This is a genomic window from Agrobacterium sp. 16-2014-1-2a (assembly GCF_053522705.1).
The window spans coordinates 226445-340992 of the sequence record NZ_JBNWBX010000001.1 but is presented as its reverse complement, the minus strand read 5'-3'; the positions used below and the strand labels follow the sequence as shown (position 1 = coordinate 340992).

The following is a 114548-nucleotide window of genomic DNA, read 5'->3' as shown; positions in this document are numbered from 1 at the left end:
CAACGCCGCCAAGGAGCCTCCTTCCAAGCTCGGCGTGCGCGCCGGTGGCAGCATCACGGTCGAGCAGGCAATTCTTGCGCTCGTCACCCGTTCCGCCAACGACATGGCCACCGCACTAGGTGAATATATCGGCGGCTCCGAAGACCGTTTTGCCAGAATGATGACCGCCAAGGCCCGTGCGCTCGGCATGACGCGCACGACCTATCGTAACGCCAACGGCCTGCCTAACACGGCGCAGATGACGACGGCGCGTGACCAGGCCCGCCTCGGAATCGCCCTTCGCCAGCATTTCCCGCAATATTACGGCTACTTCTCCACGCGCACCTTCAATTTCGGCAAGCAGGTCATCGGCAACCACAATCGTCTAGTGGGAACCGTGCGCGGCGTAGATGGCATCAAGACAGGTTATACCCGTGCCGCCGGAAGCAATCTTGCAACATCGGCACAGCTAGACGGTCGCTCCATCGTCGCCGTCGTTCTTGGCGGCCGCTCGAGCGCTGCCCGTGACGCCACCATGCGCAAGCTTGTTGCGACCTACCTGCCGCAGGCCTCCCGCAGCGGCAACAGCAACCTGATTGCGCAGACGAGATCGGCACCTGTCGAAGAGCCAGTCGCTGTGGCTGTTGCTGCTCCACCTGTGGCAGTCGCGGCTCCGTCCGCAGCTGTCGCTGCGACAGATTCCGGCCTGCCCCATGCCGGCCCCGTACCGCAGACCCGTTACGAGGACGCGCCGGTTACCGCCTTTGCAGGCTCCTCTTCCAATGCGGCCGTAAAGGCCATGGAAGCCGCCACCTGGCAGAAGGGCAAGGATCCTATTTCTCAGGTAGCCGTCGCGCCTGACCGCAAGTTGATTACCAACTCGACCAAGGTGGACAATATCGTCACCGCGTCCACGCCGGCATCTGTGCCCTCCACCCCTTCCGTTTCGGCAAAGGCTGAAGCTCCGCAGGGCGGCTGGGTGATCCAGATTGGCGCATCGCCGGATGAAAACTCGGCACGTGGCCTGTTGCAGAATGCGCAGGAAAAAGGCGGCGCCGCCCTTCGGTCCGCAAAACCCTTCACGGTGGCCTTCAGCAGAGAAGGCTCCCAGGTATACCGCGCCCGCTTCGGCGGCTTCGACGGCCAGGCCGCCGCGGTAAATGCATGCAATGCATTGAAAAAGAAAGGCGTCAGCTGCTGGGCGTCACTCCAGTAATCGACGTTCGTGCAGGCGGTGTCTTATTTGTTGAAACATCGCCTGTCTCCTCGAATTGTGTAATGTGTAGCGAGGCTTTCCAAGATGGCAGTTAACGAGAACTATTCGGACATTGCGTCTGGCAACGGGCAAGGCAGTCTGTCGGTTCTGCATCCCATTCACGAGGCGGCAATGCGCATTGCCGATCTCGGTCTTAACCGCTCCAAGGCAAAGACGCGTGATCTCGTCAGCCTGCTTCTGTCGCACGGCGCCCGCGCCTGGCGTGCCAATCAGCCGGAAGCCAATATCCACCTTCATGTCGGCCGCCGCTCCGGGCGTGCACCGGTCCATATCCGGATCCGCTGACAAAACGAACATAACCGGACGAGACAAAGAAAACCCCGCGGAGCCTGTGCACCGCGGGGTTTTTGTTGATTGACAATGAAGAAACGAGACGGCTTACGCCTCGCTCTCCGGTGCCTCTGGCGTATCCGGCAGAGTGTCTGCCACATCTTCGCCATTGCCGTTTTCCGCCTCTTCGTCGCCTTCAGGCTCGTTGATACGTTCCACGGAAACCACCTTCTCGTCCTTGGCGGTGGAGAAGATCGTCACGCCCTTGGTGGCGCGGCTTGCGATACGGATGCCGTTTACCGGCACACGGATCAGCTGGCCGCCATCGGAAACCAGCATGATCTGGTCGCCTTCGTCCACCGGGAAGGCCGCAACGAGTTCGCCGATTTCCGTCGTCTTCGAAGTATCAGTGGCGCGAATGCCCTTGCCGCCACGACCCGATGTGCGGAAGTCGTAAGACGAAGAACGCTTGCCGTAGCCTTTTTCAGAGACGGTCAGCACGAATTCTTCGCGTGCCTTCAGTTCCTGATAACGCTCTTCGCTGAGTTCGCCTTCTTCCGCGACTTCCTCGCCAACCAGTGCAATATCTTCCTCATCGACCCCGGCGGCACGCCGCTCGGTGGCCGAACGCTTGAGGTAGGCCGCACGCTCCCACGGTTCAGCTTCCACATGGCCCACAATGGTCATGGAGATAATGCGGTCGCCATCCGCCATGTTGATACCGCGCACGCCAACCGAGTTGCGGCCGGCGAAGACGCGGACATCGTCGACGGGGAAGCGGATGCACTGGCCGAGTGCCGTCGTTAGCAACACGTCATCCTGATCGGTACAGGTTTCGACGGAGAGGATTTCATCGCCCTCCTCGTCCAGCTTCATGGCGATCTTGCCGTTGCGGTTGACCTGCACGAAATCGCCGAGCTTGTTGCGGCGAACCGTGCCGCGCGTCGTCGAGAACATCACATCGAGCGTTTCCCAGGTCGTTTCGTCCTCGGGCAACGGCATGATGGTGGTGATGCGCTCGCCTGGTTCCAGCGGCAGCATGTTGATGAGGGCCTTGCCCTTCGACTGCGGCGTACCGATCGGAAGGCGCCAGACTTTTTCCTTGTACACGATGCCGCGCGAGGAGAAGAACAGCACCGGCGTATGGGTATTGGCGACAAAGAGACGGTTGACGAAATCTTCGTCGCGCGTCGCCATGCCGGAACGGCCCTTGCCGCCGCGACGCTGTGCCCGGTAGGTGGTCAGCGGCACGCGCTTGATGTAGCCGAGATGCGAAACGGTGACGACCATATCTTCGCGGGAGATGAGGTCTTCATCATCCATGTCAGGACCGCCTTCGACGATCTCGGACCGGCGTGGCGTGCCGAACTCGTCGCGGATGGCAATAAGCTCATCCTTGACGATCTGCATGATGCGCAGCCGTGAAGACAGGATTTCGAGATATTCGCTGATTTCCGCACCGATCTTGTTCAGCTCGTCGCCGATTTCGTCGCGGCCAAGCGCCGTCAGGCGGGCAAGGCGCAATTCGAGAATGGCGCGTGCCTGCTCTTCGGAGAGATTATAGGTGCCGTCTTCATTGATGCGGTGGCGCGGATCGTCGATGAGACGGATCAGGCTTTCCACATCCTGCGCCGGCCAGCGCCGCGTCATCAGCTCCTCACGGGCCGAAGCCGGATCGGGAGCATGACGAATGACGCGGATGACTTCGTCGATATTGGCAACCGAGATCGCCAGACCGACCAACACATGCGCGCGGTCGCGCGCTTTGCGCAGCAGATACTTGGTGCGGCGGCTGACGACATCCTCACGGAAGGACACGAAGGCGCGCAGCATGTCCAGCAGCGTCATCTGCTCCGGCTTGCCGCCGTTCAGCGCCACCATGTTGCAGCCGAAGGAGGTCTGCAACGGCGTGTAGCGATAGATCTGGTTCAGGATGACTTCGGCATTGGCGTCGCGCTTCAGCTCGACGACGACGCGATAACCCTGGCGGTCGGACTCGTCGCGCAGATCGGAAATACCCTCGATGCGCTTTTCCTTGACCAGTTCGGCCATCTTCTCGATCATCGTCGCCTTGTTCACCTGATAGGGAACCTCGGTGATGATAATCTGCTCGCGGTCGCCGCGCATCGGCTCGATGGTCGCACGGCCGCGCATGATGACCGATCCGCGACCCGTCTCATAAGCAGAGCGAATGCCGGAACGGCCCATGATGAGCGCGCCGGTCGGGAAGTCCGGGCCGGGAATGATCTGCATCAGTTCAAGCAGCTCAATCGCCGGATTGTCGATGAGGGCGATACAGCCGTCGATGACTTCGGAAAGATTGTGCGGCGGAATATTCGTCGCCATGCCGACGGCGATGCCGCCTGCCCCGTTGACCAGAAGGTTCGGGAATTTCGCGGGAATGACGACCGGCTCATGCAAGGTGCCGTCATAGTTGTCGCGGAAATCCACCGTTTCCTTGTCGAGATCGTCGAGAAGCGAATGCGCTGCCTTTTCGAGACGGCACTCGGTGTAACGTTCGGCCGCCGGCGGATCGCCGTCGATGGAGCCGAAGTTGCCCTGTCCGTCGATCAGCGGCAGGCGCAGAGACCAGTCCTGCGCCATGCGCGCCAGCGCATCGTAAATCGCCGCATTGCCGTGCGGATGGAATTTACCCATCACGTCACCGGTGACGCGGGCGCATTTGACGTATTTCTTGTTCCAGTCGATGCCGAGTTCGGACATGCCGTAAAGAATACGGCGATGAACCGGCTTCAGACCGTCACGGACATCGGGAAGCGCGCGGGAAACGATAACGCTCATGGCGTAATCGAGATAGGACCGCTGCATTTCCTCAATGATGGAAATCGGTTCAATGCCTGGCGGAAGTTTTCCGCCGCCGGGGGGGCTCTGGTCAGTCAAAACGGATCACATTCTCTGTTAAGAATCGGATGGATTTTTATAGCGGAAACAGCCACGTTAAGCCAATTTCCAGGCGAGTTTTGAACAGTCTTTTGCGTCATTTGCAAGACATACCCCGCTTTTCGCCATTTAGGTTGGCAAAAGCGACGCCGCTCCCTTTCAAAGCGTGTACGACTTGCGTACGCTCCGGCATAAAAACAAAACATGTGGGGAAAGAATGGCCAGCAGCGAAACGCTCATCAACGCGCTTACAACACTTCTGGTCACGCTCGATCCGCCCGGTCTCGCGCCGGTATTTCTCGCACTCACGGTTGGAATGACGCGCGACCAGCGCGCCCAGGTGGCCCTGCGCGGTTCAATCATCGCCTTCGGCATTCTCGCCATCTTCGCCCTGTTCGGTCTCACCATCCTCAACCTTCTCGGCATTTCGCTGGGTGCCTTCCGCATCGCCGGTGGCCTGCTGCTGTTCTGGATTTCCTTCGAGATGATTTTCGAGAAACGCCAGGAGCGCAAGGAAAAGACCTCGGAGATTGCCATCACCAAGGACCATCTGCACAATCTGGCGGTCTTTCCGCTCGCCTTGCCGTTGATCGCCGGGCCTGGCGCCATTTCCGCGACCGTGCTCCTGGCGGGAACGATGAAGACGACGCTCGAAATGGTCGTGCTTATTCTCATCCTCGCCTTCGCCATGGCCCTCGTCTACGCCACCCTGATCGTCTCGGAACGCATGGACCGTTTTCTCGGCAATACCGGCCGCGCGATCCTGACAAGGCTGCTCGGCGTCCTTCTTGCCGCGCTTTCCGTGCAGTTCGTAGTGGACGGTATAAAATCGGCCTTCGCATTCTGACGACCATCGGTTCGCAACAAAATGCCGCAACCGGCCGGATTTGCGAAAAATCCGCCCTTTGAATCCGGCTCCTGCCTCGGTTAAAAGACGCGCATCTTTTTTCCGCACCAGAAAGCTCTTTCCATGCGATCCACGCTGCGCCGCCTCATCCCGGATGCCGCTCCCGTCAGTAACCGGGAAAGGCTGCGCGCTGCGGCGGGCGCCTTCGTCGGCATTTCGCTGACGGGACTTCTGGGCAGCCTTGCTTTCCGCTTAGACCCTACCCTGCCCGCCATGATCGCGCCGATGGGCGCCTCGGCGGTGCTTTTATTCGCCGTGCCATCCAGCCCCCTTGCGCAGCCCTGGTCGATCCTCTGCGGTAACATCGTGTCGGCTTTCGTGGGCGTGACGGTGGCTCTACTCGTTCCGGATATTTTCCTTGCCAGCGCGCTTGCCATAAGCCTTGCCATTGCTGCCATGATGGCGCTGCGCTGCCTGCACCCGCCAAGCGGCGCGGTGGCGCTGACGGCCGTTCTCGGCGGTCCCGCCGTGCATAGTCTCGGCTATGGCTTTATTCTCTGGCCGGTCGCCGGAAACTCGCTCATCCTTCTCATCCTCGCGCTCGTTTATAACAATGCCACCGGCCGCGCCTATCCGCACGGCCTGAGGTTTGGAAAGGCCAGCCACGGCACGGCAGACCCGACGCCGATACAGAAAATCGGCTTTTCCTCAGCCGATCTGGACGAGGTGCTGAAGGAATATGACGAGGTTCTCGATATTGATCGCGATGTGCTGGAGATGATTTTGCGCAAGACGGAATTGCGCTCCTGGCGCCGCCGCGCCCTCCACCTCGATTGCGCCAGCGTCATGTCGCGCGATGTGGTCGGCGTCGCCCCGGATGATAGCCTGCGCCACGCCCATTCACTGATGCGCAACCGCCATTTCAAGGCTCTGCCCGTGACCAACGACAGGGCCGAAATCGTCGGCATCGTCACTCAGACGGATTTTCTTGAAAAGGCTAGCTGGAGAAACGGCCGCCCTTCCATCGGTTTCCTGCAGCGCCTGCGCCTTATCCTCTCAGGCGAAAGCGCACCTAACGATACCGTCAAGGATATCATGACATCGCCTGTTAGAACCGTGCGGCCGGAAACGGCGATCGAGGAAGCAATCATCCGCTTTGCGGAGGAAGGCCTGCATTACCTGCCGGTGATCGACGCCAACGGCAAGATGGTGGGTATTCTTTCGCAGTCCGATGTCATGGTTGCGATGCTGGCGGACAAAGCCGCGGCATAGGTCGTCGCGACCTTGAAGCGGGCAACCGGTTCGACCGGCGCCCGCCCCGTCAATCTCGGTCCCGATCAGAACGGGATATCGTCGTCCATGTCACTGGAGAAGCCGCCGGAAGGCTGGCTGCCGCCACGCGAGGCACCGCCGCGGGCCGCCGGCTGCTGGTCGTAACCGCCACCGTAGTTACCGCCGCCGCTGCCATAATCTCCACCGCCGATGTCGCCACCGCTGCGGCTGCCGCCGCCACCTTCGCCGCGACCGTCGAGCATCGTCAGCGTGGAGTTGAAGCCCTGCAGTACCACTTCGGTGGAGTAACGGTCGTTACCGGTCTGGTCCTGCCACTTGCGCGTCTGCAGCTGGCCTTCAATATAGAGCTTGGCGCCCTTTTTCACATATTGTTCGACAACCTTGCACAGGCCTTCGTTGAAAACGACGACCGTGTGCCATTCTGTCTTTTCCTTGCGCTCGCCGCTGTTGCGGTCCCGCCACGTCTCCGACGTGGCGATACGCAGATTGGCAATCGGACGGCCGTCCTGCGTCCGGCGAATTTCGGGATCGGCGCCAACGTTCCCAATCAGAATTACCTTGTTTACGCTACCAGCCATCTCGTCATCCTGTCCGCCAGCCATCGTGACCGGCAATTGCATTTCAAAAAATCCCGCACACAATAACCATCGCCGCCCGCAAAGGGCACCGCAACGGGGAACAATCCACAGCGAATAATCCCGACTTTCTCAGAGAGTACATTCGCACTTGCAATTTGTTCCTTTTTTGTTCTATTAAATCACGAAATTCGAGTCAAGTGAGCCGAAAAGCCATCGATCGATAGGGAATAAACCTCGACACGTCCGGTTGCGTCACTACATAAGGACGCGCCGCCATCAGGCCTGTTAATTTTGTCCGAGCTTTATCATGAGTGAACTGAAGACGATTTCCATCCGTGGTGCCCGTGAGCATAACCTCAAGGGTATCGATCTGGATCTACCGCGCAATAAGCTGATCGTCATGACCGGGCTCTCCGGCTCGGGCAAGTCGTCGCTCGCCTTCGACACAATCTATGCTGAGGGCCAGCGCCGTTATGTCGAGAGCCTCTCGGCCTATGCGCGCCAGTTCCTCGAAATGATGCAGAAGCCGGATGTAGACCGCATCGAGGGGCTTTCTCCGGCGATTTCCATCGAGCAGAAAACCACCTCGAAGAACCCGCGCTCCACGGTCGGCACGGTCACGGAAATCTACGACTATATGCGCCTGCTGTTTGCGCGTGTCGGCGTGCCTTACTCGCCGGCGACGGGCCTGCCGATCGAGAGCCAGACGGTCAGCCAGATGGTCGACCGTATCCTTGCCTTCGAGGAAGGCACGCGCCTTTATATTCTCGCGCCGATCGTGCGCGGCCGCAAAGGCGAATATAAAAAGGAACTCGCCGAGCTGATGAAGAAGGGCTTCCAGCGCGTCAAGGTGGATGGCCAGTTCTACGAGATCGCTGACGTTCCCGTCCTCGACAAGAAGTACAAACACGATATCGATGTGGTGGTGGACCGCGCCGTCGTGCGCCCGGATATGGCAGCACGCCTTGCCGACAGTCTCGAGACCTGCCTCAAGCTTGCCGACGGGTTGGCAGTGGCCGAATTTGCCGACAAGCCCCTGCCGCCGGAAGAAACCTCGGCTGGCGGCTCCGCAAACAAATCGCTCAATGAGACCCACGAGCGTATGCTGTTTTCGGAAAAATTCGCCTGCCCGGTCTCCGGCTTCACCATCCCGGAAATCGAGCCCCGGCTTTTCTCCTTCAACAATCCCTTCGGCGCCTGCCCCACCTGTGACGGTCTCGGCTCGCAGCAGAAGGTGGACGAAAACCTGATCGTGCCCGAACCTGCACGCACCCTGCGGGATGGCGCGATCGCCCCCTGGGCCAAGTCGTCTTCCCCCTATTACAACCAGACGCTGGAGGCGCTGGGCAAGGCCTTCGGTTTCAAGCTGTCGAGCAAATGGACGGACCTTTCGAAAGAGGCGCAGCACGCCATTCTCCAGGGCACTGACGACAAGATCGAGTTCAACTATCAGGACGGTGCGCGCTCCTACAAGACGGTGAAGAATTTCGAAGGCATCGTTCCCAATCTGGAGCGTCGCTGGAAAGAGACTGACAGCGCCTGGGCGCGCGAGGAAATCGAGCGTTATATGTCGGCGGCCCCCTGCCCGGCCTGCGCCGGCTATCGCCTGAAGCCGGAAGCGCTCGCCGTCAAGATCAACAGAATGCACATCGGCGAAGTCACCCAGATGTCGATCCGTATGGCACGCGACTGGTTCGAGACGCTGCCGGAAAATCTGAACGCCAAACAGAACGAGATCGCGGTTCGCATCCTCAAGGAAATCCGCGAACGTCTGCGATTCCTCAACGATGTCGGGCTGGATTATCTCAGCCTATCACGCAACTCCGGCACGCTTTCCGGCGGAGAAAGCCAGCGCATCCGGCTTGCGTCGCAGATCGGCTCCGGCCTCACCGGCGTTCTCTATGTTCTAGATGAGCCGTCCATCGGCCTTCATCAGCGTGACAATGCCCGCCTGCTCGATACGCTGAAGCACCTGCGCGACATCGGCAATACGGTGATCGTGGTCGAACACGACGAGGATGCCATTCTGACGGCGGATTATGTCGTTGATATCGGTCCGGCCGCCGGCATTCACGGTGGTCAGGTCATCGCCGAAGGCACGCCGCAGGAGGTCATGGCCAATCCGAAATCGCTGACCGGCAAATATCTATCCGGCGAACTCGGCGTCGCCGTGCCGGCAGAACGCCGCAAGCCGAAGAAGGGCCGCGAAATCAAGGTTTTTGGCGCACGCGGCAACAACCTGAAGAATGTGACTGCGGCCGTTCCCCTTGGCGTTTTCACCGCCGTTACCGGCGTGTCGGGTGGTGGCAAATCCACCTTCCTGATCGAGACGCTCTATAAGTCGGCAGCACGCCGGGTGATGGGCGCGCGCGAAATTCCGGCCGAGCATGACCGCATCGATGGTTTCGAATTCATCGACAAGGTGATCGATATCGACCAGTCGCCAATCGGCCGCACGCCACGATCAAACCCCGCCACCTACACCGGCGCATTCACGCCGATCCGTGACTGGTTCGCCGGTCTGCCGGAGGCAAAGGCGCGAGGTTATGCACCTGGCCGTTTCTCCTTCAACGTCAAGGGCGGCCGCTGCGAAGCCTGCCAGGGCGACGGCGTCATCAAGATCGAGATGCACTTCCTGCCGGATGTTTATGTCACCTGCGACGTCTGCCACGGCAAGCGTTACAATCGCGAGACGCTGGATGTGACCTTCAAGGGCAAGTCCATTGCCGACGTGCTTGATATGACGGTGGAAGAAGGCGTTGAATTCTTCGCCGCCGTTCCGGCCGTGCGTGACAAGCTGCAAGCGCTGTTCGATGTCGGCCTCGGTTACATCAAGGTCGGCCAGCAGGCCAATACGCTCTCCGGCGGCGAGGCGCAGCGCGTCAAGCTCGCGAAGGAACTGTCAAAACGCTCCACCGGCCGCACGCTTTACATCCTTGATGAGCCGACGACGGGTCTCCATTTCCACGACGTCAACAAGCTTCTGGAAATGCTGCAGGCGCTGGTGGATCAGGGCAATTCCGTCGTGGTAATCGAGCACAATCTCGAAGTCATCAAGACGGCCGACTGGATCATCGATATTGGCCCCGAAGGCGGCACGGGCGGCGGCGAAGTGGTGGCAACCGGCACGCCGGAAGACATCGTCAAGAACGAGCGCTCCTATACCGGCCATTTCCTGAAGGAACTTCTGGAACGCCGGCCAGCCGGAAAACGCGAGGCTGCGGAGTAATCCGCGCCCTTCGCAGCAAGGTACGTAAGGCCGATAGCCCGAGGAGGAACAGTATATGTCGACATCAGGCACGATCCGCACCGGTATCGGCGGCTGGACTTTCGAGCCGTGGGAAGGCACGTTTTATCCGGAAAAACTGCCGAAGAAACGCCAGCTGGAACATGCCAGCCGGCAATTGACGGCGATCGAGGTGAACGGCACATATTATAGCAGCCAGAAACCCGAGACCTTCGCCAAATGGGCGGCGGACGTGCCTGAGGATTTCGTTTTCTCCCTGAAGGCAAGCCGCTTCGTCACCAACCGCAAGGTCCTGGCCGAGGCGGGTGAATCCATGACGAAGTTCCTGACGCAGGGGCTGACGGAGCTCGGCCACCATCTCGGCCCGATTCTCTGGCAATTCGCGCCGACTAAAAAATTCGACGCCGAGGATTTCGGGGCGTTTCTGGCATTGCTGCCCGAAAAACAGGACGGCATTGGCCTTCGCCACGTGGTCGAAGTGCGAAACCCGACATTTCAGGTGCCGGAATTCATCGATCTTCTCGCCAAACACAAGGTCGCGGTCGTCTGCGCCGACCATCACGATTATCCGATGCTGCCTGACGTAACTGCCGATTTCGTCTATTGCCGCCTGCAAAAGGGCGAAGACGATATCGAGACCTGTTATCCGAAGGCCGAGATTGACCATTGGGTAAAACGGGTCAAGACCTATGCGGCGGGCGGTGTTCCGGATGACCTGCCGCTGATCGCTCCCGATAGAAAAGTCGATAAGACCCCTCGCGATGTCTTCGCTTTCTTCATCACCGGCGGCAAGGTCAATGCACCAAACGGCGCACAGGTATTGCAGAAATTGGTCTGACTGGCTCAGCCAGCCATTTCTTTCGCCGGGTTGAAATCGACTGCCGCGAACGCCGCCTCGATCACCTCGGTTCCAGCGCCCGGCCGTGTGGCGTCGCTGGAAAGGATTTGCCGGAAACGGCGCGCGCCGGGCATGCCCTGAAACAGGCCGACCATGTGGCGGGTAACGTGGTTAAGGCGCCCGCCAGCGGCAATGTAGTCGGCGGCGTAGGCCATCATCGCATCACGCAGCCCCATCCAGTCAGCTTGCTGGGCCTCTTCGCCATAAATGCGATGGTCGACATCGGCAAGGATGGACGTATTGTGATAGGCCGCACGGCCAAGCATCACGCCGTCCATATGGTGCAGATGGAGGCTTGCCTGATCGAGATCGGAGATACCGCCGTTGATGCCGATGAAGATGTCAGGATTTTCCCGCTTCATGCGATAGACGAGATCATAATCGAGCGGCGGCACTTCACGGTTTTCCTTCGGCGAAAGACCTTGCAACCAAGCCTTGCGCGCATGGATCCAGACCGCATCCGCGCCCGCCGCCACAACCCGCGAAAGAAAATCCGGCAGCACGGCTTCCGGCTCCTGATCGTCCACGCCGATGCGGCATTTGACCGTGACCGGTACCTTCGCAACGGCCTTCATCGCCGTCACGCATTGCGCGACAATCTCGGGCTCGCGCATCAGACATGCGCCGAAAGTGCCGGATTGCACCCGGTCCGAAGGACAGCCGACATTGAGGTTGATCTCGTCATAGCCATAATCGCCGGCGATCCGCACCGCCTCCGACAGCTTTACCGGATCCGACCCACCGAGTTGCAGTGCGACCGGATGTTCCTGAGTATGATAGTTGAGCAACCTGTCGCGCTGGCCATGGATGATGGCGTCTGCAACGATCATTTCCGTATAAAGCAGCGCACGCTTCGACAATTGCCGGTGCAGAAATCTGCACCTCGTGTCCGTCCAATCGATCATCGGGGCCACGGCAAAGATGCGAGACCCTGATGTCACCGCTTTTTTATAGAAATTCAACTATTTACGCTCGCTTACTAGGGTAAAATCCTGTGATAGTTTTTCATCGAGCAGCACCAATGTTCATGACTCTCGGTCACTATCACGGCGAGAAGATAATAGACGTCTCGATTGATTATACCGCGCAGATCCTTTGAAAAAAAGGTGAGCGTGTAGTTTTTAACAAGGCGAAGAAATTCGACCACAACCCTAACGCTGAAGCATACACGGTTTCTCTAGACCGAAATCGATGAGGCTGGTGGGCTTGAACGGTTGAATTCGGATCGCTTAACGCTATCCGATGCGAGCGACCGCTAGGTCAAAAATTGTGGGCGATGCTGCCGCTCGTGACGAGCCTCAGCTCGTTCTGGGAACAATTCCCAAGGTCGCGCATTAGTGGTCGTAGACGGCACTAAACACGTACCAATACGCCAAGCAGCGCGGGCGTCGTCCAATTCTTAATGCAGATTACTTTTCGGGCTCATAGAGTCGGACCGAAGTTCGGTTCCGAAATGAGAAATTATATAATCGCCTGACCAGTATTCTCTGATCGACGTAATATTAATTTTTGTGGGGCGCGGATGAGTTTTGGTTCGAAATTTTTGAAAAGTTTGTTTCAAAGTTCTCGTGAGGCGGAGCTTGAAAAATCATGGCCGACTAATTTTTACTCAACTGTTCCACATCGCTATTCCGTAAATCTTCACAGGTACAAAAAGATAGAGGATCAGCTCGATCCCAAAGCATTGTCGAGCGGCTTTACTCACAATGAAGAGCATCATAAACGTGACATGAACCGCTTCTTCACGTTTTGCCTCATATATGATCAAATTAAAAAAGAAAATATATCGGGTGATATCGCTGAACTTGGAGTATATAAGGGAAACACATCTTATATATTAGCGAATTTCGCAAGGGCGCTGGGGCGTACTGCATATCTGTTTGATACGTTCGAAGGCTTCGATCCCAAAGATATCCAGGGCATTGATTCATCGATCCCCTTGCAGTTTTCCGATACCAGTCTTGAAAAGGTGCGGGAATTTGTTGGCGAGGACAATGTCGTCTACGTAAAAGGGTATTTTCCAGAGTCGGCTACGCAAATTCCGGACAACCTAACGTTTTCCGTCGTTCATCTTGATTGCGACCTCTACAATCCGATGATGAGTGCGCTGAACTATTTCTACCCAAGAATGGTCGAAGGTGGTTTTATCGTTGTCCATGATTATTCGAGCTTGCACTGGGATGGCGCCGAGAATGCAGCTGACGAGTTCTTTTCAGACAAGCCTGAATGTTTGATACCATTAGCGGACAGCGGCGGCAGTGCGATAGTGCGAAAGGCACGGGCATCCTCCGATAAATTCAACAATTGGCGAATTAAGCGACTTCATGATTTGTCGGTAGGAGCCTGGGTTTCCCCCCGACTTTTAAAAACTTATTTGAAAGACGGATGGGCGGAAGTTGAAGACTGGGGCGTCTGGGGCCTGGGCGAACGCCATACGATGTCCTTGATAATTCCATTCGTACCGGAAACGGACATTAGACTGATATTTGATGTCGATGCTCTCTTACTTGGCAGACGGATAGAGCAGACTGTTGCCGTTCTGGTCGATGGTACCAATGTTGCCGAGTGGAAATTTACATTCAAAAATAAACGTGGCGATCGGGAATTGATCATTCCTTTACACTTGCTGCGAAGGGACCAGAATGATGAATCTCCCCCGACAATCTTCTTCGAATTTAGACCCGAGTTTTTTACATCTCCACATTCACTGAAGCCATCTAGTGAGGATACGCGTCCACTTGGACTTGCGATTCACAAATTGAAGATAGAGGTTGAGTAGAGAAACTGACCATTGCCCCATTTCGAGAAGGTCTCGGGTCTTTTTTGCCGCTGGCTTTTCTGACGGGGTACGTTACCGGCAAGCGATGATCAACGATTGAGTTTTCCGAGGATCGTCTTGCAAACTCGCACATATATCAGGGCGGAGAACTCGGCCTCTGAACGATCGTCTGGTCGCTGGCGGTATCCACCTGCTCCTGCCGCAAAAGAAGATTAAGTTCGGTCGGCCAGCCGGGAATTCGTCTAACAAGGAGGTCGGGCGCGAATATGTGATTGTCTTTGTGTTTCGGCTACCAGGTGGTGACGGGAAGGGAACTAAGCCAGCAACTGCGCATTGTCTAAATGGTAGTCAACAAACCGGAGGCATCCCATGAAAACACTTGCGGACATTTTCGAGCACACATTGCAGGACGTCTACTACGCGGAGAACGCCATAACGAAAGCGTTGCCCAAAGTCGCGAAGGCAGCCAAAAGTGCCGAACTAAAGAAGGCCGCCGAGGATCACCTTGCAGAGACCAGGGATCAGATCAAGAAGCTTGACCAGGTCTTTAAATCCATTGGCAAGAAAGCCTCCGGGGAAAAGTGCGATGCCATTGAGGGCTTGATCAAGGAGGCCGAAGGTCTCATGGAGGAGGCAGAGGGAACTGCGCTCGACGCTGGCCTCTTGGCGGCCTGCCAGGCAGTCGAGCACTACGAGATCGCCCGCTACGGCTCGCTCCGCGAATGGGCGAAGGATCTCGGCCACGATGAAGCCCACAAAATTCTGAGCGAAATCCTCGACCAGGAGAAAGCAACCAACAACAAGCTGACTAACCTTGCGGTGACGGCCATCAATAAGACGTCCGCCGCCAAGAAAGCTGCGTAACTCGCGTTTGCGAAGGTCTCCCCAATTTGGGAGACCTTACTTTTATGAAAACTTAAAACGCGAGCCCTACCCCTCCTTCAAGTCTCATCTTGAGCCCACCTTACTGCAGCCTCGACGCGAGCCTACATTTCACACCTTGTTACCGCCGAATCGAGAGACCCGTAAGGGCTGCTATTTTCACTGACCAAATTCGATCATCGTGGGCCAAGGCAAAGATTTTTTCGCCGTTTGCAAGCGCTTGTCTGTACGGGAATTACCTCTTTGCAGCTGCGGTCATTTTGAACTGGAAATCGCCCAGGAATCGGGGGACAAGACTTGCAGTTCTAAAAAAGACGACAGGAAATCCCATGGCCGCCACCGTCATTCCAGTTCCAGAACCCGTTCTTCTGCCTGTAGAGGGCACAAACGAGATGTTCCCCGTGCGGCGGGTCTATTGTGTCGGCCGCAATTATGCCGATCACGCCATCGAGATGGGCCACGATCCTTCAAGGGAACCGCCGTTTTATTTCCAGAAAAATCCGGACAACCTTCTGCCTGCGGGTCAGGATTTCCCCTACCCTTCGCTTTCGTCGAACGTGCATTACGAAGTCGAATGCGTCGTGGTGTTGAAAAGCGGCGGTGCGGATATTCCGGCAAGCGATGCGCTGGGCCACGTCTGGGGTTACGCGGTTGGCATCGATATGACACGCCGCGACCTTCAGGATGGTTTGAAGAAGATGGGACGCTCGTGGGAGGGCGCAAAAGCGTTCGAATATTCCGCGCCGGTCTCCGCCATCGTTCCCGCAGACAAGATCGGCCATCCGTCGACCGGTGCGATCTGGCTCGATGTCAATGGTGAGCGCAAGCAGACAGGCGATCTTGCGCAGATGATCTGGAAAGTGCCGGAAGTGATTGCCGAGCTTTCCAAGCTGTTCACGCTTGCCGCTGGCGATGTCATCATGACCGGCACGCCCGCGGGCGTCGGCCCTATCGTGCGCGGCGATCGGATCGAGTGTGGTGTAGACGGTGTCGGCACGCTGTCCGTAACGGTCGCCTGATCGCTATCGGCGCATAATCCAAAGGGAGAGAACCGCCATGCCGCTTTATCGCCTCGCAGATCGGGTGCCGCAGACCCCCGCCACGGATCGCTACTGGGTCGCACCCGATGCGAATGTCATTGGCTCGGTGATACTTGCCGAGGATGTCGGCATCTGGTTCGGCGCGACGCTGCGCGGCGATAATGATCCAATCAGCATCGGTCGCGGCACCAATATTCAGGACGGCGTGATGGTGCACAGCGATCTCGGTTTTGCCGCCACGATCGGCGAAATGTGCACTATCGGCCACCACGCCATCATCCACGGCTGCACCATCGGCGACAATTCGCTCGTCGGCATGGGTGCAACGATCCTGAACGGCGCAAAGATCGGCCGCAACTGCCTGGTCGGCGCCAATGCGCTGGTGACGGAGGGCAAGGAGTTTCCCGACAATTCCCTGATCGTCGGATCGCCGGCGCGTGCCGTCCGAACGCTGGATGACGAGGCCGTCGCCAGCATCCGCCGCTCGGCGGAAAATTACATCGAAAACTGGAAGCGTTTTTCGAAGGATCTGGAAGTCATCGAAGAATGACGGATGGCGGGCAAGAACGCCCGCTGTCGCCAAACGGTGTTACCCCGCGCAGGCGGCACACAGACCACGAATTTCGATAGTGGTCTTTTCCGCTTTGAACTTGCTGTCCTTGACCCAGCGCTCGAGGCGATGGTCGATCTCGTGATCGTGGAACTCGTTCACCTGGCCGCAGGATTCGCAAATGGCAAAGGCGACGGTGCCATGATGATGCGAGCAGCATTCTGCCTGCGTGTGGGTGCAGGCAACAAAGGCGTTGAGGCTTTCAAGCCGGTGCACGAGACCATATTCCACCAGCTTTTCCAACGCCCGGTAGACCTGCAGCGGCGCGCGAAAACCATCATCGCGCAGCTTGTCGAGGATCACATAGGCGCTGAGCGGCGCATGCGCATTCGACAGGGCATTCATGACCAGCGACTGGTTTTTGGTAAGGTTCTGCGCATTCATGACTTGCCTCCTTCATCTGCGGAGCGGGAAAAACCCGGTGCCGGCAACAGGCTTATAACGAACAGGATCACGGCGGCAACCACGATGGACGGTCCTGATGGCGTGTCGTAACTCAGCGATCCGAACAGACCGCCAACGACGGCAACCGCTCCGATCAGAGACGCGACCACAGCCATCACCTCAGGCGTGGAAGAAAAACGTCTGGCTGTCGCCGCCGGTATGATGAGCAGCGATGTGATCAACATGATGCCGACCACCTTCATGGCGATGGCGATCACCAGCGCCATCAACAGCGTGAAGATGAGCTTGGCGCGTTCCGGGTTCAACCCCTCGGCCTCGGCCAACTCGGTATTGACTGTGGAGGCCAGCAGAGACCGCCACAGGAACACCATGGAAACCAGCACCACCAGCCCGCCGCCCCAGATCAGCGCGATATCGCTGCGGGTAACGGCCAGAATATCCCCGAACAGGAAGGAGACGAGATCGATGCGCACCCAGCTCATGAAAGCAACGATGACGAGACCGATCGCCAGCGCCGAATGAGAGAGTATGCCGAGGAGCGCATCGGCGGAAAGCGCCTGCCGCCGTTGCAGGAAAATCAGCAGGATAGAAACCGCCGAGGCTACAAGAAAGACGCTGACGATGAGGTTGATCTGCAACAGCAGCGACAGCGCAACGCCAAGCAGTGCCGAATGGGCCATCGTATCGCCGAAATAGGCCAAACGCCGCCACACAACGAAGCAGCCAAGGGGACCGGCGGTGAGCGCAACACCGACGCCGGCGATCATGGCGCGAACGAAGAAATCGTCAAACATGCCGCTCTCCCTGCTGGTGGCTTGAAGTGGCATGTCCGTCATGCTCGTGGCCGCAGCCGCAGTCCCCATGGTCATGATTATGGTCGTGATGCTGCTCATGCGCATGATGATGGCCATCATCGGGGTGGCAATGTTCGGTCACCGAACCATCCGCGTGCTGCACCCGGCCATCGGGCAGATGGGTGTGGTCGTGATGGTGGCTGTAAACGGCAAGCGCCTTGGCGGCCGACCCACCGAAAAGCCGCATATATTCCGGGCTCTGGCTCACCGCCTGCGGCGTTCCCCGGCAGCAGACATGACCGTTCAGGCATATTACGGTATCGGTTTCCGCCATGACCACATGCAGGTCATGCGAGATTAACAGAATTCCACAATTGTTTGAATTCCTGATATTTTTTATCAAATCATAAAGCGCGATCTCCCCGGAGAAATCAACGCCCTGCACGGGCTCATCGAGAACCAGCAGATCGGGCTTGCGCGCAATGGCGCGGGCAAGAAGCGCCCGCTGGAACTCTCCGCCAGAAAGATGCTGCACCTCCGCGTTTGCCAGATGCGCGATACCCGTGGCGTTCAGCGCGGCGTCGATTTCGCGCGCGGGAAGCGGCCCGGTCAGCGTCATCAACCGGCGCACAGAAAGCGGCATGGTCCAGTCGACAGAGAGCTTCTGCGGCACATACCCGACCCTCAGACCGGCAATGCGCGATACCGCGCCCTCGCTCGGCTTCAAGACCCCGATCGCCATTTTCGCGCTGGTTGATTTGCCCGAACCGTTCGGCCCGATCAACGTGACGATCTCACCCTTGCTGACGGAAAACTCCACGCCGCGCACGAGCCAGCGACCGTTGCGCTGCACGCCGGCATTGGAAAGTGACACCAGTATCTCTTTGCCCTCATGGGCGGAATGAAGCATGGGATTGTCCGATCGGCGATGTTGCTTACCGCTATCGCATACGTTATAGAGTTACGCAATAAATGTAATAACATAACTATACTTCTTCAAGTGGAGTGCATTTCATGAGATCGTTCGTGATCCCGCTCATGGCATCGGTAGCAATAGCGGCGGCCGCCTCCGGCGCCACCGCCGCCCCAAATGTCGTGGTCTCGATCAAGCCTGTCCATTCCCTCGTCGCGGCAATCATGCGTGGCGTGGGCGAACCGCAACTCATTGTCGACGGCGCCGCCTCACCGCATACCTATAATCTGCGGCCTTCCAATGCCCGCACGCTGGAAAAGGCCGATCTGGTCTTCTGGGTCGGGCCTGGACTGGAGGCATTTCTGCAGAAGCCGCTGGAGGCGTTGACCAGCAAGGCAACAGTGGTCGAACTGGAAGACGCCAAGGGGCTGGAAAAGCTTCCCTTCCGCGAAGGCGGCCCTTTCGAGGCGCATGACGATGGCGAAGAGGCCCATGGAGAACATGCCGGCCATTCGGACAGCGAAGACGCTCATGATCATGATCATGCGCACGATGACGGCGACCATGAACACGGCGCGTACGACACTCATCTGTGGCTCGATCCGGCCAACGCCAAGGCCATGGCCCAGACGATAGAAACCGCGCTGATTGCCGCCGATGCCGGCAACGCGGAAACCTATCAGGCCAATACGAAAAAACTGATCGACGATCTCGATGCGCTCGACAGCGAAATTGCGGAAACGGTCAAGCCTGTGAAGGACAAACCCTTCATCGTCTTCCACGATGCCTATCAATATTTCGAGCATCGCTACGGCGTAAAAACGGCGGGATCGATCACCGTCAGCCCCGAAACCCTGCCCGGTGCCGATCGCGTCAGGGAGATGCAGGAAAAGGTTCGCCAACTTGGCGCGACCTGCGTTTTTGCCGAACCGCAATTCGAGCCGAAACTGATCTCCGTCATAACCGAAGGCACGGCGGCAAAGTCTGCAACGCTCGATCCCGAAGCGGCCACGCTTGAACCGGGTCCTGATCTCTACTTCAAGATGATGCGCGGCATCGCCGGCTCGCTGAAGGATTGCCTGTCCTGATCCGGACAGGCGTTCCTTCTATCAAGGCTTCGGCGCCATTGAGGACCAGACCGGGCGGCTGACGCTTTGCAGCGTTTCTGGCGGCGCACCGTTGATGCGTGCCAGCAGAGCCTTGGCAAGCTCCCTGCCCGCAAGCTTTATGTCCTCGTTGACTGTGTGGATTTGCGGCTGGATCCAGTTCAGGAATTCGGCGGACTGTTTCGACACGATATCGATATCCTTGCCGATCCTGACACCGGCTGCCTCAAACCCCGCCACAAGCGCAATCGTGCTGCTGCCGCTGATGGAGACAATGCCGTCAGGGCGATCGTCTGATTGCATCAGGCGCTTGCCGAAATCGCGGATCTTGTCGAGCGGCGTCTCGATGGTGATGGCATCCAACGGGAATTCGGAAACGCCGAAATCCCTGATACCGCGGGTGAACCCCTTGCGGGCGTGGTCGTGGAACGCAAACCGCGATGGCGGCACGATGATGGCGATCCTCTTTCGCCCACATTGCGCCAGCCGCTCCACGGCCTCATAGGCATAAGCCTCGTTATCGAAATCGTGATAGGCGTGCTCAATGCCCATGTCGGACCGCCCATGGGTAACGAAGGGCATTTTGCGCTCCGTCATGAAACGGACGCGCGGATCGTTCGGCTCGATTTTGGAGATAATGACCCCGTCCGCCGAACCGGTTTCGAGAATGTAGCGGATCGGCACCATGGAATCCTTGGCGTGGGTGTGAGGGGTAACGACGAGGTGATATTGCGTCGTCGCCAGGACCTCGGTGATGCCGAATACCATCTGGCTGGTGAAGCCCATCAATTCCTCGTCGACGCTCAGCACCAGCGCGATCACATTGGTCTTGCCGGTGCGAAGGCGCACACCAGCTCGGTTCGGCTGGTAACCGATCTGCTGGGCAATCAGCCGCACGCGCTCCTTGGTTTCCGCGCCGATGTCAGGCGCATCCTTCAGCGCGCGTGACACGGTGGTGATGCCAAGACCCGTCATGTAGGCGATGGTCTTCAAGGTCGGGCGCTCACCTGTCGTCGCCTTCGCTTCGTCCCTGCCAGAATTACCAGTATCGTTCATGTCATTTCGCCACGCTTTGCAGAACAATAATCATAGATAGCTTTTCGTTTCTTGCAAAGGCAAACGTCGCCGGTCGCCATCACACCCGATCCGGTCTTCGGGCCTTTGGCTATAACGATGTAGGTCGTGAAAAATATCGAACAGACTTATCCCGGATTACCGACCTTACGCGCTCTCGAAACTTCCGCTCGAGAGAGAAACAATGCCAATAAACTAGATTAAATAGTATCAATAATTAATTGATATTAATAAATAAAAGTCAATAGATATCAAGGCATCCGTGCCCGTGGTTTTCCAATAGTACCAACGGGCATTTTTCGCGCATGAAGTTTCACTCCGAAGGCATGACGGAACGATTGTTTTACGGTAACGTTGCCGGAGGGAGGAGATTGCCGAGCTGAGCGAGCTGGATAACGGCTGGCTGGCGGGCATGCATCTTCCCCAGATTCCGACACAAGCCTGCGTCATAATGGCCAGCTTATCTTATTTGAATTCGTCCATGCAGGGTCCCATCATGATTTCTTCCTCCACGCGCGAAACCGTCATCGATCTGGCCGGGCTCTGGCGCCTGACCTCGGTGGAAGGAGACTACACGACCAACCTTACCGTGCCGGGAGACGTTCACAGCGCACTCAAAAACGCGGGCATCATTCCAGACCCCTATCACGGTGCCAATGAAAATGCGGTGCAATGGGTCGCGCATCGGGACTGGATCATAGAGCGGACCTTCATCCTCGATGACGCCGATGCCAGCTGGTATCTCGATATCGATTATCTCGATACCGTCGCGATCGTCTTCGTCAACGATGTCCCGGTCTTGAGTTCGGACAATTGCTTCCGACGTTACCGTCCCGATGTGTCTCGCGCCGTGCGGCCCGGTGAAAACACCATTCGTATCCATTTCCACTCCAACATCGCAGCGGGGGCGGAACGGCAGGCGCGACAACCTTTTTACATTCCCTATCATGAGGGCAACTCGCCGATTGCCAACGGCAACATGTTGCGCAAGCCACAGTGCCATTTCGGCTGGGACTGGAATATCGCGATTGCTCCGCTCGGCCTTTACGGCAAAATCCTGCTGAAGCGCCTCGATACGGCACGGGTCGAACACGTCGTCACCTCACAACATCATGTCGAGGGCGGCGTCGAGCTGCATGTGGCAATCACGCTGTTTGCCGAAGGTCCGGCGAGCCTTCCGCTCTATCTTTCCCTCAACGATGAAAGGCTGCGGCTTGATTGCGGCGTGGGTGCGGGTGAGACGGTGGTGCGCCACGTCTTCTTCGTGGAAGATCCCGCGCTCTGGTGGCCGGCGGGCAGCGGCGAACAGACGCTCTACACGCTGACGGTGGAGTTACCGGATGAAACCGTCACCCGCAGGATCGGCTTCAGGACCATTGAACTTCTGACGGACAAGGATGAGGCCGGTAGCCGATTTGCCTTCCGCATCAACGGTCGGGAAATCTTCTGCCGTGGCGCGAACTGGATTCCATCCGATGCGCTTTATTCGCTGACCAGCCGCGAAAAAACCGAAGACCTTCTATGTTCGGCCGTCGAGGCCAATATGAACATGATCCGCGTCTGGGGCGGTGGATTTTACGAGGAAGACTGGTTCTACGATCTCTGTGACCGTCTCGGTCTTCTGGTCTGGCAGGATTTCATGTTCGCCTGCAATCTTTACCCCTGCAGCGAAGACTTTCTCGACAATGTCGAACACGAGGTCGACTATCAGGTAAAACGCCTGTCCTCCCATCCGTCCATCGCGCTCTGGTGCGGCGACAACGAATTGGTGGGTGCCCTCACCTGGTTCGAGGAGCCCCGCAACAACCGCGACCGTTATCTCGTGGCTTACGACCGCCTCAACCGCACCATCGAAAAGGCGCTGAAAAAAGCCGCCCCCGAAGCACTCTGGTGGCCCTCCAGCCCGGCTTCAGGCTACCTCGATTATGGTGATGCCTGGCATGCGGATGGTTCCGGCGACATGCATTACTGGTCCGTCTGGCACGAAAACAAATCGTTCGACAATTACCGCTCGGTCAAGCCACGCTTCTGCTCCGAATTCGGTTTTCAGTCCTACACCTCCATGCCTGTCATCCGCACCTATGCGGAAGAGAAAGACATGAACATCGCCTCCCCGGTGATCGAACTGCACCAGAAGAATGTCGGCGGCAATGAGCGCATCGCTGGCACCATGTTCCGCTATTTCCGCTTTCCGAAGGATTTCGAAAATTTCGTGTATCTGAGCCAGGTGCAGCAGGCGCTGGCCATCCGAACCGCGGTCGACTACTGGCGCTCGCTGAAACCCCATTGCATGGGAACGCTCTACTGGCAGCTCAACGACACCTGGCCGGTTGCCTCATGGTCGAGCCTGGACTACGGCGGCGGCTGGAAGGCGCTGCACTATGCTGCCCGCCGGTTCTTCCAACCGGTCTCGGTTTCCGCCATTCCCTCGGAAGACGGGCGCCGGTTAAGTTTCTCCATGGTCAACGACACGGCGGAAGATGTCGAGATCGACATGAATATTGTCGCCCTCACCATGGAGGGTAACCGCGTGCCGCTGAAATCTGCCAACGGCACGTGCGGTACGGACAAGGCGGCGACGCTGACCGAAATCGACATGGACAGCCTGCCTGATGGTTCCATTCTTGCCTGGAACTTCATAGCATCCAACGGCATGACAGGCGAAGGCCATCATGTGCGCGACACCTACAAGTCTCTGGAGCTACAGCCCTCTGGACTGACGTTCTCCACCGGCACATTGAAAAACGGCCAGCTCGAAATCGATGTCACCGCAGCAGGTCTTGCCCTCTTCGTCATGCTGGAGGCCGATCAGCCCGGGCGTTATTCCGACAATCTGTTCGATCTCGCAGCGGGCGAAACACGCCGGATCATCTTCACCCCGAAGGCGGGCAGCGGGCAGCCGCAGTTCCGTATCTTCGATCTTTATACCTGCCAATCCTCGCATTGAAACCACGCGGCGAAAGGCTTAACCATCCTTAGCGGAACGGCAGGCAACGTTGCGCCTGCCCTCATCTTTCAAAGGTTTGCCGGCTTCTCCGGCAACCATTCATCAGCAAGTGGAGGAAGACCCATGGTTTGGCAACCGGCCGAAAACCGATATACATCCATGAAATACAATCATTGCGGAAAGACTGGCATGAAGCTGCCGGCGATCTCGCTCGGGCTGTGGCACAATTTCGGCAACGACACACCGCACCAGACCAAACAGGCCATTTGCCGCCGCGCCTTTGACCTCGGCATTACCCATTTCGATCTGGCCAATAATTACGGCCCACCACCCGGCAGCGCCGAAACTGCCTTCGGCGAAATCCTGAAGACGGATTTTAGAGGCTACCGCGATGAAATGGTCATCTCGTCCAAGGCGGGCTACAACATGTGGCCCGGTCCTTACGGCGAATGGGGCAGCCGCAAATATCTGATATCGTCCTGCGACCAGAGCCTGAAGCGCATGGGGCTGGACTACGTTGATATCTTCTACTCCCACCGTTTCGATCCCAACACGCCGCTTGAGGAAACCTGCGGCGCACTGGACCAGATCGTGCGCTCGGGCAAGGCGCTCTATGTCGGCATCTCGTCATACAACTCGAAACGCACCCGTGAGGCCGCCGCGATCCTGAAAGATCTCGGCACGCCCTGCATCATCCACCAGCCGAGCTACTCCATGATCAATCGCTGGATCGAGGAAGACGGTCTGGTCGATACGCTGGAAGATCTTGGTATTGGCTCCATCGTCTTTTCGCCGCTGGCGCAGGGCATGCTGACGACGAAATATCTGGGTGGCGTGCCTGATGGCAGCCGTGCATCGCAGAGCAAGTCACTCAACCCCGCCTTCCTCAACGAGCGCAATGTCGAAAACATCCGCGCGCTCAATCGCATTGCCGAGCGGCGTGGCCAAACGCTCGCGCAGATGGCTATCGCCTGGGTGCTGCGCGGTGGTCGCATCACGTCGGCGCTCATCGGTGCGAGCCGTGTCGAACAGGTCGAGGATTGCGTCAAGGCGCTCGACAATGCCGATTTCTCCACAGAGGAGCTTGCGGAAATCGACGGTTACGCGAAGGACGCGGATATCAACCTCTGGGCAAAATCCGCTGAACGCGTTTAATACTTGAAACAGGGTGCCCGGTTTCCACCGGGCAGCCTGATCGACGCAAAAGCTGGACTGAAATCTCCAACAGAAAGATTAACGTCCCCGTCTAACCATTAACAACCATTACATAAATGTAATTTTAAATTCAGTTTCCGTTCATTCGTTTATTCGTAAGTTCTCCTTATCGAAACACGAGAGGAAACATTCATGAAAAAGTTCGTCACCATTCTTCTGGCCGCAACTGTTCTTGCTGCTCCAATGGCCCAGGCACAAAGCCGCCACGACGATCGTCATCGCGGTGTAACCGTCGAGCGTCACACGACCACCAAAAAGGTCATCGTCAAGAAGCACCGTTGGGATCGCGGTCAGCGCCTCTCGCCGGCAGAGCGTCGTCATTTCGTCGACCGCCGCGACTATCGCCGTTACCGCCTGGCAGAGCCGCGTCGCAACCAGCGCTGGGTACGCGTCGACAACCAGTTCCTGCTCATCAACGCCGTCACCGGCCTGATCGTCGGCCTTTCTGCGGCACGCTGAGTAAATCGACGGATGATATGAAAAAGGCCCGCTTGCGCGGGCCTTTTGTCGTTTATCGTTATAGCCGATCAGAAAATGTCGGCGCCGCTGCCCCACGGGCCATGCGGCTTGTCGACACCGTCGGTGCGTTCGAAGCCATGCGCCCCGAAGAAATCGCGCTGCGCCTGAATAAGGTTTGCGCTGCCGCGGGCGCGACGATAGGCGTCGAAATAACCAAGCGCGGAAGCGAGTGCCGAAACCGGCAGACCGGAGAGAACCGCGTAGGAAACGACACGGCGCAGGGCGGCGTCGGTGTCCTTGACGATGCCGGAGAAGGCAGGCGTCACGATGAGGTTGGCCACATGCGGATCCTTGGTGAAGGCCGAGGTGATCTCATCGAGGAATTCTGAGCGGATGATGCAGCCGGCGCGCCAGATGCGGGCGATCGTCGGCATCGGCAGGTTCCAGTTGAACTCCTTCGATGCGGCCGACATGACGGCAAAGCCCTGTGCGTAAGCACCGACCTTGGCGGCCAGAAGCGCGCTTTCCAGATCGGCGATAAAGGCCTTTTTGTCAGCCGGTGCAGCTGCAACGGTCGGCAGGCCGAAGATCTTCTCGGCAGCTTCGCGCTCGTCCTTCTGCGACGACAGGATACGGGCAGCCACGGCGGCCTCGATGGCAGTTGCGGCGACGCCCATGTTCTGCGCCTCGATAACCGACCACTTGCCTGTGCCCTTCTGGCCGGCCTTGTCGAGGATCAGATCGACCATCGGCTTGCCGGTGATCGGATCGGCAGCGCGCAAAACCTTCTCGGTGATTTCGATCAGGTAGGAGTTGAGACGGCCCTTGTTCCATTCACCGAATACATCGGCGATTTCAGACGCACTCATCTTCAGGCCGTCACGCAGGATGCCGTAGATTTCGGCGATCATCTGCATGTCGGCATACTCGATGCCGTTATGGATCGTCTTGACGAAATGACCGGCACCGTCGTTGCCGAGCCATGCCACGCACGGATCGTCATTATACTTGGCGGAAATGGAGGTCAGAACCTTCTCGACGCGCTTCCAGCTATCTTCGGTACCGCCGACCATGATCGACGGTCCGTGACGCGCACCTTCTTCACCGCCGGAAACGCCCATACCGATAAAGGTTAGGCCGCTATCCTTCAGATTGTCGAAACGGCGGATCGTATCGCGGAAATTCGCATTGCCGGCGTCGATCATGATGTCGCCGTTCGAGAGATGCGGCTTCAGGATTTCCATCTGCTGGTCAACCGGATCGCCGGCCTTGATCATGATGATGATCGGGCGCGGAGGACGAATGGCGGCGACGAATTCCTCGATGGTTTCGCAAGGGATCAACTGCCCCTGCAAGTCCCCAGCCTCGGCGTAGAATTTTTTCGTCGCTTCAGGGGTTCGGTTGAATACGGCAATCTTGTTGCCCTTTTCCGCGATGTTCAACGCCAGGTTCGAGCCCATGACGCCGAGACCGATCAAACCGATTTCTGCCTGTTCCACGGATGTGCCTCCATCTTGCTTTTAGGTGGTCGTGTTGTGGCACTGTAATGAACAAACGGCAAGGCTAGGGGCGACTGAAACGATTAAATTTTGATGACGCAAATCAGCTTTGCATATTTGCGACAGGTCGGGGGAAGGTCGTAACCAATGCGCCTCCCCTAGGAAGGTCGTGGCCGGTCATCGCCATCGTCCAGCGCTCGCCAGGCAGCGCCGTCCATATCCTCATATTGCCCTGATCGCACCGACCAGAGGAAGGCGAAAAGCCCGAGCGCTCCGAGAAACAGGGCGACGGGGATGAGATAGATCAACATGTTCATGCCGGTTGCGCCCCCTCGCCCGCAAATCCGGTCGGCACGCTCTGTTGCGCAGACACGGCTTCAGCCGTTCCGGCAAGACGCAGCGCATTTGCAACAACGACGAGCGACGATGTCGACATGGCGATGGCCGCGATCATCGGCGTCGCATAACCGGCAATCGCAATCGGCACGGCAATGACATTGTAGCCGATGGCAAGCGCGAAATTCTGCCGGATAAGCCGTCCGGCCCGCCGCGATGTCTCAATGGCGACAGGAACGGCATCCAGATTCTCGTGCATGAACACGAAGTCGGCGGCCTGCCGGCCGATATCGGCGGCGGTTGCCGGTGCCATGGAAACATGTGCTGCGGCCAGCGCCGGCGCATCATTAATGCCGTCGCCCACCATCAGAACCTTGCGTCCCTCGCCTGCCAGTGCCCCACAGCGCCCCGCCTTGTCTTTCGGCGACAGGTCCGCGTTCCATTTCGCAATGCCCAGACGCTGCGCCATGGCCTTCACGGCCGGGACCCGGTCACCGGACACGATTTCCAGCACCAGTCCTCGCGTAGAAAGGCTGCGCAGTGCCTGTACGGCGCCAGGACGCGGATTGTCCTCGAAACCGAAACTCGCCAGATACCCGCCGTCAAGCGAAAGCACCACTTCCGATCGCGCGTCGCCGTTTTCCATTTTCGATTCATCCGGGCAGGCAAAACGGCGGTTGCCAAGCCGGTAGGTTCCCGCCGGCGTGAGAGCCTCAACACCGGAACCGGGAATTTCACGCACCGCTTCGTAGACCGGTAAAATTCCGCCATAGGCTGCATGCAGGGCTTTGGACAGCGGATGGCGTGAATGGGCGGCAAGGCCAGCCGCAATCGCCATCGTGGCGGGGTTCACATCGCCGGTTTCCACCAGTCGCGGCTTCCCGACCGTCAGGGTGCCTGTCTTGTCGAACAGAACGGTGTCGATTTCGGCCAGTCGCTCCATCGCCGAGCCTTCCTTGACCATGATGCCATGACGAAAGAGCCGGCCTGCCGCCACAACCTGCACCACCGGAACAGCAAGGCCAAGCGCACAGGGGCAGGTGATGATGAGAACCGCAATCGCGATCAGCATCGCCTGCTTCCAGTCACCGCCCAAAACGCCCCAACCGAGAAATGTCATGAGAGCAAGGAGATGTACGACGGGCGAATAATAGCTCGCGGCACGGTCGGCAATCCGCCGATAGCGCGCACGCCCCCCTTCCGCCGCCTCCATCAGCCCGATCACTTCCGACAGAAACGAATCCTTTGCCGATGCGGTCACCCGCGCGGCGAGCGAACCGGTGAGATTGAGCGTGCCTGCCTGAAGCAGATCGCCCGCCTCCACCCGACGCGGCGCGCTTTCGCCGTTGACAATGGACATGTCGAGATCGCTGCTTCCGCTAATGACCATCGCATCCACCGCCACGCGGTCACCGGCAGCAATCGCAATCGTCATACCGGGTAGCACATCGCCAAGCGGGCGATATTCCCGCGTTCCGTCCTCACCGATAACGGTTGCGCCGCGTGGTGAAAGCCGGGCCAGGCCCGCAATGGCCGAGCGCGCCCTGTCACGCATGATATGGTCAAGCGTGCGGCCGATCAGCAGGAAGAACAGCAGCGACACGGTCGCGTCAAACCACGCATGTCCGCCATGATGAATCGTCTCCCATAGCGAGATTGCGTAGGATAGCGTGATGGCGAGCGCAATCGGCACATCCATATTGGTGCGGCCATGCTTCAGCGCATTCCAGGCCGACTGATAGAAGAACCGGCCGCCATAGATCAGCGCCGGCGCGGCAATCATCGCCGAAATCCAGTGGAACATGTCACGCGTCGCGGCATCGGCCCCGGACCAGACGGACACGGATAGAAGCATGATATTGGCGGAAGCAAAGCCGCAGAGCGCCACCGCCCTGATCAGTTGCGAGCGCAACACGTCCGAAGCATCCTGTCCGCTCGCGAAAAGATGCGTCCGGTATCCTGTTGCAAGGATTGCGCGGGCAAGTTCTGCGGGATTTGTCCTGATGCCATCGACATACTCTTTCCAGACAATCGCCACCCGTTTAGAGGACAGGTTCACGCGCGCCTGCTCCACCTGGCGGAGACGGCGCAGCGCGGTTTCGATGGTGGTGATGCAGGCGCCGCAATAAACGCCGGGCACGCTGAGATCTGTCTGGCGCAGCCCCTGCCCCAGATCGCGGCTTGCCAGCATCAGCTCCTCTGATGATGGTGGGTTGACCGGTTCGCCGAGTTGAAGCGACCCTTCCGTTCCCGGTGCACAGCAGCTCATTGACGCCCCCTGATCACCGCGATCCGCGTGCCTTCATGCACGATGATCCTGCCGTCTTTTACGGCAGTGACCTCGACGATCCATTGGCCGGGCAGCATGTCATGCGGGCCGGTGAAGACCCCGGTAGACACCGGGGTCAACTCCATCTCGAAATTCTGGTGCTCGCCGACCGGCCGGCGAAAACGCGCCGTTACGGTATCCGTATCCACAGGGCCGGTATCTGGATGAAACACCTCGTAGCGCACGGTCTTTTCATCCACCACCAGCCTGCCCTTGATGCCGGTCGCGGCCCTTGCCTTGGCGGCCTCGGCCTTGGCGTTGAACTGCTGGCTGGCAACATAGGTATTGGCCACCACCAGCCCGCTCCAGCTGGTGACAGCGTTCCAGGCCATCACCATGTTGACGGTGATGACGATGCCGAAAAACATCACCATAACACCCAGCATATGCCAGCCGGTGAAAATGAAACCGGACGTCTGGCGATTGGTCGTTGTCATTTTTTCACTCCCGGAGCGTTGAAGACGGCGTCGTAACGGGCCGTCTCATGGCCGCCCGTATCGCTGACGATGAATTCGAAATTTTCAGCAGCACGCGCGACGTGACTGCTCGGCAGGGTGACGAACACCTTCAGCGTTGTCGCCTCGTCCGGTTCCACCATCACCTCGAAGCTGCGAGAGGCTGCATCCGGCACGCCGTTTATCTTCATCACCGCACTTGGAATGCCCTCTATCGTCAGGCTCATTAGGCGCGGTTGCGGCACCATGTTGAGGATGCGAACGGTATAGCCGTTGCGGATCGAGCCATTCGATTCCAGCACATATTGCGGGTTGCGGTCGTGCAGCACATTCAGAGCCAGCCGCTCGCGCGTCACCAGCGCAAACAGCAAGCCGATGCCGACTGCAGCCCATATTGCCGTGTAAAGAAGCGTGCGCGGGCGAAAGACGATGCGCCAGTCGAAATGGCGAATGCTGTTTTTGAACCCGCCGTCCTCGTTGCGCACATTCGCAGGCCGGATTGCGTGCTGGCCGTTGCCGGTCGCAAGCGCCATGTTGGACTGGTATTCGGACAGCGTCGCATAGGCGATCAGCCCGCGTGGCTTACCAATCTTGTCCATCACCCCATCGCAGGCATCGATGCAGAGCGCGCAGGTGATACATTCCAGCTGCTGCCCGTCCCTGATGTCGATGCCCATGGGACAGACTGCGACACAAGCATTGCAATCGACGCAATCGCCGACGCTCTCCCCTGTGGCCGCAGCCTTTTTGGCGTGCCTCGTGCGAGGTTCACCGCGCCAGTCATTATAGGTCACGACCAGCGAGTTCTCATCCAGCATCGCCGCCTGAATGCGCGGCCAGGGACACATATAGGTACAGACCTGCTCCCGCATCAGCCCGCCGAAAACATAGGTCGTGGCGGTGAGTATCGCGACGGTCGTATAGGCGATCATCGGTGCCTGCCCCGTCATGAACTCCCTCGCCAGCGTCGGTGCATCGGCAAAATAGAAGATCCATGCCCCGCCGGTCAAAACGCCGATCACCAGCCAGATTGCATGTTTTATCGCCCGCTTGCGCAGCTTGCCGAACGTGAAAGGTGCTGCATCGAGCTTCATGCGGGCATTCCTGTCGCCCTCGATCGCCCGCTCGACGACCAGAAACAGGTCCACCCAGACGGTCTGCGGACAGGTATAACCACACCACGCGCGTCCCACGGCGGAGGTTATGAGAAACAACCCCAGACCCGCCATGACCAGCAATCCCGCGACGAAAAAGAACTCCTGCGGCCAGATTTCGATGAAGAAGAAATAAAAGCGCCGGTTGGCAATATCGATCAGCACCGCCTGGTCGGGCGCATAGGGACCGCGATCCCAGCGCAGAAACGGCGTCAGATAATAAATGCCGAGCGTGACCAGCATGACCAGCCACTTGAACCGCCGGAACCGGCCCTCCGCGCGCTTCGGGAAAATTTTCTTGCGCGCTTCATAAAGGGGTTTACGCGTTTTTGCGGAATTGACAGCCTCCGCTTCCAGCCTTTCGACGGGCTGTTGCGGGCGGTCCTGTCCGACGGGATAGATGTTCATGATTGCAGTCCGTTTTTATCTCCTTGCTTTCTCCCATCTCACCGGCGAAACATCCTTGACTTACATCAAGCGCGGACAAAGTGGCGCAGCCTGCGGCCTGCATTAAACAGGGAGGATGAGATGCCAGTCATGCAGTCAAAAATCATTCATCTGTCGGTGGAAAAACCATGGAGCCATGTCTTTGATTTCGCCTCCGACCCCCAAAACATGCCGCACTGGGCCGCCGGTCTAGCAGGCGGTCTTAAACCAGACGGCGAGGACTGGATCGCCGATGGTGGCCCGTTGGGTGAGGTCCGCGTCAATTTCGCGCCCTTAAACGAATTCGGCGTGATAGACCACGTCGTAACATTGCCGGATGGCATGAAGGTGTATAACGCGCTGCGGGTAACACCGAATGGCAGCGGTGCCGAAGTCAGCTTTACCCTGCTTCGCCTGCCGGACATGACGGAAGAGGATTTCGAACGGGATGCGGAGATGGTCCGGGCCGATCTGGAAACACTGAAGTCGCTGCTCGAAACGGATTGAAGGATAAAACGATGACCACGAATACGAATGACCTGCGCATCGACTATGTCGAATTCAACGTCGCCGATATCGAGCGCAGCAAGGAATTTTACGGCGGCGCTTTCGGCTGGTCCTTTAAGGATTACGGCCCGCAATATTGCGAGTTTTCCGACGGCCGGCTGACCGGCGGGTTCACCACCACGGCACCTGTGTCAGCCAAGGGTGGACCGCTTGTCATTCTTTACGCCGCCGATATCGAGAATGCGCACCGGCGTGTCGAGGCAGCCGGTGGGCAGATCAGCGTCGCCATATTCACCTTTCCCGGCGGACGCCGTTTTCATTTCACCGACCCGGATGGATACGAACTGGCCGTCTGGTCTGATCGATAAGAAAAAGGGCCGCATCGAGCGGCCCTTTCCATTTGTTGGCTGTGACGTTCACTCGCCACCGCCAAGCGAGTGCACGAAGATCGCAAGCTGCTTGACCGTGGTATCACCAAGCCGTTCACCCCAGGCGGGCATGACCCCGTGTTTTGGCGACCGTATCTGCGCAACGATCCCCTGCTCGCCACTGGCCTTCAGCCAGATCGCGTCGGCCAGGTTGGGCGCGCCGAACTCGCGGTTGCCCTTGGCGTTCTCACCGTGGCACGAGGCGCAATTGTCGGCGAAAATCTGTTTACCGGGTTCTACGAGTGCCGGGTTGGAAGGCGTTCCTGTCAGGCTGACGACATAGGCGGCGACCTCGCGGATTTCCTCGGACTTGAGGATATCGCCGAAGGCCGGCATTTCCGACAGGCGCGTATCGGGATCGTCGGCAAAACGAATGCCGTGCTTTACCGTCGTATAGATATCCTCGACGCTGCCTCCCCACATCCAATCGTCGTCGTTGAGGTTGGGATATCCCTGCCCGCCTTCCGCACCCGAACCGTGACACTGGATGCAATTGACCTTGAAGGCGGCGGCACCGCCGGAAAGCGCAAATTGCCTTAGCGTCGGATCGGCCTCAATCTCGGCGAGCGAGGAACTGGCGATTCTGTCGGAATAGACGCTCTGCGCCTGTTTGGCGTCCGCCATATCGGCGGCGATCTCGGAACGGCTGCTCCAGCCGAGCAACCCTTGCGTTGCGCCATTGATCAGCGGCCATGCCGGATAGGCGATGGTGTAGCCGATGGCCCAGAGGATCGTGAAGTAGAAGGTCCAGACCCACCAGCGCGGCATCGGATTGTTAAGCTCGCGAATACCGTCCCATTCATGGCCGGTGGTTTCGACGCCGCTGATGTCATCAATGTGTTTTTCGGACATATCCTAGTCCTCCTTAAGCGGAATGCTGGCGGCGTCGTCCGCAGCTTTTTTCGATCCGGGACGAAGGGTGAAAACGACGACGCCGGCGAAGAACAGGGTCATGGCAAGCAGGCCCCAGCTATCGGCGAAGTGGCGCATGGCCGTGTAGGTTTCCATCGTATCGCCTCCTCACCGATATCCGGCGGCATCGTCATAGGTCGAAAAATCGACCAGCGTGCCGAGCATCTGCAAATAGGCAACCAGCGCATCCATTTCGGTAAGCTTGGCTGGATCGCCATCGAAATCGCCGACTTTCGCCTTCGGATAGCGCGCCAGAAGCTCGGTCGTATCGGCGTTCGGATCGGCCTGCGCGTGAAGATCAGCCGCTGATTTCTCGATCATCTCGTCGCTATAGGGCACGCCAACGGCGCGGTTAGCCTTCAGCTCCATCGAGATATCCGTAATCTTCAACGGCGTGGTTTTGAGGAACGCGTAGGACGGCATGATCGATTCCGGCACGACGGAGCGCGGATCGGCCAGATGCTGCACGTGCCATTCATTCGAATAGCGGTCGCCTACGCGTGCGAGGTCCGGCCCCGTGCGCTTGGAACCCCACTGGAACGGGTGGTCGTACATGGATTCCGCCGCCAGGCTATAGTGCCCGTAACGCTCCACCTCGTCGCGGAACGGCCGGATCATCTGGCTGTGGCAGACATAACATCCCTCTCGGATGTAGATGTTGCGCCCGGCCAGTTCGAGCGGCGAGTAGGGCCGCATGCCCTCCACCTTCTCGATAGTGTTTTCGAGATAGAAAAGCGGCGCGATTTCCACGATACCGCCGATTGAGACGACGAGCAGCGAACCGACCAGAAGCAGAGTGGCGTTGCGTTCGATGACGCCGTGTTTGTCGAGTATGGACATCGGCCCCTCCTTATTCAGCGGGCTGCAGCGAAGGTGCGGCGTCATTTCGGACGCCCTCCTCGCGTTGACGACCGAGGATGGTCATGGTGACGTTGTAGGCCATGATCAGCGCGCCACTGAGGAACATCAGGCCACCCAGCGCACGCATCACGTAATAGGGGAACAGCGCTGCGACCGATTCCGCGAAGGAATAGACGAGGAAGCCCTGCGTATCGTATTCGCGCCACATCAAGGCCTGCTGGATGCCGGCCACCCACATCACGGCGGCGTAGATGACGATGCCGATCGTGGCGAGCCAGAAGTGCCAGTTGACCAGTTGCAGGCTGTAGAGACGATCCCTGCCCCACAGTTTCGGCGTCAGATAATAGATGGCACCGAAGGTGATCATGCCGTTCCAGCCGAGAGCGCCGGAATGCACGTGGCCGATGGTCCAGTCGGTATAGTGGCTGAGCGAGTTGACAGCCTTGATCGACATCATCGGACCCTCGAAGGTCGCCATGCCGTAGAAGGCCACCGCCATTACCATCATACGCACGATGGGATCGGTGCGGATCTTGTCCCAGGCGCCCGATAGCGTCATCAGGCCGTTGATCATGCCACCCCAGGACGGCATCCACAGCATGATCGAGAACACCATACCGAGCGTCTGCGCCCAGTCCGGCAGCGCCGTATAGTGCAGATGGTGCGGACCGGCCCAGATATACATGAAGATCAAAGCCCAGAAGTGGATGATCGACAGGCGGTAGGAATAGACCGGGCGGTTCACCTGCTTGGGAATGAAATAATACATCATGCCGAGGAAGCCGGCGGTGAGGAAAAAGCCGACGGCGTTATGGCCGTACCACCATTGCGTCAGCGCATCCTGCACGCCCGAGAAAGCGGAGTAGCTCTTGACGCCGAGGAACGACACCGGAATGGCGAGGTTGTTGACGATATGCAGCATGGCGATCGTCACGATGAAGCTCAGATAGAACCAGTTTGCCACATAGATATGCGGCTCCTTGCGCGTCAGGATCGTGCCGAGAAATGCGAGGAGATAGGCGACCCAGACTATCGTCAGCCAGATATCGACATACCATTCCGGCTCGGCATATTCGCGGCCCTGCGTGATACCAAGCAGATAGCCAGTGGCAGCCATCACGATGAAGAGGTTGTAGCCCCAGAACACGAACCAGCCGAGATTGCCGCCGAACAGGCGTGCGCGACAGGTTCTCTGCACCACGTAAAATGACGTGGCAATCAGCGCATTTCCCCCGAAAGCGAAGATCACCGCGGAGGTGTGCAGCGGCCGCATCCGGCCGAAATTGAAATAGGGCGCGATGTTGAGATCGGGAAAGGCAAGCTGAAGCGCCACCACGACCCCGACCAGAAACCCGACCACGCCCCAGAACACGGTAGCGACGACGCCGTATTTCACGACCTCATCGAAATATTCGGATTTCAGCCGGGCGCGCGCGGCCTGATCGACAGGCGCGAAAGAAACACGGCGCAGCAGAAGCACCGTGCTGACCAGAAGCGTAAAGAACAGCACCCACATATGGGCGGCGAAAAGACTGTCGTGAGCGAAAGCAGCCCCGAGCAGCGCGAGAAAAGCCCCAAGGGCCACGATCGCGGTTTCTAACGTGTAATTCATTGTTGGTTTCCCCCAACGTGCAAGCAGACCGACGAAAGGCTTGGCGCGCGCTTTACGAAGCGGAAACGGGCCTTTGCGTCGGTTGGAGCATTGCCACCGGCGTGGGGAAGCCACCTTGATCCAGATCAAGAAAGAGAAGCTGTCGCAGCACCGGCAAAACCGAGCCGGGATTTGGCGATAAGAAGTACGTAGAAACTGAAAGAACAGACGCCGACGCGCGACACCGGCTTTATAGGGCTTGCGTCAGCCCTTCATTTTCAGCGGCAGCCCGGCTGCGACGAAATAGACTTCATCGACGATGGCCGCGACGCGCTGGTGTAACCTTCCGGCGTGATCGCGGAATTCGCGCGCCATGCGGTTTTCCGGCACGATGCCAAGGCCGACCTCATTAGAGACGAGAATCAGTTTCGCCTTGGTGGACGCGATTGCCGCTGCCAGCGTGGCGAACGCCGTCTCGATATCGGCGTTCTCCATCATCAGATTGGTGAGCCACAATGTCAGGCAGTCGATAAGGATGACATTGTCCGGGGCATCCAGCCGCGCGAGCACGGCAGCGATATCAACGGGCGCCTCGTGTGTCGTCCACTCCTCGCCACGCCGGGCCTGATGATGGTCGATGCGATCGCGCATCTCGTCATCCCATGCCCGGCCGGTGGCCAGATAATGCAGGCGCCCGTTGGCTTTGCCCGCAAGGTCCTCGGCAAAACGGGACTTGCCGGAGCGCGCGCCGCCTAGAATGAAAACGGAGCGGTTTTTATCTGTCATGAAGAACCTGGAAGAAAAGAATAAGACGGACCGGCATCATTGCGGTGTCGCAAGCCAGAGACAGCCGTACATGAAGGGAACGATTCGTAGAAAAAGGCGTCCCCCGGTTACTCACGCCGGACTGCCGATGATACCGGGTCGGAGACGACAAAACCTGTCCGCACGATGCGGGACATATGACAGCCTTGGCAACTCCGGATGCCGGAAACACCGGTCCTGACAAAAAGCTAGGTGCGAACGGTCATTCTGTCAATCGGCGAGCGGTGTCTACGAAAAATCAAGCGGAACCGGTACGCAAAACCTTGACCCGGAACCGGCAGACCTTTCCGTCCGCGACGGGATTGATAAAGCCACTTGGTTACCGGAACGTTAGCAGAAAACGAAATGACGAAGCTGCAACGCGGCGGGAGAATGTTTGCCCATGGAGGCCGCTGCCATTGCCTTGCAATGGCCTTCAAATCAATATGGCCGCGAAGATTCGCAAACAGCAAGGTGACCTGCCCGTGATGACCGTCATGGACTATATCTCGATCGTCGTTTTTATCGTGTTATGGGCCACCTATACCCACCTCACGACGGGAACGACGCTGTTTTCGCGAACCAGCCTCAATCAGGCGATGGCGGAGCGCCGGCGCGACTGGATTTACAATTCTCTCAAACGCGACTTGAAGATGATCGACACGCAGATCATGGCGGGTTTGCAGAATGGTACCGCTTTTTTCGCGTCTACCTCGATCTTTGCCATCGGCGGCTGCTTTGCTCTGCTGGGGGCGACAGATCGGGTCGAAACCGTGTTTCGCGACCTGCCCTTCGTGCAATATGCCGGGCGCACGGCCTTCGAACTGAAGGTCATGGGGCTAACCTGCCTTTTCGGCTACTCGTTTTTCAAGTTCGGCTGGTCCTACCGCCTGTTCAATTATTGCACGATCCTGTTCGGTGCCATACCAATGGTCCATGATGTCAACGCGGATCGCGACGCTGCCGAGCGTGCCGCTGAAAACGTCATAAAGATGAACATCATCGCTGCTAAGAACTTCAATGATGGGCTGCGGACGATCTTCCTGTCGATCGGTTATCTCGGCTGGTTCATCAGCCCCTATGTATTCATCGCAAGCACGGTCATCATCATAGTGGCGCTGTTGCGCCGCCAGTTCTTCTCCGAGGCACGCCGCGCCATCATGGACAGGCCCGGGCCTTGAAATAGCCTTACTTCACGGGCCAAGCCCTTGAGTAGACAACGGCTTCAGACAGCTGAAACAGCGGGAATTATGGAAACAGAAACAGCTGCAATCGACACCCGCCGCAAAGGCCGCATGGGCGGTCTCGATACACTGCGCGGGCTGGCGCTCATCGCCATGGCGTCTTACCACTTCACATGGAATCTGGAGTATTTCGGCTATCTGGAGCCGGGTACGGCAACCACCGGCCTGTGGAAGCTTTATGCGCGCGCCATTGCCAGCTCGTTCCTGTTCCTCGCCGGTTTCAGCCTGTTTCTCGCCCATGGCAAAGCCATAAACTGGCCGTCCTTCGGCAAGCGTTTTGCAATGGTGGCGGGCTCGGCGCTGCTCATCACCATCGCTACCTATGTCGCCTTTCCGGATAGCTTCATCTTTTTCGGAATCCTGCACAGCATAGCCGCTGCAAGCCTTGTCGGGCTGCTGTTCCTGCGGGCACCCCCGCTGGTGACGCTGCTTTTTGCGGCTTTTGCCTTTGCGCTGCCGCAATACGTCCAGTCGGATTTTTTCAACAGCAAATGGCTGGCATGGGTCGGTTTCTCCACCATGCCGCCGCGCTCGAACGATTATGTGCCGCTCTTGCCGTGGCTAGCGCCCTTTCTTGCCGGACTTGCGGTTTCGCAATTCGTCACACCGCGCAGCTGGCTGGACCGTTTTCGCAACCCAAGCTCCCCCCGCAATCTGATAGCAACAGCGGGCCGTCACAGCCTTGCGTTCTACCTCATCCACCAGCCGGCGCTGATTGGACTCGTCTACGCGGTATCACTTGTGGCACCGCCTCCTCCTGTCGACCAGGTGGAGCTTTACAAATCGAGCTGTGAAAAAAGCTGCGTCCAGCAGGCTAACGGCCAGGAATTGTGCCAACGTTTCTGCGGTTGCACGCTTGAAAAGCTGCAAGCGGAAAGCCTGTTTGACATCATGATGGAAGGCAAGCTCAGCGCGGAGCAGCAGACGAAGGTCAGCGACGTGGCGCAACAGTGCACGGTTGAGGCGCAATAAAGAACGACACACGCCCAATCTACGCTCGGCGTCATTCTCGGGCTTGACCCGAGGATCTATCCACGTCGCGTAAAATCAAAAGCATGACGGAGTGAGAGGTTTTCTTCTCCGCGGGAAATCCAGGGCCATCACGTCAAGCGCGACGGCGGGAAACCTGCATCAGGTCCCTACGCCGATTTCGGCAAGGCGCGTCAGGCAGGCCTCTTCGACATTGTCGAGCTCGGCCAGCGTCTCTTCGATGTCCTTGCGCTTTTGCCTGAGATCGGCGCGCTTCTCATCGACCTTCTTCATCAGAAGCACAAGCTGGCCTGATTCGCCCGGCGGCTCCTTGTAGACGTGAATGATCTCGCGAATTTCTGCGATCGTGAAACCGATACGGCGGCCGCGCAGGATTTCCTGAATGAGACGTCGATCCGCAGACCTGAAAAGCCTCGTACGCCCGCGTCGCTCAGGGTGAATGAGGCCCTCATCCTCGTAAAATCGCAAGGTGCGGGTGGAAACACCGAATTCGCGCGTCAGTTCGGTTATGCTATAATACTTGTCCAAGGGCCTATCCGATTCATAACCGGACAATTATTATTTGACCTTCACGTAAAAGTCAATTTTTCCTGCCGCTTTCGCCTGTTCTGGCCTATCCCGAAATACCGTACCACCAGGTAGCGATGCCCAGAAACGAAAAAAAGCCGACAATGTCCGTTACCGCCGTCACGAAGACAGCAGAGGAAACGGCGGGGTCTGCCCCGAACCTGTCGAGAACCAGCGGAATGAGAATGCCTGCCAGCGCCGCCGCCAGCATGTTGAGACACATGGCGGCGGCAATGATGCCGCCGATATGGACATCCTGGAACCACACGCCTGCAACGATGCCGATGGCACAGCCGAACAACAACCCGTTCAGGATGCCAACGCCCGCTTCACGCCTGATAATGCGGGCAGCGTTGTGAATATCTAGGCTTTTGGTAGCCAGCGCCCGCACGGACACGGTCATGGTCTGCGATCCGGCATTGCCGCCCATCCCGGCAACCGTCGGCATCAAAATCGCCAGCGCAATGATCTGCTGGATCGTCGCATCGAAAAGGCTGATGACGGAGGCGGACAGAAAGGCGGTAAGGAGGTTGACCGCAAGCCACGGCACACGTGAGCGCGAGGTGCTGGTGATGCTGTCAGACAGTTCTTCGTCGCCCACACCGCCAAGGCGCAGCAAATCCTCTTCGGCTTCTTCCTGAATGACGTCGACCACGTCATCGATGGTGAGCACGCCAACCAGACGGCCGTTATTGTCCACCACGGCGGCAGATAGAAGGTCGTATTGTTCGAAAAGTTGCGCCGCTTCTTCCTGGTCCATTTCGGCCGGAATGGAGTGGTTGGTCTCGTGCATGATCGTTTCGATCTTCACCTGACGCTTGGCGCGCAGCACCTTGTCGAGATCGAGAGCGCCGACAAGCTTGAACGTGGGGTCGATGACGAAGATCTGCGTGAAGGAATCCGGCAACTCCTCCTCCTCACGCAGATAATCAATGGTCTGTCCCACGGTCCAGAACGGCGGCACGGCAACGAATTCCGTCTGCATGCGACGGCCGGCAGAGCTTTCCGGATAATCCAGCGCCCGCATCAGCCGCACCCGTTCGGTGAACGGAAGTTGCGAGAGGATGTCCTCGCGGTCCTCGTCGTCGAGATCCTCGAGAATGTAGACAGCGTCGTCCGAATCCAGCTCGCCAATACCGGCAGCGATCTGCTCGTTGGACATCTGGTCGACGATATCGAGACGGATGCCTTCATCCACCTCGGTCAGCGCCGTCATGTCAAAATCGGAACCCAGCAACCGCACGAGCGCGTGGCGCTGCTCCGGCATGATGGACTCCAGCACGTCGCCGAGTTCAGACTCATGCAGTCGCGCCACATTCTTGCGCAGGAAAAGCAGATCGCGGTCGGCAATCGCTGCCCCCACCATCGCCAGAAAGTCGGAGCGGACAGAGCCGTCCTCGGCGTAGATATCGGAGGGTGCCTCTGTCGGTTTCAACTCTTCGGGCGCGAGAAGATCGTCGTCACGGTCTGTCATCTGGCGTCCCCTTCTTTAAATGCCGCAGTGCACGAATTTGCAGGCAGAATGGCGTTAAAAAGTATATTGTCAACAACCGGATAGGTGAAAAACAACGGGCTTCGGAACTGCGACGAAAATGTCATGGACCGCCCTTTCGCAAGACCATGATCGAAGAGCGCGGCACTCCATGATGATGCAGCGGCAGGCAGTGCACCTCAATCCGCACAACGTCCGGAAAGCCCTTGCCGTTCCGTCGGAACCGGTAAGATAGAGATTGACATATGTCGTCCATAGACGATTCTGAAAGAGCTTTTTTTATATATGATCGGCCGTTGCCAAACGGTAAGTATCCCTGGGCGGCCAGGAAAATTTCAGGAAAATCACGACAATGAGCAAGACAGATTTCATCGGCAAGGCTTCCGCCGCCGCAGGTGGCTGGGGCGCGCTTAAAAGCGTCGGCAAACGGCTGATGGAATCCGGCGCGCCGATTTCCGGCGCACGCACGCTGCTGAAGGCAAACCAGCCGGATGGATTCGATTGCCCGGGCTGCGCATGGGGCGATCCGGAGCATGGCTCTTCCTTCGAATTCTGCGAAAACGGCGTCAAGGCGGTCGCTTGGGAAGCGACGGAAGCCCGGGTGCCGCCGGATTTTTTCGCCACCCGCACCGTCTCCGAACTGCGCGGCTGGTCTGACTACGATCTGGAAAAACAGGGCCGCCTCACCCACCCGATGCGTTACGACCGGGCGAGCGACAAATATCTGCCGGTCTCCTGGGACGACGCCTTTGCCGAAATCGGCGGCGTTCTCAACAGCCTCGACAGCCCGGACCGGGCGGAATTCTATACATCCGGCCGCGCCTCCAACGAGGCAGCCTTCATCTATCAATTGATGGTTCGGCTTTACGGCACGAACAATTTTCCCGACTGCTCCAACATGTGCCATGAGGCAAGCGGTGTCGGCCTGAAAGCCTCGATCGGCGTCGGCAAGGGCACGGTGCTCCTGGAAGACTTCGAGCAGGCAGACGCGATCTTCGTGATCGGCCAAAATCCCGGCACGAACCACCCGCGCATGCTGGGCGACCTGCGCCGGGCAGCGCTTCGCGGCGCGAAAATCGTCGTCCTCAATCCGATCAAAGAAAAGGGGCTGGAGCGCTTCGCCGATCCGCAGGACAAGATCGAGATGATCACCGGCGGCAACACCAAGATCGCCACCAATTATTACCAGCCCCGGCAAGGCGGCGACATGGCGGTGGTGCGCGGCATGAGCAAGGCGATCTTCGCAGCCGACGACGCCGCAAGGACTGCCGGAGAATCTGCCATCATCGATTACGACTTCATCGCCGAACATGCGGTCGAGTTCGAGGCTTATCGTGATGCCGTCGAGGCAACCAGCTGGGAAAGCATTCTCGACCAGTCCGGCCTCACCCGCGCAGAAATCGAAGAAGCCGCCTGCATCTACATGAATGCCGGCTCCGTCATCGCCACCTGGGCCATGGGCGTCACCCAGCATCGCCACTCTGTCATCATGGTTCGCGAAATCACCAACTTCATGTTGCTGCGCGGCAATATCGGCCGCCCCGGTGCCGGTCTTTGCCCGGTACGCGGCCATTCCAACGTTCAGGGTGATCGCACGGTCGGTATCGATGAAAAAGCGCCGCCGGCGCTGCTAGACGCACTGGAAAAAGAACTCGGCGTCGCCATGCCGCGCAAACCCGGCCACAACACCGTCGAAGCAGTAGCCGCCATGCTGGCTGGCGAGGCGCAAACCTTCATCGCGCTCGGCGGCAACTTCATGCGGGCAACGCCCGACAGTCCGCTGATCGTCAAGGCTTTTGAAAATCAGAAACTGACGGTCAATATCGCCACCAAGCTCAACCATTCGCATCTGGTGCCGGGCGAAATCTCCTTCGTGCTGCCCTGCCTTGGCCGAACGGAAATCGACCGTAATTCTGCGGGCAAGCCGCAGATCGTCACGGTCGAGGATTCCATGAGCATGGTGCATGGTTCCGGCGGCATCAATCCGCCTGCCTCGGAGGAACTACGCTCCGAAGTCGCCATCGTTGCCGGCATTGCGCAAGCGACCCTTGGCAATGCGCAGGTCGACTGGAAAGCGCTTGCCGAGGATTACGATCTCATCCGAGACATGATCGAGCGGGTCATCCCGGGTTTCGACAATTTCAACGAACGCGTCCGCGTGCCGCGCGGTTTTCGCCTGCGCAATACGGCCTCCGAACGGGAATGGAACACGCCGGCAAAAAAGGCCGTCTTTTATAGCGGCCCGCTTCCCGAACAGACCGAGCATCAGCAGGCGCTCACGGGCGATAATCTTTTCGTGCTGCAGACATTCCGCAGCCACGACCAATACAACACCACAATTTACGGCATGGACGACCGTTATCGCGGCGTTTATGGCGAACGCCAGGTCATCTTCATGAATCCTGCGGATATGGAAGGGCTGGGCGCCCACTCCCGCCAGCGCGTCGATGTCATCGGCGAATATGGCGATGGCGTGGAGCGGATCGCCCAAAATTTCCGGTTGGTCCCCTACAATATTCCGCGCGGCAGTGTCGGAGGATATTATCCCGAACTGAACGTGCTGGTGCCGCTGTCAAGCTATGGCGAAGGCAGCTTTACGCCAACTTCGAAATCGGTACTCGTCTCCTTCCGGCTGCTTGCCGATTCCGCCTCTTGAACAGGATGGCTTGATGGGTGAGGAACAATCTGCAGCGGCTTTCATGGCAGCGGTGGAGCAGATCGTGCAAGGATCGTCGCAGGCGCTTTCGGCCACGGGCGCGGCGATGCTTCTGGCCATCAATATGGATATCGCCACCGACAGCCGCAGCATCGCCAATCGGCTGGGACTTGCGCATGCCCTCGTCCTGCGCGAAATCTCCGTCCTGTCACCGCGCTTTGTGCGGGTGACGAAACGCGACGCCCGCACCCAGCGCAGTTGGCTGGAGGTCACAGCGGAAGGACAGGCGCTTGCCGCGCTATCCTCTCAAACCTGAAACGAACGGAGCATTCCTTGGCAATCAGGCCGATCCTGCCCTACCCCCATGCCGGTCTTTCAGAGATTTGCGCGCCGGTCACTGTTTTTGACGACCACCTGCAAAATCTGGTCACGGACCTGATCGACACCATGCGCGCCGCCCCCGGCGTCGGCATCACAGCGGCTCACATCGGTGTAAAACAGCGCGTCTTCGTGCTTGAGCTGACACCGGGAACCGTGCTGACATACATCAATCCCGAAATCGTCAGTCACTCCGCGCAGACCATGCGGCATGTGGAAGGCAGCGTCTCAATGCCGGGCTTCACCGAAGAGGTGGAACGTCCGTCTGAGGTCGAGGTGAGGTTTCAGGACGCAGCGGGCGTGGAACATCGAGAGAGCGCCAAGGGATTTCACGCCATCTGCATCCAGCACGAGATCGACCAGCTGGATGGTGTGTTCTGGCTGAAGCGCCTGTCGAAGCTGAAACGCGACCGGCTTGTGAAGAAATGGGAAAAATCCCGAAAGCCGTGACGATCAGCTAGCGATCGAAAGAGCAAAGTCCGCGTCGCCCTTCAAAGTGTTGCTGACGGTGCAGATATCTTCGGCCGCATGGGCAATTGCGGCGCGCGTCGCCTCATCGAAACTCCCGGCAATCTCCATCCTGATATCAAAACGGATGATGCGATAGGGCTCCTGCGCGGATTTCTCACCGGAAACGTCAACGAGCACGCTCTCGAAGCCGTCCAGTAACCCCATGCGGCTCGCCGCAATCCGGGCGCTGAGCGCCAGGCATGCCGCAAGCGACGAATAAAGGAGGTCGATCGGATTGAAGCCCGGTTCAGAGACACCCGTCACAATTTCCAGGGCGCCGCCGGTCACTGTCGAAATCAGTGGGCGACCAAGCCGCCCGACCTTGGCGGTGGCGCCAACCGGCCTCAACTTCACCTTTCCACCATCTATCATTCAAATATTCCTAATTTAATCGCGTGCAACCAATCGCATGGAACCAAAACCTGTCTGGCGCTTTTTACTCACACAACGGTGAACGACCGTTGAACCTTTATTATACAGGGAGCTGGGACCTATGGTTACATCTACGCTCGTCAGCATTCTGATCACCTTCCTGGTGATCGTGCTCGTCTTGTGGCTCATCGCACGACTGCCAGTCGGCGGCGGCGCGAAACAGATCGCGCAAGTCATCGTCATCATCATCGGCATTATTTCTCTGCTGAAATATCTCGCCGTCTTCTGATATCCCGTAGCGTGCGAACAGAAAAAGGCGGCGAAAGCCGCCTCTTTTTTTGCGCCATTTTTCATGACACTCGATAGCTATTGGCGCGGCTCGAACTGGTAGGTTTTTTTGAGAGTGATATCACGAACGCTGCCAAGACCGAGAAACGGCGTATTTTCAGCATCGAAAATCGCCCTGCCCTTCGCCACGATCCAGCGGATGGAACCATCAGGCAGATGCACCTTGTAGCGCTGGTCGAAAAACACGCCGGTAGTGATGCTTTCGAAAATTGCCCGCGCCACCTGATCGCGCATTTCCACATCAATTCTTTCGAGAATATCCTCAATCGACACACCTCGCGATGCCACCGCTTCGGAAAAGCCATGACACTCCGCGGTGACGGTGTCCATGATCAACCTATTGTCGGAAATGCTCCACATATAATAGCCGAGCGCATTGTCTGAATCCGCCTTGTCCCCCTGCACGAAAACCTCCAGACCTTTTTTTCTGACAAACGCTAACATCAGACCTCTAATATTCCACCCCTTGTTTTGAGGGGGTATTTAACCGGCTACTACAACGTGTATCGATATCCACCGAAATTTATTGACGAATGATCAGTGGGCCGGTTTTGAAAGCACGATAATTTCAGGGAAACCGTCGCAAAGCCAACCGCTTGCACCTACATGAGCAAGTAATGAAATTTCGAAGGAGGCTCATATGCTGCGAACCGCTCTTACTTTTGGATTGCTGTCGGTAACTGTTTTTCTCGCCGGGTGCCAGACATGGGAAAGTCCTTATCGCGGAAGCGGATGGCGGATGGATCAAGTCATGGATGGCGATCCTTACCGGGTCGGTGACGGTAATCATCAGGACAACGGCACGGCTTCGAATATCATTCGGCGCTGAAGCAGCTCCAGCAAAATTGCATAACGGTTTCACGTGCCAAAATACGTGGAACCAGAGATCACGAGCGCGTCCAGTGGTTTGTTTAAACCGGACGCGCTTCAGCTCGTCTAAAGCAATTGACGGATTTCATCGACGTCAAATATTTCAAATTTTTTGGGAGAATGCAGCGCCAAACGATTGGCAGAAAAAGAAAAAACCCGCCGAAGCGGGTTTCTTTGGTGCGGTCGAGAAGACTCGAACTTCCACGGGTTGCCCCACAGCGACCTCAACGCTGCGCGTCTACCAATTCCGCCACGACCGCATCGTGGTAGGCGTCGACTTGCGCCGACGGGGGTGCATGTAGCAAAAGGATTTTGGGTGCACAAGAGCGTCGTGACAGTTTTTTGAAATTAAAAATCGGCCCGGCCCACCCTATATGCAGGAAGCCCGGAAATGCTGGGGTTGCAGCCTTCTCATCATTTTGCGAGAAGGCTGTGGAAAGGACTTTTTCATGCTCACACGCACGGATATCGAGACAAATATGCTGCCCGTTCCCGGCTCGCCGCCTGTTCGCTGGCGAATCTCGGAAGGTCTCGTGCCTTACGAACTGGCAATAGAAGAGATGGAACGCGAAGTTGCCGCCATAGCCAATGGCGAGGCCGACGAACTCGTGTGGCTTCTGGAGCACCCGCCACTCTACACGGCAGGCACCAGTGCCGATGTTGCCGACCTCATCGAGCCGGAGCGTTTTCCGGTCTTCGCCACCGGTCGCGGTGGCGAATATACCTATCACGGGCCGGGACAGCGCGTCGTTTACGTCATGCTCGACCTGAAACGCCGGCGCCAGGATGTCCGCGCCTATGTTGCCGCGCTGGAGAATGTCATCATCCGCACGCTCGACAAGATGAATGTCCGTGGCGAACGGCGCGAAGACCGGGTTGGCGTCTGGGTCAGGCGTCCGGAAAAACCCCTGCTTCCCGATGGTAGCATGGCCGAGGACAAGATCGCCGCGCTCGGCATCCGGTTGCGCAAATGGGTGAGCTTTCACGGGCTGTCGATCAATGTCGATCCCGACCTCGCGCATTTTTCCGGCATCGTTCCCTGCGGCATCAGCGCCTATGGCGTGACCAGCCTTGTCGATCTTGGATTGCCGGTTATGATCGGCGATGTCGATGTTCTGCTGCGAGAAGCCTTTGAGGAGGTCTTTGGCCCGGCAGTGCCCGAAGCCGGCTCCGGCGGCTGAAACCCGCCGCAACTTTTTTATCGCCTGCCAGTGCATGCAATATCGATCACCACAAGAGGAGGAACGACCATGTTCACAACGTCAGCCTATGCCTGCGATGACGGTTCTTCGCCGATGAAGCTCGCGACCATCAAGCGTCGCGATCCCGGCCCGCGCGATGTCGAAATCGAAATCGAGTTCTGTGGCGTCTGCCACTCCGATATCCATACGGCCCGCAGCGAATGGCCGGGTTCTCTCTACCCCTGCGTCCCTGGCCACGAAATCATCGGCCGCGTCGGTCGAGTGGGCGCGCAGGTCACGAAATTCAAGGCGGGTGACCGCGTCGGCGTCGGCTGTATCGTCGACAGCTGCCGTGAATGCGCAAGCTGCGCCGAAGGGCTGGAGCAATATTGCGAAAACGGCATGACCGGCACCTACAACTCGCCTGACAAGGCCATGGGCGGCGGCGCACATACGCTTGGTGGTTATTCCGCCCATGTGGTCGTCGATGATCGCTATGTGCTGCGGATCCCCGAAGGGCTCGATCCAGCAGCCGCAGCACCCCTGCTCTGCGCCGGCATAACCACCTATTCGCCGCTGCGGCACTGGAATGCAGGTCCCGGCAAGCGCATCGGCGTCGTCGGTCTCGGTGGCCTCGGCCATATGGCAGTCAAGATCGCCAATGCCATGGGCGCTACGGTCGTGATGATCACCACCTCCCCCGGCAAGGCAGAAGACGCGAAAAAGCTCGGTGCCCATGAGGTGATCGTTTCACGCGATGCCGACCAGATGAAGAAAGCGGCTTCCAGCCTCGATCTTATCATCGACGCGGTTGCCGCCGACCACGACATCAACGCCTATCTTGCGTTGCTGAAGCGGGATGGCGCACTGGTGCAGGTCGGAGCGCCTGAGAAGCCGCTATCGGTGCACGCATTCAGCCTCATCCCCGGCCGCAAGACCTTCGCCGGCTCGATGATTGGCGGCATTCCCGAAACCCAGGAAATGCTGGATTTCTGCGCCGAAAAAGGCATCGCCGCCGAAATCGAGATGATCAATATCGATCAGATCAATGAGGCTTATGAACGCATGATAAAAAGCGATGTGCGTTATCGCTTCGTCATTGATATGAAGAGCCTGCCACGCCAGAAGGCCGCCTGACCTCGTCGAGGGGGAGCGCCCTCTGGCGCTCCTGTTTCCTCGTCGGACCTTTTGGTTGAAAGCGCAGCCCTACCCATGACCAGCCAGACCGGTTTGAACGATGTCGCCAAGGGCATGATGATCATGGCGGGCTGCATGTTCGTGCTGCCCGTCATGGATGCCATCGCCAAATACATGGCGGTGACCGGCGGAATGTCACCGGCGCAGGTCACCTTCTACCGCTTCTTTTTCCAGCTTCTGTGCACCCTGCCCCTGCTGCTGCTGGTCTCACCCAAAGCGCTGTTCAGCGCCAGACGACCGTGGATGAACTGCCTGCGCGGCGTGCTGCATGCCAGTGCCAGCCTGATGTTCTTCGCCGCCGTCAAATACATGCCACTCGCCGATGTCTTTGCCATCTATTTCGTCGAGCCATTCATGCTGACGATGATGTCGGCCCTCTTCCTTGGCGACAGGGTCGGCTGGAAACGCTGGACAGCGATTGCGGTGGGTTTCGGCGGCGCTCTGATCGTCATTCAGCCGAGTTTTGAGATCTTCGGCTGGACATCGCTCCTGCCGGTCGCCTGCGCATTTCTCTACACGCTCTACCTGTTCCTTAACCGCGCTATCGGCGATGCCGACAGTCCGCTTGTCATGCAGACCATGTCCGGCATTGCCGGCACGGTGTTCATGGCGGCAGCCCTTCTGGTCGGCGACGCCTACGGTGACAAGGATTTCGCGATCTCGCTTCCGCAATCCGGCTTCACCCTCACCCTGCTCATCGTGTTAGGGTCGATATCCGGCTATATGCATCTCCTGATCGTCAGGGCCTTCAGGCTGGCGCCGCTGTCGCTTCTGGCACCATTCCAGTATTTCGAAATCATCTCGGCGACAGTTCTCGGTTATGCGCTGTTTTCGGATTTTCCGACGCCATCGAAATGGCTCGGCATCCTCATCATCGTTGCATCCGGCCTTTTCATCATCTGGCGCGAGCGTGTGCAGACGGAAGCGAATCCGCCGCTCGACGGACAATGACGCCAAGAACGCTTTCAGGCGCCCGAGGGCTGCGGTCCTTCGTCGTGATGGTCCTGCGCCTCCACAAGGCTACCGAGCAGCCACAGCGAAACCTCGGCGGCCTCTCCGGCGGATTTGAAGCGGTATGAGCCGCTATATTTCGGCGTATCGAAAAACGTAACGACGAAACCGTCACCGCTTTCCAGACTTTCGACCCTTATCCGCTCGGGATCAATCATCAGGCACACATAATGGGATCCCATATTGCGCATGAAGCCGGCCTTGTTGTCGTGCAGCCGCACGAAGGCTGCGCCGCCATCCACCGTCATATGCAGGCTTCTGATCGCCTCGGTGGGAAACGCGCGGGCAAAATCCATGATCGCCTGCCCCACATCGTGGTTATTGTCCTCATCCGTTGCCCGTGTCATGCGCCAGGCATAAACAGCGAAGACCGCAAGCAGCACGAAAACGATTATCCAGACCGCCATATTCATGCGGGAAGGCTCCCTCAGCACCGAAACATCGCGATTCGCGAATCGAAACGATGCGAACCCGGCTCAAGCTCTTAAACACCGAGGCTTGCGTGAAGTGTGGCTCTTCGGCCTCGACGCGAAAATTGCTCCGATCTGTCTGCGCGATGTGCAGTTCGAGCGATCAGAAACGCTTGAGGAAAGACGCCTTTGCCAGCAGCCATTGCCGGCGAAGCTGCGACAGTTGCACTTCGCCTTCAAACACGCCCGCTCCCGCCTTTCTGGCAGCGGCGATGACCGGGCCGGACAAGGCAACGGGAAGATAGGCCGCAAAGACATTCCGGGACATCTTGGCGCGTCTCGCCTTCTCGATGTGATCAAGCGCGTGCGTTGCAAAAATCTCGATGGCGACGCCGATGCGTTGTTTGTCGTCGCCTTCCAGAAACGTCTCGCGATCAAGCCCGGCAGCCGCGAGCATATCGGCGGGGATATAGACCTGCCCACGACGACGGTGCAACGGCATCAGCATTAGAATGCCGGCCATGGCCTGCGCAACCCCCGCATGTCCCGCAGCTTCCGCACTTGCTGGAGTGTCTTCCGGCGAAAGCACAAGGCTAGCCAGCTGGATCAGTGCCGAGGCGGTCTCCCCCGCATAGCCTTCGAGCGCGTTACGATCCACGAACAGATCGTCATAAAGATCGAAGATGCGCGCCTCGATCATATTGGCAAGAACCGGTCGCGGCAGGCGATGTTGCTCGATCGCCAACAAAAGAGCGGCAGCAACGGGGTGAGACTGGCTGTCCCCATGCGCATTGCCATCAAGGAGATCGCGCCACCATTGCATACGAACTTCGCCAGGCAGCGCCTCGCGCACGGAATCGCGGATTCGGGCAATTTCGGCATTGAAGGCATAAAGCGCGGCAAGCGCTGCGCGCTTGTCGGCCGGAGACAGAAGGCACGCGAGATAGCGGTCGCGATCGGTGTCGCGCAGCGTCGCGAGGCAGACGTCTAGATTCTCTGTGGGTGCCATGTTTCCCCGCGCGAAACGTCCTGTCAGCCTTCGACGGCAATCAGCGCCGCAGCCACGGCGCGCGATTCCGAAAGCATGATATTATAGGTGCGCACGGCAGCACCCGTGCTCATCGGATCGACCGAAATGCCCGCTTGCCTGAAGGCTTCGCGCAATTCCTTCGGCAAGACCCGCATGCCATCACCCGTGCCGATCAAAAGCACCTCGATATCCTGCGCATCAGCCAGAACCTTGTCGAAATGCTCAAGCGTCAATTCTTTCACATCAACCGGGCTCCAGCCGTGAATGCCGGAAGGCAACAACAGGAGAGAGCCGCGGTGCGACATGTCGGCGAAACGGAAACCGCCATTGCCATAGGCATCGATGGGCGCCCGGCCGGGAAAATGGGCCGGGCGTATTTCAATCCCGCCGGCCATCAGACGGCAGGCTTGCCGCCGATGGCATTGCCGGACTTCTCATCCTTCTCGTCTTCCGCATCCTTGCTGTCGGGACGCAGCTTGAAGGCGATCAGCACCGGAGCCGCGATATAGACCGAGGAGAACACGCCGATACCGACGCCGAACAACATGGCGAAGGTGAAGGAACGAATGACCTCGCCACCGAACAGATACAGTGCCAGCAGTGCCAGAAGCACGGTCAGACCAGTAAGGATCGTGCGCGAAAGGGTCTGGTTCAGCGATACGTCGATGATCATCGAAAGTGGCATCTTCTTGTATCGCCGGAGGTTTTCACGGACACGGTCGTAGATGACCACCGTATCGTTCAGCGAATAACCGATGATCGTCAGGATCGCCGCGATACTGGTCAGGTTGAACTCTATACCCAGGAAGACGAACAGGCCGATGGTGAAGACCACGTCGTGCACCATCGAGATGACCGCACCCAGTGCAAACTGCCACTCGAAGCGAACCCAGATGTAGATCATGATCGCCGCCATGGCGAGCACAACGCCGATCGTGGAGGTCACGGTCAGGTCACCGGACACGGCCGGACCAACGACTTCCACGCGACGGAAATCATACTTGTCCTGCAACTCGCCGCGCACCAGGGTGATTGCCGACTGCTCGGCATTTTCGCCGCCGTCCTGCGCCTGAATGCGGATGAGAACGTCCTGCGGCGTGCCGAAATTCTGTGCCTGGATTTCACCGAGGTTCAGCTGGTTCAGACGCTCGCGAATATCTGCGAGATCGGCCTCACCCTGCTTGGCGCGCACTTCGATAACCGAGCCGCCCTGGAAATCGATGCCGAGGTTCAGGCCCTTGGCGACGAAGCCGCCGACGCAGGCGAGCATGATCACACCGGTGATCATGAAAACCACACGGCGATAACGCATGAACGGAATGTCGCGACCGTCGAACATGGCGGTGCGTACACCCTTCGGCAGATGTTTCGGACGGCTGCGGCGAACCCAGTAGCCAAACATCCAGGCCGTCAGCGTATAGGCCGTGAAGACGGTGGTGATGATACCGACCGCAAGCGTCACGGCAAAGCCCTTGACCGGACCCGTGCCCATGTAGAACAGCACGCTTGCAACGATCAGCGTCGTCAGGTTGGCGTCGATAATGGTCGCAAAGGCGCGTGTGAAACCGTTATCCAGTGACTGGATCAGCGGTTTTCCGCTCTTCACCTCTTCGCGTATTCGCTCGTAGATCAGAACGTTGGAGTCCACCGCCATACCGATCGTCAAGACGATACCCGCAATACCGGGCAAGGTGAGCGTAGATCCGATCACACTGAGGACGGCGATCAGCATGACCACGTTGACAATGAGGGCGATGTTCGCAAGCAGGCCGAAGAAGCCATAAAAGACGAACATGAAGATGAGGACGCCGACGGCGCCGATGGCGCTTGCCGTGAGGCCGGCGGTAATGGAGTCGTTACCAAGGCTCGGACCGACGGTGCGTTCCTCAACCACGGTCAGCGTGGCCGGAAGTGCGCCTGCACGCAACAGGACTGCAAGGTCATTGGCGCCCTGAACCGAGAAACTGCCGGAAATCTGTCCTGAACCGCCGATGATCGGCTCACGGATGACAGGTGCAGAAATGACCTGATTGTCGAGCACGATGGCGAAAGGCTTGCCGACATTCTGCTGCGTCGCCTGCGCAAAGCGCTGCGCACCGCGGCTGTCGAAACGGAAGGTGACGACGGGTTCATTGGTCTGCTGGTTGAAGCTTGCCTGCGCATCGACGAGGTTGTCGCCGGAAACGAGCGCGCGGCGTTCCACCAGATAGGGAACCGGCGGATCGTCCTGCGAATAAAGAACCTCTGAGGTCGCGGGCGGACGGCCATTCATCGCTTCCTGCACCGGCATGGTGGTGTCGACCATGCGGAAGGACAGCTTTGCCGTCTGGTTGAGAAGCGATTTCAGGCGCTGCGGATCCTGGAGGCCCGGCACCTGTACGATGATGCGGTCGGAACCCTGACGCTGGATGAGAGGTTCGGTGGTGCCGACTTCGTCAACGCGGCGGCGCACGACTTCGATGGACTGCGATACGGCCGAGGACAGGCGATAATCCACGCCTTCATCGGTCAGGTTGAGCCGCAGCAGATTGTCGCCGCCGTCGTTCATCGTCACTTCTGTGATGGAACCGCCGACTAGCGTTCCGGCGGACACAGGCTGCGTCAGGTCGCGAAGCGCGGTTTTCGCCGCTTCATATTGAGCGGGATCGCTGATGCGAACCTGGATCTGCTGGCCGTTGCCCGTAAGCCCCGAATAGCGGATGTTGGCGTCGCGAAGCTGCGTGCGCACGTCACCCACGATCGTTTCAAGCCGTTCCTTGACGATGTCGGAACGCTCGATCTTGAGCATGATGTGGGAGCCGCCCTGAAGGTCGAGACCGAGCGTTACCTTGTTGTCCTTGTACCAGGCAGGCATGCCCTCCAGCTGCTTGTCCGAAAACAGGTTGGGAGATGCGATGAAGACGCTTGCCAGCACAAGCAACCAGATAAAGACTGTTTTCCAACGGGAAAAATGAAGCATTTCGATCTCGGTCAGGGTTGGGGTTGCGCGACGCGCAACCCGTCAAATTCGGAAGCGGACGTTCAATTATCCGGCAGGATCAGGAAGCGGCTTCCGTCTTGACCACTTCGCCCTTCACGCGCACTTCGGCAATGTAAGCACGAGCGGCACGGATTTTCACGCCTTCGGCGATTTCGACTTCGAGTTCATTGTCGTCGATGACCTTGGTCACCTTGCCAACGATGCCGCCACCAAGAACGACCTGATCGCCACGGCGAATATTGGTCAACGTTTCCTGACGCTTCTTCATCTGCGCGCGCTGCGGGCGAATGAGGAAAAAGTACCAGACCACCATAAGCGGTGCAAACAGGAAAAGCATCTCAAGGCCGGAACCGAATGCAGACGCGCCGCCCGCCGTGTCCTGGGCAAAAGCTTGACTAATGAACATATAAAACTCCTCAACGATTACAGCACGACCTCGTATGCCGCCCCAGCTTTCAAGCCGCCGGAATATAGTGGGGAACGCCGGGAATGCAACAGATGCAGAAGCCACGCCGTACCGATTCCGGACCTCTTAACCTTTATGGGCCTGAAACGCCATGCTAGGCCGGGTTGAAAACATCGTTATGAACATCGGATAAGCGGAAGAAACACCATGATTCGAGAAGAGACGGCCACCCTGCTTCTTGCCGAACTGCGCCGGCTTAACGTCGCCATGGAACGGTTGGCAGGCCCGGCACCTGCCGTGAACGACTGGAATGCGGCGGATTGCTTTGTCTGGACGCCGGTCAATTCCTTTCTGCAGCCGGTTTCACGTCCGAACCGCATTGCGCTTAAACTCATTCGCGGCGTCGATCATGTGCGCGATATCCTGCACGAGAACACACTGCGTTTTGCTGATGGTTTTCCCGCCAACAACGTGCTGCTCTGGGGCGCACGCGGCATGGGCAAATCCTCGTTGGTCAAGGCCGTTCACGAAGATGTGCGCGCCGCAAGCGGCGTTCCCTTGAAGCTGGTCGAGGTGCATCGCGAAGATATCCACACCCTGCCCGCCTTGCTAGATATATTGAAAGCTTCCGGCGAACGCGTCATCGTCTTCTGCGACGACCTCTCCTTCGATCACGACGACACGGCCTACAAGTCGCTGAAGGCAGCACTCGATGGCGGCATAGAGGGGCGTCCGGACAATGTGCTGTTCTATGCCACGTCCAACCGCCGTCATCTTCTGCCGCGCCACATGATGGAGAACGAGCAATCGACCGCCATCAACCCTTCGGAAGCTGTTGAGGAAAAGGTCTCGCTCTCGGACCGCTTCGGCCTGTGGCTCGGCTTCCACAAATGCGGCCAGGAAGACTATCTGACAATGATTGACAGCTATGCCGGACATTTCGATCTCGGCCTTGATCGCGAAACCCTGCATCACGAGGCGCTGGAATGGGCGACCACGCGCGGCGGCCGCTCCGGTCGCGTCGCCTGGCAATATATTCAGGATGCCGCCGGGCGCCTGAGAAAATCGATCGACAGATAACGCCACCGTGACATCTGGCGAGAGCCGGTGTCGTTGCGGCTATAGGCGTTGTCGTATTCCCGACCGCCACATCGCCCGCCAAATGGTTTGCTGCACATATCCGGCGTAATGCCGGGTATCTGCGGCGGGCGGTGATCAAGAGGCAGGCGACGTTTGTCCAGACGCGCCGATTGTTCTTCTTTCCATCCCCTCGCCGATTGAGATTCCACGCGAGCCGCATACGGGTCCGCGCATGAGTTTTGACGATATCCTGTCCGCGGAGGAGCGGGCCGGTATTGGTGTTCAACCCAAGGAGGAGATGGATATGAGCAAAAACAGAGGCGTCGTCTATTTGCGCCCCGGCCAGGTCGAGGTCCGCGACATCGATGATCCGAAGCTGGAGGCGCCGGATGGCCGCCGTATCGAGCACGGTGTCATTCTCAAGGTTATTTCCACGAATATCTGCGGTTCGGACCAGCATATGGTGCGCGGCCGCACCTCGGCGATGCCCGGCCTCGTCCTTGGCCATGAGATCACCGGCGAAGTCATTGAAAAAGGCGTCGACGTCGAGATGCTTGATATCGGCGATATCGTCTCGGTGCCGTTCAACGTCGCCTGCGGTCGCTGCCGCTGCTGCAAGTCGCAGGATACCGGTGTGTGCCTGACGGTGAACCCCGCCCGTGCCGGCGGCGCCTACGGTTATGTTGACATGGGCGGCTGGATCGGCGGACAGACCAGATACGTCACCATTCCCTATGCCGACTTCAACCTTCTGAAATTTCCCGACCGCGACAGGGCGATGTCCAAGATCCGCGACCTTACCATGCTCTCGGACATCCTGCCGACCGGCTTTCATGGCGCGGTCAAGGCCGGCGTCGGTGTCGGCTCCACGGTCTATGTCGCGGGCGCCGGTCCGGTCGGTCTGGCGGCTGCCGCGTCTGCCCGTATTCTCGGTGCCGCCGTCGTCATGATCGGTGATTTCAACAAGGATCGCCTTGCGCACGCCGCCAAGGTCGGCTTCGAGCCCGTCGATCTTTCCAAGGGTGACCGGTTGGGCGACATGATTGCCGAGATCGTCGGCACCAACGAGGTCGATAGCGCCATCGATGCCGTCGGTTTCGAAGCGCGTGGCCATTCGGGCGGCGAACAGCCGGCCATCGTTCTCAACCAGATGATGGAAATCACCCGTGCCGCCGGCTCGATCGGCATTCCCGGCCTTTACGTCACCGAAGACCCAGGTGCGGTCGATGCCGCAGCAAAACAGGGTAGCCTGTCGCTTCGCTTCGGTCTCGGTTGGGCCAAGGCACAATCTTTCCATACCGGCCAGACGCCGGTGCTGAAATACAATCGCCAGCTCATGCAGTCGATCCTGCACGACCGCCTGCCCATTGCCGACATCGTCAACGCCAAGATCATCGCACTCGACGACGCCGTACAGGGATATGAAAGCTTCGACCAGGGTGCCGCAACCAAGTTCGTGCTCGATCCGCACGGCGATCTGCTGAAGTCGGCCTGATAACGGCGGCTTAAGACCCGCGAGATGGGAAACGCCCGCGATAGATATTGTCGCGGGCGTTTTTGCCAGCATTCACATTGTCACCATCAGGTGAAATCATGGATCAACTTCAAGCATCGCCTCCAGCTCGGAGGTGGCCAATGGTGAGAAATAGGGTCGAAACAGGCTGGACACCTGCCGAAGTCCCCAGTCCAGTTGCTGCGGCCCGAATTCGGTGACCCCTTCCTGAAGGTTGAGATAAGCCGCCCAATAGGTCGAGACGATCCATAGATTGGTAAGAAGGGCCGCCCGCTCGGTTTCTGGAATCTCTGCAAGCCCTGCCCTCTCCATCCGGCTGACGATATCATCAACGGCAAATCGCATTGCCGCGCTTATGCCGCGAACCGGCTCCACCAGCGCAGGTGCGGAGGAAAGAAGGCCGACAAGATCACGAAACAGGAAGCGGTAGTTCCACACCAGCGAAAACCAGAGCCGCAGAAAGCCAGCATATGTCGATGCGGCAACTTCGTCCTCTTCGTCGATCTTTGCGACAACCGCCAGCGCGTCGGTCTCGAACAGGGCAAACAGCGCCAGCACCAATGCCTCCTTGGTGCGGAAATGATAATAAAGATTACCCTCGTTGATATTCACTGCCCTTGCGATCTCGGCTGTGGTTACGTGATCAGGCCCCCTCTCGTTAAATAGTTGGAGTGCGGCAGCGATTATTCTCTGTCGTGTGGGGGAAGGACGCCCCGTCGATCGTCCGGCCTCGCTTTTCTTCATTGATATCGGACCCCGCTATTGAAACCTAAGGTGCACACCTTAAATGAATAAAATAAGGTACACACCTTAACAAATAAATTTGAGTGTTCAACGCGAATAAAGGACCTGTCCATGCCCGGAACCGACCTTCGCACCCCGCTCCCGGATACATCCGCTGCGGCACCCGTATCGAAATTCGCCACAGCACGTTTGGCCCTCTCACTCATCCGCAATCCGCTGAACGCATTGCCACCGGAGATTTTCTACGAACCGGCGGTGTTTATCCGTGTCGGCGGTACGATGCGCGTCCATCTTGCCGATCCTGTCCTTATTCATGAGGCCCTCGTCAAGAACGCTCATCTGCTCGGCAAGGGTGAGGACGTGCGCCGCGCGCTTGGCCCCGCTCTCGGACAGGGCCTTCTGACCGCCGATGGCGATCACTGGAAATGGCAACGGCAATCCGTTGCCGCCGCCTTCCGGCACGAAAAACTGCTGGAACTGCTACCCGTCATGATCGAGGCGGCGGAGCGAACCGGCAGACGCTGGCGCGAATCTCCTTTCGGTGACATCGATATCGGCCATGAAATGATGCGGACCACCTTCGACATCATCGTTGAGACCATGATGTCCGGCGGCCACGGGATCGATATCGGGCGCGTGGAGCAAAGCATCACCGACTATCTGAAACCGACAGGCTGGACCTTCGCGCTCGCCATGCTGGGCGCACCGGAATGGCTCCCTCACCCCGGTCGGCGCAAGGCCCGGGCCGCTGTCGGTTATCTGCGCTCCAGCCTGTCGACGGTGATTGCGGACCGGCGGCAGAACCCCGTCGAGAGAAACGATCTGGTGTCCATGCTACTTCAGGCGAAGGACCCCGAGACGGGACGCATGATGAGCGACAAGGAAATCATCGACAATCTGCTCACCTTCATCACCGCCGGTCACGAAACGACTGCGCTCGGTCTGGCATGGACGTTCAATCTGCTGTCGCAACACAGCGACGTGGAGCGGAAAGTCGTTGAGGAAATCGCAGCCGTCACGGGTGGAAATCCCGTCGCCGCCGAGCACATCGCCCAACTGACCTATACCAGACAGGTATTTTCCGAGGCGATGCGGCTTTACCCACCTGCCCCGGTGGTCACCCGCACGGCGTTGCAGGATTTCAAGCTCGGCGACCATGATATTCCTGCCGGAACCGTTCTTTATGTGCCGATCTACGCTGTCCACCGGCACACGGCGCTATGGGACGAACCGGAACGTTTCGACCCTTCCCGCTTCGAGCCGGAAAAGACCAAGGCGCGTCACCGTTACGCCTACATGCCCTTCGGTGCAGGTCCGCGTGTCTGCATCGGCAATGCATTTGCGATGATGGAGGCCGTGTCGATCCTGGCGGTGCTGTTGCAGAACGTCCATCTCGAAAACAGATCGGCAAGTCCGGCGGAGCCACTGATGAGGGTGACGTTGCGGCCGCAAAGCCGCTTGATGATGCGTATCACCGACCGCAAAAACAAATCGCCCGCGGCGTGAACCACCGCGGGCGACTATTAATCCGGGAAAACACCCGTCACCGGGCAGTGACGATCAGAGATCGACGTCGAGGATTGCCATGGAGAAGTTGTACGAGCGGTCGCCGTCCTCGTCATCGATGTAGACAACGCCAAGGAACTCTTCGCCAAGATACACTTCGGCGGAATCGTCCTTACGGGGACGCGCCTTCACAACCATCTTTTCATTGAAGGTGCGCTTGAAATAGGCGTCGAGTTTTTTGATTTCGTCGGCTTTCACCACTATTCTCCTGTGCGGTTCGGGTTGCGCCGCTTTTGGCATGGGACAAAGGCGAAAGTAAAGTGAAAGCGGCACATCGCCAATGTCTTTCACAGGCCATGTCTTTCACGCGGAGCCTTCCACACGGACGATTGAGGAAATATCGGACCCGTCAGATATCGGCTCCGATGACCTGATCCATCAGGCGCGAGGGTTCGGAACACCCTGCCTCTCCCACCACCCGCGCCGGCACACCGGCAACGGTGGTCTTCGGCGGGACCGGCTTCAGCACCACAGAACCGGCGGCGATGCGCGAGCAACTGCCGATCTCGATATTACCGAGGATTTTCGCGCCCGCTCCGATCATCACGCCATTGGCGATCTTCGGATGACGGTCCGCCCCCTCCTTGCCGGTGCCGCCAAGCGTCACGCCATGCAGGATGGAAACGTTGTCGCCGATAACGGCCGTCTCGCCGACCACAAGCCCGGTGGCATGATCGAGGAAGATGCCCTTGCCGATGCGTGCTGCCGGATTGATATCCGTCTGGAAAATGCTGGACGAGCGGCTTTGCAGATAAAGCGCCAGATCCCTGCGGCCCTTTTGCAGCAGCCAATGGGCAAGGCGATGCGTCTGGATGGCCTGAAACCCCTTGAAATAAAGGAGCGGCTCCATGAAGCGCGTGCAGGCCGGATCGCGATCGTAAACCGCCTGGATATCGACGCGCAGCACGCTGCCCCATTCGGGCCAGTCATCCAGCATGTCCTGAAAGGTCTGGCGCAGAAGAACGGCCTGCATATCGGGATGATCGAGGAGTTCACAGATGCGATAAATCACGCATTCTTCCAGAGACCGGTGATTGAGGATTGTCGAATAAAGGAAAGCCGAAAGCAGCGGGTCCTGCGCCACGGCGCTTCGCGCTTCATGCAGCAGGCTGCCCCAGATCGGATCGACGATCGCCAGCTGTTCCGGCTGACGGGCCTCGGTACGTGCGACCATGAATGGTCTCCTCGTTTGCAGTAGTCGTTCTTTATACAGAAAAAGACGTGCATAAGAAATGGGATTCGAATGACGACTTTAAAGGCGGCAAGGCTTCAGTTTTTCTTCATGCAGCATGAAAAACCGTTTCTTGCCGCCACCCATCAAAGGCTGCGGTAAAATTCCAGAACCGCCGCCTTGAACACCCGGTCGCCAACGGCCAGCATGTGGTCACGGCCGGGAATGTCGATAGCGCGCGCATGCGGCATGATCGCCGCAAGTTCGGCACCCGATCCGGCGATATCGTCATTGGTTCCGACCGCGATCAGCGTCGGGGCATCGATCTTTGCGGCCTGTTCGCGGCTGACGAGGACACGCGACGTCTCGATACAGGCGGCGAGTGCCAGCCGGTCGCTTTTCGTCTGGTCGGCAAAGGCGCGGAACATACGGCCGCGCTCATGCGTGACGACATCGAGCGAGGGCGCTAGCAGCGCTTCGGCGATCGGATCCCAGTCGCCCACACCTTCCACCATGCCGATGCCAAGTCCGCCGAAAACCAGTGAGCGGACACGCTCCGGATGTGCCATCGCCAGAAAGGCCGAAATGCGTGCGCCCATGGAATAGCCCATCACATGAGCCTCCGCGATGCCGAGATGATTAAGCAGCGCCACCGCGTCGCCGGCCATGACGGGCGGATAATAGGCTTGCGGATCATGCGGCTTGTCGCTTGCGCCATGGCCGCGATTGTCGATGGCAATCACCCGGTAACCGGCGTCACCAAGCGTTTTCAGCCAGCCTGGATGCACCCAGTTGACGTTGGCGCTGGAGGCAAAGCCGTGAATCAACAGAACCGGATCGCCCGCCGGATCACCCTCATCGAAATAGGCAAGGCGAAGGCCGTCATGGGAAAAATCGGAAAATTGCGGCATGTTGAGATTCATCAAGGACATCCTTTTTGCCGGACCATATGGCAGGAAATCGCAATTTTGAACATGTTTTCCTGACGATTTTTATGGAGATGCAATGCGTTTGAGGCTACATATCCGCAGCAATAAGCCCATGCTCGATGACGACCTGCGGCTTAACCACGATATTGCATTTGGAGACGAACATGGCCGGGCATTCCATTCCCCACTTCCAGAACGATGGCGGACACAGCGTGATCGAGATCGGCGTCAAGGAATTCATGTGCACCGGCGCTTCGGTGCCTTTCGATCATCCCCACATCTTCATCGACATGGGCGACGACAACGAGAAGGTCTGTTCCTATTGCTCCACCCTTTACCGCTACAATCCGTCGCTGAAGGCCGAGCAGACCAATCCTCCAGGCTGCGTCTTCCATGTGAAGGCCGCCTGACCTTCCACCTTTCCTGATCGGGGCGCGACATGCCCATCAAATCCGTAGCCATCGTCGGTGCCGGCATCGCCGGTCTCACCGCAGCGCTTTCTTTTGCCCGCCAGGGCATCAGCTCTGACATCGTTGAACAAGCCGGCGAACTGACGGAAGTCGGTGCGGGCCTGCAAGTATCGCCCAATGCCGCCCGCATCCTTGCCGAACTCGGCGTGATGGCTGAGATAGAGGCGCGTTGGACCGAGCCGGTCAGTGTCGATCTGGCCGATGGCAAATCGCTTGCCACGTTGCTTTCCTTACCCGTGGGTGCGACGGCCCGCACACGCTGGGGCGCACCTTATGGCGTGCTGCATCGCTCGACGTTGCAAAACGCGCTTCTCAATGCGGTAACGCGCAATCCGCTCTGCCGCCTGCATCTTGGCAAACGTATCGAAAACGCGACGACAGACGTCATCGCTGCAACCACGTTCCGCGATCACGACCTGATCGTCGGCGCAGACGGTGTCTGGTCCGCGGCCCGTTTCGCTGTCCCCTCCGCCCCCACTGCCACCTTCTCCGGCAATATTGCCTGGCGCTTCACGGTCGTGGCAAAAGATGTGCCGTCAGCCATCAACAAAAGCGCCGTCACCGCCTATCTCGGTTCGGGTGGCCATATCGTCGCCTACCCGCTCAAGGAAGTCGGCGGCTTCAACATCGTCGCCATCGCACTCGGCGCCGATCCCGGCGCAACATGGCGGGCGGAATCGAGCGGCCAACAGAAAGCCATGCTGCTCGCGCAGTTTCGCGGCTGGAGCCCGGATATCGTTCGGCTGCTGGCATCGTCGGAAAATCCGACCTTCTGGCCGCTTTATCAGGCCGGTCCCGGACGCTGGCACAATGGTCGCGATACGGTGCTGATCGGCGACGCTGCCCACGCGATGATGCCCTTTGCCGCACAGGGGGCGGCGATGGCCATCGAGGATGCTTTTGAACTGGCGGGCACATTGACCGGAACATCCCTGACCGTACCACAGGCCCTTGCCGCCTTCGAAGCCCTGCGTCTGCCGCGCATAGAAAAGGCCCGCAAGCGGGCCTCTCTCAATCGTTTCGCCTATCACGCCACAGGCCCGGTTCGGCTTGCCCGGGACTTCGTCTTCTCGACACGTCCGAGGGAAGCCTTCCTGAAGGACTTCGACTGGCTATACGGCTACCGCGCCAAAGGCTGAGGTTAAACCGCGGCTGCCGCCGCAAACCCGGCCTCGAGATCCTTCTTGAGGTCGGCGATATCTTCAAGCCCTATCTGCAGACGGATGACCGGACCTTCCGACGGGCCTCTGGCAATCGTCCTATCGACAAGCGACACCGACACGGCAAGCGATTCGTATCCACCCCAGGAATAGCCGAGCCCGAAGAAGGTCAGCGCATTCAGGAATGCCGCCGCAGTCTGCTTGTATTTGCCCTCTTCGGCCTTCAGCACGAAGGAAAATACGCCGCTCGCGCCCTTGAAATCGCGCTTCCAGAGTTCATGCCCGGCAAAGCTCGGCAGGGCCGGATGCAGAACGCTCACGACGTCGTCGCGGCTTTCCAGCCAGGTGGCGATGTCGAGGGCGCTTTTCTGGTGGTGCGCAAGCCGAATGCCCATGGAGCGCATGCCGCGCAGTATCTGATAGGCGTCATCAGGCGTCACGCAGATGCCAAGATTGGTGTTCGCCTGATAAAGCGTCTTCCAGTGCTTTTCATTGGCGGAAATGAAGCCCATCAGGACATCGGAATGACCTGACGGATATTTGGTGGCGGCATGGATGGAAACATCGACACCGAAATCGAGTGGCTTGAAATAAAGCGGTGTCGCCCAGGTATTGTCCATCGTCACGACGCAATCGTGCCTGTGGGCGATCTCGGTGATCAGCCGAACGTCCTGAATCTCGAAGGTATTGGAACCCGGAGCTTCGAGATGCACCAGCTTGGTATTCGGGCGGATCAGCGCTTCGATACCCGCCCCGATCGCCGGGTCGTAATACTCCACCTCCACACCAAGCTTCTTCAGCATCGTGTTGCAGAAGCGGCGTGTGGGAAAATAAACCGAATCGACGATCAGCGCATGATCGCCAGCGCCAAGATAGGCGAGGAACGGCACGGTGATCGCCGCAAGGCCCGATGGCACGAGAATGGTTCCGAAAGAACCCTCCAGCTCGTTGACGAGATTGCATAGCGCATCGGTCGTCGGCGTGCCGTGGGTGCCATAGGTGTATTTCTGGTTTTCGGTCGAAAGCGTCTCGGCATCGGGGAAAAGCACGGTAGAACCGCGCACGATGGGCGGATTGACGAAACCGAAACAGTCGGCGGGATCGTTGCCGCCATGGGTCAGGCGCGTATTCATACCTGCGGTGGAAAGCAGGTCATTGGTCTTGGTCATTTCAGATCAGCTTTCGAAGGGATATTGACGCGAGCGACAATGCGGAGAGCCGGAGGCAAGGTCAAGTCCCGCAGAACATTCGTAGATGGGAGGATTGATCCACCCAGCAACAGCATACAAGAAGTATACAAAATTCGTGCAAGTGTATTTTTCCGCAAAAATATGCTTATATTTTCACCCTTTGCACACTTCCCGACCAAAATTTGGAAAATTCCGTTTTATAGGCACAATTATTGTCGGCATGTCTTGACCCCGCTGCCAATTACGATTGTGATAGAAAAAGCGGATCGAAAAGATCTGCTGAAGGGGGGAGCTGGGGCAAAAACAATATGCCGGTCCTCTTCCGATTGACGATAACAAACAAAGGTTGGGAAAAATGAAAAAGGCAATTCTGTCGGCCGTTATCGGCGCAGCAGTTTTGGGAGGAGCCTCGGTCGCTTCGGCTGCGACGCTTCAGGACGTGAAGTCGAAAGGTTTCGTCACCTGCGGCGTGAGCGCTGGCATTCCGGGATTTTCCAATCCCGATGACAAGGGCGAATGGTCCGGCATCGACGTGGACTATTGCCGCGGTATTGCCACTGCGGTTTTCGGCGATCCTACAAAGGCTAAATTTGTCGCTCTTTCGAGCAAGGACCGTTTTCCGGCTCTCCAGTCTGGCGAGGTCGACGTTCTGACCCGTAACACCACCTGGACGATCAGCCGCGACACATCGCTCGGCTTCAACTTCCGTACCGTCAACTATTATGACGGCCAGGGCTTCATCGCCAAGAAGGGCCTCAACGTGAAGTCCGCGCTTGAGCTTTCCGGCGCCGCTGTCTGCGTTCAGACCGGCACGACCACCGAGCTCAACCTTGCCGACTACTTCAAGACCAACAACCTGCAGTACAACCCGGTTGTTTTCGAAAAGGAATCCGATGCGACTTCGGCTTATGATTCCGGCCGTTGCGACGTTTACACCACCGACCAGTCCGGTCTGTACGCTATCCGTCTCAAGCTGAAGAACCCCGACGACAACATCGTTCTGCCTGAAGTGATCTCCAAGGAGCCGCTTGGACCGGCCGTTCGCCAGGGCGACGACCAGTGGTTCGACATCGTGACGTGGGTTCACTACGCAATGGTCAACGCCGAAGAGCTGGGCATCACGTCGAAAAACGTCGACGAGCAGAAGAACAGCGCCAACCCTGATATCAAGCGTCTGCTTGGCACTGAAGAAGGCACCAAGATCGGTACCGATCTCGGCGTGACGAACGACTGGGCCTACAACATCGTCAAGAAGGTCGGCAACTACGGCGAAGTCTTCGACCGTAACGTTGGCGCCGGCTCGCCGCTGAAGATCGAGCGTGGCCAGAACGCGCTTTGGACCAAGGGCGGCCTGCAATACGCACCGCCGGTTCGTTGATCGGCACTATCGTTGGCTAAGGACTGAAGGGAGGCTGGGCAATGCCCGGCCTCCACTTGAAATTATAGAATAAGCTCGCAAAGAGCATATAAAAGGGAAAGGTGCCTATGGCAGGCAACGCGGTCAGTTCGCAACGATCGCGCGCGCAAAGCGCGTCGTCACTCATTTACGATCCACGCATACGCGGAATTTTTTATCAGGTTCTGACAGTCGTCATCCTGACCGCCTTCGTCTGGATCATCGTGACGAATACGATCACAAATCTTCAACGGTCAAACATTTCGTCCGGCTTCGGCTTCCTCAATGGAAGAGCCGGCTTCGATATCGGCCAGTCGCTGATCGCTTACACCAGCGATGCGACCTATGGCCGGGCATTGCTCGTTGGTATTCTCAACACAATTCAGGTCGCATTTTTCGGCATCATCGCCGCGTCGATCATCGGTTTCATCGTCGGTATCGCCCGGCTGTCCAACAACTGGCTAATCTCGAAGCTGGCGCAGGCCTATGTGGAAATCTTCCGCAACATCCCGCCCCTGCTCGTCATCTTCTTCTGGTACAAGGGCGTCATCTCCGTTCTGCCGCAGGCCCGCGATTCGCTGCAGCTTCCACTTGGAACCTACCTCAACAATCGCGGCTTCTTCTTTCCAAAGCCTCTCTGGGGCGAAGGGACGTGGCTGATACCGCTCGCTTTCGTGGTCGCCATCGTCATCAGCGTCTTCATTTATCGCTGGGCGAAGGCCAGGCAGGAAAGAACCGGTGAGCAGTTCCGCACCGGCATCACCGCAACACTTCTCATCATCGGCCTTCCGGCTGCGACATTCCTCGCGCTTGGCTCACCCCTGACATTCGATTACCCGATTGCCGGGCGGTTCAACCTTGCGGGCGGTTCGGTCGTCGCACCTGAATTCATGTCGCTGTTTCTGGCGCTCTCCTTCTACACTGCTTCCTTTATCGCCGAGATCGTTCGCGGCGGCATCAAGGCCGTGGCAAAAGGGCAGACCGAGGCAGCGGAGGCATTGGGTCTTCGCGCCAGCACGACGACACGTCTGATCGTCGTTCCTCAGGCGATGCGCATCATCATCCCGCCGCTGACAAGCCAGTATCTCAACCTGACCAAGAACTCATCGCTTGCGGTCGCGGTCGGTTTCGCCGACATCGTCTCCGTTGGCGGCACGATCCTGAACCAGACGGGACAGGCGGTCGAAGTTGTCGCTATCTGGCTCGTTCTCTATCTCTCGCTGTCCATTCTCACGGCCGTGGTCATGAACTGGTTGAACGCGAAAATGGCCCTGGTGGAGAGATAATAGATGACGATCAGCAATCACGCGTTCGTGCGCCACACCATTGAAGAAGCCAAACCCGCGCCTTCAAGCGCGGTCGGTATCAGCCATTGGCTGCGCACTAAACTTTTCGCCACGCCGAAGGACACCGTCCTTACGGTTCTTGCCATCGCGTTCCTCGCCTATCTTTTGCCACCAATCTTCAAGTGGCTGTTCGTAGACGCGGTATGGACCGGTACGGATCGCATCGCCTGCCTCACCGCCTCCCAGGGCGGTGCGCTGGCCGATGGCCAGTCCGGCGCATGCTGGGCCTTCGTTTCGGCGAAGTTCGGCCAGATCATGTTCGGCCGTTACCCGATCGATGAACGCTGGCGTCCTATCCTTGTGATGGTCATGTTCACCATCCTCCTGGTGCCAATGCTCATTCCGAAAGCGCCGTTCAAGCGGCTCAATGCGCTGGCGCTTTTCATCATCCTGCCAGTCATTGCGTTTTTCCTCCTCATCGGCGGCGTCTTCGGCCTGCCGGTGGTGGAAACGCAGCTCTGGGGCGGCCTGATGGTCACCCTGATCCTGTCTTTCTTCGGAATTGCAGTGTCCCTGCCCTTCGGCATTCTTCTGGCGCTTGGCCGCCGGTCGAACCTGCCGGTAATAAAAATGCTGTGCGTGCTTTTCATCGAAGTTATCAGAGGTATTCCTCTGATCACCGTCCTGTTCTTCGCCAGCATCATGCTGCCGCTGTTCCTTCCCGACGGCTGGACCTTCGACAAGTTCCTGCGCGCTCTGGTCGGCGTGTCGCTCTTCTCGTCCGCCTATATGGCGGAGGTGATCCGTGGCGGCTTGCAGGCCATCCCGAAGGGGCAATATGAAGGGGCAGACTCGCTCGGCCTGAACTATTGGCAGAAAACCCGGCTGATCGTGCTGCCGCAGGCGCTGAAGCTCGTCATTCCGGGCATCGTCAACACCTTCATCGGTCTTTTCAAGGACACGTCGCTGGTCTCGATCATCGGCATGTTCGACCTGCTTGGCATTGTCACACTCAACCAATCGGATGCGAACTGGGCGACACCCGTTACGGCAATGACGGGCTATATTTTCGCCGGGTTCATATTCTGGATATTCTGCTTCGGCATGTCGCGTTATTCGCTGTTCATGGAACGGCACCTCGACACCGGGCATAAACGATAAGGGACGCTCAAAATGGCAGAAACCCAAACAAAAAAACTGGCCGTTTCGACAACGGACGTGGCAATCGAACTCGTCGGCATGAACAAGTGGTATGGCGACTTCCACGTCCTGCGCGACATCAACCTGAAGGTGATGAAGGGCGAGCGTATCGTCATCGCCGGCCCTTCGGGATCGGGCAAATCGACCATGATCCGCTGCATCAACCGGCTGGAAGAACATCAGTCGGGCACGATCAACGTCGACGGTATCGAACTCACCAACGATCTGAAGAAGATCGATGAGGTGCGTCGTGAAGTCGGCATGGTGTTCCAGCACTTCAACCTCTTCCCTCACCTGACAATCCTTGAGAACTGCACACTGGCGCCGATCTGGGTTCGCAAGATGCCCAAAAAGGAAGCCGAAGAAGTGGCGATGCACTATCTGAAGCGCGTCAAGATCCCCGAACAGGCGCATAAATACCCTGGCCAGCTCTCCGGCGGTCAGCAGCAGCGCGTGGCAATCGCCCGCTCGCTGTGCATGAAGCCGAAGATCATGCTGTTTGACGAGCCGACCTCGGCGCTTGACCCGGAAATGGTCAAGGAAGTGCTTGATACCATGGTCAGCCTCGCCGAAGACGGCATGACGATGCTGTGCGTGACCCACGAAATGGGCTTTGCCCGCCAGGTCGCAAACCGCGTCATCTTCATGGACCAGGGCCAGATCGTCGAACAGAATTCGCCTGCCGAATTCTTCGACAATCCCCAGCACGAGCGCACGAGGCTGTTCCTCAGCCAGATCCTGCACTGAAACGCTGCAATCAGCTAACATCATGGAACGGGGCGATTTCGGCCCCGTTTTCATTTGACGACAGCCTCTCCACGCTCGACCTCATCCATTGGCTTGTCCTAAGGATCTAAGTCAACAAAATCGAGCGGTTGCAGATCTCGGGAAAACCCCAAGGGTGACGCCGGAATGTTTGGCAAGGTTCGCCATTCATTTTGATGGCTTCTTTCGCACCAGAAGCCCCGTTGAGTGAATCACCGGCCCCTGCAAATCGTCGTTTAACATCGTTCTTCATCCGCGAGAAGCACTGAAACTGCCAAGCCGACCTCGGTTTAACCATTTGTTACGAAACGGAAATCCTTGTTTTCCAGGGGTTCTGACAGCCAATGTCATTTTTTTGTCAAATCATGCATTTTTCCGCTTGCGGACCACGGGGAGCCTGACTATAAGGGCGCCACACCACAAGCGCACGCGCCCTTCGTCTATCGGTTAGGACGTCAGATTTTCATTCTGAAAAGAGGGGTTCGACTCCCCTAGGGCGTGCCACTTGCATTCGTGTTTCCCCTTTCGAAAATATAAAGCAGCTTCGCAGACAGCGGATTCGTCACGCGTGATCGATGCGCCGGAACCGATTCCCGGGCGATACGTTAGAGTGCTGTCCCCCCGATGGAAGGCAAGCCGGATGAATCGCCAGCGGGCAAATCGACCGGCTTGCCTTTCCCCTTCCAGCCAAATCACAGTGTCGGTTCTTTCTGGCGGGCAGCAGATGTCAGCTAAGGGTTGGAGAACCACACCCGAGGCCTTCCACGAGTCATGAAGGCATTGCCGGCGCGCCGTGATAGCGGCGAAATTTCAAGGCCTTGGCCAGTCCCGGCGCAGTTTTCCACAGCCGGTCCGGCCTCCATAAAAAAACTCGTCACGAAGCGGAAAAAATCAATTTTTCCGCTTGCGGAGCAACGGGAGCCTGACTATAAGGGCGCCACACCACAAGCGCACGCGCCCTTCGTCTATCGGTTAGGACGTCAGATTTTCATTCTGAAAAGAGGGGTTCGACTCCCCTAGGGCGTGCCACTTGCTTCTCCTTGAAAATCAGTATTATGCGTTCAAATATTCACGTGATGTGTGAGATAGAGGATGCATGCCGTTTCAGGCCTTCCTTCAGCTTTTCCCGTTAAATCAAGTCTCGATCTGTGCCGACTGTCAGGGCGCGAAAGCCGCGTCCAGAACACGCAGCTGCACACGCCTCTGGCCCTGCCAGAGATCGGCACCCACGGTGCCTGCCACGTGGATGGACCTGCCACGCGCATTCAGCAGCATCTGCCCCAGAGGGGCCTCTGCGGCGCGGAATGCGATGCCGTCCAGCCGTGAACCATCCATGGCCTCCAGCGTGATCTTGACGTGGGAGGTGCCGACCAGACGCACATCGCGCAGCCGGTGGGCAGGCACGGCAAAAATGGGCTGAGAATGGCCGGAGCCATAAGGACCAGCCTGTTCCAGCTGATCGACAAGCTGCAGGGTCGCGCCAGACGCGCCGATTGCGCCGTCGATCTTCAGCACGCTACTTTCCACCAGCTCGCTCACCGTCTTTGCGGCAGCCTCTTCGAAGAAGGTCCGGAGTTTGCCGAGATTGGCGCGTTCCACCGTCAGGCCCGCGGCCATGGCGTGACCGCCACCCTTGACCAGCAGGCCGGCATCCACAGCGGCGCGGACCATTTTGCCCATATCGAAACCATTGATCGAGCGGCCGGAGCCCGTACCCTTGCCAGAGGGATCGAAAGCGATGGCAAAGGCCGGGCGGCGGAAACGGTCCTTGAGGCGTGAGGCAAGCAGGCCAACGATGCCAGGATGCCAGTTTTCCCGTGCGGTAACGATGACGCCAGCGCCAGACCCGTCCCCATATTCATAAAGCGCTTCCGCTTCGGCTTCCGCCAGCATCACGGCTTCCATCGCCTGTCGCTCGCGGTTCAGCTCATCCAGCTTTTCGGCAATCACGTCCGCCTGTGACGAGTCGTCGAGTGTAAGCAGACGGCTACCCAGTGCGGCATCGCCAATACGGCCACCGGCATTGATGCGTGGCCCGATCAGGAAACCTAAATGATACGGTGTCACCGGCCCACCCAACCCCGCCTTCCTGAACAGCGCCGCCAGCCCGGCGTTGTTCATATGGCGCGCGGCAATCAACCCCTTTACCACATAGGCGCGGTTCAGCCCCTTCAAGGGCACCACGTCGCATACGGTTGCGAGTGCGACTATATCCAGCAGCGCCAGCAGATCGATCGTGAACGCCTGTCTGTTGCGCCTGTCCTTCAATAGCCTGAGGGTGGCGACCAGAACCAGAAACACCACGCCTGCGGCGCAGAGATGCCCCTGCCCCGAAAGATCGTCTTCGCGGTTGGGATTAACCAGCGCCACCGCCGGCGGCAGTTCCGAACCGACCTGGTGGTGATCGATCACCACCACATCTGTTCCCGCATCCTTTGCGGCATTCAGCGATTCATGGCTGGTGGAGCCGCAATCGACCGTCACGATCAGGGTCGCGCCATTGGCGGCAAGCTGCTGCATCGCCGCCGGGTTCGGCCCATAACCCTCGAAAATACGATCTGGAATATAGATTTCCGGCGTCAGCCCGAAATGCGCGAGAAACCGATACATCAGCGCGGAAGACGCGGCGCCATCAACGTCATAATCGCCGAAGATCGCCACCTTCTCACCGGTCTCGATGGCGCGGACCAGCCTTTCGGCAGCCTTTTCGCAATCTGTCAGCACATGCGGGTCGGGCATCAATGAGCGAATGGTCGGATCGAGGAAAGCGAGAGCCTCATCCACCCCCACCCCTCGCCCGGCCAGCACCCGGGCAATCAGTTCGGGAATGGCATGGATCTGGGACATGGCCAGCGCACGGTTCTGTGCGGCCTGATCCAGCCGCGAAACCCAACGTTGCTCTGTCGCCGACCGCTCCACGCTTAGAAATGCGCGGACCACGGTATCGGCCGGCTCCATCATTGCCATCCTGTCCATCGTCCTGTCATGCGAATGCGTATCCGCGCCTTGTCATGACAACGGGCTAAATGGCGATGGCGCCTTTTTCAAGCAAAAACGCCCGTATGAGGTTTCACACCGAGAAAATCGAGAAAAACGGGCTGACGATCGATACCGCGCCGACCAGCAGCAACAGGGAAAACACCGCAAGTGAACACCAGTTGCGCTCATATTCGGCAATATCGAATTCCATGCCTCGAATATTGTCGTTGGCATTGTGAGGCCTCGCCCGATGATGGGCGGCCAGAACGCTTTCGCGCTTACTGTCCTTGAAAAGGATAATCGATGTCACAGCCACGCCTCCCTCGCTTGGTAACATGATTAACCATAGAGCCGAATCGCGTTGTTTTCCAGCGGTTCTGAGGCGATCCCCTCAAATTTTATGGCGGCTTATCCGGTGGTCACCAAAACGGGTTTCGGGAGAAAAAAGACCGCGCCTCCATATGGTGGCGCGGCCCTCAAATTCAGAAAAATTGTAAAGCGTCTCAGGTCCGCTCGATGCGGATGACCTGGGGTTCGCTAACCAGATATTTCTCGTTCTTGATCGCCTTGACGGCCTTGCGGATCGCATCTTCCATCGTCGCGTGGGTCACGAGGATAATCGTCTGCGGCGCGCCTTCCACATGCACGCGCTGGCGCTGCACAATGGATTCCAGCGAGATGTTGTTATCCGCCATGCGGGTAGCGATGGAGGCGAAGACGCCCGCCTGGTCCTTCACCGTCAGCCGGATAAAATAGCCGCCTTCATGGCTCTTCATCTTGGCGCGACGATAATCGGTCAGCGACTTCGCCGGACGGCCGAGCACCGGAACCTGCTGGGCACCGGGACGGCTCTTGGCGATATCGGCGATGTCACCGAGCACGGCAGAGGCCGTGGCATTGCCGCCCGCACCTGGGCCAACCATCAGAAGCTCGCCAAGAATATCGGACTCGATCGCCACCGCATTGGTGACGCCATCAACCTGCGCAATAACGGAATCGAGCGGCACCATGGTCGGATGCACCCGCTGCTCGATACCGGATTCGGTCACCTGCGCAACGCCGAGAAGCTTGATGCGATAACCGAGCTCGGCGGCCGCCTGAATGTCCTCGCTGGAGATGTTGGTGATGCCTTCGAGATAGATGTCGTCGGCCGAAATCTTGTTGCCGAAGGCAAGCGTCGTCAGAATGGCGAGCTTGTGGGCGGTGTCGTTACCCTCGATATCGAAGGCCGGATCGGCTTCGGCATAACCCAGCCGCTGCGCTTCTTTCAAACAGACCTCGAACGACAGCCCTTCCTTCTCCATCTTGGTCAGGATGTAGTTGCAGGTGCCGTTCATGATACCGTAGATGCGCGACACGTTGTTGCCGGTGAGAGATTCACGCAGCGCCTTGATGACGGGAATACCGCCGGCCACAGCCGCTTCGAAATTGAGAAGCGCACCCTTGTCTTCGGCAATCGTGGCCAGCTCGACGCCGTGCTTGGCGAGCAGCGCCTTGTTGGCTGTCACCACATGGAGACCGCGCGAAAGTGCTGCGCGCACAGCTTTTTCCGCCTGGCCGGAAGCACCGCCGACCAGTTCCACCAACACGTCGATATCGGCTTCGTTGGCAAGCTGCTCCGGCGTATCGAACCAGGTAATACCCTTGAGATCGATGCCGCGGTCACGCGAACGGTCGCGCGCGCTCACTGCAATAATCTCAATCGCGCGTCCGCAGGTAATCGCAAGTTCGTTGCTTCTCTGCTGGAGGATGCGCACGAGCGAAGCGCCGACAGTGCCGAGCCCCGCTATGCCGATTCTCAATGAATCTGCCATGGGTATGTTCCTGATTTGCTGGTGATGGTGACGGCCGGGGCCCGGCCGCCTTCGGTTGCCCTTATCTGTGGGCATTGAGCGAAACGACATTGTGCATCGTTTCGTCAGCACTCGACAGGAAACGCTTCAGATTGCGCGCTGCCTGACGAATTCGATGCTCGTTTTCAACGAGCGCGAGGCGGACGTAATCATCGCCCATTTCGCCGAAGCCGATGCCGGGAGCAACGGCAATGTCTGCCTTCTCGACCAGAAGCTTGGAAAACTCCAGGCTGCCCAGATGGCGGAACTTTTCCGGGATCTTCGCCCAGGCGAACATCGTTGCCGCCGGCGGCGGAACTTCGAAGCCCGCCTTGCCGAACGTATCGACCATGACGTCGCGACGGCGCCGATAAACGCTGCGTACCTCCGCGATGTCGGAGCCGTCGCCGTTCAGCGCGTGCGTCGCCGCAACCTGGATCGGCGTGAAGGCACCGTAATCGAGATAGGACTTCACGCGGGTCAGCGCCGCGATCAGCCGCTCGTTGCCAACGGCAAAGCCCATGCGCCAGCCCGGCATGGAGAAGGTCTTCGACATGGAGGTGAATTCCACCGCAACGTCGATTGCACCGGGAACTTCGAGAACCGAAGGCGGCGGATTGTTGTCGTCGAAATAGATTTCCGAATAGGCAAGGTCGGAAAGCACGATGATTTCGTGTTTCTTCGCAAATGCGATCACGTCCTTGTAGAAATCGAGCGAGGCAACGTGCGCCGTCGGGTTCGACGGATAGTTGACGATCAGCGCCAGCGGTTTCGGAATGGAGTGGCGCACCGCCCGCTCCAGAGGCCCGAAGAAGCTCTCGTCCGGCTCCACATTCATGGAACGGATAACGCCGCCCGCCATCAGGAATCCGAAAGCGTGGATCGGATAGGTGGGGTTCGGACACAGGATCACGTCACCAGGCGCGGTTATGGCCTGCGCCATATTGGCGAAACCTTCCTTGGAACCAAGGGTCGCGACGACCTGCGTATCGGGGTTCAGCTTCACGCCGAACCGGCGGGCATAATAACCAGCCTGCGCGCGGCGAAGGCCGGGAATGCCCTTGGACGAGGAATAGCGATGGGTGCGAGGGTCCTGAACGACTTCGCACAGCTTGTCGACGATCGCCTTGGGGGTCGGAAGGTCGGGATTGCCCATGCCGAGATCGATGATATCGGCCCCGGCCGCTCGCGCGCTCGCTTTCAAACGGTTGACCTGTTCGAAGACGTATTGCGGCAGACGCCGGACCTTATGAAACTCTTCCATCACTTTCCTCATGGAAATGGACCGGTTCTGCCGGCCCATAACGAAGTTCGTTCTTGTTGTTAAACGCCGCCGACACGAACCGATCCGGCGGGCGCTATTCATTGTACCGCAAAGCACAAGAAAACCTACAGCGGTTTTCTCGGTCCACGCGGCATCGCGATCATCCGCCTTGTGGCTCCGGCGCGGCCTTTTCAGACCACAGGCAAGGCGAATTGCGCAATGTAATCAGGAAACCTGCATAACGCCAGATTCTTGGAAATTGCAAGGCAGACCATGGTCAAGAACGGCCATTCCGGCCGTTCAGTCACGCTCGCCCTTCACAATTGCCGCGCGGATGACGGAAAGCACCCGCTCCGGCTTGATATCGGTGCAGATGAGCTGGCTCGGATGCCCGTCCCAGTCGCCCGGCGGAAAGGCGCGGCCATCCGGCTTCTGAATGGTCTGGCCATCGGCAAGCCCGCCGCAGACGACGCGTACAGGGCCGCTGCGGGTCTCGAACAGTTCGGGCGCGACAAGGTAAACGCAGGCGCAGCTGTCATGCACCACCATGCCATCGCCGGTGCGTGTCTTGTAGAAATCGATGTAGAATTGCGACAGATCGGAAAGCAGCCGCACCGGCTTGCCGCCCGCCTCTGCCATCTCGGCCATGAAGGCGCTCGTCATCACCGTTTTCGTCGTCACGTCCAGGCCGACGACGACCACGCGCCAGGGCGCGGTGAAGACGAGATCGGCCGCTTCCGGATCACCGTGAATATTGGCCTCGGCCGCCGGCGACACATTGCCGTTGATATCGAAGGCGCCGCCCATGACGATCACCTGCTTCACCAATGCCGCAAAATCCGGCTCTTCACGCAGCGCCAAGGCCAGATTGGTCATGCGACCAACAGCGATCAGCGTCACCTCGCCGGGATTGGCCTTGACCGTCTCGATAATAAAGCGATGCGCGGGACGCGGATCGAGCGGCAGATCGATGGTCTCTGGAATATCGATATCGCCGAGACCGTTTTCGCCATGGATGAAAGTCGGCCAGTGGCCTTCCTTGCGGGCCGGATCGAAGGTCACGCCCGCACCTTTCGCTACCGGCGCCGTCATCTGCCATTCCCGTTTCAGGAAGAGCGCATTGCGAGTGGTGATATCGATGGGCGCGTTGCCGAAGACGGTGGTGACGCCGATCAGATCGATATCGGGGTGACTGTGCAGAAAAAGAAGCGCCATGGCATCATCTACACCGGGGTCCGTATCGAATATCACTTTATGCATAATGCCCTCATCCTGATGTCTCGCCATCGCCGCGTCTGGCGGTGCGCCACGGAAACATAACCATAAGCGGCAACACCGCAATCCCCCTGCCCGTCTCGGATCGGAGAGAAAAATATTGCGTGGCGATCTTTTCGGTGAAAGAAGAGGCCCTCTCCCTTAAGCCCGCCTGGACATGCCAAGTGCAAGACATCGCCCTCAACGTTTTCCTCGTTCTTTTCTGCGTCGCCATTTTTGCCGGATTTATCGATTCCATCGCCGGCGGCGGCGGTCTCATCACTATCCCGGCCATGCTGATCATGGGAATTCCGCCGCTCGATACGCTCGGCACCAACAAGCTGCAATCGCAGTTCGGCTCGGCGTCGGCCACCATTGCCTATGCCCGCCGCGGCCATGTCAATCTGAGGGAACAATTGCCGATGGCGATCATGGCGATGATCGGCGGCGGGCTCGGTGCTTTCACCGCCGCCTTCGTGCCGTCAGACCTCCTGCGTACCATCATGCCCTTCCTGCTGATCGCGATTGCCCTCTATTTCGCCTTCAAGCCGCAGCTCAGCGATATCGACAGCCATCGCCGCATCACGCCTTTCGTGTTCGGCCTCACCGCCGCACCGCTCGTGGGTTTCTATGATGGCGTTTTCGGCCCCGGCGCGGGTTCCTTCTACATGCTTGCCTTCGTGGGGCTTGCCGGCTTCGGCATGCTGAAGGCAACCGCCCATACCAAGCTTCTGAACCTGGGTTCGAATTTCGGCGGCTTTGTTGTTTTTGCGGCTGGAGGCGCGGTTCTCTGGAAGCTTGGCATCGCCATGGGCATCGGCCAGTTCGTCGGCGCGCAGATCGGATCGCGTTTCGCGATGAAAAACGGCGCGAAGATCATCCGCCCGCTTTTGGTTCTTTCCTGTCTGGCAATGGCGACGAAGCTTCTTGCGGATGCATCATCCGCATGGTCAATCTCCACGATCTGGGAAACCATCTTCCCGAAATGACAGGAAAAGGACACGGCTCGAAGCTTGCGTTCGAACCGTGAATTTATGCCGTGGCGCGACGGCGCCTGCGATCGGCGATTTCGCGGATGACCACCATTGCGCCAACCAGCTTGTAGTTGGAGGAATAGCAGGGCGACATTTCCAGCGATTTTACGATCGTATGGCCGTCATGATCTTCGGCATAGGTGTATTTCGACGTACCGCCCTTGAAGCAATTGTCGAGCCTCTCCCGCAGATCGTTCTGAAAACGGTGCACTCCGACAAGCTCGGCGATATGACATCCCAAAGGCCCTTCCGGCGTATTGCGCGGAAAAGCATCGATCCCATTGGCGAATGATACCCGATAACCGGGAGAGACGACGACCACCGGCTCATCGAGGTCGTTCAGCATATCCTCATCGAGAATGAGATGGCGGTGATGCCACTCCAGGATGTCCTCGTCCTCGTCGCCGATCACCTTTGCCTTGAGCGGCATGCCGACATAGCGATCAACCAGCGTTCTCAAAAGATCGGAGTTGCGCTGCACGCAGCCGAGATCTTCCGCCTCGTGATTAAGGAGGTCGATGGCGAAACGGAATTGCTCACGAATGTCCTCGGAACTGCCGGTCTTACGCCCGATGACCCGATCAAGCAGCAGCTCCAGTTCACGCTCCAGCACTGCGATCTTGTCGGCCTCGTTCTTACCAACCGCTGATTGCAGTTCCGTATAACGCAGCCAGAACAGCTCAATCAAATCTTTCAACCCAACTCTCCCTGAACGGGCAAACAGCCCGCTCCCAATCCGAATGGATAGACACTTATCCCCTCATTGTAGCGTCTGTGCATTAAAAAATGACGTAACGACACGCAGGACCGCCGCAGGGATTAATCTCTAAAATATCATAGCTACTGCTATTTTTTCAATTTCGATAATCCATGAACGAAAAATAAGGTTCCACTAATAAGTAAAAATACTTAAAAACGCAATTTTACGGCCGAATTCTGTAAAAAATCACTAGAAATTCGGCCGCGCTGCAAATAATCAGATCTGGTGTTTAACGTCCCAACGGTCGTGATACCACAGCCATTGTTCTGGATATTCGCGGACCCAGCTTTCCACCTTGTCATTCAAAAGCTGCGCCGTCGCCTGAATATCGACATTTCCTTTTTCATCGCGCGGAATTTCAACCCTCGGCTCTATTTCCAGCCGGTAGCGGTTATCAGGCAGACGCACGCAGCGGGCGGGATAGACATCGCAATTGAACTGCCGCACCAGCTTGGCAAGAAGCGGGTTGGTGCGCACCTCATGGCCGAAGAACTTCGTCGTCAAGCCTTTGCCGAACTTCTGGTCGACGAGCACGCCGACACCGCCGCCCCTTTCCAGCTGCCGCGCAAGCGCGAAGGAAGAGCCGGCATGCGACGGCACGAGATTGCCCATGCGTTCCTTGCGGAACTTGAACACCTTGTCGGCCACGAAAGGATTATTCGGCGGCCGGAACAGCACCGTCACATCCAGACCGAAGGCAGAACTGGCCACCGGCAACAATTCGAAATTGCCGCTATGGGCAGTAAATACGATGAAGGGCCGCGGGTTATCGCGAAGCTCGATAAAGGTCGAAATACCCTCGACCCGGATACGGCCCGGCTCGCTATTTTCCGGATCGAAATCGAACAGCCTGTCGAGAAAGACATATTCCGCCGCAAGCCGCCCCATGCTGCCCCAGCTGTCCATTGCGATGGTAAGCCGCTCCTCTTCGGATTTCTCCGGAAAGGCGCGCGCCAGATTGTAGAGCATCAGCTTGTGGCGGCCGGTTTTCGGCCCCACGAAACGCGCCAGCCTGTCGGCAGCGCGAATTCCCGCGTCAGCTGGAAATATCTTCAGCAGATTGAGAAGGCCGAAGGCAAACGTCGCAATCAGCCATTGCCGGAAATGGTCCAGCTTCAGGACGATCCGCGAAATGAACAGTTTCAAGGCGTCAATCCATCCGCAGAACGATTTTGCCGAATACCTGGCGCGTTTCCATGCGCTCTAGCGCCCGGTCGATATCCTCGAAGGTGACTTCTGTGTCGATAACAGGATGAACGATGCCGCGCGCCATCTTCTGCATGGCGTTTGCCATGTTTTCCATGCGGCAACCGAAGGAGCCGAGCAGCTTCAGCTGCTGCTGGAACAGCATCATCAGGTTGATATCGGTCGATACGCCTGAGGTTGAGCCGCAGGTGACGAGACGGCCGCCACGCTTCAGCGAGAACATCGATCCCGCCCAGGTGTCTTTGCCGACATGCTCGAACACCACGTCTACACCCTTCTTTTTCGTCAGCTTGCGCACGACGCCTTCGAAACGGTCGGTCCGGTAGTTGATGACGTGATCGGCACCCAGAGCCTTCGCCCGTTCGATCTTGTCGTCGGAGCCGACCGTGGTGATGACGGTGCAGCCCATCTTCTTGGCCAGCTGGATCGCCGCCGTGCCGATACCGGAACCGCCGGCATGCACGAGGATCGTTTCGCCCGATTCCAGCTTGGCATTGTCAAACAGCATGTGTTCGACCGTGCCGAAGGTCACAGGCGCCAGAGCCGCGCCGATGGCATCGACGCCATGCGGCGCCGGAACGAGCTGGCGGGCCGGAATATTGATCTTTTCCTGCGCAAAGCCGTCGAGATGGAAACCGTGCACGCCCTGAACATGTTCACAAAGATTGTCACGGCCTTCACGGCACGGCTTGCAGATCCCGCAGGTGCGCGCGCCGTAGATCGCGACGAGCTGGCCAGGCAGCACATTCGAAACGCCCGGGCCAATGGCCTCCACTACGCCGGAAGCCTCAGCACCGATCGTCAGCGGCATCTTGCGCTTGGCAAAAGCCATGCCGCGCCAGCCCCAGACGTCGATGTGGTTCAGCGCCACGGCCTTGACGCGCAGCGTCACCTCGCCCGGACCTGGTGCATCGGGTTCAGGCAGGTCCACTTTTTCGAGCTTCCGGTCGTCCACGAGTTGAAGAGCGCGCATGTTTTTAGTCCTTCGCCCGGAGGCGTCTATCTCAAGAGTAATTCCAGCAAAACTCTTTAACGGTTTTGCGGTCGGAATGTGTAGTCACACCAGCGAGAGCGTTCCCGGGCTTCGTTCAGGCCGGAAACGCCCCTGTCTTCTGGCGGAACCGGTTAAGCCGGTTCACGCGTCATGACAAGGCTGGCATTCTGCCCGCCGAACCCGAAGGAGTTGGAAAGCACGGCATTGACCGTCGCGTCCCGCTTCACATTCGGCACCACATCGAGCGAAATGGTCGGATCGGGGTTGTTGTAGTTGATCGTCGGCGGCAGGGTGCCGGTCAGCATGGTCTGTAACGAGAACACCGCCTCAACCGCGCCGGCCGCCGTCAGCGTATGGCCGATCATCGACTTGTTGGATGACAGCGGAATGTCTTTCAGGCCTTCGCCGAAGACGGCAAGCATCGAGCCATATTCCATCTTGTCGTTTTCCGGCGTCGAGGTGCCGTGGGCGTTGATGTAGCCGATATCGCTTTCAGCAACACCCGCATCCGCAAGTGCGGCGCGGATCGTCGCGATCGCCGGGCCGCCATCTGGCGAGGAACGCGTGCGGTGGAAGCTATCCGCCTTTTCACCGGCGCCCTTGATGATGCCGAGAACCTTCGCGCCGCGCGCAATCGCCGATTCCAGCGATTCCAGCACCAGCGTTGCCGCACCTTCGGCGATCACGAAACCGTCGCGGTCCTTGCTGAACGGCTTGGATGCCTTTTCCGGCGGCTCATTCTGGGTCGACAGCGCCGAGAGAAGCGAAAAGCGGATCAGCGCTTCGGCGCTGACCGAACCGTCTGTCGCAACCGTCAGCGCGCGCTCGGTGCGGCCCTGGCGGATAGCCTCGACACCAAGCTGGATTGCGGTCGCGCCGGATGCACAGGCCGTCGAGAGCGTGACCGGCAGGCCGCGTGTACCAAAGCGGTCCGAAAGACGCTCCGAAATCGCGCCGAAAAGAGCCGCTTCCTGAAACGCCGGGTCCGGACGTTGACGGAAAGCCGTCAGGAACCGTTCATAGGCATCACCCGGCTGGGCGGCTGGAGGAGACCGGTCGGCAAGCTCGAAACGGGCGCTCCATTCCGGCTCGATCGGTGGTGCAGCCAGAAACAGCGGGCCATCGAAATCGCCCGAGATGCCGGCCTGCGCCAAAGCCTCAATGGTTGTCTCGCGTGCAAAGGCATAAGAGCGCTCGACGGAATTCGGAACCGGGATGTCGATGAAATCGACGGTGCCGCTGATCCTTGTGGAAAGCCCCTCCGTCGGGAAACGGGTGATCTTGTGGATGCCCGACTTGCCCGCAGTCAGAGCCGCCCAGTTATCGGCAAGACCCTGCCCGAGCGATGTGATGATGCCCATACCGGTGACTGCAACGATCGGGCGACCGAGATGATCCTTGAAGTTGGAAGTCATGGTCTTTTCTCCTCACACGTCACGGGACAGAACGGCGACACCTTCGCCGCGAACATGGCCGACGGTGGTGACGACCGCTTCGCTGGCCGCCTCGCCCATGGGCTTTTCCGCGGCGCCATCGAAAGTAGGAACCTTCGCGCCGCTTTCAAGCGTCAGGGCGGCAAGCGCCAACCCAAGCGGGAACTGTGCTTCAAGTCCATGGCCGGTGATACCGCCGAAACCGCGAATGACGGCCTGCGGCAAAGCTTTTTCGAGAATATTCTTTTCACGCTGCGTCACGGCGTCGTAACCGCTCGCACCGGAAAACACGACGGTCGCAGCACTGTCCTTTGCAGGGGCAAGCAGCCGTTCCATGCGCTTTTCCATCTTGCCGTCATCACGGCTACCACGATCGCCCTCGATGGCGTCGATGCGGGCATAGATGCGTGCGCCGCGTTCACTGGCGTGCTTGCGCGATTCCAGCACTAGGAAGGCTCCCAGTGAACCGGAAATCATGCCGCCGCCGTCCTGGCCGCCACGCGACCACAGAGGCTGCCAATCGCCCTGCGCGTGCGCGCCGATCGCTTCAAACAGTAAGATCATGTCCGGGCGCTCGGCCGAGAAGGCGCCGCCCACCAGGGCGTGGCTGGATTCGCCGGAACGGATACGGTGAAACGCAGTCTCGACGGCGGAAATGCCGGCTGCTTCCTCGCCCATGAAGGTGCGGGAGGACCCTGTGACCTTATGCACGATGGAGATGTTACCGGCCATCAGATTGGAAAGCTGGGCGAGAAACAGGGTCGGACGCAATTCCGTCGTCAGCTTCTCGTTGAGCAGCACTTCGCGGTCGTTGCGTTTCAGCGCCTCATCGACAATCAGCGTATCGACATTGATGTCGCGCTCGCCACCGCCGGCAGCCACGATCATGTCCATGGTAGCGCAGGCTTCCGGGTTTTCCTTCAGCCCTGCATCATCAAGCGCGAGGCCGGCGGCAAAAACGCCGAGACGCTGCCAGTTTTCCATCTGGCGCTGGTCGCCGCGCTTGGCAATCTGCGTGGACCAGTCGATCTCCGGCATGGGATGAACCGGATAGGGTTTGAACTTTTCGGTCTCGATCACCGTTGCCGGCGCCGCAGTTCCCGAAAGAAGCGCAAGATGCGCCTGGCTGCCGACGCCGTGACAGGTCACGATGCCGACCCCGGTTATCACCACATCATTGTCAGATTTCATCGTCTGTCATCCTTTGCAGCCTGACCTATTGAAGCGGTCACGGCTATCCAACAGCGGTCGCAAACGACCACTCCATGCGTTGCGGAATAAAGCGCGCGATGCGGATTGGCAATGGTGAAGGCCCGATCCGCCAGCACAAGCCCACGATTTTCGTGAATCAAAACCGGGTCTAGGGGAAAAATGCCGTCTCCCGGCATCAGCGGAAGCGCTTATTTTTGCGCATCCGCGGCAATCGCCGCCATCAGGCCGACTTCCTCGGCCCGCTTCCTGACGATAGGCGCGAGCGGAATTTCGCTGAAAGGCATTGTCCTGAGCTTCAGCTGCGCATCGCAGACCTTCTTGCCTTCGCAAGTGATCTTCGCCTTGGTGACTGCAAAACCCGAACCGTCATGTTCCAGCACCGCCTCGATATCGAGAACCGCGCCCGGCTCCACGAAGGTGCGCATCTTGGCGCCGTCAACCGACATCAGGAAGGGCATGGCGGAAAAATCGCTGAACGCCAGAACCATCATGCCGGAAGCCTGCGCCATGGTCTCGATCAGAAGCACGCCCGGAACCAGCGGCATGCCGGGGAAATGTCCCTCGAAAACCGGGCTTTTGTCGGGAACGACAGACCGCGCCTTCAATGTGCGCGTCGCCATATCCACGGCTTCGACCTTGTCGATCATCTGAAAATATTCAAGCAGCATCCGTCCGGCCCGTTTCTGGTCGGTTACGACCCGTCCCTGAAGGTCAGGTCCAGAAAAAGAAATGCCCGCTCGAAGCGGGCATTATCGCCTCAGCCCTTGGCTGCGCGCAATTCGTCGATCTTGGCACAGAGGTTCTTCAGCACGAAATATTCTTCGGTGGTAACCTTGCCTTCGTTGACTTCCTGCGTCCACTGCTCGAGCGGAATCTTGATACCGAATTCCTTGTCGATGGCGAAAACGATATCCAGAAAGTCGAGGCTGTCGATGCCCAGATCGTCGATCGTGTGGCTTTCCGGCGTAATGGTTTCGCGGTCGATTTCGCTGGTTTCGGCGATAATGTCGGCAACCTTGTCGAATGTAGCTGTCACGCCCATAATCCTTATTGTCGTTCGTATTAAATATCCTGTCTGACGCACCACATAGGCAAGTCGCACAAAAAAGCCAATGGTTTCGTGACGTAACTTTGAAATTTGCCTTAAAACTGTTGCCTAAACAGCAACCGAATGACGGCCGCGTCCGCTGCCGAGATAGGCGTCAAAGGTTGCCGCGATATGACGGACAAAGGGTTTTCCCGCCTCCGTCACGGCAAAAACATCGCCATCCATCCGCACCACACCGTCCCTGTCGCCGCCAGCGAAAAGCTGCGCCTCCATGCTGACGGAATGGCTGGCCTTGCCGAAACGCCGCTTCAAATCGCCCAGATCGAGCGAAAAATCGCACATCAGCCGCTCGATGACATAGGAGCGCAGGTGATCCTCGTCAGACAATTCTATTCCCTTGAGAACCGCGAAACCACCCTCGCCCACCATCCGCTGATATTCCCCTGTCGCCACCATGTTCTGCACGTAGCCCTGGGGCAACCGGCCGATCGCGGATGCACCAAGCCCGATCAGGGCATCAGCCGTGTCAGTGGTGTAGCCCTGAAAATTCCGCCGCAGCTCCCCCGTCTCGACCGCGCGGCTCAGAGTGTCGGCGGGCTTGGCGAAGTGATCGATCCCGATTGCCCTGTAACCCGCCTTGCCGAGCATCTCCGCCGCCATCGTCATCTGGCGGTAGCGCTCGGCAATATCTGGCAATGCCTCCTCAGGGATCAGCGACTGGTGTTTTTTCATCCACGGAACATGCGCATAACCGAACAGCGCGATCCGGTCGGGGTCGAGTGAGATGATCTGGTCAACCGTCTGTTGCAATGTCTCGCAGGTCTGGAACGGCAGGCCATAGAGAATGTCGCAATTAACCGAGTGAACGCCCCTTGCCCGCACGGCATCTACCACCGATTCCGTCTGCTCGAAGGTCTGAATCCGGTTGATGGTTTTTTGCACTTTGTCATCAAAGTCCTGCACACCGAGGCTCGCGCGCGTCATGCCGATGACGGCAAGCGCGTCATAACGACTTTCGTCAAGATCGTTCGGGTCCATTTCCACGCTGATTTCAGGCGCCAGACCAAAGGTGAAATGGCGTCTTAGACAGTCCATCAGGCCCACCATGTCTTCAGGCCTCAGCATAGTGGGAGAACCGCCGCCAAAATGCACCGCGCTGACCACTGCATCGGGGGAAACAAGCGAGCCGACGGCTTCTATCTCCCGCCTAAGTGCCTCAAGATAAACGGCAATCGGCTCGTATTTCAGCGTGTGCTTGGTGTGGCAGGCACAGAACCAGCACAGCCGGTCGCAATAGGGAATATGCAGGTAAAGCGATATCCGGTTCCGGTGGCCAAGCTCGCCGAGCCAGCGGCGATAGGTGCCATTATCGATTCCCTCGTGAAAGTGCGGCGCGGTAGGATAGCTCGTGTAACGCGGCACGGCGCCCGAATATTTGCGAAGAAGTTCGGTATTCATCCCCGGATTTGCCTTTTATCAAGAAAATGTCGATTTCCTCCCCTTCAGTAACGGCTGCGACAGTTTGCAACTTTGACTTCAATCAAATTGCACCTTAAGTTCTTGCTAAAGTAGACGCGGGGGCGACGACTACGCGGCGCAAGCCTTCGAAAAGACCGGATTTTACACCTGCGGTCGCATTCAGCCCTTAAAGCCAGCATCGGAAAAGGCTGATGGACACGCTACAGAAGACCATCCACAATTCGGAATATCCCGTCGTATGCCGCTCCTGCGAGGCGCGTCACGGTGGTCTTTGCAGCACGTTGACGCCGCAGCAGCTCTGCGACCTCAACCGTCATTCCAGCCGTAAGAAGCTGGAAGCGGGCAACGAGCTGCTTGCCCAGGGGGAGCTCGTCAGCTCCTACGGCAACATTCTCAACGGCGTGGTGAAGCTCTCGAAGATGATGTCGGATGGCCGCCAGCAGATCGTCGGCCTGCAATTTGCACCGGATTTTCTCGGCCGCCCGTTCATGGCGGAAAGCAAGATGACGGCGGAAGCCGCAACCGATGTGGAAATCTGCCTGTTCCCGCGCCGCATCGTCGACCGCATGGTTTCCGAAGTGCCGGATATGGAACGTAAGCTTCACAGCCAGTCTCTGAAGGAACTGGATGAGGCGCGCGACTGGATGCTGACACTTGGCCGAAAATCGGCACAGGAAAAGGTTGCCAGCTTCCTTTATATGATCGCCACGCATATCGATCCGGAAAAGGACGATAAATCAACGTTCGACCTGCCGCTATCGCGCGCAGATATAGCCGATTTCCTTGGTCTCACCATCGAAACAGTTAGCCGGCAAATGACTAAGCTGCGCAAGGAAGGCACGATCAGCATCGAGAACAACCGTCATATCACAGTGCCGGACCTCGATATGCTCAGAGAAGCCGCCGGAAACGACTGACCGGCGTTTTTCAACTTTTCATCGTCCCTGCGGCGCTGACGTTCCGATGTTGATGTACGGCGCCCGCGCCTGCGCGGGTGCGAGCGCAAAACCGGCAAGAACCAGCAAAGCAGCGATGCATCTCATGATATTTCACCCTGTCTACCGCTTTTTCAGCGGCCTGTTTGTTATGACCGCATCATAAGCGGCAAAGCGCATCCATCCGCTTAACATCTTCAGTAAGCAGATGGTTCAACGGCACGGTAAATAAGGGGTTATGAAAACGGCTTGGTAACAGAATGAAGCACAAGGATTGCCGTTATCCTCGGCCTTGTGCCGAGCGAATCTCGAGATCCACAGGTTGTCGATTCTCGGTAAAGGCCCCAGAACGACGAACGGAAGAACCTTACTGCGTAACAGGCGTCGCAACCGGCTTCTGGTTTTCGCCAAGCGCCCGCAATTCCGCGACTCGGCGTTTGTATTCAGCTTCCGAAATCTGGCCGTTGCGGCGTGCAGCACCCAGGCGCGACAGGTTCGATTCCATTTTGGACGCCTCGTCATCCCCCATCTGGCTGCCGGCAGCCGTAATCGGTGCTGAAAAGCTTGGATAGGTGCCGGTATCGCGTCTCTGGCTCACCACATTGTCGCTGACGGGGCGCGGGCCAACGATTTGGGCTTGCGGGTGGGGCATATGGGCCGGTGCGACGATCGGTGCCGGGGTCTTGCAGGCGGCAAGTACTGTAACGAGCATGGCGCCGGAAAGCGAAAGAAGGGCGATCCTTCCAGCGTTTTCCGCAAATCTTCCCCATGTACCCATGTGCTTGCCCATCGTCATGTTCCGCCTGTAAGGATATCGCCGATATCGAATTCGACTGCGGTTCGGCTCTTCGTGGCCTCCCCTTGCTGGTGGAACTTGTATTCGTTTTCATGCAGAATGTGCAAACACAAATTTGGTGGAGGACAGCGCATGGCAGGTGTTGACGGCGGGGCAGAGAAAAAGGGTGGCAAAACGCCCGGTTTCGACGCCACATCCGCCGAGGCTTACCTGATCCGCGACCCGGAAGCCTTTGCGGTCAACATCGCCCGCGCGCTGGAAAACCTCGGCAAAGCCGCGTCCGAATGGCTGGCACCCCGCGAACGCGGTGAAATTCCGCAGACCAGCGCCGATCCGATGACCGACATCGTCAAGACGCTCTCCGATGTCGCCGAATACTGGATGGCAGAACCGAAGCGTTCACTCGAAGCGCAGACCCACCTGCTTTCCAGCTATTTCGATCTGTGGACAAAATCCGTGGCACAGTTTTCGGAAGATGCCGATTCCCGCTCGGAAAAGGCCGCGGAGACCGGCCCGGCAGAGCGAAAGAACAGGCGTTTTGCCGACGCGGACTGGCAGGCCAATCCGTTTTTCGATTTTCTCCTCAAAGCCTATCAGACCACCGTCGGTTTTGCCGACCGGATGGTTATGGAAGCCGAAGGGCTGGACGAGCACACCCGCACCAAGGCGTTGTTTTACATGCGCCAGGTGACGGAAGCCCTCTCGCCGGCCAACTTCGTCTTCACCAATCCGCAGGTCTTCCGCGAGACGGTCGCGTCCAGCGGGGCCAATCTCGTCAAGGGCATGGCACAGCTTGCCGAAGATGTCGCGGCCGGCCACGGCCATCTGAAACTGCGCCAGACCGATTACAGCAAATTCGTCATCGGCCAGAACATCGCCATCACATCAGGCAAGGTGGTTGCCAAAAGCCCGCTCTGCGAGATCATCCATTACGCGCCGACGACGAAAAAGGCCTTCAAACGGCCGCTGCTCATCGTGCCGCCATGGATCAACAAATTTTATATCCTCGATCTCAACCCACAGAAATCCTTCGTTAAATGGTGTCTCGATCAGGGTCACAGCGTGTTCATGGTCTCGTGGATCAACCCGGACGCCAGGCTGGCCGACAAGGGCTGGGAGGACTATATCCGCGAAGGTATCGATTTCGCCCTCGACACGATCGAGGAGCAAACCGACGAAAAGGACATCAATGCCATCGGCTATTGCGTCGGCGGCACGCTTTTGTCTTCGGCCCTGGCATTGCATGCGCAGGAAGGCAATGAGCGCATTCGCAGCGCCACACTTCTCGCCGCCCAGACGGATTTCATCCATGCGGGCGACCTCAAGGTCTTCATCGATGAAGGCCAGCTCGCCGCGCTCGACAGGCACATGCAGGCCGTCGGTTATCTCGATGGCTCGATCATGGCCACAGTCTTCAACATGCTGCGCGCCTCCGATCTTATCTGGCCCTATATGGTCGATAATTATCTGCGCGGCACGGAACCCCTGCCCTTCGATCTCCTCTACTGGAATTCAGATTCGACCCGGGTGACCGCTGCCTGCCATTCCTTCTATCTGCGCAATTGTTATCTCGACAACAATCTCGCCCGCGGGCTGATGCGCGTGGCGGACAAACGGATCAACCTCGGCGACATAAAAATCCCCGTCTATGATCTCGCCACCCGCGACGACCATATCGCGCCAGCGAAATCGGTCTTCACGGGGGCGGCACTGTTCGGCGGCCCCGTGGAATTCGTGCTCGGCGCTTCCGGCCACATAGCCGGTGTGGTCAATCCGCCGCAATCCGAAAAATACCAATATTGGACAGGCGCATCACCATCCGGAGACTTCGATGCCTGGCAGACCGCAGCCACGGCCCACAAGGGATCATGGTGGGTGCACTGGCAAAACTGGATCGAAAGCCAGAATGGCGAGAAGGTAAAGGCAAGGGCGCCGGGAGACGGCAAGCGACCAGTGCTCGGTGATGCACCCGGAACCTACATCCTGTCCTGACCAGCCCCCACCTCTCACCTTTCAGGCCACATGCTCTTCACGCCCCCACTCGTTCCCGCCACGCTGATCGCCCGCTACAAGCGTTTCCTCTTCGACGCCGTTCTGGAGGACGGCACGGCGATTACAGGCTCCTGCCCCAATACCGGCTCCATGCGCGGATTGACCACGCCCGGCTCGCGTATCTGGATGTCCGAGCATGACAGCCCAACCCGCAAGTATCGGCATATGCTGGAAATGGTCGAGGCCGATGGCACCGTGGTCGGCATCAATACCGGCATGCCGAACCGGCTCGCGGAAGAAGCGATCCTCAATGGCCGCATCCCGCAGCTTGCCGGCTATTCGACGATCCGGCGCGAGCAGAAATACGGCCGCAATTCCCGCATCGATTTCCTGCTTTCCGAAATTGGGCGGCCGGATGCCTATGTGGAAGTAAAAAACGTGCATTTCATGCGCGAAAAAGGTCTGGCCGAATTCCCTGATACCGCCACCAAACGCGGCGCCAAACATCTGGAGGAGCTGGGCGACGCAGCAGAGGCCGGTCACCGGGCGGTGATGCTCTATCTCATTCAGCGCAACGATTGCGACCGGATGCGCATCTGCGACGATCTGGATCCGGTCTATGCGCTGGCGTTTCAGCGAGCCATGTCGCGCGGCGTGGAGGCCTATGCGGTGAAATGCGACGTTTCCCCGGCACAAATTTCAGTCACGGGAACGGTTAAGATGGACGAATGGCGTCCGGCTGTTTTATGAACAGGGACGTAAAGAGACAGAAAGCACTATGATGGTCACCTATATCGACGCAGCCTCCGCCCCCCTCAAGAATACCGGCGTCATCCGCCTTTATACCCCTGAGGATTTCGACGGGATGCGCAAGGCGTGCCAGCTGACGGCGCGTTGCCTCGACGAACTGGCGGCAATCGTCAAGCCGGGTGTGACGACTGATGCCATCGACCGTTTCGTCTTCGAGTTCGGCGCTGACCATGGCGCTTTGCCGGCAACACTGAATTACCGCGGTTATACGAAATCCGTCTGCACCTCTATCAACCATGTGGTCTGCCACGGCATTCCGGACGCAAAGCCGCTGCGTGAAGGCGAAATCGTAAATATCGACGTGACCTATATTCTGGACGGCTGGCACGGCGATTCGAGCCGCATGTATCCGGTTGGCACGATCAAGCGCGCAGCTGAACGTCTGATGGAGGTGACCTATGAATGCCTGATGCTCGGCATTGCGGCAGTGAAACCGGGTGCGCGCACCGGCGCGATCGGCGCGGCTATTCAGGCCTATGCCGAGGCGGAACGCTGCTCGGTGGTGCGAGATTTCTGCGGCCACGGCGTTGGACGCCTGTTCCACGACACCCCCAATATCCTGCACTACGGCCGCCCGGACGAAGGCCCGGAGATTCGCGAGGGCATGATCTTCACCATCGAGCCGATGATCAACCTCGGCAAGCCGCATGTGAAGGTACTCTCCGATGGCTGGACGGCAGTAACGCGCGACCGCTCCCTTTCCGCACAATACGAACATGCGGTCGGCGTAACCGCGACCGGTTGCGAAATCTTCACACTGTCGCCGGGCGGCTTTGACCGTCCGGGCCTGCCGCCACTCGCATAAGGCCAGACCGCCATGGCAAAACGCCCTGCCCCGCCTTCCGCCGATCTTCCATCGACCTCCGGCTTTCAGGCGGGAAACGGCGATCTGTTCGACGGAACGGATGAGCGCGGCTTCTTTGCCGAACCGCGAAGTGCGGTGAAGAAGACCTCGGAACACCCCGCAGCCGTTGCGGAGCCGGAAGCGGAGATCGCACACTATCACGGCCATCGGGACAGGCTGCGGGCGCGTTATCGCGACGGCGGCGATACCGCCCTTGCCGATTACGAACTGCTGGAGCTTCTGCTTTTCCGGCTGATACCGAGGCGTGATACCAAACCCATCGCCAAGGCGTTGATCGCCCGCTTTGGTACCCTTGGCGGGGTGCTCGGCGCGCCGCTGCCGCTGTTGCAGGAGGTGAAGGGCGTGGGTGAGGCCGTGGCGCTCGATCTGAAGCTCGTCGCCTCCGTTTCCCAGCGCATGCTGAAAGGCGAACTCCGCAACAAGCAGATTCTCGGCTCCTGGTCTTCGGTCATCGACTATTGCCATGCCGCCATGGCCCATGAAACCCGCGAACAATTCCGCATCCTGTTCCTCGACAAGCGCAACGTCCTGATCGCCGACGAGGTGCAGGGTCAGGGAACCGTGGACCACACGCCGGTTTACCCGCGCGAAGTGGTGCGCCGCGCCCTCGAACTTTCCTCTACAGCTTTGATTCTAATCCACAATCATCCGAGTGGAGACCCTACCCCCTCGCGTGCCGATATCGAGATGACCAAAACCATCATCGATACGGCAAAGCCGCTGGGGATAGCGGTGCACGACCACATCATCATCGGCAAAGACGGCCACGCCAGCTTCAAAGGGCTTCGGCTGATCTGAAATCCATGGGTATTAACGCGAAGGGCTTTCCCGGCCTGCAACCCATAAGAGCGACATCAATACAAAATTAACACCTATAAATTAGCATTTCCGAAAATAAGAATAAAGGCATCTGACTTTGGTGCCTGAAGAAACGGGGGTGCTTTATGCGTAATGGAGTGCATTTCCTTCGTGATCGATCCGGCTCGTCCGCTGTCGAGTTCGCTATCGTCGCGCCGATTTTCTTTCTCGTCCTGCTGACAATGATTGCCTACGGTATCTACCTGATGGCCGCCTATTCTGTGCAGCAGATCGCCGCCGACGCGGCAAGGACGGCAGTTGCCGGACTGAATACGACCGAGCGCCAGCAGCTGGCCCGTGATTTCGTCACCAAAAGTGACCTCAGCTACGCCTTCATGGACAAGACGCGTTTCACGGTCAACGTCGCCACCGATCCCGCCAATGCCAACCAGTTCACGGTCAAGGTGGAATATGACGCCCGTGATCTGCCGATCTGGAGCCTCTACAGCTACACCCTGCCCGAGCCGGTCATCCGGCGTTTTTCCACAATCCGGATCGGAGGAGCATGACATGCAAAATATCTCTTCTTTGCTTCCCCGTTTCCTGAAGGATCGCACAGGCAACATCGCCATCTCGGCCGGGCTTACCGCACCGCTTTTCATCGGCATATTGGCGCTTGGCGTCGATTATGGCTATCTGACCCTGCAGAAGCGGCAATTGCAGCAGACCGCCGATCTTGCGGCCATATCAGCGGCGGCCAATGCCGCTGATCCCGAAAAGGCGGTCCAGCAATATTTTGCCCTCAACGGCATGAATCTCGGGGTCAAGACACCGAATGGCCTCTTGACCGTAGACGGTCTTCAACCTTTCGACCCCTTGAACGAATTTGCCAAGAGCAACGGTTATGCCGAAGTCGTCAAAGGTCACTATGAGCCGGACGCGACCCTGCCTGTCGGCCAGCGTTTCGTCGAAAATGCACTTCCCACCAATGCGATGAAAGTGAATATCGTCGAAAAGGGCCAGATATTCTTTGCCTCCGCCTTCACCACGCCGCCCAAGATTTCCGCGGCTGGAACGGCCTCATCCCAAAAGATCGCGGCATTTTCGGTGGGCTCGCGACTGGCAAGCCTCGATGAAGGCATTTTGAACAGCCTGCTCGGCGGCTTGCTCGGTACGACGGTCTCGCTCAAGGTTATGGATTACCAGGCGCTTGTGGCTGCTGATGTCAACGCGCTGCATGTCGTCGAAGCGCTGGCTGTCGATCTCAACCTGACAGCCGGCACCTACAAGGATGTCCTGAAGACGGAAATCACCTACGGCAAATTCCTGGACGCGCTGACGAAGACCACCGGCCTGCAGCCGGCTGTGGCCAACATTCTGAAGACGCTGGCAAAAACCGCCAACAAGAGCAACATCAAGCTCAAGCTTGAAGAAATCCTCAATCTCGGCCCGTTCTCGGACAAGCTGATCGGTAGCGGCGAAAACCTAAAGGTCACCGCAGGCGTCTTCGATCTTCTCAACGCCGCCGCCGTGGCAGGCAATGGCGGCAACCAGCTGGCGCTCAACCTCAACGCCAATCTTCTCGGTCTAGCCTCGGTCAAGACAACGCTCGCCATCGGTGAGCCACCCGTCGAAACGCCGTCGCTTGCCGTCGGCGGCCAGGGCACCGTGGTACGCACCGCACAAACCCGGCTGGCGGTCAGTGTCGTGGTTGACGGGCTTCAGGCGATTGCCGGTCTGAAGGTCAATATTCCGCTCTATGTGGAAGTCGCCCATGCCGAAGCGCGGCTCGCCGACATTCGCTGCACGGGCGGCGGACAGGGTACGGTCGATGTCGAAGTCGTTCCCGGCGTCGCAGAAATCGCGCTTGGCAATGTCGATACCACGGCCTTTGCCAATTTCGGCAAGGATCCGCGCGTTACCAAGACGGCGATCGTGGATTCGGCCCTGCTCGCCATCAATGGCAGCGCCCTCATCAATGCCACGAACATGACGAAGACCAAGCTGACCTTTACCCAGTCGGATATCACCCAGGCCAAGATCAAGAGTGTTTCCACGAAGGATACCGTTACCACTCTTGTCAGTTCACTGTTGAAGAACCTCAATCTGGATATCAGGCTTCTCTTCCTTAATATCGATCTGGGAGGTCTGGCGGGCATCCAGTCAGCGCTTGCCAACACGCTCGCGGCAGTCACGGCGCCCGTGGATCAGCTGCTCTACAACGTGCTGCTGGTACTCGGCGTCAAGATTGGCGAAGCCGATGTGCGCGTCACCGACGTTCGCTGCCAGCAGCCGGCACTCGTCCAGTAATCAGGCCGACAACCATAAAAAAAGCCGCCGGCAGTATCCGGCGGCTTTTTTGTTTGATCTGCCTCTGTCAGGCAGTAGCAATTGCCAGACGCTTCTCGTCACGGCCGCTCTTCATGCGCTCGGACAGAAGGAAGGCCAGCTCCAGTGCCTGATCGGCGTTGAGACGCGGATCGCAATGGGTGTGGTAACGATCCGACAGCGAATCTGCCGTCACGGCGCGGGCGCCGCCGGTGCACTCGGTCACGTCCTTGCCGGTCATCTCGATGTGGATGCCGCCTGGATGTGTGCCTTCGGCGCGGTGGATCTGGAAGAAGCTTTCGACTTCCGACAGGATACGCTCGAACGGACGCGTCTTGTAGTGGTTGAGCGTGATGGTGTTGCCATGCATCGGATCGCACGACCAGACGACCTTGCGGCCCTCTTTCTCCACGGCACGGATGAGCTTCGGCAGGCTGTCGGCAACCTTGTCGTGGCCGAAACGGCAGATCAGCGTCAGACGACCTGCCTCGTTTGCAGGGTTCAGCGCGTCGATCAGCTCGATCAGATTATCAGGCGTCAGCGACGGTCCGCACTTCAGGCCGATCGGGTTCTTGATGCCGCGGAAATATTCCACATGCGCATGGTCGAGTTGACGTGTCCGGTCGCCGATCCAGATCATGTGGCCCGACGTGGCATACCAGTCACCGGAGGTCGAATCGACGCGGGTCAGCGCCTCTTCGTAACCGAGCAGCAGAGCCTCATGGCTGGTGAAGAAATCGGTTTCGCGCAGGCTAGGATTGTTTTCTGCGCTGATGCCGATTGCCTGCATGAAGTTCATGGTCTCGGAAATCCGGTCAGCCAGCTTGCGGTAACGATCCGCCTGCGGGCTGTCCTTGATGAAGCCGAGCATCCACTGGTGAACGTTTTCAAGGTTGGCGTAGCCGCCCATTGCGAAAGCGCGCAGCAGGTTAAGCGTCGCCGCCGACTGGCGGTACGCGTCGAGCTGACGCTCGGGGTTCGGCACGCGCGAGGTCTCATTGAACTCGATGCCGTTGATGATGTCGCCGCGGTAGGACGGCAGCGTCACGCCATCGAGCACTTCCACGTTCGAAGAGCGGGGCTTGGCGAACTGACCGGCAATACGACCGACCTTCACCACCGGCAGCTGCGCACCATAGGTCAGGACGACAGCCATCTGCAGGAAAGCGCGGAAGAAGTCGCGGATATTATCCGCGCCATGCTCGAGGAAGCTTTCGGCGCAATCGCCACCCTGCAACAGAAAGGCGTTGCCGTCTGCCACATTGGCAAGCTGCTTTTTCAGGCGGCGGGCTTCACCGGCAAAAACGAGCGGCGGATAGGTCGCAAGCGTGGCTTCCGTCGCCGCAAGCGCTGCCGCGTCAGGATATTCGGGAACCTGCTGGATCGGTTTCTGCCGCCAACTGCCGGGTGTCCAATTCTGTGCCATGTCCTTACCCTTTTCTCGCCCGCGCATTTGTGCACGACCGCCTCGAAAAATTGAGCGGCTTATAGCTCCAAGCACAGGCTTTGCATAGCCGATGTCAGGGCCATCGGGCCCATTCCGCCCGTTTTGGGCGTTTAACGTGCATAAAAGTCAATTTAAACGATTTAATAAACCCGCCACCACCCGGAGAACAACTGTTTTCAAGTGGTGGCGAGCAAAGCGGAGACGTGATCACGTCGCGCAAGCGACGGCGTTACACGCGCTCGCCGTTCACCACGCGGTAGCTTGGCGAATACATCGTCACCAGTTCCTCGGCCGCTGTCGGATGAACCGCCATGGTGCGATCGAAATCGTCCTTGGTGCATCCGGCCTTCAGCGTGATGCCGAGAAGCTGCGCCATTTCGCCTGCCTCGTGGCCGAGAATATGCGCGCCGACGACCTTACGGTCGGCGGCATTGACGATCAGCTTCATGATCGTCTTTTCCTGTCGCCCGGACAGCGTTGCCTTCATCGGACGGAACTGCGCGCGATAGACCTCCAGTTGCGGGTATTTCTTGCCCGCTTCCTCTTCAGAAAGTCCAACCGTGCCGATTTCCGGCTGCGAGAACACCGCAGTGGCAATAAGCTCGTGGTCCGGCTTGGTCGGGTTGTTCTTGTACTCGGTTTCGATGAAGCACATGGCCTCGTGGATCGCCACCGGCGTCAGCTGTACCCGATCGGTGACGTCGCCCAGTGCGAAGATACTAGGGACGTTCGTGCGCGAATACTCATCGACGATGATTGCGCCGCGCGCATCCACCTTCACACCGGCATTTTCAAGGCCTAGACCATGCGTATTCGGATCGCGACCGAGCGCCAGCATCACCAAGCCGACATGCAGCGAGTTGCCCTGCTTCGTCCGTGCCACAAAGCCGCCCGCACCGTCCTTGCTCACTTCCTGAATGACGTCTTCAAGAATGATACGAATGCCCTTGGCTTCCATCGCTTCATGAAGGCCCTTGCGCATATCGTGATCGAAGCGCGAAAGGATTTCCTTGCCGCGATAGATCAGCGTCGTTTCGACACCGAGTCCGTGGAAGATATTGGCGAATTCCACGGCGATGTAACCACCGCCAGCGATCAGGATCGATTTCGGCAGTTCTTCCAGGTCGAAAGCCTCGTTGGAGGAGATCGTCAGCTCGTGGCCGGGCAGCGCCTTGTGTTCGTTCGGCGTACCGCCAACGGCAATCACGATACGCTCGGCCGTGAAGGTCTCACCAGTCTTCGTCAGCTTCACGGTATGCGCATCGACAAGCTCTGCACGGCTGTCGAAAATATCGGCCTTGGCGTTATCCAGACCCTTGCGGTACAGCCCTTCGAGACGGGTGATTTCCCTGTCTTTCGCTTCGATCAGTTTTTTCCAGTCGAAACGACGCTCGCCAACGCTCCAGCCGAAACCTTCGGCATCCTCGAAATGCTCAGGAAATTGCGAGGCATAAACGAACAGCTTCTTCGGCACGCAACCACGGATGACGCAGGTTCCGCCGTAACGGTATTCCTCGGCAATTCCCGCACGCTTGCCGAGTGAGGCGGCCACGCGAGCGCTGCGCACCCCGCCCGAGCCGCCACCGATAACGAAAAGATCGTAGTCATAAGCTGTCATAGTCAAAACCCCTGATCAAAACCACGTGCCATCGGCCTCAAGGCGGGCTGTGGCGTATTCATGGCACATATAGGTGCTGCGACGCACAAATGAAAAGCCCGACCTTGCGGCCGGGCTTTGAATATTTCTGAACGTGAGCTTTGGGACCCGACGCTCTATCTATTTCACTCAGGGCTTGTGAGCCGGAGCGCCACCGGTGTTGCCCTGATCGGCCGGAAGCGGCTTCAGATCAGCGCCGGCCACCTTCTGCAATTCGGTCATGCTGGAGGTGTTCAGATCGCGGTTGATGCCCGCGGCCCAGATGTCGGCAGCCTTCATCAGTTCGCGCGTGGCGATCGGGCCGTCCTTCAGAAGCTTCTTGCCGGCTTCGCTGCTGTAGAAGGTGGAGATGGCGTTCAGCTCTTCGACGGAGAAGGCGCGCGCGTAGGTGAGTGCTGCCTCGCGTTCCAGATCGGCGCGGCGCGGCGCAAGCTCAAGTGCCTTGGCGTCGACAGTCGCGGTGATCACGTCCTGCACATTCGGCGATGCCTGAATGAGTTCGGCCTTCAGACGTTCCGCCAGACCCGGCAGGATATCATCGAAACGGTCAGTAACGCCAAGAGAGGCGATCGCCTGCCGTGCGGCGGCTATATGCGCTTCCGAAATTTCCTGAGCGCGTGCGGCAGTACCGAACACGATGCCGGAAATGAGGATCGAAGCAGCGGCAGCTTTGCCCAGTCCCGCTAGTTTGATCATGAAAATCTCGCTCCTGTTATACTGCCTGCATCACGCGGGCGCCTTCAGGACCCGCAATGATGGCAAGCGATGCCAAATTTATGAAAAGTCCGTGCTCGACAACACCGGGGATAGTGTTCAGCTCGCGTGCAAGCGCTTCTGCATCAGGAATACGGCCAAAAGATGCGTCGAGAATGAGGTGTCCACCATCCGTCATGAAGGCGCCGTCGCCCGACGAACGCATCGTCAGGTCGCCCGACAGGCCGGACCGCGCCGCCAGTTTCTCGATGGCTATCTGTGTCGCCACCTGACCGAACGGATTGATTTCGATGGGAAGCGGAAAGGCGCCAAGCGTCTCCACAACCTTGCTCTGGTCGGCGATGACGATCATGCGGGCGGATGCCGCCGCCACGATCTTTTCGCGCAGAAGCGCACCGCCACCACCCTTGACGAGTCGCAGGCCGTGATCCACTTCGTCCGCGCCATCGATGGTAAGGTCCAGTTCCGGCAATTCATCGAGGGATTTCAGCGGCACGCCAAGCTCCACGCAAAGGCGCGCAGTACGCTCGGATGTCGGCACGCCTTCGACCTTCAGGCCTGCAGCAACCTTTTCCGCCAGAAGCCTGACGAATTCCTCAGCTGTAGAGCCCGTGCCGATACCAAGTCGCATCCCGTCTTGCACATGGGACAATGCGGCCTCGGCGGCCTTGATCTTCATCTGGCGGGCATCCATGTGCCTGAAACTCCGGTAGCTTTGTCGTCGCCGTGCTGTTTACACGGGTCGAAAGCCAAACGAAAGCATTTTTGCAGGCAACGAACAGAACGTTGTGGCGCGGTTGCAAAGACAAAGCCGTTTGCCTAGGCTTGGCCACAACGAACGCACCGATATCATCGCCAAAAGCATTCTCTCAAGAGGCCAGTTCCCGTGACATCCCGCCCGCTCTCCCCGCTCGCCATCTTCGACCTCGATGGTACGCTCGTCGACACCGCCGCCGATCTCGTTTCGAGCCTCAACCACACCATCGCCGCAGCCGGTCTTGCCCCCGTTACCTATGACGACCTGACGCATCTCGTCGGCCAGGGCGCGCGCGTGATGATCAAGCGGGCCTTCGCTCTGCGTCAGGTAGAATTGCCGGAAGCCGAACTGGAGCCGCTGTACGAGCGTTTCGTTGACCATTATCGCGCGGAAATGCCCGGCGACAGCCGCCCCTACCCCGGCATCGTCAGCGTACTGGATGCGCTTTCGTCAGCTGGCATCACGCTCGCGGTCTGCACCAACAAGACCGAAACCCTCGCGCTCCCGCTGCTCGAAAAACTGGATCTCACCCGATATTTCGCAGCCATCACCTGTGGCGACACCTTCCCCTTCCGCAAGCCTGATGCGCGCCATATTCTCGGCACCATCGAAAAGGCTGGCGGCGACCCGCAGCGCTCGGTCATGGTGGGTGACAGCATCAACGACATTCTCGCCGCCAAAAATGCGGCCGTCCCATCGATCGGCGTCACCTTCGGTTATTCGGATGTGCCGATGGCCGAACTCGAACCAGATGTCGTGATAGATGATTTTACTGCGTTGACGCCCGCGCTGTTCGAGCAGCTGGTCGCAAAGGGCGCCGCTGCGGCTTGAGACGGCGCTGTTCTCCCACCGTCATGCCGGGCTTGATCCGGTATCGAGCCACGGCGCGTCTGTGCCATGATCCGACTCTTTCGCGATCAAAGACCTGATCGTACTGGACCCCGGACCATGTCCGGGATGGCGGAGTGCGGATGCTGCCGTTTAACGCTATCATTCATGTGGCGACCTTGCCATCAAACAAAAAAAGCGCCGTTTCCGGCGCTTTTTTTCTCAATGTGATTTCTATCAAATCGACGCGGCCCGCGCCTTCGTCGTTACCGCAAACGCCTTCTCGACGTAGCTGTCACGGTCGTAGACGTCGTCGAAGAACTGCACCTTGCCGGCCTTGTCCGGCCAAGCGGTAAAATAGGCCACGTAGACCGGTATCTTCACCGGCACCTGCACGGCGCGGTTCTTGCCCGCTGCAATCTGCTCGTTGACCTTGTCGACGCTGGTGCCAAGAACAGCCGCCGCCATGCGGCGCGGATCGACCAGACGGATACAGCCGTGGCTCAGCGCTCGCATGTCGCGGTTGAAGAAGCTCTTGGCAGGCGTATCATGCATGTAAATGGCATGCGCATTCGGGAACAGGATTTTCAGGTCGCCCAGCGCATTGTCGCTGCTTGGCGGCTGACGCACCGAAATGGCGTTGGTCGAGCCGAACCAGTTGACGCTGGTGGAAGAAACGGCACGGCCACCCACCTGTACCTCATAACCCAGACGGTCGAGATAGGACGGATCGCGGCGCAGCTTCGGCAGCATCTCGTTGACGATGATCGACTGCGGAACGCCCCAATAGGGGTTGAATTCGACGGTCTGGATTTCGTCCTGGAAGAAGTAGGTCTGGTTGGCCTTGGAGCCGACCACCACCTTCATACCGAACTGTTCCTGTCCGTCATTGTGGTAATAGGCCATGAAGGCCGGCTGGTTGATCAAGACATAGCGCTGGCCGAGATCGGCTGGCAGCCAGCGGATCTGCTCCATCGCCACCTGCACCTTGGCAATCCGGGCGTCGTTGCTTTCGCCGACCATGGCACGCACGGTCGCGCGGCCGATGACGCCGTCGGCCTTCAGGCCGTTTTCGCTCTGGAATGCCTTCACCAGATCAACCAGATCAGGCGTATAATCCGGCGTCTGCTGGTAGCCGGAAATGATCGCCGCATGTTCCGCCTTGAAGGCAGGCGAAGCGCGATGTTCGATTGCCTTGACGACGCTCGCCATGTCGCCGCTGCTGTTGCCGGGTTTCAGCACCAGATCGGCGGGAACCTTGACCGTGTTGGCCGCATCACCCTCGCTGCGCAACCGGGCCAGTTCGGCCTTCAGCGCCAGATATTCGGCGTTCGAAGGTTCACGGCTGCGCAGATAGGCTGCGATATCGGGGCTGAGGCCTGCAAGCTTCAGCACGGGCGCAAGGTTCACCGTCTTGCGCTTGAAATCGTGGTAACCGGACAGCCGGTTCGGATCGACACGGCCACGCGTCGTATCCTGCACATAGGCCAGAACCTTGGCGGAAAGCGCAAGCTCGAACTGCATCTGCGCGCGCTGATAGGCGTCGGAGGTCGATGCGGAAGCCACTTCCACCGGCGTGCCGGATGCGTTCGCGCCTGCGCTGATGCTGGCGGTTACGTCCTTTGCGGGTACTGAAATGCTGTAATCGGCCGGATCGAGTCCGCTTTCGCCAACAGTCTCCAAAAACGCCATGACGGCGTTCGCGCGGGCAGTCAGCTCGCCTTCTGAAACCCAGAGCGCCTTGCCGCCAGCACCGTAATAGGCTTCCAGAGCCTTGCCGATTTCGGGGGTGGCGCTGAACTTCACATTGGCAAGGCCCTCGCCGAAATTGGCGGTGTTCACAGCGCGTGCGGTATCAGCCTTGTAATCGTAATAACGTGGACCGGAAACACGCGGCAGAGGCTCGGGATCGGATGCATCGGCGCTCGGTCCGACCGTCGGCGGCGAGGTGACGATACCGGCTGGCGGCATTTCACCGCGATCGCGCGCAACCTTGCCAGGCCCGCCACGCAAAAGGTCCATCAGCGTTACCGCGCCGGCACTGCCGGGAAGAGCGGTGGAAACGGAAAGACCGAGAGCCAGCACCAGCGCTGCCGATGTTTTTCCAGATGTGACTTGCAATTTGATCCTCGTAGCACCCAGCGCCGCCAACGAAGACGGAGCATCCAGTTTCATGCTTGTCTAGCCGATAGCCGGCCCGTTGAAAAGAAAACGCCGAAGTCCAGAACGCACCCGAAATGAACCTCATATTACGGCCAAAACCGTAAAAACGTAATTTCCAGAATTGGCGAGAATGGTTAAATTTCTATTTATTTCATTCACTTTGCCGTGGTTGGCCAAGCCGTTCCAAGCCGATGAAACCCCGGTTTTCCGGGCTTTTATCGACGTAGTAAAAATGACACGCCAAGGTCTTTTTCTTAACCGGGCAGGATGAGCGCCAAAATCGCCCTGTCCCAAGGGAAATATCTGCCAGGCATGCCTCGCAACGCTTTCATTGCCAGCGCGATGATTCTATATATCGGCGCGCGCAAGGCGGGCGAAGTGCCGTTTTGGCGGAGGAAAACGAGTAAAAAGGCAAGATTGATGACAGCCACACGGACGGAAACCGATACATTTGGACCCATTGAAGTTCAGGCCGATCGCTATTGGGGCGCGCAGGCGCAGCGCTCGCTCGGCAACTTCAAGATCGGCTGGGAAAAGCAGCCCGCCTCTGTCGTTCGCGCGCTCGGCATCGTCAAGCAGGCCGCCGCCCGTGCGAACATGGCGCTTGCAGGCCTTGACCCCAAGGTAGGCGACGCCATCATCGCAGCCGCACAGGAAGTCATCGACGGCAAGCTGACCGAGCATTTCCCGCTGGTCGTCTGGCAGACCGGTTCCGGCACGCAATCCAACATGAATGCCAATGAGGTGATTTCCAACCGCGCAATCGAGATGCTCGGCGGCGAAATGGGCACCAAGAAGCCGGTTCACCCCAACGACCACGTCAATATGAGCCAGTCCTCGAACGACACCTATCCGACGGCGATGCACATCGCCTGCGTGGAAGAAATCGTTCACCACCTGCTGCCGGCCCTAAAGCACCTGCACACGGCGCTGGAAGCCAAGGTCAAGCAGTTCGAAAAGATCATCAAGATCGGCCGCACCCACACGCAGGATGCCACGCCGCTGACGCTCGGCCAGGAGTTTTCCGGTTATGCCGCGCAGGTCGCCTCGGCGATTGCCAATATCGAACTCACCCTGCCCGCACTTTCCAAGCTCGCCCAGGGCGGCACGGCGGTCGGCACGGGCCTGAACGCCCCCGTCGGTTTCGCTGAAAAGGTTGCCGAAGAGATTTCCAAGATCACCGGACTGCCGTTCGTGACGGCGCCGAACAAGTTCGAAGCGCTTGCCTCGCACGATTCCATGGTGTTCTCGCATGGCGCGATCAATGCCGCAGCAGCAGCCCTGTTCAAGATCGCCAACGACATCCGCTTCCTCGGCTCCGGCCCGCGCGCCGGTCTTGGCGAATTGTCGCTGCCGGAAAACGAACCCGGCTCATCGATCATGCCGGGCAAGGTCAACCCGACGCAGTCGGAAGCGCTGACGCAGGTTTGCGCCCACATCTTCGGCAACAATGCAGCGCTCTCCTTCGCAGGCTCGCAGGGGCACTTCGAACTGAACGTCTATAATCCGATGATGGCCTACAACTTCCTGCAGTCGGTCCAGCTTCTGGGCGATGCCGCCGTCTCCTTCACCGACAACTGCGTCGTCGGCATCGAAGCCCGCGAAGACAACATCAGGAAGGGCGTCGAGAACTCGCTGATGCTCGTCACGGCTCTCAACAGCAAGCTCGGCTACGACATCTGCGCCAAGATCGCCAAGACCGCGCACAAGAACGGCACGACACTGCGCGACGAGGCCGTCGGCGGCGGATACCTCACGAACGAGGAATTCGACCAGTATGTGCGCCCGGAAAACATGATCGGCCCGAAGTAAGCCGGTCGAGATTATCGCTGGAATAGAGAACGGGCCTTCGGGCCCGTTTTTTGTTTGTTCGATTGGTCATAGCATTGGGATGTCCCGGTACTGACCACTCTTGGTGTTTTTAAATCGTCCCCGTAAGCTGTTCTTCCGGAGAGAATGCCGAAACCAGGTGCACGATTGAGGATGACATCATGATCTGCCGCCGCAGCCTGCTTCTTGGTGGTGCCTTCCTCGCCACGGCCATGAAAGTCCCAAGTCTGTTTGCGCAAGGCGATCGGCAATGGATTTCGCTTTGGCCCGGCCCGCCTCCGGGAGGCGGTGGTCCGAACGGCGTCCCGGATATAAGCAAAAAAGGCGCTGTCACCAACATTGCCGTACCGAGCCTGGAGGTTTTCGCTCCCGCAAAGCCAAATGGTTCCGCAATGATCATTGCAGGTGGCGGTGGATATAAACGCATCGAGGAAGGCAAGGAGTCCTATCCCGCCGCACGCTGGCTCGCGGCCAGAGGCATTTATGCTTTTGTCCTCACCTATCGTCTGCCGATTGAAGGATGGGCTGCTGGACCGCTGGCACCGCTTCAGGATGCGCAGCGCGCATTTCGTCTGGTGCGTGCACGCGCTTCGGACCGGCAGATCGATCCGCACAGGATCGGCGCACTTGGTTTTTCTGCGGGCGGGCACTTGATGGGGTTGGCCGCCGCTCGCTCGGCTTTTGCGTCTTACGAAGCAGTCGATGACATCGACAGGCAATCAGCCCGGCCGGATGTTGCGGCCCTGATCTATCCGGTCATCACGCTTGCAGCGCCCTATGACCACACATCGACCCGGAGGTCACTTATCGGCAGGCACCCGACAGAGGAGGCAACACGAGAGTGGTCAGTGGAAAGCCATGTGAGCAAAGATTGCCCTCCGGTCTTCCTCACGCAGGCGGATGACGACCGGATTTCCAATCCCGCCAATAGCCGTATCATGCAGCAGGCGTGCGATAAGGCGGATGTGGATGTCGAATTTCACCCAATCATTTCTGGTGGCCACGGCTTCGGCATGGGCAAGCCCGGAACCCCCACGCAAGAATGGCCTGGATGGTATGAGGCATGGCTGAGGAAGCACAACCTTCTGGCCTGACGCTTTCTTTGCGCACCCCAATAAAAAAGGGCCGCAAAAGCGGCCCTCTTCATCTCATTCAAACCGTCAAACCAGCCGGCTCTGCTCCACCGCCGCTTCGACGAAGCTGGCAAACAGCGGATGCGGGTCGAGCGGGCGGCTCTTGAGTTCCGGGTGGTATTGCACACCGATGAACCAGGGATGGTCAGGATATTCCACCGTTTCCGGCAGCACACCATCAGGAGACATGCCCGAGAAGACGAGGCCGCACTCTTCCAGCCGGTCCTTATAGTCCACATTCACCTCGTAACGGTGGCGGTGGCGCTCGGAAATATCCGTGGAACCGTAGATTTCGGCGATCTTCGTGTCTTTCTTCAGCGCTGCCTTGTAAGCACCGAGACGCATGGTGCCGCCTAGATCGCCCTTGGTGGAGCGCTTCTCCAGCTCATTGCCCTTTACCCACTCGGTCATCAGGCCAACGACGGGCTCAGCCGTCGGACCGAATTCGGTGGAGGAGGCATTCTCGATGCCGGCCAGATGACGCGCCGCTTCCACGACTGCCATCTGCATGCCAAAGCAGATCCCGAAATAGGGCACGTTGCGCTCACGGGCGAACTGCGCCGCCATGATCTTGCCTTCGGAACCGCGCTCGCCGAAACCGCCCGGCACCAGAATGCCGTTGACCTTTTCGAGATAGGGCGTCGGATCTTCCTTTTCGAAGACTTCCGACTCGATCCACTCCAGCTTGACCTTGACGCGGTTGGCAAAACCACCGTGATGCAGCGCCTCGATCAGCGACTTGTAGGCGTCCTTGAGGCCGGTATATTTGCCGACGATCGCAATCGTTACCTCGCCTTCCGGCGTGCGGATACGGTTGCAGACCTCTTCCCACTGTTCCAGACGCGGCTTCGGCGCCGGTTCGATACCGAAAGCGGCCAGCACTTCCGAATCGAGACCTTCATTGTGGTAGGCGATCGGAACGTCATAGATGTTGGCAACATCCAGCGCCTGAATGACGGCGGAAGGACGCACGTTGCAGAACAGCGAAAGCTTGCGGCGTTCCGCTTCCGGGATTTCCCGGTCGGCGCGCACCAGCAGAATGTCGGGATGAATGCCAAGCGCCTGCAGCTCCTTCACGGAATGCTGGGTCGGCTTGGTCTTCAATTCGCCGGCTGCCGGAATGTAAGGCATCAGCGTCAGGTGAACATAGATTGCGGTGCCGCGCGGCAGATCGTTGCCGAGCTGGCGGATCGCCTCCATGAACGGCATCGCCTCGATATCACCCACGGTGCCGCCGATTTCGCAGATGACGAAGTCGTACTCGTCATTACCTTCGGTCACGAAATCCTTGATCTCGTTGGTGACATGCGGAATGACCTGAACGGTCGCGCCGAGATAGTCGCCGCGGCGTTCCTTGTCGATGATGTTCTTGTAGATGCGGCCAGTGGTGATGTTGTCGGTCTTGGTCGCCGAACGCCCCGTAAAGCGTTCATAGTGGCCAAGGTCGAGGTCCGTCTCGGCACCGTCGTCCGTCACAAACACTTCGCCGTGCTGTGTCGGGCTCATCGTGCCGGGATCGACGTTCAAATAGGGGTCAAGTTTGCGAAGCCGCACCCGATAACCACGGGATTGCAGCAATGCTCCGAGTGCCGCAGCTGCGATGCCCTTACCGAGAGAGGAGACCACGCCGCCTGTGATGAATACATATCGCGCCATGGGATTCACCGGATACCTTTTTACCTCTGATTCCGCCAGCCCAAATTTCATGCTGTTGCAAATTCGCTGTTGACGAATTGGCAATGGGATGTGGCGAAATGCGAACAAAAGAAAACCGGCAGGCTTTTGGCCTGCCGGAGCGTTAAATCATAACCGGGCTTATTGACCGGTCGGAACTGCGTTCGGATCGGCGGGCTTGGCCGGTGCCGGAGCGGCTTCACCAGCAGTGGCCGGCGCAGGCGCGGTCTGCGCAGGTGCTGCAGCGCCGCTGTTGGTTGGAACGCCATTCCCAGCCGGAGCCGGCGTTGCCGGCGTCTGTGCCGGGCCGAGCGTGTCGAGAATGCCGTTGCCCTGACCCTGCGTGGCCGGAATACGGTTCAGAATATCCGTCGGGCGCGATTCGTACCGGGTCAGAAGACCAAGTCCGAGCGACGTCACGAAGAACAGCGCGGCAAGGATACCCGTCGTGCGGGTCAGCGCATTGGCCGTTCCGCGCGCGGACATGAAGCCCGAACCGCCGCCGATGCCGAGGCCGCCGCCTTCGGAACGCTGGATCAGAACCACGCCGACAAGCGCCAGCACGATCATGAGGTGAATAACAATCAAAACGGTCTGCATGACAATCCATTCCATGCCCCGCGCGGAGCACTACAAAGAAGGTTTCGCGGCTCTTTACATGAGGCGAAGGCTTATTCCAAGCCCCTTTCCCGCCACTGTGGCAGGAAAGCGTGTCTCAAGCCGTCAGTTGCTCGTATGCCGCATAGATGGAAAGGAAGTCGGAGGCTTTCAAGCTCGCGCCGCCGATCAATGCGCCGTCGACATTCTCGACACCCATCAGTTCCAGCGCATTGGCAGGCTTCACCGAGCCGCCGTAGAGAATTCGCATGGTCTTGCCTTCATCACCAAAGCGCTTGACCAGCTCGTCGCGCATGAAGGCATGGGCCTCGCGCACATCCTGCGTGGTCGGCGTCAGACCCGTGCCGATGGCCCAGACCGGCTCATAAGCGATGACGGTGTTTTCGGCGGTTGCCTCGTCCGGAAGCGATCCGGCGAGCTGGCGCTTGAGGATATCGAGCGTCTGGCCCGCCTTGCGCTCGTCCGCCGTCTCGCCAATGCAGACGATGGCGATAAGATCGGCCTGATGGGCGGCAACGGCCTTGGCACGGACCAGATGATCCGTCTCGGCATGGTCGGTGCGACGCTCGGAGTGGCCGACGATGACATGGGTGCCGAAGCAATCGGCAATCATCTCGGCGGAAATGTCACCCGTATGCGCGCCGGAAACATTCTGGTGGCAATCCTGTCCGCCAATCATCAGCGGGCTGTCGTCGCAGAGCGCGGTTGCCACATAAAGAAGCGTCGATGGCGGGCAGATCAGCGCATCCACCTTTTCCGAAAGCGCGCCCTTGACGCCCTCAGCCATGGCCTTGATCTGATCGAGCGACGAACGGGTGCCGTTCATCTTCCAGTTTCCGGCTACAAGCGGTCGAACATTCGGCGTCATGCGTATCCCATTCCCTTTGTCTCGGAGAGCCGCTTGCGCGAACACCCCTTACCTCAGCCGCCAGGCGGCCCCTAATCGCGACAGAAACCCTGCCGGAAATCCCGGAATATTTCCTTAAACGCAGCTGATGACAATTGGTACAAAAAAGCAGTCATAAGCTTCAAAACGTCGGTCAATTTGCCGAAATTCGCGCCTGTCGAACCAAAACTGGACCTCATCGGCTCAAAATCCAGTTCAAAACCGCCCGCCAGTCGGTCATGCGCACCGGCGTTCCATGCGTGCCTGTCTCAAAAAGCGTAAAGCGCGCCGGCTCTCCTGCCTTCAGTAAGGTGCGGAAGATGGTCGCCTGGCTGTCTGCGGAATAGACCTTGTCGGCGCTGCCATGGGTGAACCACACCGGCTTTTTAGCTTTCGCAAAGGCGCTCTTCGGAAAATCGGGGTCGACCGCGCCGCCGAGGATCGCCATACCCTTGAGATTGCCGACCGTCGCCTTGTCGCGGCTGATGCCGTAGCAGATGAAGCTGCCCATGGAGGCGCAGGCCAACACCACCGGCTTGCCGCCGGATTTGCTAGCAGCATAGGCGATCAGCGCGGAAACGTCGGCAACCCCATTGGCATCGAAGGATCGTACGCTCGGCACATAATAGGTGCCGCCATTGGCGACAGCCAGATTTTTCAGCCGGTTGAAATTGCCGCCGAACGTATAGTCGTTCATGCCAAGCCGCCGGTCGCCGCCGCGCCCGTGAATGAAGATCAAGGTGAAGGCCTGCCCGGATGATGGCCCGACGCGGCCCACCTCAAGCGCCCTGCCCTCAACCGCCACGGATTCCATCGCCTGCGCTGTCTTGGGCGCCATATCCACATATTGCCGCTTCACCCGGCGTTCCGGTACCTCGTCGCGGCCGTTGATATCGCGCATCTCCTGATAATCGATCACCTCAGATGCGCCGCCATCGGCCGTGGAAAGCACCGTCTGGCTGGAAAACAGCTCGTCCTTGAACGGCCGCAGCGGCCCGTCCGCCGCCCCGGCACCGCCCGGCATCGCCGCAACAGTCAGGCAGAAAAGAGTACAAAACGTGAAATGAGCTGTGGACATGACTTGGTTAACCGTTCATTCGTGGCTGCGAGACTTGCCATTGCCAGGGCGGCAGCGCAATCCTCCTGTTGCGAAACCCTGACATAGTCGTGGCATAGGGTACGCCGCGTTAGGCCACACGCCCTGCACGTTTGGCGCTATACTCGCCCCTATTGGCATACTGATTCGCTTGGCGAAATTCTGACGACACGCTTTTTTGAACCTTGGACATGATGGACGATAGCAACGATCTCTTCTCCGGTCTTCCGGTGGCACCAAACAGCGAAACGGAAAAGAACGAGGACACGGCAAAACCCGTGAAGGCCCCGGTGTCCGCAGCCGCGAACGTGAACGTGCAGCCGAAACCAGCAGCCGTTGCGGCCGTCACGACGCCCCCACCCCAAGCGCCCGTGTCCCCCTCCGGTGACGACTACGGTGCCTCGTCGATCCGCGTGCTCGAAGGGCTGGAACCGGTGCGCATGCGACCCGGCATGTATATTGGCGGCACCGACGAGAAGGCGCTGCACCACCTCTTTGCCGAAGTCATCGACAACTCCATGGACGAGGCCGTCGCAGGCCACGCCAATTTCATCGAGGTCCATCTCGATACCGAGGGTTTCCTAACCGTGACCGATAACGGACGCGGCATTCCCGTGGAAAACCATCCGCAGGTTCCGGGCAAGTCGACGCTCGAAGTCATCATGACCAAGCTGCATGCCGGCGGCAAGTTCGATGGCAAGGCCTATGAGACCTCCGGCGGCCTGCACGGAGTCGGCGTTTCCGTGGTCAATGCGCTGTCCGATCTTCTGGAAGTGGAAGTCGCCCGTAACCGCAAGCTTTACCGCCAGCGCTTTTCGCGCGGCGCGCCCATCGGCGGTCTCGAAGAACTGGGTGACGTGCACAACCGTCGTGGCACCCGCGTGCGTTTCCATCCGGACCCGCAGATCTTCGGCGATCACGCAAAATTCGAACCGGCCCGCATTTTCCGCATGGCCCGCTCCAAGGCCTATCTCTTCGGCGGCGTCGAAATCCGCTGGAGCTGCGATCCCGGCATGGTGCCTGCCGGTGGCGAAATCCCCGAAAAGGCCGTGTTCCATTTCCCCGGTGGTCTGAAGGACTATCTGGCCGCCACGCTCGGCAAGGAATTCACTGTCACCCGCGAGATTTTCTCCGGTCGCACCGAAAAGACCGGTGGCCACGGCGCGCTGGAATGGGCTGTGACCTGGTATGGCGGCGACACGCAGATCCATTCCTATTGCAACACCATCCCGACGCCTGAAGGCGGTACGCATGAGGCCGGTTTCCGCATCGCGCTCACCAAGGGCCTGAAGAACTATGCGGAGCTGACCCAGAACAAGCGCGCCAGGGAAATCACCACCGATGACGTGATGATCTCGGCAGCGGGCATGCTCTCCGTCTTCATCCGCGAGCCGGAATTCGTCGGCCAGACCAAGGACAAGCTCGCGACCGTCGAAGCCCAGCGCATCGTCGAAAACGCGCTGCGCGATCCCTTCGACCATTATCTCACCGGCAATCCGGGCGAAGCGGCGAAGCTGCTGGACTGGGTGATCGAGCGCGCCGAAGAACGCCTGCGCCGCCGCAAGGAAAAGGAAGTCAACCGCAAGACGGCGGTGCGCAAGCTGCGCCTGCCCGGTAAGCTGGCGGACTGCTCGCAGAACACGGCTGAGAATGCCGAGCTTTTCATCGTCGAGGGTGACTCGGCTGGCGGCTCGGCCAAGCAGGCGCGCAACCGCGCCAATCAGGCCATCCTGCCGCTGCGCGGCAAGATCCTCAACGTCGGCAGCGCCAGCCGTGAAAAACTCTCCGCCAACCAGCAGATCGCCGATCTCATCCAGGCGCTGGGCTGCGGCACGCGCACCAAGTACCGCGAAGAGGATCTGCGTTACGAACGCATCATCATCATGACGGATGCCGACGTCGATGGCGCCCATATCGCCTCGCTGCTCATCACCTTCTTTTATCAGGAAATGCCGGAACTCATTCGTGGCAACCACCTCTATCTCGCGGTGCCGCCGCTCTACGTCATCCGTCAGGGTGCCAAGAGCGCCTATGCCCGCGACGACGCCCACCGCGCCGAATTGATGGAAACCGTCTTCAAAGGCAAGAAGGTCGAAATCGGCCGCTTCAAAGGCCTTGGCGAAATGATGGCGGCACAGTTGAAGGAAACCACCATGGATCCCGAAAAGCGCACCCTGCTGCGCGTCGAGATCGACGACGTGGATTTCGAAGGCACCCGCGAGGCGGTCGACAATCTGATGGGCACCAAGGCGGATGCCCGCTTCCGCTTCATTCAGGAACGCGCTGCCTTCGCGGATAATCTGGATATCTGATCAACCGTCCCGGCCAGCCACGCGCCAACCGGGACGATTTGAGTCATGCCGCCGCCACATCTTCGCGAACGTCCAGAACGCGGTCGATCAAACCCCATTCCAGTGCCTCTTCCACCGTCATGAAACGGTCGCGATCCATTGCCGCTTCAAACTGGTCATAGCTGCGTTTGCAATGCTCGGCATAAAGCCGCGTCATTCGGTGCTTTGTCTGCCTGATTTCTTCAGCATGGATGAGCATATCCGACGCCTGCCCCTGAAACCCGCCGGACGGCTGGTGAATGAGGATGCTGGCGTTGGGCAATGCCGCCCGCGCGCCCGGTTCGCCCGCCATAAGCAGGAACGAGCCCATCGAACGGGCGGTCCCCATGCACAGGGTATGAACCGGCGCGCGGATGTAGCGCATGGTGTCATACATTGCGAGACCGCTGGTCACGACGCCGCCTGGAGAATTGATGTAGAGATGGATCGGCTTTTTCGGGTTTTCTGCCTCCAGAAACAGCAGTTGCGCGCAGACAAGCGCGGAAACAGCGTCGTTGACCTCACCGTTGAGAAAGATGATCCTTTCCCGCAACAGCCGGGAATAGATGTCGAAGGACCTTTCTCCCCTAGCGGATTGTTCAACTACCATAGGGACGAGTTGCATCGCTTCGCGCATCGGCGAACTCCTGTCGTTTGAAAATGTAAGGAAATGTGGTGGATCAGGCGGCGAGCTTGATGGGCGAACGGTTGTGGTTTGCGGCGGCCTTTGTCATCCGACCGGAACCGGTGATGGGCAACTCATGAATGACCCGCAGGCTGGTGCCGCCGCTCGCGTTGGGTGCAATACTGAAGGTGACGGTGCTTTCCAGAAATGGCGGAACGTCATCCCGCATCCTGTAACAGACCTCCTTCCCCGGGGTGATCCTGATCGCCTCGGGTTCAGCCAAAGCCTCCTTCGGCAACCAGTGTTCACGGAAGGCCGGAATGCTGATCGCACGCCAGACTTTTTGCGGCGGCTCATCGAGATCATATTCCAGCTCGATACCGGGTTTGGGTGCCGCGGGCAGTTCCCTGTTCATTGATCCATATCCTTCAGCAAGAGCTTCAGTGCTTCTACGCGCTGCGGCCAGTAGGCGCGGTATTTGCCAAGCCACGTCGCAATCCGTGTCAGCCCATCCGGATCGACCTCGTAATTGACGAAACGACCCTGCCGCCGTTCGACGACCAGCCCCGCCCCCCGCAGCACAGCAAGATGCTGCGACATGGCCGGCTGGCTGATATCGATACCCTCACGCAAGGCGGAAGCGTTCTGGGCACCATCCGCGAGCTTTTCGAAAATAGCGCGGCGTGTCGGATCGGCCAGCGCCCGGAAAATATCATTCTCTGTCATGACAACAGATAAGCATAGACTTATGTGATTCACAAGTCCCGCCTCCTGCATTCGCTTCGCAAGGCAGGCTTTTTCTCCCGCACCCTCTTCTGCCGTGAACGCTTTATGTGCTCGCGCGTTTTCACCCGGCCTGATAATCTTCAGGCCGGGAGTGATCAAAACAAGTGACTGCATTTACGGTCTTTATCGCCATGGTGCTGCTGGTCGTCGGACCAGCCCTGTTTGTTGTCATCAGCAAGCAGCGGGAAAAGGCCATTCCCAAACGCCCCTCAACTGCCCTGCCCGTTGCCGAGGATGCGACCGGGCTCGACCGCCACTGGCAGTCGATCAAGAATGGCTGGAACGAGAAAAACGCGCTCTGCCTGCTGCATTCCAATCTGGATGCCTTTGCAGTGCGTATGGCGGCCGCGCGGGCGGCTGGGCGCAGCCTTGATCTGATGTATTACATGTGGAACGCCGACCTGACCGGTCGGCTGATGATGCGCGAGGTCATTGCCGCGGCAGATCGCGGCGTGCGCGTGAGGCTGCTTCTGGACGATCTCGGCGTCTCGATGTCTGACCGCATCTTCCACGCCATCGACAGCCATCCCAATATCGAACTGCGGCTCTTCAACCCAACCAGGGCGCGGGAAAACATCTTGTATCGAAGCCTGGAACTGGTCCTCCGGTTCCGAAGCGTCAACCGGCGCATGCACAACAAGGCGTGGATTGCCGACGGACGCGCCGCGATCGTTGGCGGCCGTAATATTGGCGACGCCTATTTCGATGCCGCCGAACGGGCCAATTTCCACGATTTCGACATTCTCGGTTTCGGCAGGATCGTTGCGGATGCCACCGAAATCTTCGACGACTACTGGAACAGCGCCGTTTCCGTTCCCGTGCGCTCGCTTCTGGCGCGCAGGCCGAGCAAGCTTGCCAGGTTAAGACGCGAGCTTGCTGCGCTGCCGAAAAGCGAGGCTGCCAAACCCTATCTCGAGCGCGTCGAAAACCAATATGGCAGCGGACATTTCCTGATGTCGGACCGCCTGCACTGGGTCGATGAAGCTGACGTGCTTGCCGACCCGCCGGAAAAAGCAGCGGGAAAACGCCGCAACGGCCACAACTTCCTGATGGAGAGCCTGCTGCCGCTGATGCAGGCGGCAAATGACAGCCTGCACATCACCTCCCCTTATTTCATTCCCGGCAAACAGGGCTTGGACATTTTTGCAAACCTTGCCGAGCGCGGCGTCTCGGTTGCCATCCTCACCAACTCGCTGGCTGCAACAGATGTTGCAGCCGTTCACGCCGGTTACGCACGGTATCGAAAGCCGCTTCTGCTGAGCGGGGTGCGACTGCATGAACTGCGTGCACAGGCGGACCAGCCAAGCTTTACGCTTCGCGGTTCAGGACAGGCGAGCCTCCACACCAAGGCTTTCTCCCGCGACGGCAAGACCGGCTATATCGGCTCGCTCAATTTCGATCCGCGCTCCGCGTCTCTCAACACGGAAATGGGCGTCGTTTTCACCTCAGCCCCGCTGGTTGCGCGCATGGACGAGATATTCAGCGAAGAGATCCGCCGCTCGATGAGCTTCGAGCTGGATATAGACAACGGCAATCGCATCGTCTGGATGGCCGAAGAACACGGCCAGCCGAAGACATACAGGCGTGAACCGGACGCTGCCATCAGCCGCCGGATCGTCGCGGGCATCATGCGTTTCCTGCCGCTCGAGTCTCAGCTTTGACTTATCGCGGCTTTGATAACGAACAGTCCGGTCAGGCCGCCGGTCTCACGCCAGCCTTGGCCAGCTGTATCTGCACCAGCGTGTCGAGGTTCTGGTTGACGCGGCAATAAAATTCCTCGTCGATGAACGGCCGCAGCATGAAATCGTTGCCACCCGCCTTCAGGAACCGCGCCGACAAAAGCCGGTTGGTGGAAGAGGAAACGCCGATGATGCGCAACTCGTGCGAACCGCGCACGGTGCGGATGCGCCGTGTCAGTTCGAAACCGTCAATATCGGGCATATTGTAGTCGGTCACCACCAGCCCGATATCGGGATTGGCCTTCAGGATTTCGAGCGCCTTCGCACCGCTATCGGCAAGGCTGACGCGGAAATTATAACGCTTGAGGCGGCTGGAAAG

106 protein-coding genes and 3 tRNA genes (2 of these 109 running past the window's edge) are annotated in these 114548 nt (G+C 58.5%); 50 read left to right on the top strand and 59 right to left on the bottom strand.

Annotated elements, in window-relative coordinates; translation table 11 throughout:
• Positions 1-1195 carry the 3' portion of a D-alanyl-D-alanine carboxypeptidase family protein gene (locus tag ACQZ45_RS01675; protein ID WP_003515257.1) on the top strand. It extends 320 nt beyond the left edge of the window, so 1195 of the gene's 1515 nt are visible here — the last part of the coding sequence; the start codon falls outside the window, past its left edge; its stop codon occupies positions 1193-1195.
• Between the two features lie 84 nt (positions 1196-1279).
• Positions 1280-1540 (top strand): hypothetical protein, encoded by a 261-nt coding sequence (locus ACQZ45_RS01670; protein WP_003515258.1) that lies wholly within the window; start codon positions 1280-1282, stop codon positions 1538-1540.
• A 93-nt stretch (positions 1541-1633) separates the two neighbouring features.
• Here the strand turns inward: ACQZ45_RS01670 and gyrA are convergent, their stop codons facing one another.
• On the bottom strand, positions 1634-4426 hold the full coding sequence (gene gyrA / locus ACQZ45_RS01665) for a DNA gyrase subunit A (protein WP_003515259.1): 2793 nt from the start codon (positions 4424-4426) through the stop codon (positions 1634-1636).
• A 217-nt stretch (positions 4427-4643) separates the two neighbouring features.
• Here gyrA and ACQZ45_RS01660 point away from each other — a divergent pair, with 217 nt between their 5' ends.
• Together ACQZ45_RS01660 and ACQZ45_RS01655 are read left to right on the top strand one after the other, a co-directional pair.
• A complete protein-coding gene (locus ACQZ45_RS01660) occupies positions 4644-5273 on the top strand; it encodes a MarC family protein (protein WP_003515260.1) in 630 nt (209 codons plus the stop codon).
• A 123-nt stretch (positions 5274-5396) separates the two neighbouring features.
• A complete protein-coding gene (locus ACQZ45_RS01655; protein WP_003515261.1) occupies positions 5397-6545 on the top strand; it encodes a CBS domain-containing protein in 1149 nt (382 codons plus the stop codon).
• A gap of 65 nt (positions 6546-6610) precedes the next feature.
• On the opposite strand, the gene ACQZ45_RS01650 is transcribed toward ACQZ45_RS01655, so the two are convergent.
• On the bottom strand, positions 6611-7186 hold the full coding sequence (locus ACQZ45_RS01650) for a single-stranded DNA-binding protein (RefSeq protein WP_003515262.1): 576 nt from the start codon (positions 7184-7186) through the stop codon (positions 6611-6613).
• Between the two features lie 265 nt (positions 7187-7451).
• On the opposite strand from ACQZ45_RS01650, the gene uvrA reads away from it, so the two are divergent.
• Positions 7452-10373 carry an excinuclease ABC subunit UvrA gene (gene uvrA / locus ACQZ45_RS01645; RefSeq protein WP_003515263.1) on the top strand — a complete coding sequence of 974 codons (2922 nt, stop codon included), beginning with the start codon at positions 7452-7454 and terminating at the stop codon, positions 10371-10373.
• A 55-nt stretch (positions 10374-10428) separates the two neighbouring features.
• Positions 10429-11229: a DUF72 domain-containing protein gene (locus ACQZ45_RS01640; RefSeq protein WP_113291670.1), complete on the top strand. Its 801-nt coding sequence runs from the start codon at positions 10429-10431 to the stop codon at positions 11227-11229.
• Between the two features lie 5 nt (positions 11230-11234).
• Here ACQZ45_RS01640 and dusA read toward each other — a convergent pair whose 3' ends face one another.
• Positions 11235-12251 carry a tRNA dihydrouridine(20/20a) synthase DusA gene (gene dusA / locus ACQZ45_RS01635; protein ID WP_113291669.1) on the bottom strand — a complete coding sequence of 339 codons (1017 nt, stop codon included), beginning with the start codon at positions 12249-12251 and terminating at the stop codon, positions 11235-11237.
• Between the two features lie 560 nt (positions 12252-12811).
• Between dusA and ACQZ45_RS01630 the strand changes: the two genes are divergently transcribed.
• The 4 genes from ACQZ45_RS01630 (at position 12812) to ACQZ45_RS01615 (ending at position 16540) form a co-directional block, all read left to right on the top strand.
• Complete coding sequence (locus tag ACQZ45_RS01630; RefSeq protein ID WP_448742125.1) at positions 12812-14068, top strand: TylF/MycF/NovP-related O-methyltransferase; 1257 nt, start codon at positions 12812-12814, stop codon at positions 14066-14068.
• A 369-nt stretch (positions 14069-14437) separates the two neighbouring features.
• Complete coding sequence (locus tag ACQZ45_RS01625) at positions 14438-14932, top strand: YciE/YciF ferroxidase family protein (RefSeq protein ID WP_003515270.1); 495 nt, start codon at positions 14438-14440, stop codon at positions 14930-14932.
• 347 nt (positions 14933-15279) lie between these two features.
• Entirely contained in the window at positions 15280-15969 is a 690-nt protein-coding gene (locus ACQZ45_RS01620) for a fumarylacetoacetate hydrolase family protein (RefSeq protein ID WP_112674356.1), read from the top strand.
• A gap of 37 nt (positions 15970-16006) precedes the next feature.
• Positions 16007-16540 (top strand): gamma carbonic anhydrase family protein, encoded by a 534-nt coding sequence (locus tag ACQZ45_RS01615; RefSeq protein ID WP_013636159.1) that lies wholly within the window; start codon positions 16007-16009, stop codon positions 16538-16540.
• Positions 16541-16579: 39 nt separating this feature from the next.
• Here ACQZ45_RS01615 and zur read toward each other — a convergent pair whose 3' ends face one another.
• From zur to znuC, 3 genes are read right to left on the bottom strand one after another with little or no spacing between them, the layout of a single operon-like run.
• Positions 16580-16984 (bottom strand): zinc uptake transcriptional repressor Zur, encoded by a 405-nt coding sequence (gene zur / locus ACQZ45_RS01610; RefSeq protein WP_025593459.1) that lies wholly within the window; start codon positions 16982-16984, stop codon positions 16580-16582.
• Entirely contained in the window at positions 16981-17799 is an 819-nt protein-coding gene (gene znuB, locus ACQZ45_RS01605; RefSeq protein ID WP_113291667.1) for a zinc ABC transporter permease subunit ZnuB, read from the bottom strand. Before znuB ends, zur begins: the two co-directional genes overlap by 4 nt.
• On the bottom strand, positions 17792-18709 hold the full coding sequence (gene znuC, locus ACQZ45_RS01600) for a zinc ABC transporter ATP-binding protein ZnuC (protein WP_065687360.1): 918 nt from the start codon (positions 18707-18709) through the stop codon (positions 17792-17794). The genes znuB and znuC overlap by 8 nt, the downstream gene beginning before the upstream one ends.
• Positions 18710-18813: 104 nt before the next feature.
• Between znuC and znuA the strand changes: the two genes are divergently transcribed.
• Positions 18814-19800: a zinc ABC transporter substrate-binding protein ZnuA gene (gene znuA, locus ACQZ45_RS01595; protein WP_080798503.1), complete on the top strand. Its 987-nt coding sequence runs from the start codon at positions 18814-18816 to the stop codon at positions 19798-19800.
• Between the two features lie 21 nt (positions 19801-19821).
• Here znuA and ACQZ45_RS01590 read toward each other — a convergent pair whose 3' ends face one another.
• Positions 19822-20874 carry a LacI family transcriptional regulator gene (locus tag ACQZ45_RS01590; protein ID WP_013636164.1) on the bottom strand — a complete coding sequence of 351 codons (1053 nt, stop codon included), beginning with the start codon at positions 20872-20874 and terminating at the stop codon, positions 19822-19824.
• Between the two features lie 499 nt (positions 20875-21373).
• On the opposite strand from ACQZ45_RS01590, the gene ACQZ45_RS01585 reads away from it, so the two are divergent.
• From ACQZ45_RS01585 to ACQZ45_RS01575, 3 genes are all read left to right on the top strand, one after another.
• Complete coding sequence (locus ACQZ45_RS01585; protein ID WP_113291666.1) at positions 21374-23839, top strand: glycoside hydrolase family 2 protein; 2466 nt, start codon at positions 21374-21376, stop codon at positions 23837-23839.
• 123 nt (positions 23840-23962) lie between these two features.
• A complete protein-coding gene (gene mgrA, locus ACQZ45_RS01580) occupies positions 23963-24994 on the top strand; it encodes an L-glyceraldehyde 3-phosphate reductase (RefSeq protein WP_003515285.1) in 1032 nt (343 codons plus the stop codon).
• A gap of 192 nt (positions 24995-25186) precedes the next feature.
• Positions 25187-25513, top strand: a complete 327-nt coding sequence (locus tag ACQZ45_RS01575) for an RcnB family protein (RefSeq protein WP_448742124.1) — start codon at positions 25187-25189, stop codon at positions 25511-25513.
• Positions 25514-25581: 68 nt separating this feature from the next.
• Here ACQZ45_RS01575 and gndA read toward each other — a convergent pair whose 3' ends face one another.
• From gndA to ccoG, 5 genes are all read right to left on the bottom strand, one after another.
• Positions 25582-27012, bottom strand: a complete 1431-nt coding sequence (gene gndA, locus ACQZ45_RS01570) for an NADP-dependent phosphogluconate dehydrogenase (protein ID WP_003515289.1) — start codon at positions 27010-27012, stop codon at positions 25582-25584.
• A gap of 158 nt (positions 27013-27170) precedes the next feature.
• Positions 27171-27329: a cbb3-type cytochrome oxidase assembly protein CcoS gene (gene ccoS, locus ACQZ45_RS01565; protein WP_003515291.1), complete on the bottom strand. Its 159-nt coding sequence runs from the start codon at positions 27327-27329 to the stop codon at positions 27171-27173.
• On the bottom strand, positions 27326-29617 hold the full coding sequence (locus tag ACQZ45_RS01560; protein WP_448742123.1) for a cation-translocating P-type ATPase: 2292 nt from the start codon (positions 29615-29617) through the stop codon (positions 27326-27328). Before ACQZ45_RS01560 ends, ccoS begins: the two co-directional genes overlap by 4 nt.
• Positions 29614-30114 carry a FixH family protein gene (locus tag ACQZ45_RS01555; RefSeq protein ID WP_113291664.1) on the bottom strand — a complete coding sequence of 167 codons (501 nt, stop codon included), beginning with the start codon at positions 30112-30114 and terminating at the stop codon, positions 29614-29616. Before ACQZ45_RS01555 ends, ACQZ45_RS01560 begins: the two co-directional genes overlap by 4 nt.
• Positions 30111-31694: a cytochrome c oxidase accessory protein CcoG gene (gene ccoG / locus ACQZ45_RS01550; RefSeq protein WP_113291663.1), complete on the bottom strand. Its 1584-nt coding sequence runs from the start codon at positions 31692-31694 to the stop codon at positions 30111-30113. Before ccoG ends, ACQZ45_RS01555 begins: the two co-directional genes overlap by 4 nt.
• Positions 31695-31814: 120 nt before the next feature.
• Between ccoG and ACQZ45_RS01545 the strand changes: the two genes are divergently transcribed.
• Both ACQZ45_RS01545 and ACQZ45_RS01540 read left to right on the top strand, forming a co-directional pair.
• The gene (locus ACQZ45_RS01545; protein ID WP_065660931.1) at positions 31815-32219 is read left to right on the top strand and encodes an SRPBCC family protein; all 405 of its coding nucleotides are present in this window, start codon (positions 31815-31817) and stop codon (positions 32217-32219) included.
• A gap of 11 nt (positions 32220-32230) precedes the next feature.
• Positions 32231-32587 carry a VOC family protein gene (locus tag ACQZ45_RS01540; RefSeq protein ID WP_025593478.1) on the top strand — a complete coding sequence of 119 codons (357 nt, stop codon included), beginning with the start codon at positions 32231-32233 and terminating at the stop codon, positions 32585-32587.
• Between the two features lie 48 nt (positions 32588-32635).
• Here ACQZ45_RS01540 and ccoP read toward each other — a convergent pair whose 3' ends face one another.
• The 5 genes from ccoP to cobU all read right to left on the bottom strand — a co-directional run bounded on the left by ccoP (position 32636) and on the right by cobU (position 36797).
• Positions 32636-33499, bottom strand: coding sequence for a cytochrome-c oxidase, cbb3-type subunit III (ccoP, locus tag ACQZ45_RS01535; RefSeq protein WP_003515305.1), 864 nt, complete (start codon positions 33497-33499; stop codon positions 32636-32638).
• Between the two features lie 3 nt (positions 33500-33502).
• The gene (locus ACQZ45_RS01530; RefSeq protein WP_003502810.1) at positions 33503-33655 is read right to left on the bottom strand and encodes a CcoQ/FixQ family Cbb3-type cytochrome c oxidase assembly chaperone; all 153 of its coding nucleotides are present in this window, start codon (positions 33653-33655) and stop codon (positions 33503-33505) included.
• Between the two features lie 12 nt (positions 33656-33667).
• A complete protein-coding gene (gene ccoO / locus ACQZ45_RS01525) occupies positions 33668-34399 on the bottom strand; it encodes a cytochrome-c oxidase, cbb3-type subunit II (RefSeq protein WP_003515307.1) in 732 nt (243 codons plus the stop codon).
• A gap of 10 nt (positions 34400-34409) precedes the next feature.
• Entirely contained in the window at positions 34410-36032 is a 1623-nt protein-coding gene (ccoN, locus tag ACQZ45_RS01520; RefSeq protein ID WP_003515308.1) for a cytochrome-c oxidase, cbb3-type subunit I, read from the bottom strand.
• A gap of 243 nt (positions 36033-36275) precedes the next feature.
• Positions 36276-36797, bottom strand: coding sequence for a bifunctional adenosylcobinamide kinase/adenosylcobinamide-phosphate guanylyltransferase (gene cobU / locus ACQZ45_RS01515; RefSeq protein ID WP_113291661.1), 522 nt, complete (start codon positions 36795-36797; stop codon positions 36276-36278).
• Positions 36798-37303: 506 nt separating this feature from the next.
• Between cobU and ACQZ45_RS01510 the strand changes: the two genes are divergently transcribed.
• Both ACQZ45_RS01510 and ACQZ45_RS01505 read left to right on the top strand, forming a co-directional pair.
• Positions 37304-37996: a DUF599 domain-containing protein gene (locus ACQZ45_RS01510; RefSeq protein WP_013636176.1), complete on the top strand. Its 693-nt coding sequence runs from the start codon at positions 37304-37306 to the stop codon at positions 37994-37996.
• Between the two features lie 69 nt (positions 37997-38065).
• Positions 38066-39031, top strand: coding sequence for a heparan-alpha-glucosaminide N-acetyltransferase (locus ACQZ45_RS01505; RefSeq protein WP_448742122.1), 966 nt, complete (start codon positions 38066-38068; stop codon positions 39029-39031).
• A gap of 159 nt (positions 39032-39190) precedes the next feature.
• Here the strand turns inward: ACQZ45_RS01505 and ACQZ45_RS01500 are convergent, their stop codons facing one another.
• Entirely contained in the window at positions 39191-39577 is a 387-nt protein-coding gene (locus ACQZ45_RS01500; RefSeq protein WP_003515319.1) for a MerR family transcriptional regulator, read from the bottom strand.
• 85 nt (positions 39578-39662) lie between these two features.
• Positions 39663-41090 carry a magnesium transporter gene (mgtE, locus tag ACQZ45_RS01495; protein ID WP_013636179.1) on the bottom strand — a complete coding sequence of 476 codons (1428 nt, stop codon included), beginning with the start codon at positions 41088-41090 and terminating at the stop codon, positions 39663-39665.
• Positions 41091-41460: 370 nt separating this feature from the next.
• On the opposite strand from mgtE, the gene ACQZ45_RS01490 reads away from it, so the two are divergent.
• From ACQZ45_RS01490 to ACQZ45_RS01480, 3 genes are read left to right on the top strand one after another with little or no spacing between them, the layout of a single operon-like run.
• Positions 41461-43764 (top strand): FdhF/YdeP family oxidoreductase, encoded by a 2304-nt coding sequence (locus ACQZ45_RS01490; RefSeq protein ID WP_113291659.1) that lies wholly within the window; start codon positions 41461-41463, stop codon positions 43762-43764.
• 13 nt (positions 43765-43777) lie between these two features.
• Positions 43778-44080 carry a hypothetical protein gene (locus tag ACQZ45_RS01485; RefSeq protein WP_003515325.1) on the top strand — a complete coding sequence of 101 codons (303 nt, stop codon included), beginning with the start codon at positions 43778-43780 and terminating at the stop codon, positions 44078-44080.
• 17 nt (positions 44081-44097) lie between these two features.
• Complete coding sequence (locus ACQZ45_RS01480; RefSeq protein ID WP_003515327.1) at positions 44098-44592, top strand: peptide deformylase; 495 nt, start codon at positions 44098-44100, stop codon at positions 44590-44592.
• Positions 44593-44595: 3 nt separating this feature from the next.
• On the opposite strand, the gene ACQZ45_RS01475 is transcribed toward ACQZ45_RS01480, so the two are convergent.
• Complete coding sequence (locus ACQZ45_RS01475; protein ID WP_003515329.1) at positions 44596-45024, bottom strand: OsmC family protein; 429 nt, start codon at positions 45022-45024, stop codon at positions 44596-44598.
• 121 nt (positions 45025-45145) lie between these two features.
• On the opposite strand from ACQZ45_RS01475, the gene ACQZ45_RS01470 reads away from it, so the two are divergent.
• On the top strand, positions 45146-45313 hold the full coding sequence (locus tag ACQZ45_RS01470) for a Thivi_2564 family membrane protein (RefSeq protein ID WP_003502827.1): 168 nt from the start codon (positions 45146-45148) through the stop codon (positions 45311-45313).
• Between the two features lie 77 nt (positions 45314-45390).
• On the opposite strand, the gene ACQZ45_RS01465 is transcribed toward ACQZ45_RS01470, so the two are convergent.
• Positions 45391-45816: a PAS domain-containing protein gene (locus ACQZ45_RS01465; RefSeq protein ID WP_003515332.1), complete on the bottom strand. Its 426-nt coding sequence runs from the start codon at positions 45814-45816 to the stop codon at positions 45391-45393.
• Between the two features lie 196 nt (positions 45817-46012).
• Here ACQZ45_RS01465 and ACQZ45_RS01460 point away from each other — a divergent pair, with 196 nt between their 5' ends.
• Positions 46013-46201: a hypothetical protein gene (locus tag ACQZ45_RS01460; protein WP_080580964.1), complete on the top strand. Its 189-nt coding sequence runs from the start codon at positions 46013-46015 to the stop codon at positions 46199-46201.
• Positions 46202-46417: 216 nt separating this feature from the next.
• Here ACQZ45_RS01460 and ACQZ45_RS01455 read toward each other — a convergent pair.
• Positions 46418-46502: transfer RNA gene (locus ACQZ45_RS01455), tRNA-Leu, on the bottom strand.
• A gap of 189 nt (positions 46503-46691) precedes the next feature.
• On the opposite strand from ACQZ45_RS01455, the gene lipB reads away from it, so the two are divergent.
• The 3 genes from lipB (at position 46692) to ACQZ45_RS01440 (ending at position 49571) form a co-directional block, all read left to right on the top strand.
• Entirely contained in the window at positions 46692-47423 is a 732-nt protein-coding gene (gene lipB, locus ACQZ45_RS01450; RefSeq protein WP_003515336.1) for a lipoyl(octanoyl) transferase LipB, read from the top strand.
• Between the two features lie 69 nt (positions 47424-47492).
• Complete coding sequence (locus tag ACQZ45_RS01445; RefSeq protein ID WP_003515339.1) at positions 47493-48560, top strand: NAD(P)-dependent alcohol dehydrogenase; 1068 nt, start codon at positions 47493-47495, stop codon at positions 48558-48560.
• A 75-nt stretch (positions 48561-48635) separates the two neighbouring features.
• On the top strand, positions 48636-49571 hold the full coding sequence (locus ACQZ45_RS01440) for a DMT family transporter (RefSeq protein ID WP_162696060.1): 936 nt from the start codon (positions 48636-48638) through the stop codon (positions 49569-49571).
• A gap of 14 nt (positions 49572-49585) precedes the next feature.
• Here ACQZ45_RS01440 and ACQZ45_RS01435 read toward each other — a convergent pair whose 3' ends face one another.
• The 5 genes from ACQZ45_RS01435 to yajC all read right to left on the bottom strand — a co-directional run bounded on the left by ACQZ45_RS01435 (position 49586) and on the right by yajC (position 54457).
• On the bottom strand, positions 49586-50044 hold the full coding sequence (locus ACQZ45_RS01435) for a hypothetical protein (protein WP_003515343.1): 459 nt from the start codon (positions 50042-50044) through the stop codon (positions 49586-49588).
• 160 nt (positions 50045-50204) lie between these two features.
• Entirely contained in the window at positions 50205-51050 is an 846-nt protein-coding gene (locus ACQZ45_RS01430; RefSeq protein ID WP_113291738.1) for a phytoene/squalene synthase family protein, read from the bottom strand.
• Between the two features lie 23 nt (positions 51051-51073).
• The gene (locus tag ACQZ45_RS01425; protein ID WP_003515346.1) at positions 51074-51466 is read right to left on the bottom strand and encodes an Mth938-like domain-containing protein; all 393 of its coding nucleotides are present in this window, start codon (positions 51464-51466) and stop codon (positions 51074-51076) included.
• Positions 51466-54030, bottom strand: coding sequence for a protein translocase subunit SecDF (secDF, locus tag ACQZ45_RS01420; RefSeq protein WP_003515348.1), 2565 nt, complete (start codon positions 54028-54030; stop codon positions 51466-51468). The genes ACQZ45_RS01425 and secDF overlap by 1 nt, the downstream gene beginning before the upstream one ends.
• Positions 54031-54109: 79 nt before the next feature.
• Positions 54110-54457 (bottom strand): preprotein translocase subunit YajC, encoded by a 348-nt coding sequence (gene yajC, locus ACQZ45_RS01415; protein WP_003515350.1) that lies wholly within the window; start codon positions 54455-54457, stop codon positions 54110-54112.
• 207 nt (positions 54458-54664) lie between these two features.
• Between yajC and ACQZ45_RS01410 the strand changes: the two genes are divergently transcribed.
• On the top strand, positions 54665-55537 hold the full coding sequence (locus tag ACQZ45_RS01410; RefSeq protein WP_113291739.1) for an ATP-binding protein: 873 nt from the start codon (positions 54665-54667) through the stop codon (positions 55535-55537).
• Positions 55538-55841: 304 nt separating this feature from the next.
• A complete protein-coding gene (fdhA, locus tag ACQZ45_RS01405; RefSeq protein WP_113291788.1) occupies positions 55842-57032 on the top strand; it encodes a formaldehyde dehydrogenase, glutathione-independent in 1191 nt (396 codons plus the stop codon).
• Between the two features lie 96 nt (positions 57033-57128).
• On the opposite strand, the gene ACQZ45_RS01400 is transcribed toward fdhA, so the two are convergent.
• Positions 57129-57794 (bottom strand): TetR/AcrR family transcriptional regulator, encoded by a 666-nt coding sequence (locus ACQZ45_RS01400; protein WP_113291740.1) that lies wholly within the window; start codon positions 57792-57794, stop codon positions 57129-57131.
• A 111-nt stretch (positions 57795-57905) separates the two neighbouring features.
• Here ACQZ45_RS01400 and ACQZ45_RS01395 point away from each other — a divergent pair, with 111 nt between their 5' ends.
• On the top strand, positions 57906-59300 hold the full coding sequence (locus tag ACQZ45_RS01395; RefSeq protein WP_003515354.1) for a cytochrome P450: 1395 nt from the start codon (positions 57906-57908) through the stop codon (positions 59298-59300).
• A gap of 54 nt (positions 59301-59354) precedes the next feature.
• On the opposite strand, the gene ACQZ45_RS01390 is transcribed toward ACQZ45_RS01395, so the two are convergent.
• From ACQZ45_RS01390 to ACQZ45_RS01380, 3 genes are all read right to left on the bottom strand, one after another.
• Positions 59355-59558, bottom strand: coding sequence for a DUF3126 family protein (locus tag ACQZ45_RS01390; RefSeq protein WP_003515356.1), 204 nt, complete (start codon positions 59556-59558; stop codon positions 59355-59357).
• Positions 59559-59709: 151 nt separating this feature from the next.
• Positions 59710-60534, bottom strand: a complete 825-nt coding sequence (gene cysE / locus ACQZ45_RS01385; RefSeq protein ID WP_003515358.1) for a serine O-acetyltransferase — start codon at positions 60532-60534, stop codon at positions 59710-59712.
• A gap of 143 nt (positions 60535-60677) precedes the next feature.
• Positions 60678-61454, bottom strand: coding sequence for an alpha/beta fold hydrolase (locus tag ACQZ45_RS01380; protein ID WP_025593509.1), 777 nt, complete (start codon positions 61452-61454; stop codon positions 60678-60680).
• A 170-nt stretch (positions 61455-61624) separates the two neighbouring features.
• Between ACQZ45_RS01380 and ACQZ45_RS01375 the strand changes: the two genes are divergently transcribed.
• Both ACQZ45_RS01375 and ACQZ45_RS01370 read left to right on the top strand, forming a co-directional pair.
• Positions 61625-61870 carry a zinc-finger domain-containing protein gene (locus ACQZ45_RS01375; RefSeq protein WP_003495891.1) on the top strand — a complete coding sequence of 82 codons (246 nt, stop codon included), beginning with the start codon at positions 61625-61627 and terminating at the stop codon, positions 61868-61870.
• Positions 61871-61899: 29 nt separating this feature from the next.
• Positions 61900-63069 carry an FAD-dependent monooxygenase gene (locus tag ACQZ45_RS01370; protein ID WP_113291741.1) on the top strand — a complete coding sequence of 390 codons (1170 nt, stop codon included), beginning with the start codon at positions 61900-61902 and terminating at the stop codon, positions 63067-63069.
• Positions 63070-63071: 2 nt separating this feature from the next.
• Here the strand turns inward: ACQZ45_RS01370 and ACQZ45_RS01365 are convergent, their stop codons facing one another.
• On the bottom strand, positions 63072-64259 hold the full coding sequence (locus tag ACQZ45_RS01365; RefSeq protein ID WP_025593514.1) for a cystathionine beta-lyase: 1188 nt from the start codon (positions 64257-64259) through the stop codon (positions 63072-63074).
• A 376-nt stretch (positions 64260-64635) separates the two neighbouring features.
• On the opposite strand from ACQZ45_RS01365, the gene ACQZ45_RS01360 reads away from it, so the two are divergent.
• The 6 genes from ACQZ45_RS01360 to ACQZ45_RS01335 all read left to right on the top strand — a co-directional run bounded on the left by ACQZ45_RS01360 (position 64636) and on the right by ACQZ45_RS01335 (position 69956).
• Positions 64636-65658 carry an amino acid ABC transporter substrate-binding protein gene (locus tag ACQZ45_RS01360; protein ID WP_003515366.1) on the top strand — a complete coding sequence of 341 codons (1023 nt, stop codon included), beginning with the start codon at positions 64636-64638 and terminating at the stop codon, positions 65656-65658.
• A gap of 107 nt (positions 65659-65765) precedes the next feature.
• Positions 65766-66962 (top strand): amino acid ABC transporter permease, encoded by a 1197-nt coding sequence (locus ACQZ45_RS01355; RefSeq protein WP_003515368.1) that lies wholly within the window; start codon positions 65766-65768, stop codon positions 66960-66962.
• 3 nt (positions 66963-66965) lie between these two features.
• Positions 66966-68123: an amino acid ABC transporter permease gene (locus tag ACQZ45_RS01350; RefSeq protein ID WP_013636194.1), complete on the top strand. Its 1158-nt coding sequence runs from the start codon at positions 66966-66968 to the stop codon at positions 68121-68123.
• A gap of 12 nt (positions 68124-68135) precedes the next feature.
• A complete protein-coding gene (locus ACQZ45_RS01345; RefSeq protein WP_003515372.1) occupies positions 68136-68909 on the top strand; it encodes an amino acid ABC transporter ATP-binding protein in 774 nt (257 codons plus the stop codon).
• A 447-nt stretch (positions 68910-69356) separates the two neighbouring features.
• Positions 69357-69431 (top strand) — tRNA-Glu (locus ACQZ45_RS01340).
• A 450-nt stretch (positions 69432-69881) separates the two neighbouring features.
• Positions 69882-69956: transfer RNA gene (locus ACQZ45_RS01335), tRNA-Glu, on the top strand.
• 129 nt (positions 69957-70085) lie between these two features.
• Here the strand turns inward: ACQZ45_RS01335 and recJ are convergent.
• The 5 genes from recJ to ACQZ45_RS01310 form a co-directional block, all read right to left on the bottom strand.
• Positions 70086-71894 carry a single-stranded-DNA-specific exonuclease RecJ gene (gene recJ / locus ACQZ45_RS01330; protein ID WP_113291742.1) on the bottom strand — a complete coding sequence of 603 codons (1809 nt, stop codon included), beginning with the start codon at positions 71892-71894 and terminating at the stop codon, positions 70086-70088.
• Between the two features lie 103 nt (positions 71895-71997).
• Positions 71998-72222 (bottom strand): hypothetical protein, encoded by a 225-nt coding sequence (locus ACQZ45_RS01325; protein WP_025593517.1) that lies wholly within the window; start codon positions 72220-72222, stop codon positions 71998-72000.
• Between the two features lie 187 nt (positions 72223-72409).
• Entirely contained in the window at positions 72410-73720 is a 1311-nt protein-coding gene (locus tag ACQZ45_RS01320) for a homoserine dehydrogenase (RefSeq protein ID WP_003515377.1), read from the bottom strand.
• A gap of 61 nt (positions 73721-73781) precedes the next feature.
• Positions 73782-75002: an LL-diaminopimelate aminotransferase gene (locus tag ACQZ45_RS01315; RefSeq protein WP_003515379.1), complete on the bottom strand. Its 1221-nt coding sequence runs from the start codon at positions 75000-75002 to the stop codon at positions 73782-73784.
• 300 nt (positions 75003-75302) lie between these two features.
• Positions 75303-76262 carry a nucleoside hydrolase gene (locus ACQZ45_RS01310; RefSeq protein ID WP_113291743.1) on the bottom strand — a complete coding sequence of 320 codons (960 nt, stop codon included), beginning with the start codon at positions 76260-76262 and terminating at the stop codon, positions 75303-75305.
• Positions 76263-76441: 179 nt separating this feature from the next.
• On the opposite strand from ACQZ45_RS01310, the gene ACQZ45_RS01305 reads away from it, so the two are divergent.
• A complete protein-coding gene (locus ACQZ45_RS01305) occupies positions 76442-77245 on the top strand; it encodes a TSUP family transporter (RefSeq protein ID WP_113291789.1) in 804 nt (267 codons plus the stop codon).
• A gap of 43 nt (positions 77246-77288) precedes the next feature.
• Here the strand turns inward: ACQZ45_RS01305 and ACQZ45_RS01300 are convergent, their stop codons facing one another.
• The 8 genes from ACQZ45_RS01300 to hemN form a co-directional block, all read right to left on the bottom strand.
• Positions 77289-77987 (bottom strand): hypothetical protein, encoded by a 699-nt coding sequence (locus tag ACQZ45_RS01300; RefSeq protein WP_003515385.1) that lies wholly within the window; start codon positions 77985-77987, stop codon positions 77289-77291.
• 279 nt (positions 77988-78266) lie between these two features.
• Positions 78267-79196, bottom strand: a complete 930-nt coding sequence (locus ACQZ45_RS01295; RefSeq protein ID WP_162736191.1) for a lipid A biosynthesis lauroyl acyltransferase — start codon at positions 79194-79196, stop codon at positions 78267-78269.
• Between the two features lie 4 nt (positions 79197-79200).
• On the bottom strand, positions 79201-80229 hold the full coding sequence (locus ACQZ45_RS01290) for a zinc-binding dehydrogenase (protein WP_003515388.1): 1029 nt from the start codon (positions 80227-80229) through the stop codon (positions 79201-79203).
• 152 nt (positions 80230-80381) lie between these two features.
• The gene (locus ACQZ45_RS01285) at positions 80382-81665 is read right to left on the bottom strand and encodes a beta-ketoacyl-ACP synthase (RefSeq protein ID WP_003515389.1); all 1284 of its coding nucleotides are present in this window, start codon (positions 81663-81665) and stop codon (positions 80382-80384) included.
• Positions 81666-81677: 12 nt separating this feature from the next.
• On the bottom strand, positions 81678-82874 hold the full coding sequence (locus ACQZ45_RS01280; protein WP_003515391.1) for a beta-ketoacyl-ACP synthase: 1197 nt from the start codon (positions 82872-82874) through the stop codon (positions 81678-81680).
• 209 nt (positions 82875-83083) lie between these two features.
• Entirely contained in the window at positions 83084-83563 is a 480-nt protein-coding gene (locus tag ACQZ45_RS01275; protein WP_019566224.1) for a hotdog family protein, read from the bottom strand.
• Between the two features lie 89 nt (positions 83564-83652).
• Positions 83653-83937 carry an acyl carrier protein gene (locus ACQZ45_RS01270; RefSeq protein ID WP_019566223.1) on the bottom strand — a complete coding sequence of 95 codons (285 nt, stop codon included), beginning with the start codon at positions 83935-83937 and terminating at the stop codon, positions 83653-83655.
• Between the two features lie 114 nt (positions 83938-84051).
• The gene (gene hemN / locus ACQZ45_RS01265; RefSeq protein ID WP_113291746.1) at positions 84052-85401 is read right to left on the bottom strand and encodes an oxygen-independent coproporphyrinogen III oxidase; all 1350 of its coding nucleotides are present in this window, start codon (positions 85399-85401) and stop codon (positions 84052-84054) included.
• Between the two features lie 212 nt (positions 85402-85613).
• Between hemN and fnrN the strand changes: the two genes are divergently transcribed.
• The gene (gene fnrN, locus ACQZ45_RS01260; RefSeq protein WP_448742121.1) at positions 85614-86339 is read left to right on the top strand and encodes a transcriptional regulator FnrN; all 726 of its coding nucleotides are present in this window, start codon (positions 85614-85616) and stop codon (positions 86337-86339) included.
• A gap of 385 nt (positions 86340-86724) precedes the next feature.
• Here the strand turns inward: fnrN and ACQZ45_RS01255 are convergent, their stop codons facing one another.
• Positions 86725-87147 (bottom strand): hypothetical protein, encoded by a 423-nt coding sequence (locus tag ACQZ45_RS01255; RefSeq protein ID WP_003515396.1) that lies wholly within the window; start codon positions 87145-87147, stop codon positions 86725-86727.
• A gap of 138 nt (positions 87148-87285) precedes the next feature.
• Between ACQZ45_RS01255 and ACQZ45_RS01250 the strand changes: the two genes are divergently transcribed.
• The 6 genes from ACQZ45_RS01250 to ACQZ45_RS01225 all read left to right on the top strand — a co-directional run bounded on the left by ACQZ45_RS01250 (position 87286) and on the right by ACQZ45_RS01225 (position 93928).
• On the top strand, positions 87286-89145 hold the full coding sequence (locus ACQZ45_RS01250) for a class I poly(R)-hydroxyalkanoic acid synthase (protein WP_113291747.1): 1860 nt from the start codon (positions 87286-87288) through the stop codon (positions 89143-89145).
• 30 nt (positions 89146-89175) lie between these two features.
• Positions 89176-89895 (top strand): DNA/RNA nuclease SfsA, encoded by a 720-nt coding sequence (sfsA, locus tag ACQZ45_RS01245; RefSeq protein WP_112155014.1) that lies wholly within the window; start codon positions 89176-89178, stop codon positions 89893-89895.
• 31 nt (positions 89896-89926) lie between these two features.
• A complete protein-coding gene (map, locus tag ACQZ45_RS01240; protein ID WP_025593534.1) occupies positions 89927-90760 on the top strand; it encodes a type I methionyl aminopeptidase in 834 nt (277 codons plus the stop codon).
• 12 nt (positions 90761-90772) lie between these two features.
• Positions 90773-91618 carry a RadC family protein gene (gene radC / locus ACQZ45_RS01235; protein ID WP_003515400.1) on the top strand — a complete coding sequence of 282 codons (846 nt, stop codon included), beginning with the start codon at positions 90773-90775 and terminating at the stop codon, positions 91616-91618.
• A gap of 146 nt (positions 91619-91764) precedes the next feature.
• Positions 91765-92187, top strand: a complete 423-nt coding sequence (locus ACQZ45_RS01230; RefSeq protein ID WP_003515401.1) for a TadE/TadG family type IV pilus assembly protein — start codon at positions 91765-91767, stop codon at positions 92185-92187.
• A 1-nt stretch (position 92188) separates the two neighbouring features.
• Positions 92189-93928: a TadG family pilus assembly protein gene (locus tag ACQZ45_RS01225; RefSeq protein ID WP_003515402.1), complete on the top strand. Its 1740-nt coding sequence runs from the start codon at positions 92189-92191 to the stop codon at positions 93926-93928.
• Between the two features lie 67 nt (positions 93929-93995).
• Here ACQZ45_RS01225 and ACQZ45_RS01220 read toward each other — a convergent pair whose 3' ends face one another.
• From ACQZ45_RS01220 to rpiA, 4 genes are all read right to left on the bottom strand, one after another.
• Complete coding sequence (locus ACQZ45_RS01220; RefSeq protein WP_003515403.1) at positions 93996-95372, bottom strand: class II 3-deoxy-7-phosphoheptulonate synthase; 1377 nt, start codon at positions 95370-95372, stop codon at positions 93996-93998.
• Between the two features lie 250 nt (positions 95373-95622).
• On the bottom strand, positions 95623-97011 hold the full coding sequence (gene gor / locus ACQZ45_RS01215; protein WP_003515404.1) for a glutathione-disulfide reductase: 1389 nt from the start codon (positions 97009-97011) through the stop codon (positions 95623-95625).
• Positions 97012-97179: 168 nt separating this feature from the next.
• Positions 97180-97746 (bottom strand): DUF2059 domain-containing protein, encoded by a 567-nt coding sequence (locus tag ACQZ45_RS01210; RefSeq protein WP_003515410.1) that lies wholly within the window; start codon positions 97744-97746, stop codon positions 97180-97182.
• A gap of 16 nt (positions 97747-97762) precedes the next feature.
• Positions 97763-98458, bottom strand: coding sequence for a ribose-5-phosphate isomerase RpiA (gene rpiA, locus ACQZ45_RS01205; protein WP_003515412.1), 696 nt, complete (start codon positions 98456-98458; stop codon positions 97763-97765).
• 192 nt (positions 98459-98650) lie between these two features.
• Between rpiA and ACQZ45_RS01200 the strand changes: the two genes are divergently transcribed.
• Entirely contained in the window at positions 98651-99352 is a 702-nt protein-coding gene (locus tag ACQZ45_RS01200) for an HAD family hydrolase (RefSeq protein WP_113291749.1), read from the top strand.
• Between the two features lie 234 nt (positions 99353-99586).
• Here ACQZ45_RS01200 and ACQZ45_RS01195 read toward each other — a convergent pair whose 3' ends face one another.
• Positions 99587-101524: a L,D-transpeptidase family protein gene (locus tag ACQZ45_RS01195; protein ID WP_113291750.1), complete on the bottom strand. Its 1938-nt coding sequence runs from the start codon at positions 101522-101524 to the stop codon at positions 99587-99589.
• Positions 101525-101932: 408 nt separating this feature from the next.
• On the opposite strand from ACQZ45_RS01195, the gene fumC reads away from it, so the two are divergent.
• Together fumC and ACQZ45_RS01185 are read left to right on the top strand one after the other, a co-directional pair.
• Entirely contained in the window at positions 101933-103324 is a 1392-nt protein-coding gene (gene fumC / locus ACQZ45_RS01190; RefSeq protein WP_026330925.1) for a class II fumarate hydratase, read from the top strand.
• A 179-nt stretch (positions 103325-103503) separates the two neighbouring features.
• A complete protein-coding gene (locus ACQZ45_RS01185) occupies positions 103504-104436 on the top strand; it encodes an alpha/beta hydrolase (protein ID WP_013636220.1) in 933 nt (310 codons plus the stop codon).
• A gap of 66 nt (positions 104437-104502) precedes the next feature.
• On the opposite strand, the gene ACQZ45_RS01180 is transcribed toward ACQZ45_RS01185, so the two are convergent.
• The 4 genes from ACQZ45_RS01180 to ACQZ45_RS01165 all read right to left on the bottom strand — a co-directional run bounded on the left by ACQZ45_RS01180 (position 104503) and on the right by ACQZ45_RS01165 (position 108731).
• Positions 104503-106140, bottom strand: a complete 1638-nt coding sequence (locus ACQZ45_RS01180) for a CTP synthase (RefSeq protein WP_035198927.1) — start codon at positions 106138-106140, stop codon at positions 104503-104505.
• A gap of 150 nt (positions 106141-106290) precedes the next feature.
• Complete coding sequence (gene secG, locus ACQZ45_RS01175) at positions 106291-106749, bottom strand: preprotein translocase subunit SecG (RefSeq protein WP_113291790.1); 459 nt, start codon at positions 106747-106749, stop codon at positions 106291-106293.
• A gap of 115 nt (positions 106750-106864) precedes the next feature.
• Entirely contained in the window at positions 106865-107635 is a 771-nt protein-coding gene (gene tpiA / locus ACQZ45_RS01170; RefSeq protein ID WP_003515430.1) for a triose-phosphate isomerase, read from the bottom strand.
• Positions 107636-107849: 214 nt separating this feature from the next.
• Complete coding sequence (locus ACQZ45_RS01165) at positions 107850-108731, bottom strand: dienelactone hydrolase family protein (RefSeq protein ID WP_113291751.1); 882 nt, start codon at positions 108729-108731, stop codon at positions 107850-107852.
• Between the two features lie 209 nt (positions 108732-108940).
• On the opposite strand from ACQZ45_RS01165, the gene parE reads away from it, so the two are divergent.
• On the top strand, positions 108941-111061 hold the full coding sequence (parE, locus tag ACQZ45_RS01160; RefSeq protein ID WP_113291752.1) for a DNA topoisomerase IV subunit B: 2121 nt from the start codon (positions 108941-108943) through the stop codon (positions 111059-111061).
• A gap of 43 nt (positions 111062-111104) precedes the next feature.
• On the opposite strand, the gene ACQZ45_RS01155 is transcribed toward parE, so the two are convergent.
• From ACQZ45_RS01155 to ACQZ45_RS01145, 3 genes are read right to left on the bottom strand one after another with little or no spacing between them, the layout of a single operon-like run.
• Positions 111105-111716: an ATP-dependent Clp protease proteolytic subunit gene (locus ACQZ45_RS01155; RefSeq protein ID WP_113291753.1), complete on the bottom strand. Its 612-nt coding sequence runs from the start codon at positions 111714-111716 to the stop codon at positions 111105-111107.
• A 43-nt stretch (positions 111717-111759) separates the two neighbouring features.
• Positions 111760-112119, bottom strand: a complete 360-nt coding sequence (locus ACQZ45_RS01150; protein WP_065658557.1) for an SRPBCC family protein — start codon at positions 112117-112119, stop codon at positions 111760-111762.
• On the bottom strand, positions 112116-112430 hold the full coding sequence (locus tag ACQZ45_RS01145) for an ArsR/SmtB family transcription factor (RefSeq protein WP_026330922.1): 315 nt from the start codon (positions 112428-112430) through the stop codon (positions 112116-112118). The genes ACQZ45_RS01150 and ACQZ45_RS01145 overlap by 4 nt, the downstream gene beginning before the upstream one ends.
• A gap of 164 nt (positions 112431-112594) precedes the next feature.
• Here ACQZ45_RS01145 and ACQZ45_RS01140 point away from each other — a divergent pair, with 164 nt between their 5' ends.
• Entirely contained in the window at positions 112595-114151 is a 1557-nt protein-coding gene (locus ACQZ45_RS01140; protein WP_113291754.1) for a phospholipase D family protein, read from the top strand.
• A gap of 31 nt (positions 114152-114182) precedes the next feature.
• Here the strand turns inward: ACQZ45_RS01140 and ACQZ45_RS01135 are convergent, their stop codons facing one another.
• A protein-coding gene (locus tag ACQZ45_RS01135; protein WP_003515447.1) for a response regulator crosses the window boundary here: on the bottom strand, positions 114183-114548 show its end. Its footprint extends 468 nt past the window's final position; only the last 366 of its 834 coding nucleotides appear in the window; its start codon lies off the right edge, out of view — the gene reads right to left on this strand; its stop codon occupies positions 114183-114185.

What these genes read in the sequence shown, in the direction of transcription:
- ACQZ45_RS01670 (WP_003515258.1), top strand. Translation starts at nt 1,280, where the DNA reads ATGGCAGTTAACGAGAACTATTCGGACATTGCGTCTGGCAACGGGCAA.
- ACQZ45_RS01660 (WP_003515260.1), top strand. Translation starts at nt 4,644, where the DNA reads ATGGCCAGCAGCGAAACGCTCATCAACGCGCTTACAACACTTCTGGTC.
- ACQZ45_RS01655 (WP_003515261.1), top strand. Translation starts at nt 5,397, where the DNA reads ATGCGATCCACGCTGCGCCGCCTCATCCCGGATGCCGCTCCCGTCAGT.
- ACQZ45_RS01650 (WP_003515262.1), bottom strand. Translation starts at nt 7,186, where the DNA reads ATGCAATTGCCGGTCACGATGGCTGGCGGACAGGATGACGAGATGGCT.
- uvrA (WP_003515263.1), top strand. Translation starts at nt 7,452, where the DNA reads ATGAGTGAACTGAAGACGATTTCCATCCGTGGTGCCCGTGAGCATAAC.
- ACQZ45_RS01640 (WP_113291670.1), top strand. Translation starts at nt 10,429, where the DNA reads ATGTCGACATCAGGCACGATCCGCACCGGTATCGGCGGCTGGACTTTC.
- ACQZ45_RS01630 (WP_448742125.1), top strand. Translation starts at nt 12,812, where the DNA reads ATGAGTTTTGGTTCGAAATTTTTGAAAAGTTTGTTTCAAAGTTCTCGT.
- ACQZ45_RS01625 (WP_003515270.1), top strand. Translation starts at nt 14,438, where the DNA reads ATGAAAACACTTGCGGACATTTTCGAGCACACATTGCAGGACGTCTAC.
- ACQZ45_RS01620 (WP_112674356.1), top strand. Translation starts at nt 15,280, where the DNA reads ATGGCCGCCACCGTCATTCCAGTTCCAGAACCCGTTCTTCTGCCTGTA.
- ACQZ45_RS01615 (WP_013636159.1), top strand. Translation starts at nt 16,007, where the DNA reads ATGCCGCTTTATCGCCTCGCAGATCGGGTGCCGCAGACCCCCGCCACG.
- zur (WP_025593459.1), bottom strand. Translation starts at nt 16,984, where the DNA reads ATGAATGCGCAGAACCTTACCAAAAACCAGTCGCTGGTCATGAATGCC.
- znuB (WP_113291667.1), bottom strand. Translation starts at nt 17,799, where the DNA reads ATGTTTGACGATTTCTTCGTTCGCGCCATGATCGCCGGCGTCGGTGTT.
- znuC (WP_065687360.1), bottom strand. Translation starts at nt 18,709, where the DNA reads ATGCTTCATTCCGCCCATGAGGGCAAAGAGATACTGGTGTCACTTTCC.
- znuA (WP_080798503.1), top strand. Translation starts at nt 18,814, where the DNA reads ATGAGATCGTTCGTGATCCCGCTCATGGCATCGGTAGCAATAGCGGCG.
- ACQZ45_RS01590 (WP_013636164.1), bottom strand. Translation starts at nt 20,874, where the DNA reads ATGAACGATACTGGTAATTCTGGCAGGGACGAAGCGAAGGCGACGACA.
- ACQZ45_RS01585 (WP_113291666.1), top strand. Translation starts at nt 21,374, where the DNA reads ATGCAGGGTCCCATCATGATTTCTTCCTCCACGCGCGAAACCGTCATC.
- mgrA (WP_003515285.1), top strand. Translation starts at nt 23,963, where the DNA reads ATGGTTTGGCAACCGGCCGAAAACCGATATACATCCATGAAATACAAT.
- ACQZ45_RS01575 (WP_448742124.1), top strand. Translation starts at nt 25,187, where the DNA reads ATGAAAAAGTTCGTCACCATTCTTCTGGCCGCAACTGTTCTTGCTGCT.
- ccoS (WP_003515291.1), bottom strand. Translation starts at nt 27,329, where the DNA reads ATGAACATGTTGATCTATCTCATCCCCGTCGCCCTGTTTCTCGGAGCG.
- ACQZ45_RS01560 (WP_448742123.1), bottom strand. Translation starts at nt 29,617, where the DNA reads ATGAGCTGCTGTGCACCGGGAACGGAAGGGTCGCTTCAACTCGGCGAA.
- ACQZ45_RS01555 (WP_113291664.1), bottom strand. Translation starts at nt 30,114, where the DNA reads ATGACAACGACCAATCGCCAGACGTCCGGTTTCATTTTCACCGGCTGG.
- ccoG (WP_113291663.1), bottom strand. Translation starts at nt 31,694, where the DNA reads ATGAACATCTATCCCGTCGGACAGGACCGCCCGCAACAGCCCGTCGAA.
- ACQZ45_RS01545 (WP_065660931.1), top strand. Translation starts at nt 31,815, where the DNA reads ATGCCAGTCATGCAGTCAAAAATCATTCATCTGTCGGTGGAAAAACCA.
- ACQZ45_RS01540 (WP_025593478.1), top strand. Translation starts at nt 32,231, where the DNA reads ATGACCACGAATACGAATGACCTGCGCATCGACTATGTCGAATTCAAC.
- ccoP (WP_003515305.1), bottom strand. Translation starts at nt 33,499, where the DNA reads ATGTCCGAAAAACACATTGATGACATCAGCGGCGTCGAAACCACCGGC.
- ACQZ45_RS01530 (WP_003502810.1), bottom strand. Translation starts at nt 33,655, where the DNA reads ATGGAAACCTACACGGCCATGCGCCACTTCGCCGATAGCTGGGGCCTG.
- ccoO (WP_003515307.1), bottom strand. Translation starts at nt 34,399, where the DNA reads ATGTCCATACTCGACAAACACGGCGTCATCGAACGCAACGCCACTCTG.
- ccoN (WP_003515308.1), bottom strand. Translation starts at nt 36,032, where the DNA reads ATGAATTACACGTTAGAAACCGCGATCGTGGCCCTTGGGGCTTTTCTC.
- cobU (WP_113291661.1), bottom strand. Translation starts at nt 36,797, where the DNA reads ATGACAGATAAAAACCGCTCCGTTTTCATTCTAGGCGGCGCGCGCTCC.
- ACQZ45_RS01510 (WP_013636176.1), top strand. Translation starts at nt 37,304, where the DNA reads ATGACCGTCATGGACTATATCTCGATCGTCGTTTTTATCGTGTTATGG.
- ACQZ45_RS01505 (WP_448742122.1), top strand. Translation starts at nt 38,066, where the DNA reads ATGGAAACAGAAACAGCTGCAATCGACACCCGCCGCAAAGGCCGCATG.
- mgtE (WP_013636179.1), bottom strand. Translation starts at nt 41,090, where the DNA reads ATGACAGACCGTGACGACGATCTTCTCGCGCCCGAAGAGTTGAAACCG.
- ACQZ45_RS01490 (WP_113291659.1), top strand. Translation starts at nt 41,461, where the DNA reads ATGAGCAAGACAGATTTCATCGGCAAGGCTTCCGCCGCCGCAGGTGGC.
- ACQZ45_RS01485 (WP_003515325.1), top strand. Translation starts at nt 43,778, where the DNA reads ATGGGTGAGGAACAATCTGCAGCGGCTTTCATGGCAGCGGTGGAGCAG.
- ACQZ45_RS01475 (WP_003515329.1), bottom strand. Translation starts at nt 45,024, where the DNA reads ATGATAGATGGTGGAAAGGTGAAGTTGAGGCCGGTTGGCGCCACCGCC.
- ACQZ45_RS01470 (WP_003502827.1), top strand. Translation starts at nt 45,146, where the DNA reads ATGGTTACATCTACGCTCGTCAGCATTCTGATCACCTTCCTGGTGATC.
- ACQZ45_RS01465 (WP_003515332.1), bottom strand. Translation starts at nt 45,816, where the DNA reads ATGTTAGCGTTTGTCAGAAAAAAAGGTCTGGAGGTTTTCGTGCAGGGG.
- ACQZ45_RS01460 (WP_080580964.1), top strand. Translation starts at nt 46,013, where the DNA reads ATGCTGCGAACCGCTCTTACTTTTGGATTGCTGTCGGTAACTGTTTTT.
- lipB (WP_003515336.1), top strand. Translation starts at nt 46,692, where the DNA reads ATGCTCACACGCACGGATATCGAGACAAATATGCTGCCCGTTCCCGGC.
- ACQZ45_RS01445 (WP_003515339.1), top strand. Translation starts at nt 47,493, where the DNA reads ATGTTCACAACGTCAGCCTATGCCTGCGATGACGGTTCTTCGCCGATG.
- ACQZ45_RS01440 (WP_162696060.1), top strand. Translation starts at nt 48,636, where the DNA reads ATGACCAGCCAGACCGGTTTGAACGATGTCGCCAAGGGCATGATGATC.
- ACQZ45_RS01435 (WP_003515343.1), bottom strand. Translation starts at nt 50,044, where the DNA reads ATGAATATGGCGGTCTGGATAATCGTTTTCGTGCTGCTTGCGGTCTTC.
- ACQZ45_RS01430 (WP_113291738.1), bottom strand. Translation starts at nt 51,050, where the DNA reads ATGGCACCCACAGAGAATCTAGACGTCTGCCTCGCGACGCTGCGCGAC.
- ACQZ45_RS01425 (WP_003515346.1), bottom strand. Translation starts at nt 51,466, where the DNA reads ATGGCCGGCGGGATTGAAATACGCCCGGCCCATTTTCCCGGCCGGGCG.
- secDF (WP_003515348.1), bottom strand. Translation starts at nt 54,030, where the DNA reads ATGCTTCATTTTTCCCGTTGGAAAACAGTCTTTATCTGGTTGCTTGTG.
- yajC (WP_003515350.1), bottom strand. Translation starts at nt 54,457, where the DNA reads ATGTTCATTAGTCAAGCTTTTGCCCAGGACACGGCGGGCGGCGCGTCT.
- ACQZ45_RS01410 (WP_113291739.1), top strand. Translation starts at nt 54,665, where the DNA reads ATGATTCGAGAAGAGACGGCCACCCTGCTTCTTGCCGAACTGCGCCGG.
- fdhA (WP_113291788.1), top strand. Translation starts at nt 55,842, where the DNA reads ATGAGCAAAAACAGAGGCGTCGTCTATTTGCGCCCCGGCCAGGTCGAG.
- ACQZ45_RS01400 (WP_113291740.1), bottom strand. Translation starts at nt 57,794, where the DNA reads ATGAAGAAAAGCGAGGCCGGACGATCGACGGGGCGTCCTTCCCCCACA.
- ACQZ45_RS01395 (WP_003515354.1), top strand. Translation starts at nt 57,906, where the DNA reads ATGCCCGGAACCGACCTTCGCACCCCGCTCCCGGATACATCCGCTGCG.
- cysE (WP_003515358.1), bottom strand. Translation starts at nt 60,534, where the DNA reads ATGGTCGCACGTACCGAGGCCCGTCAGCCGGAACAGCTGGCGATCGTC.
- ACQZ45_RS01380 (WP_025593509.1), bottom strand. Translation starts at nt 61,454, where the DNA reads ATGAATCTCAACATGCCGCAATTTTCCGATTTTTCCCATGACGGCCTT.
- ACQZ45_RS01375 (WP_003495891.1), top strand. Translation starts at nt 61,625, where the DNA reads ATGGCCGGGCATTCCATTCCCCACTTCCAGAACGATGGCGGACACAGC.
- ACQZ45_RS01370 (WP_113291741.1), top strand. Translation starts at nt 61,900, where the DNA reads ATGCCCATCAAATCCGTAGCCATCGTCGGTGCCGGCATCGCCGGTCTC.
- ACQZ45_RS01365 (WP_025593514.1), bottom strand. Translation starts at nt 64,259, where the DNA reads ATGACCAAGACCAATGACCTGCTTTCCACCGCAGGTATGAATACGCGC.
- ACQZ45_RS01360 (WP_003515366.1), top strand. Translation starts at nt 64,636, where the DNA reads ATGAAAAAGGCAATTCTGTCGGCCGTTATCGGCGCAGCAGTTTTGGGA.
- ACQZ45_RS01355 (WP_003515368.1), top strand. Translation starts at nt 65,766, where the DNA reads ATGGCAGGCAACGCGGTCAGTTCGCAACGATCGCGCGCGCAAAGCGCG.
- ACQZ45_RS01350 (WP_013636194.1), top strand. Translation starts at nt 66,966, where the DNA reads ATGACGATCAGCAATCACGCGTTCGTGCGCCACACCATTGAAGAAGCC.
- ACQZ45_RS01345 (WP_003515372.1), top strand. Translation starts at nt 68,136, where the DNA reads ATGGCAGAAACCCAAACAAAAAAACTGGCCGTTTCGACAACGGACGTG.
- recJ (WP_113291742.1), bottom strand. Translation starts at nt 71,894, where the DNA reads ATGGCAATGATGGAGCCGGCCGATACCGTGGTCCGCGCATTTCTAAGC.
- ACQZ45_RS01320 (WP_003515377.1), bottom strand. Translation starts at nt 73,720, where the DNA reads ATGGCAGATTCATTGAGAATCGGCATAGCGGGGCTCGGCACTGTCGGC.
- ACQZ45_RS01315 (WP_003515379.1), bottom strand. Translation starts at nt 75,002, where the DNA reads ATGGAAGAGTTTCATAAGGTCCGGCGTCTGCCGCAATACGTCTTCGAA.
- ACQZ45_RS01310 (WP_113291743.1), bottom strand. Translation starts at nt 76,262, where the DNA reads ATGCATAAAGTGATATTCGATACGGACCCCGGTGTAGATGATGCCATG.
- ACQZ45_RS01290 (WP_003515388.1), bottom strand. Translation starts at nt 80,229, where the DNA reads ATGCGCGCTCTTCAACTCGTGGACGACCGGAAGCTCGAAAAAGTGGAC.
- ACQZ45_RS01285 (WP_003515389.1), bottom strand. Translation starts at nt 81,665, where the DNA reads ATGACTTCCAACTTCAAGGATCATCTCGGTCGCCCGATCGTTGCAGTC.
- ACQZ45_RS01280 (WP_003515391.1), bottom strand. Translation starts at nt 82,874, where the DNA reads ATGAAATCTGACAATGATGTGGTGATAACCGGGGTCGGCATCGTGACC.
- ACQZ45_RS01275 (WP_019566224.1), bottom strand. Translation starts at nt 83,563, where the DNA reads ATGCTGCTTGAATATTTTCAGATGATCGACAAGGTCGAAGCCGTGGAT.
- ACQZ45_RS01270 (WP_019566223.1), bottom strand. Translation starts at nt 83,937, where the DNA reads ATGGGCGTGACAGCTACATTCGACAAGGTTGCCGACATTATCGCCGAA.
- hemN (WP_113291746.1), bottom strand. Translation starts at nt 85,401, where the DNA reads ATGAATACCGAACTTCTTCGCAAATATTCGGGCGCCGTGCCGCGTTAC.
- fnrN (WP_448742121.1), top strand. Translation starts at nt 85,614, where the DNA reads ATGGACACGCTACAGAAGACCATCCACAATTCGGAATATCCCGTCGTA.
- ACQZ45_RS01255 (WP_003515396.1), bottom strand. Translation starts at nt 87,147, where the DNA reads ATGGGCAAGCACATGGGTACATGGGGAAGATTTGCGGAAAACGCTGGA.
- ACQZ45_RS01250 (WP_113291747.1), top strand. Translation starts at nt 87,286, where the DNA reads ATGGCAGGTGTTGACGGCGGGGCAGAGAAAAAGGGTGGCAAAACGCCC.
- sfsA (WP_112155014.1), top strand. Translation starts at nt 89,176, where the DNA reads ATGCTCTTCACGCCCCCACTCGTTCCCGCCACGCTGATCGCCCGCTAC.
- map (WP_025593534.1), top strand. Translation starts at nt 89,927, where the DNA reads ATGGTCACCTATATCGACGCAGCCTCCGCCCCCCTCAAGAATACCGGC.
- radC (WP_003515400.1), top strand. Translation starts at nt 90,773, where the DNA reads ATGGCAAAACGCCCTGCCCCGCCTTCCGCCGATCTTCCATCGACCTCC.
- ACQZ45_RS01230 (WP_003515401.1), top strand. Translation starts at nt 91,765, where the DNA reads ATGCGTAATGGAGTGCATTTCCTTCGTGATCGATCCGGCTCGTCCGCT.
- ACQZ45_RS01225 (WP_003515402.1), top strand. Translation starts at nt 92,189, where the DNA reads ATGCAAAATATCTCTTCTTTGCTTCCCCGTTTCCTGAAGGATCGCACA.
- ACQZ45_RS01220 (WP_003515403.1), bottom strand. Translation starts at nt 95,372, where the DNA reads ATGGCACAGAATTGGACACCCGGCAGTTGGCGGCAGAAACCGATCCAG.
- gor (WP_003515404.1), bottom strand. Translation starts at nt 97,011, where the DNA reads ATGACAGCTTATGACTACGATCTTTTCGTTATCGGTGGCGGCTCGGGC.
- ACQZ45_RS01210 (WP_003515410.1), bottom strand. Translation starts at nt 97,746, where the DNA reads ATGATCAAACTAGCGGGACTGGGCAAAGCTGCCGCTGCTTCGATCCTC.
- rpiA (WP_003515412.1), bottom strand. Translation starts at nt 98,458, where the DNA reads ATGGATGCCCGCCAGATGAAGATCAAGGCCGCCGAGGCCGCATTGTCC.
- ACQZ45_RS01195 (WP_113291750.1), bottom strand. Translation starts at nt 101,524, where the DNA reads ATGAAACTGGATGCTCCGTCTTCGTTGGCGGCGCTGGGTGCTACGAGG.
- fumC (WP_026330925.1), top strand. Translation starts at nt 101,933, where the DNA reads ATGACAGCCACACGGACGGAAACCGATACATTTGGACCCATTGAAGTT.
- ACQZ45_RS01185 (WP_013636220.1), top strand. Translation starts at nt 103,504, where the DNA reads ATGATCTGCCGCCGCAGCCTGCTTCTTGGTGGTGCCTTCCTCGCCACG.
- secG (WP_113291790.1), bottom strand. Translation starts at nt 106,749, where the DNA reads ATGCAGACCGTTTTGATTGTTATTCACCTCATGATCGTGCTGGCGCTT.
- tpiA (WP_003515430.1), bottom strand. Translation starts at nt 107,635, where the DNA reads ATGACGCCGAATGTTCGACCGCTTGTAGCCGGAAACTGGAAGATGAAC.
- ACQZ45_RS01165 (WP_113291751.1), bottom strand. Translation starts at nt 108,731, where the DNA reads ATGTCCACAGCTCATTTCACGTTTTGTACTCTTTTCTGCCTGACTGTT.
- parE (WP_113291752.1), top strand. Translation starts at nt 108,941, where the DNA reads ATGATGGACGATAGCAACGATCTCTTCTCCGGTCTTCCGGTGGCACCA.
- ACQZ45_RS01155 (WP_113291753.1), bottom strand. Translation starts at nt 111,716, where the DNA reads ATGCGCGAAGCGATGCAACTCGTCCCTATGGTAGTTGAACAATCCGCT.
- ACQZ45_RS01150 (WP_065658557.1), bottom strand. Translation starts at nt 112,119, where the DNA reads ATGAACAGGGAACTGCCCGCGGCACCCAAACCCGGTATCGAGCTGGAA.
- ACQZ45_RS01145 (WP_026330922.1), bottom strand. Translation starts at nt 112,430, where the DNA reads ATGACAGAGAATGATATTTTCCGGGCGCTGGCCGATCCGACACGCCGC.